Annotated in this window: 108 protein-coding genes and 2 tRNA genes (1 of these 110 cut by a window edge); 53 read left to right on the top strand and 57 right to left on the bottom strand. The window is 63.9% G+C overall.

Features of this window, described 5'->3' with window-relative positions; genetic code table 11:
• Both Q9K01_RS13670 and Q9K01_RS13665 read right to left on the bottom strand, forming a co-directional pair.
• A protein-coding gene (locus tag Q9K01_RS13670; RefSeq protein WP_305930680.1) for an aspartate aminotransferase family protein crosses the window boundary here: on the bottom strand, positions 1-947 show its 5' portion. It extends 247 nt beyond the left edge of the window; only the first 947 of its 1,194 coding nucleotides appear in the window; the start codon lies at positions 945-947; the stop codon falls past the left edge of the window.
• 187 nt (positions 948-1,134) lie between these two features.
• Positions 1,135-1,884, bottom strand: a complete 750-nt coding sequence (locus Q9K01_RS13665; RefSeq protein WP_305930679.1) for a cold-shock protein — start codon at positions 1,882-1,884, stop codon at positions 1,135-1,137.
• A 279-nt stretch (positions 1,885-2,163) separates the two neighbouring features.
• Here Q9K01_RS13665 and Q9K01_RS13660 point away from each other — a divergent pair, with 279 nt between their 5' ends.
• Both Q9K01_RS13660 and Q9K01_RS13655 read left to right on the top strand, forming a co-directional pair.
• Entirely contained in the window at positions 2,164-2,976 is an 813-nt protein-coding gene (locus Q9K01_RS13660; RefSeq protein ID WP_305930678.1) for a TerC family protein, read from the top strand.
• Entirely contained in the window at positions 2,973-3,413 is a 441-nt protein-coding gene (locus tag Q9K01_RS13655; protein ID WP_305930677.1) for a protein tyrosine phosphatase family protein, read from the top strand. The genes Q9K01_RS13660 and Q9K01_RS13655 overlap by 4 nt, the downstream gene beginning before the upstream one ends.
• Before the next feature lie 29 nt (positions 3,414-3,442).
• On the opposite strand, the gene Q9K01_RS13650 is transcribed toward Q9K01_RS13655, so the two are convergent.
• Positions 3,443-4,879, bottom strand: a complete 1,437-nt coding sequence (locus tag Q9K01_RS13650) for an amidohydrolase (RefSeq protein WP_305930676.1) — start codon at positions 4,877-4,879, stop codon at positions 3,443-3,445.
• 64 nt (positions 4,880-4,943) lie between these two features.
• On the opposite strand from Q9K01_RS13650, the gene Q9K01_RS13645 reads away from it, so the two are divergent.
• From Q9K01_RS13645 to Q9K01_RS13635, 3 genes are read left to right on the top strand one after another with little or no spacing between them, the layout of a single operon-like run.
• Complete coding sequence (locus Q9K01_RS13645; RefSeq protein ID WP_305930675.1) at positions 4,944-5,351, top strand: hypothetical protein; 408 nt, start codon at positions 4,944-4,946, stop codon at positions 5,349-5,351.
• Position 5,352: 1 nt separating this feature from the next.
• Complete coding sequence (locus Q9K01_RS13640; protein WP_305930674.1) at positions 5,353-6,309, top strand: sterol desaturase family protein; 957 nt, start codon at positions 5,353-5,355, stop codon at positions 6,307-6,309.
• A 25-nt stretch (positions 6,310-6,334) separates the two neighbouring features.
• A complete protein-coding gene (locus Q9K01_RS13635) occupies positions 6,335-7,918 on the top strand; it encodes a GMC family oxidoreductase (protein ID WP_305930673.1) in 1,584 nt (527 codons plus the stop codon).
• A 165-nt stretch (positions 7,919-8,083) separates the two neighbouring features.
• On the opposite strand, the gene Q9K01_RS13630 is transcribed toward Q9K01_RS13635, so the two are convergent.
• From Q9K01_RS13630 to glpX, 16 genes are all read right to left on the bottom strand, one after another.
• Positions 8,084-9,430: an ammonium transporter family protein gene (locus Q9K01_RS13630; protein WP_305930672.1), complete on the bottom strand. Its 1,347-nt coding sequence runs from the start codon at positions 9,428-9,430 to the stop codon at positions 8,084-8,086.
• A 17-nt stretch (positions 9,431-9,447) separates the two neighbouring features.
• Positions 9,448-9,786 (bottom strand): P-II family nitrogen regulator, encoded by a 339-nt coding sequence (locus Q9K01_RS13625; protein ID WP_305930671.1) that lies wholly within the window; start codon positions 9,784-9,786, stop codon positions 9,448-9,450.
• Positions 9,787-9,941: 155 nt separating this feature from the next.
• Positions 9,942-10,643 (bottom strand): endonuclease/exonuclease/phosphatase family protein, encoded by a 702-nt coding sequence (locus tag Q9K01_RS13620; protein ID WP_305930670.1) that lies wholly within the window; start codon positions 10,641-10,643, stop codon positions 9,942-9,944.
• A 4-nt stretch (positions 10,644-10,647) separates the two neighbouring features.
• The gene (locus Q9K01_RS13615; protein WP_305930669.1) at positions 10,648-11,205 is read right to left on the bottom strand and encodes a pyridoxamine 5'-phosphate oxidase family protein; all 558 of its coding nucleotides are present in this window, start codon (positions 11,203-11,205) and stop codon (positions 10,648-10,650) included.
• The gene (locus Q9K01_RS13610) at positions 11,206-12,075 is read right to left on the bottom strand and encodes an alpha/beta fold hydrolase (protein WP_305930668.1); all 870 of its coding nucleotides are present in this window, start codon (positions 12,073-12,075) and stop codon (positions 11,206-11,208) included.
• A 36-nt stretch (positions 12,076-12,111) separates the two neighbouring features.
• Positions 12,112-13,635 (bottom strand): peptide chain release factor 3, encoded by a 1,524-nt coding sequence (locus tag Q9K01_RS13605; protein WP_305930667.1) that lies wholly within the window; start codon positions 13,633-13,635, stop codon positions 12,112-12,114.
• Between the two features lie 6 nt (positions 13,636-13,641).
• Positions 13,642-14,388, bottom strand: a complete 747-nt coding sequence (locus Q9K01_RS13600) for an SDR family NAD(P)-dependent oxidoreductase (protein ID WP_305930666.1) — start codon at positions 14,386-14,388, stop codon at positions 13,642-13,644.
• Positions 14,385-16,787 (bottom strand): phenylalanine--tRNA ligase subunit beta, encoded by a 2,403-nt coding sequence (pheT, locus tag Q9K01_RS13595; protein WP_305930665.1) that lies wholly within the window; start codon positions 16,785-16,787, stop codon positions 14,385-14,387. Before pheT ends, Q9K01_RS13600 begins: the two co-directional genes overlap by 4 nt.
• On the bottom strand, positions 16,784-17,905 hold the full coding sequence (gene pheS, locus Q9K01_RS13590) for a phenylalanine--tRNA ligase subunit alpha (RefSeq protein ID WP_305930664.1): 1,122 nt from the start codon (positions 17,903-17,905) through the stop codon (positions 16,784-16,786). Before pheS ends, pheT begins: the two co-directional genes overlap by 4 nt.
• 88 nt (positions 17,906-17,993) lie before the next feature.
• A complete protein-coding gene (gene rplT / locus Q9K01_RS13585) occupies positions 17,994-18,353 on the bottom strand; it encodes a 50S ribosomal protein L20 (RefSeq protein WP_305930663.1) in 360 nt (119 codons plus the stop codon).
• 25 nt (positions 18,354-18,378) lie between these two features.
• The gene (gene rpmI, locus Q9K01_RS13580) at positions 18,379-18,582 is read right to left on the bottom strand and encodes a 50S ribosomal protein L35 (protein WP_305930662.1); all 204 of its coding nucleotides are present in this window, start codon (positions 18,580-18,582) and stop codon (positions 18,379-18,381) included.
• 147 nt (positions 18,583-18,729) lie between these two features.
• Positions 18,730-19,491, bottom strand: coding sequence for an SDR family oxidoreductase (locus Q9K01_RS13575; RefSeq protein WP_305930661.1), 762 nt, complete (start codon positions 19,489-19,491; stop codon positions 18,730-18,732).
• A gap of 1 nt (position 19,492) precedes the next feature.
• Positions 19,493-20,248: an SDR family NAD(P)-dependent oxidoreductase gene (locus tag Q9K01_RS13570; RefSeq protein WP_305930660.1), complete on the bottom strand. Its 756-nt coding sequence runs from the start codon at positions 20,246-20,248 to the stop codon at positions 19,493-19,495.
• 25 nt (positions 20,249-20,273) lie between these two features.
• Entirely contained in the window at positions 20,274-21,080 is an 807-nt protein-coding gene (locus Q9K01_RS13565) for an inositol monophosphatase family protein (RefSeq protein WP_305930659.1), read from the bottom strand.
• Between the two features lies 1 nt (position 21,081).
• A complete protein-coding gene (locus tag Q9K01_RS13560) occupies positions 21,082-22,017 on the bottom strand; it encodes a ribose-phosphate pyrophosphokinase (protein WP_305930658.1) in 936 nt (311 codons plus the stop codon).
• A gap of 146 nt (positions 22,018-22,163) precedes the next feature.
• Positions 22,164-23,144 (bottom strand): class II fructose-bisphosphatase, encoded by a 981-nt coding sequence (glpX, locus tag Q9K01_RS13555; RefSeq protein WP_305930657.1) that lies wholly within the window; start codon positions 23,142-23,144, stop codon positions 22,164-22,166.
• Positions 23,145-23,199: 55 nt separating this feature from the next.
• Here glpX and Q9K01_RS13550 point away from each other — a divergent pair, with 55 nt between their 5' ends.
• Entirely contained in the window at positions 23,200-23,787 is a 588-nt protein-coding gene (locus Q9K01_RS13550) for a hypothetical protein (RefSeq protein ID WP_305930656.1), read from the top strand.
• Here the strand turns inward: Q9K01_RS13550 and Q9K01_RS13545 are convergent.
• From Q9K01_RS13545 to Q9K01_RS13535, 3 genes are read right to left on the bottom strand one after another with little or no spacing between them, the layout of a single operon-like run.
• A complete protein-coding gene (locus tag Q9K01_RS13545) occupies positions 23,747-25,057 on the bottom strand; it encodes a homoserine dehydrogenase (protein WP_305930655.1) in 1,311 nt (436 codons plus the stop codon). The two genes, Q9K01_RS13550 and Q9K01_RS13545, sit on opposite strands and share 41 nt — an antisense overlap.
• Positions 25,050-25,490, bottom strand: coding sequence for an acyl-CoA thioesterase (locus Q9K01_RS13540; protein WP_305930654.1), 441 nt, complete (start codon positions 25,488-25,490; stop codon positions 25,050-25,052). The genes Q9K01_RS13545 and Q9K01_RS13540 overlap by 8 nt, the downstream gene beginning before the upstream one ends.
• 58 nt (positions 25,491-25,548) lie before the next feature.
• Complete coding sequence (locus Q9K01_RS13535; protein ID WP_305930653.1) at positions 25,549-26,463, bottom strand: hypothetical protein; 915 nt, start codon at positions 26,461-26,463, stop codon at positions 25,549-25,551.
• Positions 26,464-26,833: 370 nt separating this feature from the next.
• On the opposite strand from Q9K01_RS13535, the gene Q9K01_RS13530 reads away from it, so the two are divergent.
• The 4 genes from Q9K01_RS13530 (at position 26,834) to Q9K01_RS13515 (ending at position 29,507) form a co-directional block, all read left to right on the top strand.
• Positions 26,834-27,511 carry an energy transducer TonB gene (locus tag Q9K01_RS13530; protein WP_305930652.1) on the top strand — a complete coding sequence of 226 codons (678 nt, stop codon included), beginning with the start codon at positions 26,834-26,836 and terminating at the stop codon, positions 27,509-27,511.
• Between the two features lie 48 nt (positions 27,512-27,559).
• Complete coding sequence (locus Q9K01_RS13525; RefSeq protein WP_305930651.1) at positions 27,560-28,405, top strand: MotA/TolQ/ExbB proton channel family protein; 846 nt, start codon at positions 27,560-27,562, stop codon at positions 28,403-28,405.
• An 81-nt stretch (positions 28,406-28,486) separates the two neighbouring features.
• A complete protein-coding gene (locus Q9K01_RS13520) occupies positions 28,487-29,017 on the top strand; it encodes an ExbD/TolR family protein (protein WP_305930650.1) in 531 nt (176 codons plus the stop codon).
• Between the two features lie 37 nt (positions 29,018-29,054).
• Positions 29,055-29,507 carry an ExbD/TolR family protein gene (locus tag Q9K01_RS13515; protein WP_305930649.1) on the top strand — a complete coding sequence of 151 codons (453 nt, stop codon included), beginning with the start codon at positions 29,055-29,057 and terminating at the stop codon, positions 29,505-29,507.
• Between the two features lie 89 nt (positions 29,508-29,596).
• Here Q9K01_RS13515 and Q9K01_RS13510 read toward each other — a convergent pair whose 3' ends face one another.
• Genes Q9K01_RS13510 through Q9K01_RS13490 form a run of 5 tightly spaced genes read right to left on the bottom strand, consistent with a single transcriptional unit; the run spans position 29,597 to position 35,560 of the window.
• Positions 29,597-32,065 carry a ligase-associated DNA damage response DEXH box helicase gene (locus Q9K01_RS13510; protein ID WP_305930648.1) on the bottom strand — a complete coding sequence of 823 codons (2,469 nt, stop codon included), beginning with the start codon at positions 32,063-32,065 and terminating at the stop codon, positions 29,597-29,599.
• Positions 32,066-32,111: 46 nt separating this feature from the next.
• Complete coding sequence (locus tag Q9K01_RS13505; protein WP_305930647.1) at positions 32,112-32,993, bottom strand: DUF2059 domain-containing protein; 882 nt, start codon at positions 32,991-32,993, stop codon at positions 32,112-32,114.
• 34 nt (positions 32,994-33,027) lie between these two features.
• Complete coding sequence (pgmG, locus tag Q9K01_RS13500) at positions 33,028-34,443, bottom strand: phosphoglucomutase/phosphomannomutase PgmG (RefSeq protein ID WP_305930646.1); 1,416 nt, start codon at positions 34,441-34,443, stop codon at positions 33,028-33,030.
• The gene (locus tag Q9K01_RS13495) at positions 34,440-34,757 is read right to left on the bottom strand and encodes a J domain-containing protein (RefSeq protein ID WP_305930645.1); all 318 of its coding nucleotides are present in this window, start codon (positions 34,755-34,757) and stop codon (positions 34,440-34,442) included. Before Q9K01_RS13495 ends, pgmG begins: the two co-directional genes overlap by 4 nt.
• The gene (locus tag Q9K01_RS13490; RefSeq protein WP_305930644.1) at positions 34,754-35,560 is read right to left on the bottom strand and encodes a division plane positioning ATPase MipZ; all 807 of its coding nucleotides are present in this window, start codon (positions 35,558-35,560) and stop codon (positions 34,754-34,756) included. The genes Q9K01_RS13495 and Q9K01_RS13490 overlap by 4 nt, the downstream gene beginning before the upstream one ends.
• Before the next feature lie 107 nt (positions 35,561-35,667).
• On the opposite strand from Q9K01_RS13490, the gene panC reads away from it, so the two are divergent.
• Positions 35,668-36,516 carry a pantoate--beta-alanine ligase gene (gene panC / locus Q9K01_RS13485; RefSeq protein WP_305930643.1) on the top strand — a complete coding sequence of 283 codons (849 nt, stop codon included), beginning with the start codon at positions 35,668-35,670 and terminating at the stop codon, positions 36,514-36,516.
• 53 nt (positions 36,517-36,569) lie between these two features.
• Here panC and Q9K01_RS13480 read toward each other — a convergent pair.
• From Q9K01_RS13480 to pepN, 9 genes are all read right to left on the bottom strand, one after another.
• Positions 36,570-36,643: transfer RNA gene (locus Q9K01_RS13480), tRNA-Gly, on the bottom strand.
• A gap of 59 nt (positions 36,644-36,702) precedes the next feature.
• Positions 36,703-37,326, bottom strand: coding sequence for an OmpA family protein (locus Q9K01_RS13475; RefSeq protein ID WP_305930642.1), 624 nt, complete (start codon positions 37,324-37,326; stop codon positions 36,703-36,705).
• Positions 37,323-39,173, bottom strand: a complete 1,851-nt coding sequence (locus Q9K01_RS13470) for a cation:proton antiporter (RefSeq protein WP_305930641.1) — start codon at positions 39,171-39,173, stop codon at positions 37,323-37,325. Before Q9K01_RS13470 ends, Q9K01_RS13475 begins: the two co-directional genes overlap by 4 nt.
• A gap of 123 nt (positions 39,174-39,296) precedes the next feature.
• A complete protein-coding gene (locus tag Q9K01_RS13465; RefSeq protein ID WP_305930640.1) occupies positions 39,297-39,833 on the bottom strand; it encodes an adenine phosphoribosyltransferase in 537 nt (178 codons plus the stop codon).
• A gap of 76 nt (positions 39,834-39,909) precedes the next feature.
• Positions 39,910-40,752: a cytochrome c1 gene (locus tag Q9K01_RS13460; RefSeq protein ID WP_305930639.1), complete on the bottom strand. Its 843-nt coding sequence runs from the start codon at positions 40,750-40,752 to the stop codon at positions 39,910-39,912.
• A 34-nt stretch (positions 40,753-40,786) separates the two neighbouring features.
• The gene (locus Q9K01_RS13455) at positions 40,787-42,076 is read right to left on the bottom strand and encodes a cytochrome b (RefSeq protein WP_305930638.1); all 1,290 of its coding nucleotides are present in this window, start codon (positions 42,074-42,076) and stop codon (positions 40,787-40,789) included.
• A 19-nt stretch (positions 42,077-42,095) separates the two neighbouring features.
• Positions 42,096-42,683, bottom strand: coding sequence for a ubiquinol-cytochrome c reductase iron-sulfur subunit (petA, locus tag Q9K01_RS13450; RefSeq protein WP_305930637.1), 588 nt, complete (start codon positions 42,681-42,683; stop codon positions 42,096-42,098).
• 203 nt (positions 42,684-42,886) lie between these two features.
• Positions 42,887-43,549 carry a peptidoglycan editing factor PgeF gene (gene pgeF / locus Q9K01_RS13445; RefSeq protein ID WP_305930636.1) on the bottom strand — a complete coding sequence of 221 codons (663 nt, stop codon included), beginning with the start codon at positions 43,547-43,549 and terminating at the stop codon, positions 42,887-42,889.
• Positions 43,542-46,193, bottom strand: a complete 2,652-nt coding sequence (gene pepN / locus Q9K01_RS13440) for an aminopeptidase N (RefSeq protein ID WP_305930635.1) — start codon at positions 46,191-46,193, stop codon at positions 43,542-43,544. The genes pgeF and pepN overlap by 8 nt, the downstream gene beginning before the upstream one ends.
• A gap of 67 nt (positions 46,194-46,260) precedes the next feature.
• On the opposite strand from pepN, the gene Q9K01_RS13435 reads away from it, so the two are divergent.
• Entirely contained in the window at positions 46,261-47,037 is a 777-nt protein-coding gene (locus Q9K01_RS13435; protein WP_305930634.1) for a Rossmann-fold NAD(P)-binding domain-containing protein, read from the top strand.
• On the opposite strand, the gene Q9K01_RS13430 is transcribed toward Q9K01_RS13435, so the two are convergent.
• Positions 47,020-47,985 (bottom strand): DMT family transporter, encoded by a 966-nt coding sequence (locus tag Q9K01_RS13430; RefSeq protein ID WP_305930633.1) that lies wholly within the window; start codon positions 47,983-47,985, stop codon positions 47,020-47,022. The two genes, Q9K01_RS13435 and Q9K01_RS13430, sit on opposite strands and share 18 nt — an antisense overlap.
• Positions 47,982-48,977, bottom strand: coding sequence for a threonine aldolase family protein (locus tag Q9K01_RS13425; protein ID WP_305930632.1), 996 nt, complete (start codon positions 48,975-48,977; stop codon positions 47,982-47,984). Before Q9K01_RS13425 ends, Q9K01_RS13430 begins: the two co-directional genes overlap by 4 nt.
• Before the next feature lie 58 nt (positions 48,978-49,035).
• Here Q9K01_RS13425 and Q9K01_RS13420 point away from each other — a divergent pair, with 58 nt between their 5' ends.
• Positions 49,036-49,332 carry a GNAT family N-acetyltransferase gene (locus tag Q9K01_RS13420; RefSeq protein WP_305930631.1) on the top strand — a complete coding sequence of 99 codons (297 nt, stop codon included), beginning with the start codon at positions 49,036-49,038 and terminating at the stop codon, positions 49,330-49,332.
• Here Q9K01_RS13420 and Q9K01_RS13415 read toward each other — a convergent pair.
• The 4 genes from Q9K01_RS13415 to Q9K01_RS13400 all read right to left on the bottom strand — a co-directional run bounded on the left by Q9K01_RS13415 (position 49,329) and on the right by Q9K01_RS13400 (position 52,752).
• Positions 49,329-50,888: a PH domain-containing protein gene (locus Q9K01_RS13415; protein ID WP_305930630.1), complete on the bottom strand. Its 1,560-nt coding sequence runs from the start codon at positions 50,886-50,888 to the stop codon at positions 49,329-49,331. The genes Q9K01_RS13420 and Q9K01_RS13415 overlap by 4 nt on opposite strands.
• The gene (locus tag Q9K01_RS13410; RefSeq protein ID WP_305930629.1) at positions 50,885-51,364 is read right to left on the bottom strand and encodes a PH domain-containing protein; all 480 of its coding nucleotides are present in this window, start codon (positions 51,362-51,364) and stop codon (positions 50,885-50,887) included. The genes Q9K01_RS13415 and Q9K01_RS13410 overlap by 4 nt, the downstream gene beginning before the upstream one ends.
• Positions 51,365-51,397: 33 nt before the next feature.
• A complete protein-coding gene (locus Q9K01_RS13405) occupies positions 51,398-52,567 on the bottom strand; it encodes an acyl-CoA dehydrogenase family protein (protein WP_305930628.1) in 1,170 nt (389 codons plus the stop codon).
• Positions 52,568-52,677: 110 nt separating this feature from the next.
• Positions 52,678-52,752: transfer RNA gene (locus tag Q9K01_RS13400), tRNA-Thr, on the bottom strand.
• A gap of 114 nt (positions 52,753-52,866) precedes the next feature.
• Here Q9K01_RS13400 and Q9K01_RS13395 point away from each other — a divergent pair.
• The 9 genes from Q9K01_RS13395 to Q9K01_RS13355 all read left to right on the top strand — a co-directional run bounded on the left by Q9K01_RS13395 (position 52,867) and on the right by Q9K01_RS13355 (position 60,998).
• Positions 52,867-53,007, top strand: a complete 141-nt coding sequence (locus Q9K01_RS13395; protein ID WP_305930627.1) for a hypothetical protein — start codon at positions 52,867-52,869, stop codon at positions 53,005-53,007.
• Between the two features lie 34 nt (positions 53,008-53,041).
• Positions 53,042-53,731, top strand: a complete 690-nt coding sequence (gene gpmA / locus Q9K01_RS13390) for a 2,3-diphosphoglycerate-dependent phosphoglycerate mutase (RefSeq protein WP_305930626.1) — start codon at positions 53,042-53,044, stop codon at positions 53,729-53,731.
• Between the two features lie 2 nt (positions 53,732-53,733).
• The gene (gene purE, locus Q9K01_RS13385) at positions 53,734-54,222 is read left to right on the top strand and encodes a 5-(carboxyamino)imidazole ribonucleotide mutase (RefSeq protein WP_305930625.1); all 489 of its coding nucleotides are present in this window, start codon (positions 53,734-53,736) and stop codon (positions 54,220-54,222) included.
• Positions 54,222-55,298: a 5-(carboxyamino)imidazole ribonucleotide synthase gene (locus Q9K01_RS13380; RefSeq protein WP_305930624.1), complete on the top strand. Its 1,077-nt coding sequence runs from the start codon at positions 54,222-54,224 to the stop codon at positions 55,296-55,298. Before purE ends, Q9K01_RS13380 begins: the two co-directional genes overlap by 1 nt.
• Positions 55,295-55,792: a dihydrofolate reductase gene (locus tag Q9K01_RS13375; RefSeq protein WP_305930623.1), complete on the top strand. Its 498-nt coding sequence runs from the start codon at positions 55,295-55,297 to the stop codon at positions 55,790-55,792. The genes Q9K01_RS13380 and Q9K01_RS13375 overlap by 4 nt, the downstream gene beginning before the upstream one ends.
• Positions 55,789-56,742, top strand: coding sequence for a bifunctional riboflavin kinase/FAD synthetase (locus Q9K01_RS13370; RefSeq protein ID WP_305930622.1), 954 nt, complete (start codon positions 55,789-55,791; stop codon positions 56,740-56,742). The genes Q9K01_RS13375 and Q9K01_RS13370 overlap by 4 nt, the downstream gene beginning before the upstream one ends.
• A gap of 154 nt (positions 56,743-56,896) precedes the next feature.
• Positions 56,897-60,055: an isoleucine--tRNA ligase gene (gene ileS / locus Q9K01_RS13365; RefSeq protein WP_305930621.1), complete on the top strand. Its 3,159-nt coding sequence runs from the start codon at positions 56,897-56,899 to the stop codon at positions 60,053-60,055.
• Entirely contained in the window at positions 60,052-60,591 is a 540-nt protein-coding gene (gene lspA, locus Q9K01_RS13360) for a signal peptidase II (protein WP_305930620.1), read from the top strand. Before ileS ends, lspA begins: the two co-directional genes overlap by 4 nt.
• Positions 60,588-60,998 carry a DUF3035 domain-containing protein gene (locus Q9K01_RS13355; RefSeq protein ID WP_305930619.1) on the top strand — a complete coding sequence of 137 codons (411 nt, stop codon included), beginning with the start codon at positions 60,588-60,590 and terminating at the stop codon, positions 60,996-60,998. Before lspA ends, Q9K01_RS13355 begins: the two co-directional genes overlap by 4 nt.
• A gap of 4 nt (positions 60,999-61,002) precedes the next feature.
• Here Q9K01_RS13355 and Q9K01_RS13350 read toward each other — a convergent pair whose 3' ends face one another.
• Entirely contained in the window at positions 61,003-62,331 is a 1,329-nt protein-coding gene (locus Q9K01_RS13350; RefSeq protein WP_305930618.1) for a hemolysin family protein, read from the bottom strand.
• A gap of 194 nt (positions 62,332-62,525) precedes the next feature.
• Between Q9K01_RS13350 and Q9K01_RS13345 the strand changes: the two genes are divergently transcribed.
• Positions 62,526-63,227 carry a YiaD family glycine zipper/OmpA-like lipoprotein gene (locus tag Q9K01_RS13345; protein ID WP_305930617.1) on the top strand — a complete coding sequence of 234 codons (702 nt, stop codon included), beginning with the start codon at positions 62,526-62,528 and terminating at the stop codon, positions 63,225-63,227.
• A gap of 75 nt (positions 63,228-63,302) precedes the next feature.
• On the opposite strand, the gene Q9K01_RS13340 is transcribed toward Q9K01_RS13345, so the two are convergent.
• The gene (locus tag Q9K01_RS13340; RefSeq protein ID WP_305930616.1) at positions 63,303-64,091 is read right to left on the bottom strand and encodes a 3'(2'),5'-bisphosphate nucleotidase CysQ; all 789 of its coding nucleotides are present in this window, start codon (positions 64,089-64,091) and stop codon (positions 63,303-63,305) included.
• A 111-nt stretch (positions 64,092-64,202) separates the two neighbouring features.
• On the opposite strand from Q9K01_RS13340, the gene sucC reads away from it, so the two are divergent.
• Positions 64,203-65,402 carry an ADP-forming succinate--CoA ligase subunit beta gene (gene sucC, locus Q9K01_RS13335; RefSeq protein WP_305930615.1) on the top strand — a complete coding sequence of 400 codons (1,200 nt, stop codon included), beginning with the start codon at positions 64,203-64,205 and terminating at the stop codon, positions 65,400-65,402.
• 28 nt (positions 65,403-65,430) lie between these two features.
• Here sucC and Q9K01_RS13330 read toward each other — a convergent pair whose 3' ends face one another.
• Positions 65,431-65,934 carry a DUF6265 family protein gene (locus tag Q9K01_RS13330; protein ID WP_305930614.1) on the bottom strand — a complete coding sequence of 168 codons (504 nt, stop codon included), beginning with the start codon at positions 65,932-65,934 and terminating at the stop codon, positions 65,431-65,433.
• A gap of 188 nt (positions 65,935-66,122) precedes the next feature.
• On the opposite strand from Q9K01_RS13330, the gene Q9K01_RS13325 reads away from it, so the two are divergent.
• From Q9K01_RS13325 to Q9K01_RS13310, 4 genes are all read left to right on the top strand, one after another.
• On the top strand, positions 66,123-66,869 hold the full coding sequence (locus tag Q9K01_RS13325; RefSeq protein WP_305930613.1) for an electron transfer flavoprotein subunit beta/FixA family protein: 747 nt from the start codon (positions 66,123-66,125) through the stop codon (positions 66,867-66,869).
• A gap of 82 nt (positions 66,870-66,951) precedes the next feature.
• The gene (locus Q9K01_RS13320; protein WP_305930612.1) at positions 66,952-67,881 is read left to right on the top strand and encodes an electron transfer flavoprotein subunit alpha/FixB family protein; all 930 of its coding nucleotides are present in this window, start codon (positions 66,952-66,954) and stop codon (positions 67,879-67,881) included.
• Between the two features lie 65 nt (positions 67,882-67,946).
• The gene (locus tag Q9K01_RS13315) at positions 67,947-68,828 is read left to right on the top strand and encodes an energy transducer TonB (protein WP_305930611.1); all 882 of its coding nucleotides are present in this window, start codon (positions 67,947-67,949) and stop codon (positions 68,826-68,828) included.
• A gap of 321 nt (positions 68,829-69,149) precedes the next feature.
• Positions 69,150-69,902, top strand: coding sequence for an energy transducer TonB (locus Q9K01_RS13310; RefSeq protein ID WP_305930610.1), 753 nt, complete (start codon positions 69,150-69,152; stop codon positions 69,900-69,902).
• A gap of 55 nt (positions 69,903-69,957) precedes the next feature.
• On the opposite strand, the gene Q9K01_RS13305 is transcribed toward Q9K01_RS13310, so the two are convergent.
• The 6 genes from Q9K01_RS13305 to Q9K01_RS13280 form a co-directional block, all read right to left on the bottom strand.
• On the bottom strand, positions 69,958-71,169 hold the full coding sequence (locus Q9K01_RS13305) for a DUF445 domain-containing protein (RefSeq protein ID WP_305930754.1): 1,212 nt from the start codon (positions 71,167-71,169) through the stop codon (positions 69,958-69,960).
• A gap of 94 nt (positions 71,170-71,263) precedes the next feature.
• Positions 71,264-74,746, bottom strand: a complete 3,483-nt coding sequence (locus Q9K01_RS13300) for an efflux RND transporter permease subunit (protein WP_305930609.1) — start codon at positions 74,744-74,746, stop codon at positions 71,264-71,266.
• A 6-nt stretch (positions 74,747-74,752) separates the two neighbouring features.
• A complete protein-coding gene (locus Q9K01_RS13295; protein ID WP_305930608.1) occupies positions 74,753-75,964 on the bottom strand; it encodes an efflux RND transporter periplasmic adaptor subunit in 1,212 nt (403 codons plus the stop codon).
• A gap of 268 nt (positions 75,965-76,232) precedes the next feature.
• Positions 76,233-76,490, bottom strand: coding sequence for a GlsB/YeaQ/YmgE family stress response membrane protein (locus tag Q9K01_RS13290; protein WP_305930753.1), 258 nt, complete (start codon positions 76,488-76,490; stop codon positions 76,233-76,235).
• A gap of 196 nt (positions 76,491-76,686) precedes the next feature.
• The gene (sciP, locus tag Q9K01_RS13285; RefSeq protein ID WP_305930607.1) at positions 76,687-76,986 is read right to left on the bottom strand and encodes a CtrA inhibitor SciP; all 300 of its coding nucleotides are present in this window, start codon (positions 76,984-76,986) and stop codon (positions 76,687-76,689) included.
• Positions 76,983-77,288: a hypothetical protein gene (locus Q9K01_RS13280; RefSeq protein WP_305930606.1), complete on the bottom strand. Its 306-nt coding sequence runs from the start codon at positions 77,286-77,288 to the stop codon at positions 76,983-76,985. Before Q9K01_RS13280 ends, sciP begins: the two co-directional genes overlap by 4 nt.
• A 197-nt stretch (positions 77,289-77,485) precedes the next feature.
• On the opposite strand from Q9K01_RS13280, the gene mnmA reads away from it, so the two are divergent.
• Positions 77,486-78,718, top strand: coding sequence for a tRNA 2-thiouridine(34) synthase MnmA (gene mnmA / locus Q9K01_RS13275; protein WP_305930605.1), 1,233 nt, complete (start codon positions 77,486-77,488; stop codon positions 78,716-78,718).
• 19 nt (positions 78,719-78,737) lie between these two features.
• Here mnmA and Q9K01_RS13270 read toward each other — a convergent pair whose 3' ends face one another.
• Positions 78,738-79,079 (bottom strand): hypothetical protein, encoded by a 342-nt coding sequence (locus tag Q9K01_RS13270; RefSeq protein ID WP_340324277.1) that lies wholly within the window; start codon positions 79,077-79,079, stop codon positions 78,738-78,740.
• Positions 79,080-79,108: 29 nt separating this feature from the next.
• Here Q9K01_RS13270 and Q9K01_RS13265 point away from each other — a divergent pair, with 29 nt between their 5' ends.
• Entirely contained in the window at positions 79,109-80,236 is a 1,128-nt protein-coding gene (locus Q9K01_RS13265) for a serine hydrolase domain-containing protein (protein WP_305930604.1), read from the top strand.
• A gap of 18 nt (positions 80,237-80,254) precedes the next feature.
• Here Q9K01_RS13265 and Q9K01_RS13260 read toward each other — a convergent pair whose 3' ends face one another.
• The 3 genes from Q9K01_RS13260 to pdxH are packed head-to-tail and all read right to left on the bottom strand — an operon-like array spanning position 80,255 to position 82,580.
• The gene (locus tag Q9K01_RS13260; protein ID WP_305930603.1) at positions 80,255-81,055 is read right to left on the bottom strand and encodes a PhzF family phenazine biosynthesis protein; all 801 of its coding nucleotides are present in this window, start codon (positions 81,053-81,055) and stop codon (positions 80,255-80,257) included.
• A complete protein-coding gene (locus Q9K01_RS13255; protein ID WP_305930602.1) occupies positions 81,052-81,984 on the bottom strand; it encodes a cation diffusion facilitator family transporter in 933 nt (310 codons plus the stop codon). The genes Q9K01_RS13260 and Q9K01_RS13255 overlap by 4 nt, the downstream gene beginning before the upstream one ends.
• Positions 81,981-82,580 (bottom strand): pyridoxamine 5'-phosphate oxidase, encoded by a 600-nt coding sequence (pdxH, locus tag Q9K01_RS13250; protein ID WP_305930601.1) that lies wholly within the window; start codon positions 82,578-82,580, stop codon positions 81,981-81,983. Before pdxH ends, Q9K01_RS13255 begins: the two co-directional genes overlap by 4 nt.
• Positions 82,581-82,663: 83 nt before the next feature.
• Here pdxH and Q9K01_RS13245 point away from each other — a divergent pair, with 83 nt between their 5' ends.
• The 21 genes from Q9K01_RS13245 (at position 82,664) to Q9K01_RS13145 (ending at position 109,368) form a co-directional block, all read left to right on the top strand.
• Complete coding sequence (locus tag Q9K01_RS13245; RefSeq protein ID WP_305930600.1) at positions 82,664-83,617, top strand: DnaJ C-terminal domain-containing protein; 954 nt, start codon at positions 82,664-82,666, stop codon at positions 83,615-83,617.
• 3 nt (positions 83,618-83,620) lie between these two features.
• Positions 83,621-84,631: a YihY/virulence factor BrkB family protein gene (locus Q9K01_RS13240; protein WP_305930599.1), complete on the top strand. Its 1,011-nt coding sequence runs from the start codon at positions 83,621-83,623 to the stop codon at positions 84,629-84,631.
• Positions 84,628-85,431 carry an enoyl-ACP reductase FabI gene (fabI, locus tag Q9K01_RS13235; protein ID WP_305930598.1) on the top strand — a complete coding sequence of 268 codons (804 nt, stop codon included), beginning with the start codon at positions 84,628-84,630 and terminating at the stop codon, positions 85,429-85,431. Before Q9K01_RS13240 ends, fabI begins: the two co-directional genes overlap by 4 nt.
• A gap of 1 nt (position 85,432) precedes the next feature.
• On the top strand, positions 85,433-86,371 hold the full coding sequence (locus Q9K01_RS13230) for an NAD-dependent epimerase/dehydratase family protein (RefSeq protein WP_305930597.1): 939 nt from the start codon (positions 85,433-85,435) through the stop codon (positions 86,369-86,371).
• Positions 86,368-86,931, top strand: a complete 564-nt coding sequence (locus Q9K01_RS13225) for a sugar transferase (RefSeq protein WP_305930596.1) — start codon at positions 86,368-86,370, stop codon at positions 86,929-86,931. Before Q9K01_RS13230 ends, Q9K01_RS13225 begins: the two co-directional genes overlap by 4 nt.
• Before the next feature lie 158 nt (positions 86,932-87,089).
• Positions 87,090-88,988, top strand: coding sequence for a polysaccharide biosynthesis protein (locus Q9K01_RS13220; RefSeq protein WP_305930595.1), 1,899 nt, complete (start codon positions 87,090-87,092; stop codon positions 88,986-88,988).
• On the top strand, positions 88,985-90,394 hold the full coding sequence (locus Q9K01_RS13215; protein ID WP_305930594.1) for an O-antigen ligase family protein: 1,410 nt from the start codon (positions 88,985-88,987) through the stop codon (positions 90,392-90,394). The genes Q9K01_RS13220 and Q9K01_RS13215 overlap by 4 nt, the downstream gene beginning before the upstream one ends.
• A 39-nt stretch (positions 90,395-90,433) precedes the next feature.
• Positions 90,434-91,186 (top strand): polysaccharide biosynthesis/export family protein, encoded by a 753-nt coding sequence (locus tag Q9K01_RS13210; RefSeq protein WP_305930593.1) that lies wholly within the window; start codon positions 90,434-90,436, stop codon positions 91,184-91,186.
• A 25-nt stretch (positions 91,187-91,211) separates the two neighbouring features.
• Positions 91,212-93,428, top strand: coding sequence for a GumC family protein (locus tag Q9K01_RS13205; RefSeq protein WP_305930592.1), 2,217 nt, complete (start codon positions 91,212-91,214; stop codon positions 93,426-93,428).
• Positions 93,379-94,743 carry a tetratricopeptide repeat protein gene (locus Q9K01_RS13200; RefSeq protein ID WP_305930591.1) on the top strand — a complete coding sequence of 455 codons (1,365 nt, stop codon included), beginning with the start codon at positions 93,379-93,381 and terminating at the stop codon, positions 94,741-94,743. The genes Q9K01_RS13205 and Q9K01_RS13200 overlap by 50 nt, the downstream gene beginning before the upstream one ends.
• Positions 94,743-95,426: an acylneuraminate cytidylyltransferase family protein gene (locus tag Q9K01_RS13195; RefSeq protein WP_305930590.1), complete on the top strand. Its 684-nt coding sequence runs from the start codon at positions 94,743-94,745 to the stop codon at positions 95,424-95,426. The genes Q9K01_RS13200 and Q9K01_RS13195 overlap by 1 nt, the downstream gene beginning before the upstream one ends.
• On the top strand, positions 95,423-97,669 hold the full coding sequence (locus Q9K01_RS13190) for an N-acetylneuraminate synthase family protein (protein ID WP_305930589.1): 2,247 nt from the start codon (positions 95,423-95,425) through the stop codon (positions 97,667-97,669). The genes Q9K01_RS13195 and Q9K01_RS13190 overlap by 4 nt, the downstream gene beginning before the upstream one ends.
• Before the next feature lie 34 nt (positions 97,670-97,703).
• Positions 97,704-98,399: an acylneuraminate cytidylyltransferase family protein gene (locus tag Q9K01_RS13185; RefSeq protein ID WP_305930751.1), complete on the top strand. Its 696-nt coding sequence runs from the start codon at positions 97,704-97,706 to the stop codon at positions 98,397-98,399.
• Positions 98,377-99,429, top strand: a complete 1,053-nt coding sequence (gene neuB, locus Q9K01_RS13180) for an N-acetylneuraminate synthase (protein ID WP_305930588.1) — start codon at positions 98,377-98,379, stop codon at positions 99,427-99,429. The genes Q9K01_RS13185 and neuB overlap by 23 nt, the downstream gene beginning before the upstream one ends.
• A 5-nt stretch (positions 99,430-99,434) precedes the next feature.
• Entirely contained in the window at positions 99,435-100,568 is a 1,134-nt protein-coding gene (gene neuC / locus Q9K01_RS13175; protein WP_305930587.1) for a UDP-N-acetylglucosamine 2-epimerase, read from the top strand.
• Positions 100,569-100,712: 144 nt separating this feature from the next.
• On the top strand, positions 100,713-102,206 hold the full coding sequence (locus Q9K01_RS13170; protein ID WP_305930586.1) for a DegT/DnrJ/EryC1/StrS family aminotransferase: 1,494 nt from the start codon (positions 100,713-100,715) through the stop codon (positions 102,204-102,206).
• Between the two features lie 23 nt (positions 102,207-102,229).
• Positions 102,230-103,801 carry a lipopolysaccharide biosynthesis protein gene (locus tag Q9K01_RS13165; RefSeq protein ID WP_305930585.1) on the top strand — a complete coding sequence of 524 codons (1,572 nt, stop codon included), beginning with the start codon at positions 102,230-102,232 and terminating at the stop codon, positions 103,799-103,801.
• A 5-nt stretch (positions 103,802-103,806) separates the two neighbouring features.
• On the top strand, positions 103,807-104,700 hold the full coding sequence (locus Q9K01_RS13160) for a hypothetical protein (RefSeq protein WP_305930584.1): 894 nt from the start codon (positions 103,807-103,809) through the stop codon (positions 104,698-104,700).
• Positions 104,701-104,809: 109 nt separating this feature from the next.
• Positions 104,810-106,225: a surface carbohydrate biosynthesis protein gene (locus Q9K01_RS13155; RefSeq protein ID WP_305930583.1), complete on the top strand. Its 1,416-nt coding sequence runs from the start codon at positions 104,810-104,812 to the stop codon at positions 106,223-106,225.
• Positions 106,226-106,227: 2 nt separating this feature from the next.
• Positions 106,228-107,655, top strand: a complete 1,428-nt coding sequence (locus Q9K01_RS13150; protein WP_305930582.1) for a DUF6418 domain-containing protein — start codon at positions 106,228-106,230, stop codon at positions 107,653-107,655.
• A gap of 333 nt (positions 107,656-107,988) precedes the next feature.
• Positions 107,989-109,368, top strand: coding sequence for a capsular polysaccharide export protein, LipB/KpsS family (locus Q9K01_RS13145; RefSeq protein ID WP_305930581.1), 1,380 nt, complete (start codon positions 107,989-107,991; stop codon positions 109,366-109,368).
• Positions 109,369-109,383: 15 nt separating this feature from the next.
• Here the strand turns inward: Q9K01_RS13145 and Q9K01_RS13140 are convergent, their stop codons facing one another.
• Positions 109,384-110,070 (bottom strand): TylF/MycF/NovP-related O-methyltransferase, encoded by a 687-nt coding sequence (locus Q9K01_RS13140; RefSeq protein ID WP_305930580.1) that lies wholly within the window; start codon positions 110,068-110,070, stop codon positions 109,384-109,386.
• Positions 110,071-110,545: 475 nt separating this feature from the next.
• Between Q9K01_RS13140 and Q9K01_RS13135 the strand changes: the two genes are divergently transcribed.
• Positions 110,546-111,904 carry a hypothetical protein gene (locus Q9K01_RS13135; protein ID WP_305930579.1) on the top strand — a complete coding sequence of 453 codons (1,359 nt, stop codon included), beginning with the start codon at positions 110,546-110,548 and terminating at the stop codon, positions 111,902-111,904.
• On the opposite strand, the gene Q9K01_RS13130 is transcribed toward Q9K01_RS13135, so the two are convergent.
• A complete protein-coding gene (locus Q9K01_RS13130) occupies positions 111,901-112,191 on the bottom strand; it encodes a hypothetical protein (RefSeq protein WP_305930578.1) in 291 nt (96 codons plus the stop codon). The genes Q9K01_RS13135 and Q9K01_RS13130 overlap by 4 nt on opposite strands.
• Before the next feature lie 33 nt (positions 112,192-112,224).
• Here Q9K01_RS13130 and Q9K01_RS15485 point away from each other — a divergent pair, with 33 nt between their 5' ends.
• Complete coding sequence (locus Q9K01_RS15485) at positions 112,225-112,608, top strand: hypothetical protein (protein ID WP_422785322.1); 384 nt, start codon at positions 112,225-112,227, stop codon at positions 112,606-112,608.
• Positions 112,609-112,690: the final 82 nt, after the last annotated feature.

The raw sequence follows: 112,690 nt of genomic DNA, 5'->3' as shown, positions 1-112,690 counted from the left end.
ATGAACTGCTCGAGCCGGGCACGCAGCCGCTCACCCTTTTCGGTGACCTCGGCGAGGAAGGCCTCGTTGGCCACCGCGTCCATCACCGCAGTGCCTGCGGCCATCGCCAGCGGGTTGCCGCCATAGGTCGAACCATGGGTGCCGAAGGTCATGCCGCGGGCGGCCTTCTCGGTCGCAAGGCAGGCACCCAGCGGAAAGCCGCCGCCGATGCCCTTGGCACTGGCGAGAATATCGGGATCGACGCCGTAATGCTCGTGCGCGTAAAATTTGCCGGTGCGGGCGACGCCGCACTGGACCTCGTCGAGCACCAGCATCAGATCGTGTTCGTCGGCCAGATCGCGCAAGCCCTGCATGAAAGCCTGGCTGGCGGGGCGGATCCCGCCCTCGCCCTGGATCGGCTCGACCAGGAAGCCCGCGGTGCGCGGCCCGACCAGCGCGCGCGCGGCTTCCAGATCGTCGAACTCGCAATAGACGAAGCCGGGCAGCAGCGGCTCGAAGCCCTTGTGCATCTTCTCCTGATTGGAGGCGCTGATGGTCGCCATGGTGCGGCCGTGGAAGGCGTTGGTGAAGGTGATCAGCTCGGTGCGGTTGGCATCGCCATCCTCGTGCTGGTGATAGGCGCGCGCGGTCTTGATCGCGGTCTCGACCGCTTCGGCGCCCGAATTGGTGAAGAACACAGTGTCGGCGAAGGTGACATCGACCAGCCGCTGCGCCAGCGCCTCGCCCTGCGGGCTGCCATAGAGGTTGGAGACATGCATCAGCGTCTCGGCCTGGCGCTGGATCGCGCCGATCAGGCCTTCATGGCTGTGACCGAGCAGATTGACCGCGATCCCGCTGGCGAAGTCCAGATAACGCGTGCCGTCCTCGTCGATCAAATGGCAATGCTCACCGCGCACCGGGCGAACGCCGCAGCGGGGATAGACGGGCATCAGCGGCGAAATCGACATGGGGCCTCCGGAGCGAATGATGGATCGAAAGGAATGTGGGGGCGAAAGCACGGGCGGGCAAATGCAAATGGCGGCCCCGTGAGGGAGCCGCCATTCACGTGTCCTTCGGCGTCTATTGAGTCGCGCGCGCCCGGTCAAACCGTTGCGGTCAAACCTTGGCGGTCAAACCGTGGCGGCGCGGCTCACCTCATTCGCTGGCAGGAACGAGGTTCACCGCCGAATACTTGCCGCGTCGGTCGACCTCGAGATCGAACTCGTAACGCTGGCCTTCGTCGATGCCCGAAAGGCCCGAACGCTCGACGGCGCTGATATGCACGAAAGCATCGGGCTGCCCGTCGTCGCGGGTGATGAAGCCGAAGCCCTTCATCGAATTGAAGAACTTGACCGTGCCGGTCGCCTTGTCGCCAGTCAGCTCGCGCTTGGGCGGGCCGCTGGCGGATTCGGTCTGAACCACATCGCCGACGATCTGGAGATCCTGTGCGGAAACCTTGCCGCCGCGATCGACGAGGTTGAATTCCAACTCCTGACCTTCGCCCAAGTTCTCGAGCCCCGCGCGTTCGACGGCGCTGATGTGGACGAACACGTCCTCACCGCCGCCATCCTGCTGGATGAAGCCGAAGCCCTTTTGCGCGTTGAAGAATTTGACCTTGCCCTTGCCGGTACCGACTACCTGCGCGGGCATCCGGCTGAAACCGCCGCCGCCAGCGCCTGCACCGCCGCCCGGTCCGCCACGCCCTGCGCCGCCACCGCCGCGGAAACCGCCGCCGCCACCTTGGCCGCCGCGATCGCCAAAGCCGCCCCGGTCGCCGCCGAAGCCGCCGCCAAAACCACCCGATGATCCGAAACCTTCCGACGGGCCACCCATTGGCTCGAAACCGTCTTCCCCAAATCCATCGCGCTTGTCCCGTCCCCGACGGCGGCCTCTATCGTAACCCATGATTCAAAACTTACCTTATCGCGCCGCCCCGCAAGTGAAACGCCGGATCGCGGGCCGCATGGCGAACCCGGCGCAAGCGGGGACCGATTCGCCGGAAAGCCCCACCTATTACAGCACGCTACATAACCCCAAAGCCACGGTCATGCGAATGTTTTAACGTGAGGCGCCGGTCTGACGCGAAAATGTGACATTTTCGCGTGCGAATTCGCGGCCTTATTCGCTGCTTGTTCCCGTGAAGTTCATGTTGCGAAATTCCCTGCAGACCGGCAAAGGCGCGCCATGGATATCCTTGCACTGCTCTCCGATCCCGCCGCCTGGCTCGCGCTGCTCACCCTGATCGCGCTCGAAGTGGTGCTCGGGATCGACAATCTGATCTTCATCGCGATCCTGTCGAACAAGCTGCCCGAGCATCAGCAGCAGCGTGCGCGGCGAATCGGCCTGATTCTGGCGCTGGTGATGCGGATCGGGCTGCTGATGCTGATCGGCTGGCTCGTGACCTTGCAGACCCCGCTGTTCGATCTGGGCATCCAGGGGCAGCCCACCCCTCACGGCGAGCCGAGCTTCGATACCGCCTTTTCCGGACGCGACCTGATCCTGCTGACGGGCGGGCTGTTCCTGCTGTGGAAGGCGACCAAGGAAATCCACCATTCGATGGAGCCCGAGGACGATTCGGGCGATCTGCTCGACAAGACTCCCGGTGTCGCCAAGGCAGCGACCGCAACTTTCGGCGCGGTGATCGTGCAGATCATCGCCATCGATATGGTCTTCTCGGTCGATTCGATCCTCACCGCGGTCGGCATGACCGACCACATCCCGATCATGGTCGCGGCGGTGGTGATCACCGTGGGCGTCATGCTGGTGGCGGCCGATCCGCTGGCGCGCTTCATCGAACACAATCCGACGCTGGTGATGCTGGCGCTGGCCTTCCTCGTGATGATCGGCGTGGTTCTGATCGCCGATGGCTTCGGCTTCCATGTGCCCAAGGGTTATATCTACGCGGCGATGGGCTTCTCGGTGGGGGTGGAAATCCTCAACATCGTCCAGCGCAACCGCCGGCAGAAGGCCCGTGAAGCCATGGCAGCCGGAGCATGAGCGAGTTTAAGCCGCTCTCCGATACGGTCTTTGCCGCCGGGCAGATCGCACCCGACGATATCGCCCGGGCCGCGGCCCAAGGCGTGACGCTGATCGTCAACAACCGTCCCGACGGCGAAGCGCCCGGCCAGCCCGACGGCGAGACGATCGAGGCCGCGGCGCGGGCTGCGGGGATCGACTATGCCGCGATTCCGATCGATTCATCCGGGTTCGACATGGCGAGGATTGCGGCGATGCAAGCGGCTCTGGGCGATGCGGAAGGCAAGATCCTCGCCTATTGCCGCACCGGCACGCGCTCGACGCTGCTGTGGGCGCTGGCCGAAGCACGCGGGGGACGCGATCCGGCCAGCATCGAACGCGCCGCCCAAGCTGCCGGCTACGATCTGGGGCCGATCCGTCCCGCCTTGATCGAACTCGCCGAACAAGCGCAGAGATAGATCGGCAGCGCTAGTCTCGCGAGAGGGGCCTAGCGGCGAAAATCCAGCGGCGGATCGCGGTCGCCGAGCAGCGAGCGGTAGACGTAGTCCGGCCCCCTCGCGGCGTCGAACTCCGCCCTCGCCGCCGCGCGCAGTTCGTCGTTCCGGAACAGTTCGACCGCCATCAGCGCCATTGCCTTCGCCGCCACCTGAGCGCCCTTGGCGCCGATCGAATGCCCGCTTGCCGCAACCGCCTGCCAGCTGTGCGCGCTGGTTCCGGGCACCCAACCTGCGGCGGTCAGGCCCACGGTCGGCGTCGCCCAGGAGACATCGCCGACATCGGTCGAGCCATAGCCCAGCGTCGTTCCATAGGGCTGGACCTGGCCCGCGCTTTCCAGCGGCCGGGCCGCTGCGCCGAAACTCGTCGCGATCTCTTGCGCCCAGGCGCGTTCTTCGGCGGTGTAGGCGACCCCGCCGACCTCGCGCAGCTTGGCATCCATCACCCGCGCCAGCGACTGGTTGACCAGCAGCGGGTTGTTGCCGTGGATGATCTCCCAGCTTACCTCGGTCCCGGTCCCCAGCGCGGCGCCCTCGGCCGCCGCCTCGAGCCGCTCCCACAGCGCGCGTACCTCGTCGGCATCCGAATGGCGAACGTAGTAGAACACCTCGGCGCTGTCGGGGATGACGTTGGGCGCCGAGCCGCCCTCGGTGATGACGTAATGGATGCGGGTGTTCATGCTGGTGTGCTCGCGCATCATATTGACCATCATGTTCATCGCCTCGACCCCGTCGAGCGCCGACCGTCCGCGTTCGGGCGCGGCGGCGGCATGGGCCGACACTCCCTTGAAGCGGAACTTGGCCGAACGGTTGGCGAGGCTGGTCTGCGCTGCGGCGCTGTTCTCGTCGGCGGCGTGCCAGTGGATCGCGGTGTCGACATCGTCGAACAGCCCGGCGCGTGCCATATAGACCTTGCCCGAGCCGCCTTCCTCGGCCGGCGTGCCGTAAACCCGGATGCGCCCCGGGGTGCCGGTCGCCTCGAGCCAGCGCTTGACCGCGATCGCCGCGGTGAGCGAGCCGGCGCCGAACAGATTGTGCCCGCAGGCGTGGCCGGCGTGTTTGTCGGCAAGCGGCTCGCGGCTCGGCGCGGCGGATTGCGAGATGCCCGGAAGCGCATCGAATTCGGCGAGGATCGCGATCACCGGCCCGCCCTCGCCCCACTCGCCGACGAAGGCGGTCGGGATCTCGGCCACGCCGGGGGTGATGGTGAAGCCCTCCGCCGCCAACTCGTCCTGCAGCAACCGAGTCGAGCGGGTCTCGAGATAGCCGAGCTCGGCCCAGTCCCACAATTGCTGCGCCACCCGCTGCGTGCGCCCGGCCTCGCCCTCGACGATCGCGACCGGATCTGCGGCCTGCGCGAAGGCGGGCTGGATCAGCAGCGGCTGGAAGGCGAACAGGGCCAGGCTTGCGAGACGGACGGATGGTTTCATTGTGCGCTTCCCTGTTGAGGCCCCTGCTTGCCGCATTCGGCGCGCCGTGCCAATCCGTGCGGCGATGGAATTTCCCCCCGCCCTGCTGCAATTCGTCGGGTCGCTTGCCGCGATCGCCGCTCTGGCGGCGCTGGCCTGGTGGCTCAGGCTGGGTCCGCCACGCCGTCTGCAGAACGACGACGACGCACGCCGCGAAGCCAACGATGCGGTCGACGGCTTCGAACCGGTCGAAGTCGCGCTCGACCGCGAAGGCCGTGCCGCGCTGCTCCGCGATGCCGCCGGGCAAATCCTGCTGCTGCGCCAGCACGGGACCCATTTCGCCGGTCGGGTCCTGACCCCCGCCGCGAGCGCGACTATCGACGCGGGCGCGGTGGTGGTCGATACGGCGGAACGGCGCTATGGCGGGGTCAGGCTCGAACTCGACCAGCCTTCAGCCTGGGTCCAGCATATCGAGAGTATAAAACAGCACTGACATGCCCGAATTCGATCCTGTCGCCTATGCCGTCCCGGTCTTCGTCCTGCTCGTGCTGGCGGAGATGCTCTGGGCACGACGCCAGCGCCCCCATGCCTACGAACCGCGCGATACGCTCACCAGTCTGGCTTTCGGGCTGGGCAGCACGGTCGCGGGCGTGGTGTTCGGCGGCGCGATCCTGGCCGCATCGCTGTGGCTCTACGACTATCGCCTGTTCGATTTCGGCGACACCTGGTGGGCGGTGTGGTGGGCCTGGCCGCTCGCCTTCGTCCTCGACGATCTGCTCTATTACGTGTTCCACCGCATGGCGCACCGGGTGCGGTGGTTCTGGGCGAGCCACGTCAATCACCATTCGAGCCAGCATTACAATCTGAGCACCGCGCTGCGGCAGACCTGGACGGGTTTCTTCGCGCTGTCCTTCGCCTTCAGCCTGCCGCTGATCTTCTTGGGCTTCCATCCGGCGATGATTGCGATCGTTTCGGGGTTCAACCTGATCTACCAGTTCTGGATCCACACCGAGGCGATCGGCAGGATGCCGCGCTGGTTCGAAGCGGTGATGAACACGCCGAGCCACCACCGCGTCCACCACGCCACCAATCCGCGCTATCTCGACCGCAATTATGCCGGCGTGTTCATCGTCTGGGATCGCATGTTCGGCACTTTCGAGGAGGAACGCCCCGAGGAGGAGGCGATCCGCTACGGCATCGTCAAGCAGCTCGGCAGCTTCAACCTGCTGTGGGCGGTGTTCCACGAATGGGTCGGGATCGCGCAGGACGTGTGGCGCGCTCCGTGGAAGCACAAGCTCTCCTACCTGCTGCGCGAACCCGGCTGGAGCCACGACGGCAGCCGCGAGACCAGCGCCACGATCCGCGCACGCTGGGAATCACGGCGCGGCGGCCAAGCCGGCAAACCGGTTGCAGAGGAAAACCCGATTGCGGGAAGCGGCGAGCCTGCGTAACCTCTCCGGCGGAAGAGGAGAAACCATGGACGAATTCGATGTGATCGTTGTCGGGGGCGGCAGCGGCGGCAGCGCGGTTGCCGGACGGCTGGCCGAAGCGGGCAAGAGCGTGTGTCTGCTGGAAGCTGGGCCGCGCAACAACACCATGCTGGTCAAGACGCCGGGCTTCATGCCCTTCCTGCGCCAGAGCTCGAACTATCGCTATGAGACGGTGCCGCAGAAGGGGCTGAACGGGCGAACCGGCTATCAGCCGCGCGGCCGCGGCCTGGGCGGTTCCTCGGCGATCAACGCCATGATCTACATCCGCGGCCACCGCTGGGATTACGACCACTGGGCCGAGCTGGGCTGCAGCGGCTGGACCTATGACGATGTGCTGCCCTATTTCAAACGCGCCGAGAGCAACGAGCAGGGCGCGGATGAATTCCACGGCGGCGACGGCCCGCTGCACGTCTCGGACCAGCACTGGCCCAACCAAGGCAGCCGCGATTTCGTCGAGGCGGCGACGCAGCTGCAATGGCCGCATAATCGCGATTTCAACGGGGCGCGCCAGGAAGGCTTCGGCCTCTATCAGGTGACCCAGAAAGACGGCGAACGCTGGTCCGCCGCGCGGGCCTATGTCGAGCCGAAACGGGGCAGCCGCAACCTCGACGTCCGGATCGGGGTAACGGTCCAGAAGATCGAGATCGACGATGGCCGGGTGACCGGGGTGACCTATTCGGTCGGCGGCAAGCGGCGCACGGTGCGCGCGCGCGGCGGGGTGGTGCTGTCGGCGGGCGCGTTCAATTCGCCGCAGGTGCTGATGCTGTCCGGGATCGGTCCGGGCGCGCATCTGGCGGAGCACGGGATCACGGTGAAGCGCGATTGCGCCGCAGTCGGCTCCGACCTGCAGGATCACATCGACTACGTCTCGAGCTGGCAGACCGAGAGCACCGGTTTCATCGGCGACAGCCTGGCGGGCACGGTGCGGATGGCCAAGGCCATTATCGAGCATCGCCGCAAGCGGACCGGAATCATGACCACCCCCTATGCCGAGGCGGGCGGGTTCTGGACAGTGATGGACGATGCGCCCGCGCCCGATGTGCAATGGCATTTCGTCCCCGCAATGCTCGAGGATCACGGCCGCACGAAGGTGAAGGGCCACGGCTTCTCGCTCCACGCCTGCGTGCTGCGCCCCGAGAGCCGCGGCACCGTTCGGCTGGCATCGCGCAACGCCGCCGATGCGCCGGTAATCGATCCCAACTTCCTCGCCGACGATCGCGACATGGCGGTGCTGCGCAAGGGCGTACGGCTGTCGCACCGCATCGCCGGGGCACCGGCGCTGGCGCAATATGCGCCCAAGGATCGCTATCCGGTCGATCTCGAGGACGATGCCGCGCTCGACCATCTGATCCGCGACCGCGCCGACACGGTCTACCACCCCGTCGGCACTTGCCGCATGGGCGGCGACGCGGACAGCGTGGTCGATCCCCAGCTCAAGGTTCGCGGGATCGACGGGCTGTGGGTGGCCGATGCCAGCATCATGCCGCGGCTGGTGGGGGGCAACACCAATGCGCCCAGCATCATGATCGGCGAACGCTGCGCCGATTTCGTGAATACGGCGCTCGCCTAAACGCAAAGCCGCGCCCCGCTTTTGCGTGCGTGCCGGTGCTCGGTCGTCACTAAAAAGGGGCCGGAACCTCTTGCGAGATTCCGGCCCTTCGTAGTCGGTGTTCGCAGGAGGAACACGGTGTGGCGGGGGCACCGAGAGGAGAGAGAGAAGCGCCCCCGCCGAACTTCAGGACCCGGAGGCGCGGGCGAATTCCGGATAGGCTTCGATGCCGGTTTCCCCGATATCGAGCCCAGCCAATTCTTCTTCCTCGCTCGGGCGCACCCCGACGGTGACCTTGATCGCGAACCAGACGATGGCGGACAGCGCGCTGACAAAGATACCGGTGGCGACCACGCCGATCAGCTGCGCCAGGAACGGCACATCCGCATTGGTCAGCGGCACGGCGAGCGTGCCCCAGATGCCGGCAACGAGATGAACCGGGATTGCGCCCACGACATCGTCGATCTTGAGCTTGTCGAGGATCGGCACGAAGATCACCGGCAGCAGCCCGCCGATCCCGCCGATCACGATGGCCATTCCGACATTGGGCGTAAGGGGTTCCGCGGTGATCGCCACCAGGCCGGCAAGTGCGCCGTTGAGCGCCATGGTGACGTCCGCCTTCTTGTAGCGCAATTGGGTGGCGATGATCGCGACCACCACACCTGCTGCGGCAGCCATGTTGGTATTGACGAATATCTTCGACACGTCGGAGACATCGCCCACCGTACCCATGGCCAACTGCGAGGCGCCGTTGAAACCGAACCAGCCAAGCCACAGGATGAAGGTGCCCAGCGTGGCGAGCGGAATGCTCGAACCCGGGAATACCGCGACTTTGCCGTCCTTGCCGTAACGGCCCAGCCGCGGGCCGATGATCAGCACACCCATCAGCGCCGCCCAGCCGCCGGTCGAATGGACCAGGGTGGAGCCCGCGAAATCTGAGAAACCCATCGCGTCGAGCCAGCCAGCGCCCCACTCCCAGCTGACGATCACCGGATAGATGAAACCGGTCAGCACAGTGACGAAGATGAAGAACGGTACCAGCTTGACCCGCTCCGCCACTGCACCCGAGACGATCGAGGCGGTGGTGGCGCAGAACACCATCTGGAAGAACCAGTCGGACGCGACCGAATAGCCGGTCCCGGTGTCCGCCTCGCCCACGCCCTGCATGGCATAAGGAAAATCGGCGACGCCGATAAAACCGCCTTCGAAGCCCGGATAGGCAATCGAATAGCCGATTACCCAGAACATCAGGCCGGCAATCGAATAGAGGCCGATGTTCTTGAGGCACTGGACCGACACGTTCTTGGAGCGGACCAGCCCGGCCTCGAGCATCGCGAAGCCTGCCGCCATCCACATCACGAGGAAACCGCCGATAAGAAAAAGCAGCGTGTTGAGAATATAGCCGGTACCGCCGGAAACGGTCTCGGCAACGATGATCGCGGTTGGGTCGACGACATCCTGCGCCAAGGCGGGATCGGCCAACCCAAGTCCGGCAAGAGCACCGGCGACGATCGGGAAGATTTTGCGTTTCATGATGATGTCCCCTCGGATCATAGCGCGGTGTCGCCGGTTTCACTGGTGCGGATGCGGGTCGCCCCGGCGAGATCGAGGACGAAGATCTTCCCGTCGCCGATCGATTCGGTGCGCGCGATCTGCTGGATCGTCTCGACCACCTGGGCTGCGAGATCGTCGCTGGCGGCGATCTCCAGCTTCACCTTGGGCAGCATGTTGGTGGAATATTCCGCCCCGCGGTAAATCTCGGTCTGGCCCTTCTGGCGCCCGAAGCCCTTGACCTCGGACACGGTCATTCCCGCGACCCCGATCGAGCCGAGCGCTTCGCGCACCTCGTCGAGCTTGAACGGCTTGATGACGGCGATGATGTATTTCACGCGGCCCCCCTGAGCTATCGCTGCCGGGCCCGTTCCCGGCGAGAGGGAGCTTTGCAAAAGCTGTGCCAGTAGGCGATTCAGCACAATTTAGCGCTTTGCGAAGATGGCGTCGGCGCAATTTTACGACACAGCCTGCTCAATCCGCGGGCGGCTGCCTATAATTCGGGCAGATCGAGTTCCGCATAGACGGGCAGATGGTCCGAGGCGACGCTGGCGAGGGGGCTGTGATGCACATGGGCATCGTGGCAGAGCCAGCTTGGCGAGGTGACGATGCGGTCGAGCCGGGCGATCGGGCCGCGGCTGGGATAGCTCGGGCCGGGCGAGATCGCGTGCCAGTCGTCGCCGAATTCGCGCATCGCGCCGGTGAAGCGGCCCCACTGGTTGAAGTCGCCGCCGATGATCGTCGGGCAATCCTCGGTGGTCCTTGCGACGAACTCGAGCAGGGCGCGCACCTGGTCGCGGCGGCGCAAGCCCGACAGGTCGAGATGCGTCCCGATGATGCGGATGTTGCGCCCCTCGATCGCGATCACCGCATTGGCGGCGCCGCGCGGTTCGAGCGTGGGCAGATGGAGCGCTTCGGAATCCTGCACTTCGCATTCGCGCCGCACCAGGATGGCGTTGCCGTGCCAGCCGATGCTGCGCGGACGCCGCGCGACATCGACCGCCTTCCACGGGTAATCGTCGAGCAGCGCGCGGGGCAGCACGCTCGCGCGGTCGCCGAAGCGGCGATCCGCCTCCTGCAGCACGATCACATCGGCATCGATCTCGCGCAGCACCGCCATGATCCGCTCGGGATCGCATTTTCGGTCGCGGCCCACCGCCTTGTGGATGTTGTAGCTGGCGAAGCGCAGCCGCATAAGCTCAATCGCCCGCGATGAAGCGATCGGTGGCCCGGGTCGGCAGGCCGTCGATGCTTTTCGAGCGCTGCTGGCGCTTGGCTACGAATGCCTCTGGGTCGCGACCCTGGTAATATTTGACCAGTGTTTGGCGCTCGCGGTCGAACTGCATCAAGGGAACACCCCAGCCGCAGGAGGTCTGCACGCTCTCGACCGCGATGTCGAAGATCTGACGGGTGCCGGGGAGTAGCGTGAAGTGGGCGGCAAGCTCGTCCCAGCCCGCGTCCTGCGGCAGGACGGGATGCCCGCGTCCGTAGATGCGCAGGATCAGCGCGGGCTGCTCGAAATTGCAGACCATCACGGTGATCCGGCCGTCGGCTGCAAGATGCGCATGGGTCTCGTTGCCGGACCCCGCGATGTCGAGATAGGCCACTCGCGAAGGCCCGAGGACGCGGAAACTGTCATAGCCCTTGGGGCTGAGATTGATCCGTCCCTCGGCACAAGCGGTGGCCACGAAGAAGACCGGCTGCTGCGCCAGCGTCGCGATGTATTCGTCCTCCAGCCTGTCGAAGAACTCGGCCATCTAGAGGAAATCCCCCAGCGTCGCCATGAAGCGGTCGAACTGGTCGTGGTGGAGCCAGTGTCCGGCCTTGTCGAATTCGATCACCCGCGCGGTGTTGAAATTGTCGAGCCGACCGTCGCCCTCGGGATTGGAGGCCCAGCTGTCGGAGCCGTAGAGCAGCAGCGTGGGCGCGGTGATCGCCGCCCAGGTCTGGTGGAGAAATTCGTCGGCGACGTCCTCGATCGGCCAGACGTTGAGATGCGGATCGAATTTCCAGGTGTAGGTGCCGTCCTCATTGCGGTTGACGCCGTGGATGGTGAGATGCCGGGCCTGCTCCTCGGTGAGGTAGGAATTCTCCTCGATCATCCGCTGGAAGGCGGTCTCGATGCTCTCGTATTTGCGAGGGGCTCGCGCGGAGGCGGCGCGCTTCTTGTCGATCCATTCGCGCGCCCGTTCGGGATAGGGGGTCTCGCGCATCTCCGCCTGCCGCTTGGGGCTGGGCCCCAGCCCCTCGATGGCGACCAGCTTTGTCACCATCTCTGGGAAGGTCCCGGCGTAGCGCAACGAGACATTGCCGCCCATCGAATGGCTGACGATCGTGACCGGCCCGACGCCCAGCTGATGGATCAGCTGCGCCAGATCGTAGACCATGTCGCTGGTCTGGTAATTGCCATCGCTGACCCAGTCCGAATCGCCATGGCCGCGGTGATCCATTGCCACCACATGCCAGTCGTTGCGCAATTGCTCGGCGACCCAGTCCCAGCTGCGCGCGTGGTCGCGACCGCCATGGACCAGCACCAGCGGCGGCTTGCCGCGATTGCCCCAGTCGACGTAATGCAGCCGCAGCCGCTGGGAGATGAAGGTCTGCGATGTGGGTCCGGCATGCGTCATGGCGACCCCATGCCGCGAAGCCGGGCCGCTCGCAAGTCAGCGCTCCTTGGTCGCCGAGAAGACCAGCGCCTTGTTCTTCTCTTCCTGGTAGCTGACGTCCCACGGGCTCTTGGCCATGAACACCAGATCGCCGTCGCGGTCGCGCGCCAGATTGGGGCGGTTGAACTTCTCGAAATCGTCGAGTGCCGCGGGTTCGCCCTTGAGCCAGCGCGCGGTCGAGAAGGGCGCCATCTCGAGCGCCGCCTCGACCTTGTATTCGGCCGAGAGCCGCGAGACGAGCACCTCGAGCTGGAGCTGGCCTACCACGCCGACGATCCATTGCGCACCGATCTCGGGGTAGAACACCTGGATCACGCCTTCCTCGGAAAGATCGTCGAGCGCCTTCCTGAGCTGCTTGGTCTTGGTCGGATCCTTGAGCTGGACGCGGCGCAGGATCTCAGGCGCGAAATTCGGCAGGCCGGTGAAGCGCAATTCGTTCTTCTCGGACAGCGTATCGCCCACCCGCAGCGTGCCGTGGTTGGGAATGCCGATGATGTCGCCGGCCTCGGCGGTGTCGGCGATCTCGCGATCCTGCGCGAAGAACAGGATCGGCGAATGGATCGCGATCGGCTTGCCCAGCCCCGAGGGCGTCAGCTTCATGCCGCGTTTGAAGGTGCCCGAGACCTGCCGCATGAAGGCGATCCGGTCGCGGTGATTGGGGTCCATATTGGCCTGGACCTTGAAGATGAAGCCGGTGACCTCGTCGCGCTCAGGGCTGATCTGCTCGTCGCCGGCGGGCTGGGGGCGCGGCGGCGGCGCGTATTTCGCGATCGCGTCGATCAGTTCGGTCACCCCGAAGCTCTTGAGCGCCGAACCGAACAGCACAGGGGTGAGATCGCCATTGCGATAGGCCTCGAGATCGAATTGCGGATAGCCGATCTGCGCCAGCTCCATCTCCTCGGCAAATTGCGCGGGAATCTGCGGATCGGCGTCGCGCTTGCCCTTGAACTCCTTCGACGGGCCTTCGGGGCGGGCGACGCAGCCGGTGGCGAAATCGAGCACGCCCTCGAACTGGCCGCCCATCCCCACCGGATACATCTGCGGCGAGACATCGAGCGCGAGCATATCGGCGATCTCGTCGAGCAGTTCGAACACCGGTCGGCCCTCGCGGTCGACCTTGTTGACGAAGGTGATGATCGGCACGCTGCGCAGCCGGCAGACCTCGAACAATTTGCGCGTCTGCGGCTCGATGCCCTTGGCGGCGTCGATCACCATGATCGCGGAATCGACCGCAGTCAGCGTGCGATAGGTGTCCTCGGAGAAATCCTCATGCCCAGGCGTGTCGAGCAGGTTGAAGGTGATCCCGTCGCGCTCGAAGGTCATCACCGAACTGGTGACCGAAATTCCGCGTTGCTGCTCGATCTTCATCCAGTCCGAGCGTGCGCGCCGCGCCTGTCCGCGCGCCTTGACCTCGCCCGCCAGATGGATCGCGCCGCCCTGCAGCAGGAGCTTCTCGGTCAGCGTGGTCTTGCCCGCGTCGGGGTGCGAAATGATCGCGAAGGTACGGCGATTGGAGGTCATGGAAACTCAGTTACGTGCAACGCGGAAGCCGGCGAAGTCCTGGCTCACCGGCATCAGCTCGATGCGGTTGATGTTGAGGTGCGGGGGCAGCTGGGCGACCCACAGGATGGTGTTGGCGATGTCCTCGCCCGTCATCGGATCGGCACCCTGATAGAGCCTGTCCGAGGCGTCCTGGCTGCCGGTCCGAACCAGGGTGAACTCGGTCTCGACCATGCCCGGCTCGATGCTCGTCACCCGCACGCCGGTGCCGTGGAGATCCGCGCGCAGAGCAAGGGTGAAGTGGTTGGCGAAAGCCTTGCTGCCGGCATAGACATTGCCGCCCGGATAGACGTAGCTGCCCGCGACCGAGCCGATCGCGATCACCGCGCCCTTGCGTTCGATCAGTCTGGGCAGCAGCTTGCGCGTCAGTTTGACCATGGCCGTCACATTGGTGTCGATCATGGCCTGCCAATCGTCGAGATCGGCCTCCTGCGCGGGGGAGAGCCCTTGCGCCAGACCGGCATTGTTCACCAGCAGGTCGATCCCGGCGAACTCCTCGGGCAGCTCGGCAAGCGCGGCGTCCATCGCTTCCTCGTCGCGCACGTCGAAGACGGCAGGGTGGACCTTGTCCGCCCCGAGCTCCGCAACCAGCGCATCTAGCCGTTCGCGGCGCCGTCCGGTGCCGATGCAGCGCCAGCCATTCGCGACCAGAGCGCGCACGGTGGCTTCGCCGATCCCGGCGGTGGCTCCGGTTACTAGTGCCGTCCTGCTCATCCTCTCAACTCCGCATCCTGCTTTGCCGCGCTGGCGACGATCTTGTCGGAGATCGCCTTGATCTCCTCGTCGGTGAAGCTCTTGTCGCCGGGCTGGAGGGTCACCTCGACCGCCAGCGACTTGCGCCCTTCGGGCACGCCCTGCCCCGTGAACAGGTCGAAGATGCGGGCCTCGACGATCGCCGCCTTGTCCGCGCTGCGGACCGCGCGCAGCAGCTCGCCGGCGGCAAGACCGCCCGGGACGAGGAAGGCGAAGTCGCGGGTGACCGCCTGCAGCGCGGGCGGCGCATAGGCGGCGCGCGCGAAAGCGGGCTTGCCCTTCTTCGCCGGGATCGCGTCGAGGAAAAGCTCGATCGCCATCACCGGCCCCTCGATGTCGAAGGCCTTGAGCGTCGCGGGATGGAGCGCCCCGAAGCGTGCGAGCACGTTCTTGGGTCCGAGCCGCAGCGTGGCGGACTGGCCGGGATGGAATTGCGCCCCCGCACCACCCTGCTCGCCGGCCATCACCATCAGATTGGCGGTGGGGGCACCGGCGGCGTCGAGCAGCGCGAGCGCTTCCGCCTTGGCATCATAGGCGTCGAATGGGGTCGCCTTGCCATCGGACCAGCCGCGGTCGGTCTTCTCGCCCGCGAGCAACGCGCCGAGCGTCGGTCTCTCGTCGCTTGCGCCGCTCTCGCCGCGGAAATAGCGCCGGCCGATCTCGAACAGGCGCGATCCGCTCTGCCCCCGATCGGCATTGCGTTTCGCGGCGGCGATCAAGCCCGGCAACAACGAGGGGCGCATCGCCTTCATGTCTTCGCTGATCGGATTGTCGAGCACCCACAACCGCTCGCTATCGGCGAAATGCTCGGCCTGCGCGGCGGGGAGGAAGGACCAGGTCACCGCCTCGTTGAGACCGCGAGCCGCGGCGGCGCGGCGCAGCTTGCGTTCGATCTGCTGCGCCGGTGTGGCGGTGGGCCGCGCGACACCTTCAGGGCGCGGGAGGGCAACGCTCTCGACCTTGTCGAGCCCGTGGATGCGCACCACTTCCTCGACCAGATCGGCAGGGCCTTCGACATCGTGGCGGCGCAGCGGAACGGTGACCTTCCAGTCCTCCGCCACGGCGAAATCGAGCGCTTCGAGAATGCGCCGCTGCTCGTCCGGCGCGACCTCGATACCGCCCAGCCGCGCGGTCAGCGCGGGATCGAAAGCGATCCGCTTCGGATCGGCGGGCGGCGCTCCGGCGCGCACCACTTTGCTCGGTTCGCCGCCGCAACAGCTCACGATAAGATCGGTCAGCAGCGCCAGCCCTTCGTCGAGGAAGGCCGGATCGACCCCGCGTTCGAAGCGCGTGCGTGCGTCGCTGGCGAGGCCAAGCTTGCGGCCCGTCACTCCGATCCGCTCGGGGTCGAAATAGGCGATCTCGAGCAGCACGTCGGTCGTGCCCTCGCTCGCGCCCGAATGTGCGCCGCCCATGATCCCGGCGATGTCGTGGACCCGCGCGTCGTCGGCAATGACGGTCATGGTGTCGTCGAGCGTGTAGGTTTTCTCGTTGAGCGCCTCGACCTGTTCGTCGTTCCGCGCCCGCCGCGCGACCATCGCGCCCGAGAGCGTCGCGAGATCGTAGACATGCGCCGGTCGCCCGCAGGCCAACATCAGGTAGTTGGTGCAATCGACCAGCGCCGAAATCGGGCGCTGCCCGGCGGCGAGCAGGCGGCGCTGCATCCATTCGGGCGAGCTGCCGTTGGACACCCCGCGGATGACGCGGCCGTAGAAGGCCGGGCAGCCCTCGGGATCCTCGGTGCGAATGTCGATCGGGCAATCGTAAGCGCCCTCGATCGCGGGCACTTCGGCCGGCTTGAAGGTCCCAAGCCCGGCGGCGGCGAGATCACGCGCGATCCCCATCACGCCCATGCAATCGGGCCGGTTGGGGGTGATCGCGACATCGAACACCGGCGAGGCCGCGTGGTAATCGGCGAAGCTCGCGCCGACGGGCGCATCCTCGGGCAGTTCGATGATGCCTTCGTGCGCATCGCCCAGTTCGAGCTCGCGCACCGAGCACATCATGCCGTTGGATTCCTGCCCGCGGATCGCGCTCTTGCGCAGTTCCATGCCGTTGGACGGCACCACCGCGCCGGGCAGGCCAAGCACGCCTTTCATCCCCCCGCGCGCATTGGGTGCGCCGCAGACCACCTGCAACGGCTGGCCGTCACCGGCATCGACGGTGAGCACCTGCAGCTTGTCGGCATCGGGGTGCGGCGCGGCGGTCAGCACCTCGGCGACGCGGAAGCCCGCCAGCTTCTGCGCTGGGTCCTCGATCCCCTCGACCTCATGGCCGATGGCATTGAGCACGGCGGCGATCTCGGCGGTCGAGGCCTCGGTGTCGAGGAAGTGGCGGAGCCATTCGAACGAGAACTTCATGCGCGCGCTCCCACACCGCCGGAAAGGGTCGGCCGATCGAAGGGAGAGAAGCCGTAATGCGCCAGCCAGCGCTGGTCGCCATCGAAAAAGGCGCGCAGATCGTCCATCCCGTATTTGAGCATCGCCAGCCGGTCGACGCCCACTCCGAAGGCGAAGCCCTGCCATTCGTCGGGATCGAGCCCCGCGAAGTGGATCACGCGGGCGTTGACCATGCCGCTGCCAAGCAGTTCCATCCAGCCATGGCCTTCATCGTCGCCGCTGCCGCCGAGCACCCGGCGGCCGTTTTCGACCGCGAAGCCGACATCGACTTCGACACTGGGTTCGGTGAAGGGGAAATAGGAGGGGCGCAGTCGAAGCACGATGTCGTCACGTTCGAAGAAAGCCTTGAGAAAGGTCTCGAGCGTCCATTTGAGATGGCCCAGATGGATATCGCGGTCGATCACCAGCCCTTCGATCTGATGGAACATAGGCGTGTGGGTGGCGTCGCTGTCGCTGCGGTAGACCCGGCCCGGGGCGATCAGCCGGATCGGTGCGCCCTGCTCGACCATGGAGCGGATCTGCACCGGCGAAGTATGCGTGCGCAGCAACATCCGGTTGCCCCGTGCGTCGCGGTCCTGCTCGCCGAAATAGAAGGTGTCGTGCATCGCGCGCGCCGGATGGGTTTCGGCCATGTTGAGCGCGGTGAAATTGTGCCAGTCGTCCTCGATCTCGGGGCCGGTGGCGACCGAGAACCCCAGATCGGCGAAGATCTCGGCGAGCTCGTCCATCACCTGGCTGACCGGGTGGACCGACCCGGTGGGCATCGCAGGCGCGGGCAGCGTCAGGTCGAGGGTTTCGGTCGCCAGCCGCCGCTCCAGCTCCGCCGCCTCGAGCGCGGCCTTGCGATCGTCCAGCGCTTCGGAGATGCGTGTGCGCATCCCCTGCAGCCGCGGCCCTTCGACCTGCCGCTCCTCGGGGCTCATCCTGCCCAGCGTCTTCATCAGCTGGTTGAGCCAGCCCTGCTTGCCCAGAGCCTCGACCCGGATCGCCTCGACCCCGGCCAGATCGTCGGTGCGGTGCAGCCGCGCGAGCGTGTCGGCGATTTTCTGTTCGGTTTCGCTGGTGGTGTCGCTGGTCATATCGGGGGCTCGCTAGCCGAAAGGCGGGCAAAGAAAAAGCGCCAACCCCGGGAAGGGGCGGCGCTGTTTCTTTCGCGGGTGCGGAGGCTCAGGCGGGAAGCGCGCCCTTGGCCTGCTTGATGATCGCACCGAAGGCGGCGCTTTCGTTCATGGCGAGGTCGGCCATCACCTTGCGGTCGAGTTCGATCCCGGCGAGCTTGGCACCGTGCATGAACTGCGAATAGGTCAGGCCTTCGGCCCGGACCGCGGCGTTGATGCGCTGGATCCACAGGGCGCGGAAGTTGCGCTTCTTAACCTTGCGGTCGCGATAAGCGTACTGGCCGGCCTTTTCGACCGCCTGACGCGCGACGCGAATGGTGTTCTTGCGACGACCGCGATAGCCCTTGGCCTGGTCGAGCAGCCGCTTGTGCTTCTGGCGCGTGGTCACGCCGCGTTTGATGCGAGGCATATCTCTTTCTCCTTAAACCGGGGGCTCAACCGAGCCCGTAGGGGGCCCATTTCTTCACCGCGGCCTGGTCGGCCTTGGCGAGAACCTTGGTCCTGCGGTGCTGGCGGATATACTTCGCATTGTGGCTGATCAGTCGGTGGCGCTTGCCGGCGACGCCGTGCTTGATCTTGCCATTGGCGGTGATCTTGAAGCGTTTCTTCACACCGCTCTTGGTCTTCAGCTTGGGCATTTTCATCTCCTTTGCAGAGACACGTCGAACCAGCCCTGGCAGCCCTTGTCGCCAGGCCGGCACATGAATCACGTGTCGGTGAAGGTCGCGCACATAGCGGTTTCGCCCCAAAAGGCAAGGATCAAAGGGCGAGGTCGAGGGCCGGTATCAGAAGTGCGCGAGATAGCCGCCGTCGACCGCCAGCGTCTGACCGGTGACGTAGCTGGCGGCGGGCGAGGCGAGAAAGGCGACAGCTCCAGCGATCTCCTCCGGTTGGCCCCAGCGCCCAAGCGAGGTCCGCCGCGCCAGATGCTCCGCGATCTCGGGATCGGCGACCATCGCCGCATTGGCATCGGTCGCGAAATAGCCGGGTGCTACCGCGTTGACGGTGATGTCGCTGCCGCCCAGCTCGGCGGCCAGCGCGCGGGTCAGCGCGGCAAGCCCGCCCTTGCTCGCGGTGTAGAGCACATCGCCGCGCGCGATCTCCGCCGCGATCGAGGTGATGTTGACGATCCGCCCGTAACCGCGCGCCCGCATCAGCGGCGCGGCGCGGCGCGCCAGATCGAAAGGGGCCACCAGATTGCTGGCGAGCAGGGCGTCCATGTCGGCGCGACCCAGTTCGGCGAGCGGACGCCGGTCGCGCCGGCCGACGTTGTTGACCAGAATGTCGAGCCCACCCTCTGCGCTCAGGCGCTCGAATGCGGCGCCCGTCGCGGCATCATCGCCAATGTCGAAGGACAGGATGCGCGCCTGCGGACCGATTGCGCGCGCCGCTGCCGCCAGCGCATCCTCGTCGCGGCCGTTGAGCCAGACGCTCGCCCCGCTTTCGGCCAGACCGCGCGCGATCGCGAACCCCAGCCCGCGCGCCGCTCCGGTCACCAGAGCGACGCGGTTCTCCAGTGACGATCCCAGTGATGATCCGAAGGCCATATCAGCTCTCGTAGATCATCTTCCTGGTCATGCCACCGTCGATATTGAGATGCTGCCCGGTCAGGAAACCGGCGTGGTGCAGATAGGCGATCGCCTCGGCGATATCCTCGCAGGTTCCGATCCGCCCGACCGGATGCTGCTCGCGGTCGCGCGGGCGATGATCGGGCTCGCTGCGCTCGCCGGCTTTCTGCCACGGTCCGGTTTCTATCCAGCCCGGCCGGATCGCGTTGACCCGGATCGCCGGGCCCAGCGAGACCGCCATGGCATGCGTCAGCGCGTCGAGCCCGCCCTTAGCGGCGGCATAGGCGAAGCATTCGGGTTCGCTCATCACCGCGCGGGTGGAGGAGATATTGACGATGCTTGCACTCCGGCTGCGCTCGAGCAGCGGCACCGCAGCGCGGCTGCACAGGAAGGCGGCGGTCAGGCTGGCGTCGATCCATTCCTGCCAGGCGGAGAGCGAGAGGTTCGCCAGCGGCCCGCAATAGGGATCGGCGATCCCGGAATTGTTGACCAGGCAATCGAGCGCATCCTCGTCCAGCCATTCGCCGATCCGGGCGAAAGCGCGGGTTACCTCTCCCTCCTTGCCGACATCGCAAGTGAGCAGCAGCGCTTCGGATGCGGGAAGCGCCGCGCGCAGTTCGGCCAGCGCCTCGGCATCCTTGTCCAGCCCGACGACCCGCCAGCCGAGGCCGTGGAAATGGAGGAGAGTAGCACGGCCGATGCCGTTGCCTGCGCCGGTTACGAGAATAGTGTTCATGCCCGGCAAACGAACCGCCGTGCGCTCAGTGCCCGTGCGCTTCGCTGCGTCCCATCGCCTCGAGCACATCCTCGAGCCGCGCCGGTTCGCCCAGCGCCAGCACGCGTCCGTCGCTGGCGGCGTGGAGCGGCTCGCCCGACCAATCGCACATGATCCCGCCCGCGCCCTCGACGATCGGCACCAGCGCGGCAAAATCGAACAGCTGGAGCCCTGCTTCGCACACCACGTCGAGATGGCCCGAAGCCAGCAGCCCGTAATTGTAGCAATCGCCGCCATAGACGATCATGCCCTGCCGCTTGTCCTGCGCCACGGCTTGGGCGAGCGCCATGTAGTGGTCGGCTTCCTGGCTGGAGAAATAATGCGGGCTGCTGGTGGCGAGCACCGCATCGGCTAGGCTGCGACACGCGCGGGTGCGGACGGGTGACCCGTTGAAGGTGGTTTCGTGTCCGATCCGCCCCACCCAGCGCTCGCGCGCAACGGGTTGGTCGATGACGCCGATCACCGGCCATCCGCCTTCCATCAGCGAAATCAGCGTGCCGAAGATCGGGCGTCCGGCCATGAAGCTGATGGTCCCGTCGATCGGATCGAGCACCCATTGGCGTGCCGCACCCTCGTTGCGGGTGCCGTATTCCTCCCCGACGATGCCGTCGTCGGGGCGCTCGGCCTCGAGCACCGCGCGCATCGCCGCTTCGGCGGCGCGGTCGACCTCGGTCACCGGCGAGGAATCGCTCTTGCGCTCCTGCGACCAATCGCCGCGAAACAGCGGTCGGATCGCCTCGCCCGCCGCATCGGCGAGGCGGTTGGCAAGCGCGAGATCGGCGCTGTTCGCCATGTCAGTCGAACAGGCTGGAAACGCTGCTTTCGTCGGCAATGCGGCGCACCGCCTCGCCGATCAGCGGGGCGATGGTGAGGATTCGCAGGCGGTCGGAATCGAGCACGTCGTCGGTGGGGCGAATGGTGTCGGTGATGACCAGTTCCTTGAGCGCCGATTTGTCGATCCGCGCCACCGCCCCGCCCGAAAGCACACCATGGCTGATATAGGCCGCCACGCTCGACGCGCCCTGCGCCAGCAAGGCCTCGGCGGCGTTGCACAGCGTGCCGCCCGAATCGACGATGTCGTCGATCAGGATGCAGTGGCGCCCCTTCACCTCGCCGATGATGTTCATGACCTCGCTCTCGCCCGGGCGATCGCGGCGCTTGTCGACGATCGCGAGCGGCGCATTGTCGAGCCGCTTGGCGAGCGCACGCGCGCGGACCACGCCGCCGACATCGGGGCTGACCACCATCAGATCCTGATCGCCGTAGCGCGCCTGGATATCCGCCGCCATCACCGGCGCGGCGTAGAGATTGTCGGTCGGGATGTCGAAAAAGCCCTGGATCTGGCCGGCATGCAGATCGACCGCGAGCACGCGGTTGGCCCCTGCTTCGGTGATCAGATTGGCGACCAGCTTGGCCGAGATCGGGGTCCGCGGCCCGGGCTTGCGGTCCTGCCGTGCGTAGCCGAAATAGGGCACAACTGCGGTGATCCGCCGGGCCGATGCGCGCCGCAGCGCATCGATGCAGATCAGCAGTTCCATCAGATTGTCATTGGCGGGATAGCTGGTCGACTGGACCACGAACACATCCTCGCCGCGCACGTTCTCGTGGATCTCGACGAAGATCTCCTCGTCGGCGAAGCGCCTGACGCCGGCATCGACCAGCGGCATCTCGAGATAGGCCGCGATCGCGCGGGCGAGCGGCAGGTTGGAATTGGCGGCCATGATTTTCATGCGAACGAATCCCTGTCGGCGCGATGTCGGTGCGGTGCGAACCGCACCTAGCCGAGCGTCACGCGATTGCAACACGCGCCGGGCCGGTTTCCGGTGAATCCCGGACCCGGTGGATGATTGGCAGCGTTCCCCTGCAGAAGACCTCGTCAGCGCGCCTTGTGCTCGCCCTTGATCCAGCGAATCGTCCCGCTCGAGGCGCGCATCACCACGCTCTCGGTCGTCATCCGTCCGCCGCGACGGTATTTCACCCCTTCCAGCAAGGAGCCCGAAGTCACCCCGGTGGCGGCGAAGATGCAATCGCCCTTCACCAGCTCGTCGCGCGTGTAGATGCGGTCGAAGTCCTCGTCGCTTATGCCCAGCTTGCGGGCGCGGCCTTTCTCTTCCTCGTTGCGGAAGACGAGGCGCGCGTTGAACTGGCCGCCGACGCAGCGCAGCGCCGCCGCCGCAAGCACGCCTTCGGGAGCGCCGCCCTGGCCCATATACATGTCGATGGTGGTGTCCTCGTCGGTCACCGCGATCACACCGGCGACGTCGCCGTCGCCGATCAGGACCACGCCGCAGCCCAGCGCGCGCAGTTCGGCGATGAGATCGGCGTGGCGCGGGCGGTCGAGCACGCAGACGATGATGTCCGAGGGCTCGACACCCTTGGCCTTCGCCACGGCGCGAACATTGTCGCTGGGCGATTTGGCCAGATCGATGATCCCCTCGGGGTAGCCCGGGCCGACCGCCAGCTTGTCCATATAGGTGTCGGGCGCGTTGAGCAGGTCGCCTTCCTTGGCGGCGGCGAGAACTGCCAGGGCATTGGGGCCGGCCTTGGCGGTGATCGTGGTCCCTTCCAGCGGATCGAGCGCGATGTCGATCTTGGGGCCCTTGCCCGGCGCCCCGCCGACCTTCTCGCCGATATAGAGCATCGGCGCCTCGTCTCGTTCGCCCTCGCCGATCACGACGGTCCCATCCATGTAGAGCTCGTCGAAGGCCTTGCGCATCGCCTCGACCGCTGCGGCATCGGCGGCTTTTTCATCGCCCCTGCCGATCAGCTTGGCCGCGGCGACCGCCGCCGCCTCCGTCACGCGGACCATTTCGAGGACGAGAATGCGATCGAGCGGGTTGTCGGCGGGAAGGTTCATAGTCGGTTCAGTCCCCAAAGCGAGTTTGGCGCGCGGATATACAGGGAGCATGGCAATGTCGAGACAGGCGGGCGCGGTGGTCGCCTTGTTGTTGCTCGGCATGAGCCAGTCGGCAGTGGCGCAGGAGCGCAGCCCGCCCCAGAAGATCGATCTGCTGGTGTCCCGTTCGGTCGACGACGGGGAGAGCGCGGCGGTACCCTGCGTCGAAGACGATTACGCGACCGTCATCTCGGGGGAGATCGTGGTATGCGGCGGGAGAGGAGAGAGCACCGACGGCGTCTGGGACAAGGAGGACTGGGAGCAGCGTTACGCCAACGAGAGCATGAACAAGGACAACCCCCAGGCTCCCGAAGCCTTCGGAATTGCGAATCACGGCACGGTCGTGGCGCGCGGCTGCTTCATCGGACCGTGCCCGCCTCCGCTGGCGATCATGATCGACATCGAGGCGCTTCCCGAAGCGCCTCCGGGATCCGATGCGGACCGGATCGCGCGCGGCCTGGCTCCGCTCGGAAGCGATGGCGACGCCGGGCGCCGACCCATCCCGCCAGCAAGCGAAAAGGCTCTGGGCCTGCCGCCGCCCCCGGATTTTGCCGAGGAGGCGGTTAGTCCCGCAGAATCGGAAGCACCAGCGGCGGAGCGGTAAGGCTGGGCGAACCTTCGAGCAGTTCGAGCGCCCTGGTCACGCAGCGCTCCGGACCTTCGTGGGTGACCATCGCCACCAACACCTCGCCCCCGTCGGCCGAACGGCCCTGCTGGATCAGACTTTCGATCGACAGATCGGCATCGCGCATCGCGGCGGTGATCTCGGCGAGCACGCCGGGGCGGTCGGCCACCGTGAAGCGCAGATAGTCGCGGCCGACCCGGTGGCCCGGATCGGCGGCTTCGAGCGGCTCGAGGTCGGCTACCGGGACCGAGAACGGCAGGCCGGTATCGCCCCGCGCGATATCGACCAGATCGGCGACCACGGCGCTGGCGGTCGGGCCATCGCCTGCGCCTGCGCCCTGGAACAGCAGGCGACCCGAAAAATTGCCCTCGACCACCACCGCATTGGTGGGACCGGTCACATGCGCCAGCGGGTGGTCCTTGGGCACAAGGCAGGGGCGTACGCGCTGCAGCAGGCGGGGAGCGCCGCTGCCTTGCGTGTCGCAATCCGCGACCCCGACCAGCCGGATGACGAAGCCCAGCGTCGCGGCGCGGGCAATATCGGCGGCGCCCACCTCGGTGATCCCGCTGATCGCCACTGCGTCGAAATCGATCCGCGCGCCGAAACCGATCGCGGCAAGAATGGCCAGCTTGTGCGCCGCATCGACGCCCTCGATATCGAAACCGGGGTCGGCCTCGGCAAAGCCTTTTGCCTGCGCCTGGCTCAACACCTCGCCGAAATCGGCGCCGCTGCGCTCCATTTCCGACAGGATGAAATTGCAGGTGCCGTTGAGAATGCCCGAGATGCGCTCGATCCGGTTGGCAGCAGCCCCTTCGCGCAGGCCTTTCACCACCGGAATGCCGCCTGCCACCGCCGCCTCGAACTTGAAAGCGGCGTCATGGGCCTCCGCGAGCTTGCCGAGTTCCATGCCGTGCACTGCGACCATGGCCTTGTTGGCGGTGACGAAGTGCTTTTCCTGCGCCAGTGCACTCCGCGCAAGCGTTAGCGCAGGACCGTCGGAACCGCCGACCAGTTCGACCACAACATCGACATCATCGCGCGTAGCGAGCATGGCCATATCGTCGACCCAGTCGTAGGCGCTCAGATCGACGCCGCGATCGCGGGCGCGCTCGCGAGCCGATACCGCGACCACCTTGATCGGCCGACCCGCGCGCTTGGCCAGCGTTGCGCCATTGGCCTCGAGCAGCCGCAGCACGCCGGTGCCAACGGTCCCCAGCCCGGCGAGCGCGATCCTGAGCGGCTCAGCCATCGACCGGTTCTCCCAGGGGAAAGCCGAAGGCTTCGCGCAAGCTATCGGGGATTCGCAGCGGGCGACCGGTCGCGAGATCGACATGGACCTGGACCAGCAGGATCTCGGCGCGGAGATCGTCTGCGCCCGGGTCCGCGCCCCCTTCGCCGACGCCATGCAGCGCGATCCGCATCGCCATGCTGCTATTGCCGATCCGCTCGATCGCCAACCGCCCTTCGAGCAGCTCCTCCGACCGGATCGGGCGGATATAATCCACCTCGGCGCGGCGGATGTGGAACTCCAGACCCGCCGGCAGACCATGCGCGCGCCGGTCGCGGAAGAATTCGCTCACCAGGACGTCGGCATATTCGAGATAGCGCGAATTGAAGACCACCGCCTGCGGATCGACCTCGGCATAGCGGACGCGGAAACGATGCGAGAAGAGCTTGTCCATGGCCGCGCGCCTAGCCCAAGGCGAGGCCGTACGGGAACCAGTTTGTCTTGGCGCGGGGCTAGCTGCGGTTGCGCTCGCATGGACCGAGCCGGGCGATCACCAGCGCATAGTCCTGGGCCGCACGGGCGCGGTTTTCCTCGTCGCGCGCCAGATTGGCTTCGGCGGGCAGCCGTTCGGGCAGCGCGCAGGCGAGCCGGTACCATGCCAGCGTCCCGGGCTGCGGCGGCCGCGCGGCCTGATCCACGATCTCGCTCCACGAGACGCCCCAGCGCGGCTCCATTCCCGGCCGGCGGATCACGGTCACCGAAACCGGTCCGTCATCGGCGGTGTCGAGAAACAGCTGGGTCTCCGATTCCCCGGTCAGCGTCCCGGCGATGGAAAGCGCATCGCGCACCCCGGTCACCACCGGCGGACGATCGGCGCTGGCCAGTTGCGCCAGCACCGGGCGCAAGCGGCTTTCCAGCTCGGGCGTGGCCGCCAGCTGCGCGCGCGGATCGACCAGTTGCACCTCGCGCGGGCGGCCGGGCACCGGACGGGCGAACAACACCACTTCCTGCTTCCTGAGCTTGGGCGGCTTGCCCTTGGCGTCGAGCGGCACGTCGACGAGATAGCGCAGCGATTCCCCGAACGGCATATTGCCCGCGAGCAGCGCCAGCGTTTCGGCCTCGATGTAGAGCCGCGCGAAACCCGGAGCGAGCCCGGGCGCCCGCTCGGCCGAGACCCGCGCCTGGTCCTTGATCCGCGCCCGAATGACCAGCGGGGTGCCCTCGGCAAGATCGACCAGATCTGCGTAGGTCGGACCGGCGTAGTTCGCGCCGGCGGGGGTCGGACCGGCGTAGGCCGCGCCGGGGGTCGGAACGTCGCCGACGGCAGGCGCCGGCCCCCCTGTGCGAGCCTGCGCGGCGAGCGGCCCGCTCGCCAGCGCGAGACAGGCGACCAGGGGCAGCAGGAAGGTGCGTGGGGCGTTGTGCATCGAAAATTCCCGACAGGAGGGACGAAACTTGGCGGTCCGGTAAATAGCAAAATGAAGCCGCGCTCTGCCCGTTCCAAGCCGAGATGCACTGAATCCGGGGTTAACCGATAAAGGGTTTGCGGTGCATCGGCATGATGGGTAAAGGACCGACCAGACCGAAGCGCATGATATAAAATTGCTTTGGCGGGTTCGCAGTGGGACATTTCGGAAACCTTTCGGCCTTTGGGTCCTTTGGATAGCCGATGGAATGCTGACGGATTTTTTTTTGGCGCCTTGTCGCACTTCAGCGGTGACGGGGCGCTACAATCGCCGGAGCATTCCGGCGTGCACGATGGAGTGATGCGACCGAATGGCTTATGCTGACCAACAGATGAGTGGCAATCGCGTAGTCGCGATTATCATCGTTGCTCTGATTCATATTGCTCTCGGTTACGCGCTGATCACCGGTCTCGCCTATGAGGCGGCCACCAAGGTGCTCGAGCGTGTGACGACGATCGATATTGAGGAGCCGCCGCCCCCGCCGGAGCCGGAGGAAGAGCCCCCGCCCCCCGAACCGCAGCCCGATACGGCACCGCCGCCCCCGGTCGCCCCGCCGCCGCCGATGAATATCTCGACGCGGCCGCCGGACATCCGGACCCAGGTCACGATTCCGCCGCCCGCGCCGCCGGCCGTGCGGATTCCGCCGCCCGCTCCGATCGCTCCGCCCCGGGCTGCACCGCCGCCCCCGCCCCCGCCGCCGCCGCCTTCGCAGGCACGTCCGGCTTCGCGGCGGAATGCCAACAGCTGGGTCGGCCGTATCCAGGGCGACTATCCTTCGCGTGCCGTTCGTCAGAACGAGGAAGGCACGGTCACGATGCGGATCACAGTCGGAACCGATGGGCGAGTGTCAGCCTGCTCGGTGACCGGGAGTTCGGGTTCCAGCGCGCTCGACGATGCGGCGTGTCGCGGAATGCAGCGCTATGCGCGGTACGAGCCCGCCCTCAATGCGGCGGGCAATCCGATCTCGACGACCTTGTCCGAAGCGATCCGTTACGAACTGCCGGAATAACCGGCAAACCAAACCTCATTTGACCTTTATTCAAAAGGACCACTCGCTATGATTACTCAAATTCTTGCCGTCGCGGGCGAAGCGGCACCGCAGAACCAGTTCGGTTTCATGGAAGCCATGGAACAGGGCGGCGTGATCGCCTGGTCGATCTTCGGCGTGCTCGTCATCATGTCGGTCGGCTCGTTCTACATCCTGTTCACCAAGCTGTTCGAACAGCGCAAGATCATGAGCCAGTTCAAGGACGTCCAGGGACCCTTCTGGAAGACCAGCAGCCTGCGCGAAGGCGCCGGCAAGCTCGAGAAGAACAGCGCCTGGCGTCAGCTGGTCGACGACACGATCCAGGCCGACGAGCAGCATGGCAAGATGGGCGACAGCCTCGAAGCGCATGAGTGGCTGCACGGCTCGCTGGCGCGTTCGGAAGCCTATGTGAACGCCCGCCTGGCCGGCGGTCTGCCGTTCCTCGCTTCGGTCGGCGCCACCGCTCCGTTCATCGGCCTGCTGGGTACGGTTATCGGCATCTATCGCGCGCTGATCAACATCGGTCTCGCCGGTTCGGCCTCGATCGACAAGGTCGCCGGCCCGGTCGGTGAAGCCCTGATCATGACCGCCATCGGCCTGCTGGTCGCGGTTCCCGCGGTGCTTGCCTACAACTGGCTGCAGAGCCGCAACCGTCGCATCGCCGAGCACCTCTCGGCGTTCTCGACCGATCTGCTGGCCTACGTCAATTCCAAGGGCACGGTGAAGCCGAACACGATGACGTCGACCTCGACGACCACGGCCGGCAAGGCGGCTGCGGCTCCGGCCGCTCGCCCCGCGGCGACGACCACCACGACGGGCGCCAAGCCGCTCGCCGGCGGAACGACCTCGACCACCACGACCACGACCAAGAAGTAAGGCGGTTTCGGGTCGGGCGCGCCGCGTCCGACCCGACCCTTCTTCACCATCACGCAAATCAAGCTACGGACAGGATAGGCCATGGCGGTTCAGGTAGGCGGCGGCACCGAAACGCCGATGTCGGACATCAATACGACCCCTCTGGTGGACGTGATGCTCGTGCTGCTCATCATCTTTCTCATCGCGGTTCCGGTCGCGATCCAGACGATCGAGAAGCTGCGCATCCCGGTCTTCGAATCGGTCGAATCGGCCGACAAGGTCGAAAACCTGCTGCTGACGGTCAGCACGACTGATCAGAGCGGTTTGAGCGCCGGCGAACCCGGATTCCAGGGTGCCTCGCGCGACGGCCAGTGCCGGGTGTATTTCAACAACATCACCCCGGTTTCGTCCGAGGAACTCTACGATCGCGCCTTCGAGCGGCTCGACAACATCGTGCAGCGCGCCGGTGGGCCCGAAGCGATCATGCAGGATCCCGAGCTCATCCCGCAGGTGCACATCCGCGGCGACGTCAACGCCCCGTGGTCGTGTGTCGCCGGTGCGATCTACAACGTGCAGGCAGCCGGTTATCCGACGGTCGGCTTCATTTCCAACCCGGTCGACCCGAACGGCTAAGCCGCCGCTCGCGCTGGGACTTCAGGAGTAAACAATCATGGCAATGTCTGGCGGCAAGGACGATGGCGCGCCGATGCTCGAGATGAACATGACGCCGTTGATCGACGTCCTGCTCGTTCTCCTCATCATGTTCATCATCACCATCCCGGTTGCGACGCATTCGGTCGATATCGATCTGCCGCAGCCCAATCCCAATCCTCCGCCCGAGGATCAGATCGATCCGATCCAGAACAAGATCGTTCTGACCCAGACGGACGAAATTCTGTGGAACGGCGATGTGATCGGCCAGGACGAACTGGTGCGCAATCTCAATCTCACGCGTGAGATCGTCCCCGAGCCCGAACTGCAGTTCGAGCCCGAGGCGCTGGCGAGCTACGAGCTTTCGGCCCGCGTGCTCAACGTCATCAAGGCCAGCGGCGTGACGAAGTTCGGCTTCGTCGGCAATGAACGCTACCGCACCTTCGGTGCCGGCGGAGTGGTCGCGCAGTAACGCGGGTCGCGATAGCAAACACATCGATCAGGGCGGCTTCGGCCGCCCTTTTCTTTGTCTGATGCAGATTGCCGCGCCCGAATAGGCGCTCAGCGGTCGGCGCTGGGCTCCTCGACGCGCATCGCCGCTCCGGCCAGGCTTTCCGCCTCGAGCAGCAATTCATCGTCCACCGAGCCCTGCGGGGTCGCCTCGCGGCCGATCATCACCATCACCGGCACCGCCAGCGGACTGACGCGGTCGAGTTCGACATGGACCAATTGTTCGCCGGCGCGGTCGAGCAGATCGCCCAGCCGCCCGACATCGGTCATCCGCGTGCGCGCATCCGCCCAGGCGGCTTCGAGCAGCACGTGATCGGGTTCGTATTTGCGCAGCACGTCGTAGATCAGGTCGGTGGAGAAGGTGACCTGCTTGCCGGTCTTGCGCTTGCCCGGATGCTGGCGTTCGACCAGCCCGCCGATCACCGCCACTTCGCGAAAGGCGCGCCGCAGCAGGTGCGAGTTCTGCACCCAGTCGATGAATTCGTCCTGGAGGATGTCGGGCGAGAGCAGCGGCGCGGGATCGCCGACCGGCTTCAGTCCCCAGACCGCGAGCGAGTAATCATTGGCGACGAAGCCGCCGGGGGCGAGCCCGAGGTCCTCCATCCGCCGCGTGATCAGCATTCCGAGCGACTGGTTCGCGTTCCAGCCCTCGAAAGTGTAATAGACGCTGTAGAAGCGCTGGCCGTGCGGGAAGCTCTCGACCAGCAATTGCCCCGGCCCGGGCATTTGCGAGCGCCAGTCCTGCACCTCCAGCCATTCGCGGACATCGTCGGGAAAACGCGACCAGCCCGCGCGATCGACCAGCATGCTCCGCACCCGCTCCGCCAGATGCGTCGTCAGCGGCAGCCGCTGGCCGCCATAGCTGGGGATCATCGCCGAGGCTTTCGCTGCCTTCACCAGCACTTCCATGTCCTGCAGCTTGACCACCTCGAGGCTCATCCCGGCGAAGGCGAAACTGTCGCCGGGCGAAAGCGAAGCGGCGAAGCGTTCCTCGACCTTGCCCAGCGCCCGCCCGCCGCGCCCGCCGCGCGCACTGATCCGCACCTCGAGCATCTCGGAGTCGATGATGATCCCGGCGTTCATCCGGTGCCGCGCCGCCTGTTCGGGGTGGGTCAGCCGCCAAATGCCGGTGCGATCGCGGGTGATGCGCTTGAACTTGTCGTAGGCCTGCAGCGCGTAGCCGCCGGTGGAGACGAAGGTCAGCACCCGCTGCCAGACCGCCTCGTCCACCCAGGCATAGGACAGGCTCGAGCGCACCTCGGCGAGCAGTTCGTCCTCCTGGAACGGCGCGCCGCAGGCGCAGGCCATCACGTGCTGCGCGAGCACGTCGAGCCCGCCGGGGCGGAAGTCCTCGCCGTCGCGCTGGCCCTGATCGACCGCTTCCTTGGCCGCGGTCGCCTCGAGGAATTCGAAGCGGTTGCCGGGGACCAGCAGCGCGCGGCTGGGCTGGTCGAGCCGGTGGTTGGCGCGGCCGATCCGCTGGAGCAGCCGCGAGGAGCCCTTGGGCGCGCCCATCTGCACCACGAGGTCGATATCGCCCCAATCGACCCCGAGATCGAGGCTGGCGGTGCAGACCAGCGCGCGCAGCTCGCCGCGCGCCATCGCCCCCTCGACCTTGCGCCGCGCCTCCTTCGAGAGCGAGCCGTGGTGGATGCCGATGGGCAAGGTATCCTCGTTCACGTCCCACAGGTTCTGGAAGATGTATTCGGCGAGAAACCGCGTGTTGGTGAAGACCAGCGTGGTGCGATTGGCGCGGATCTGTTCGTAGAGCTGCGGGATCGCCCAGGTCGCGGCGTGGCCGCCCCAGGGGACGCGTTCCTCCTGCGGCAGCAGGATCTCGACCTCGGCGGGCGCGCCCTGCTCGCCCTGCACCAGCTCGACGCTGTCGATATCGCCCCAGGGCGCCAGCCATTCGCGAAAGGCTTCGGGCTCGGCCACGGTCGCCGAGAGCGCGGAGCGGCGCATGTCGGGGGCGATGGCCTGCAGCCGCGCGAGCGCCAGCGCCAGCAGATCGCCGCGCTTGCCGGTGGCGAAGGCGTGGACCTCGTCGATGACCACGCGTTTGAGGCCCGCGAACAGCTCGAGACTGTCGGGAAAGGAGAGCAGCAGCGAGAGGCTCTCGGGCGTGGTCAGCAGGATGTGCGGGGGGCGGGTGCGCTGGCGTTTCTTGCGCTCGCCGGGCGTATCGCCGCTGCGGGTCTCGACCCGGATCGGCAGTCCGATCTCCTCGATCGGGGCGAGCAGATTGCGCTGCACGTCGTGCGCCAGCGCCTTCAATGGCGAGATGTAGAGCGTGTGCAGCCCCTCGGGCGGCGCGGCGCCGGCGAGCCGCGAAGGCGCGAAATCCGCCAGCGTCGGCAGGAACCCGGCCAGCGTCTTCCCCGCCCCCGTATCCGCCACCAGCATGGCGTGGCGCCCGGCATCGCTCGCGGCGAGCATCGCGCTCTGGTGATCGCGCACCCGCCAACCGCGTGCGGCAAACCACGTGGCGATTTCGGGAGGAAGCGGGCGCGCGGTCACTCCGGCAGAGCGCCGGAGGATGCCGCTCGTTCCGGGCGGGCTGGCGTCAGCTTGTCAGCCCCATCTGCTCGAGTTCGACATCGCCTTCCTCGGCGGGTTGCAGCGCCTCCAACTCGGCCTCGCTGCGCCCGAGCAGACGCGCGGCACGAGCCTTCTCGGCAGCCGCCAGCTCGCCGAACCTGCGACCCTCGGGATAGGCTTCGGCGATCGCCACGATCTCTTCGAGCATCCCGGGCATGACCTCGCCCATCGCCGGCCCGAGCTGCTCCACAATCGCCATCATCTGCGGGTCGTACTGGACCAGCAGCGACTGCCGCGCGAACTTGCCGCCTACGGGGGTCCGGAAGAAGCCGATCAGCTCCTCCATCTCGCCCGCCTCGAACCGGGTCGCAAAGGCGCGCGACAGCCCCTCGCGATAGGCGGGCTCGATCGCTTCGAACAGATCGCGCATCAGCGTGACCACCATCTGCCCGATCCGTTCGCTGCGGGCGCGGTAATGCGGGTCGAACAGCGCAAGCGCCTCCTGCAGATCCTCCTCTTCGAGCGCCGCCAGATCTTCCGTGGGCACACCGGTCGCGTTGTAGACCGCAACCGCCGGATCGTCCGTGAGACGCGCCATCATCGCCGTCATCATCGGCGCCATCGATTCTTCCATGACGACCGCGAAGGAGCCGGCCGGGAAGACATGATCGGCCATCGCCACCGCGAGCGGCAGGCGCGCTTCCTCCTCGGCGGTGAGCGGTTCGGCCGCGAAGATTTCGCCAAACAGCGAGCCGAGCTGGTCGAATTCCCTGGTCAGTTCGGCCTGCGCTTCTTCCATCGCGCTCCCGAATTCGATCTCGGTTTCCGGGGGCGCGGTGTCCTGCGCCAGAGCCCCGGCCGGAGCCAGCAACGCCAGCGCTGCCGCCGCCACCATCGATCTCGTCATCACGATTCCCCCCACAACCCGTTCAAAGCCCGCCTCAGTGCCCGACGCTCTCGCCGCGCTCGAGACCCGAAAGCTTCAATTGCTCGTCGATCTGCGCCATGAGCCGGTCGAGCCCCTGCTGGCTGTCGCTCTCGGCGCGCGCGACCAGCACATCCTGCGTGTTGGAGGCGCGCAGCAACCACCAGCCGTCGTCGCTGGTCACCCGGACGCCGTCGGTCGAATCGACCTCGACAGGGCTGTCGGCCGTGCTGGCGGCGAGGCGCGCCTTGACCTCGTCGATCGCCGCGAATTTGCGGCTCTCGTCCACCTGGAAGCGCATTTCCGGCGTGTTGACCATGGCGGGCATCGCGCCGCGCAATTGTGTGACCGAGCGGCCCAGCCGCGCGCTGGCGGCCATCAGCCGAACTCCGGCATAAAGCGCGTCGTCGAACCCGTAATAGTCGTCGGCGAAGAACACATGGCCGCTCATCTCGCCCGCCAGCGGGGAACCGGTTTCCTTCATCTTGGATTTGATCAGCGAGTGGCCCGTCTTCCACATCAGCGGCTTCCCGCCGCATTGCGCCACATGATCGAACAGCGCACGGCTGGCCTTCACATCGGCAATCACGGTGGCGCCCTTATGACGCGAAAGAGCATCCTCGGCGTAGATCATCAGCAGCTGGTCGCCCCAGATGACGCGGCCCTCGCCGTCGATCGCACCGATCCGGTCGCCATCGCCATCGAAGGCGATCCCGAAATCGAGCCCTTTCTCGGCGACCAGCGCGCGCAGATCCTCGAGATTGGCCTCGACCGTGGGGTCGGGATGGTGGTTGGGGAAATTGCCGTCGACCTCGGTGTAGAGCAGGTGGTGTTCGCCCGGGAGCCGAGCGGCGAGCTGCTCCAGCGCGGGGCCGGCGGCACCATTGCCGGCATCCCAGCCGATCCGCATCGCAGCGAGCGCTTCGGGATCGACCCCGTCGAGCCCGGCCAGCAGCCGGTCGATATAGGCGGGCATGATTGCGCGGGTTTCGGTGGCGCCCGTGCCATCCATCCATTCGCCGGCGGCGGCGCGTTCCCCGAGCCTGGCGATATCCTCCCCAAAGAACGGACGTCCCTGGAATACCAGCTTGAAGCCGTTGTAATTGGCGGGATTGTGGCTGCCGGTTATCTCGATGCCGCCATCTATCTCTTCGCCTGACGCCTCGGCATAATAGAGCATCGGGGTCGCCGCCATGCCGATCCGCACGACATCGCAGCCACAGGCAGTGAGCCCCTCGACCAGCGCGTGTTCGAGGATCGGCGAGCTGACCCGCCCGTCGTAGCCCACCGCGACCTTGCTGCCGCCCGCTTCGCGCAGCATCGAGCCGAACACCTGCCCGATGGCGCGCGCATCGTCGGGACCCAGCGTTTCGCCGATGATCCCGCGAATGTCGTATTCGCGCAGCACGGTGGGATCGAAGGTATGGCTCATTGCGGCGACTCCGGTGGTTCGTGAGAAATATTGTCCGCTGGCAGGCGCGCAAGCAAGAGGTCGCGCGCAGCGTTGACCTCGGCGAGCTTGGCGGTGCTGCCGCCTCTATCGGGATGCAATATGGCAGCCATGCGACGATGCGCCTCGCGGATCTCGCTGCGGCTGGCCTTGCGGCCGACCCCGAGCAGGCGTCGCGCCCGGCCGAGCCGCTGGCGCCCGTCAGAACGGGTCTGGAGATAGTCCCATGGCCATTTGCCCAGCAGCATGCGGCAGGCCAGCGCGAGAACCACCGCGATGACCAGCAGGCGCATCATGCCGCCGCGACCTCTGATCCTGCCAGCCCGGGGAGCCGCAGATTGGCGACCAGTCCGCGCAATTCCTGCCGCGCGACCAGATGACTGGTGCCCAGATCGCCCAGATGGCCCTTGTCGAGCAGCGTCAGTCCCGAGGGGAACAGTTCGCGATAGACCACGCGTTCGGACAGACCCTTGGCGACGCGGAAGCCGACGCGCTTGGCCATTTCGCCCAGCGCCTTCTCGAGCCGCGCCATGTTGCGCGCCTCGGTATAGCCGGTGCGGTTGCGGACCACGACCCAATCCATCGGCGGGCGGTTCTCCTCGATCTGCATCCGCCCGCGCTTGATCCGCGCTTCCCAGATCAGCTCGGCGTAGAAGGACAGTTTCTTGACCTTGAAACTGTCGCCTTCGACCTGGCCGATGAGGTCGAAATCGACGAAGCTGTCGTTCATCGGCGTCACCAGCGTGTCGGCCTGCCCGGCGCTGTGACGCGCCAGCGGATCGTCGCGGCCGGGCGTGTCGACGAGAATGAAATCGGCGCCCGCCGCCTTCTCCGCGACCAGCGCCTCGAACGCTTCGGCATCGCAATCGCCGACGACATGGCATTCGGCGGTGGGAAGATCGATTCCGCGTTTCTCGGCGGTCCCGGCGCGGTTCTCGAAATAGCGGTCCATCGTGCGCTGACGGTGATCGAGATCGAAGGCCACCACCCTTTTTCCCGAATAGGCCAGCGCGACCGCGACATGGACCGCGGTGGTCGACTTGCCCGTCCCGCCCTTCTCATTGGCGAAGGTGATACGGTGCGCACGGGTCGAGGACACTTGGGGGCATTCCTTGCAACAGGTCGGTTTATCGGTGCGGGCAGAGCGGCTACGGCACCGGTCCGGCCGCCCTGACGGCCATTCGCCTTACTGGAGGGGCATAGCGCGTGCAAACCATCACTCGGCTCGACATGTTGAGAAGCGCCGTCGCCGGGCTGCGCGGCGGCGGCGCGAGCGTGGCGCTGGTTCCGACGATGGGCGCGCTGCACGAGGGCCATCTGACGCTGATCCGCGCCGCGCGCGGGCAGGCGGATCACGTGATCGCCTCGATCTTCGTCAACCCGCGCCAGTTCGGGGAAGGCGAGGATCTGGACGCCTATCCCAGGCAGATGGAGCGCGATGCGCAGCTGCTCGCAGCCGAAGGCGTCGCGCTGCTGTGGGCGCCGCTCCCCGACGAAGTCTATCCCGAGGGCTACGCCACCAATATTTCGGTCTCGGGGGTGAGCGCCGGACTGTGCGGCGCCGACCGGCCCGGTCATTTCGACGGGGTCGCCACCGTCGTCTGCAAGCTGTTCAACCAGGTCCTGCCCGACATGGCCTTCTTCGGCGAGAAGGACTGGCAACAACTCGCGGTGATCCGGCGGATGGCGCGCGATCTCGATCTGACCAGGCCTCCGGTGGAGGCGATCCACGGCATCGCGATCGTGCGCGAACCCGACGGTCTCGCGATGAGCAGCCGCAACGCCTATCTCACGCCCGAACAGCGCAAACACGCTGCCGTGCTGCCCCGCGCCATGCGCAAGGCGATCGCGACGCTCGGCGCGGGAGTCCCGCAAGGCGAGGTGCTAGAGACCCTGCGCGCCGACCTGCTCGCCAACGGCTTCGACAGCGTCGATTATGCAGAAGTTAGCGACGCCGACACGATCGAGCCGCCCGCGCGACCGGATGCGAACGCCCGCCTGTTCGTAGCCGCGAAGATCGGCGGGACAAGGCTGATCGACAATATGGCCGTATAGCCGCTGTCCGCTAGCCGCTGTCCGCCGGGCGGTATCGCAAGGTGTCGAGAGACTGGAGCGGGTAGCGGGAATCGAACCCGCATAGCCAGCTTGGAAGGCTGGAGCTTTACCACTAAGCTATACCCGCCCGCTCGAGCCGCGCAGATGCCATTTCTTGCCGCGCGGCGTCAACCGGATTCGGTGGCTTCAGGCGGGACCGATCGCCGATTCCCCGTCGCCTTCGAGGATGCTCGCACCGGTTTGCTCGTCCTCGTCGGGCAGGGCGATATGCAGGTCGACGCGGCGATTGGCGGCGCGGCCCGGCTCGTTGGGAGTTCCGTCTGGACGAGCATTGGGCTGCAGCGGGTTCTGCTCTCCGAAGGCGATAATGGTGATCCGCTCCGGATCCACGCCGTTCTCGACCAGATAGTCGCGCACCGCTTCGCCGCGCCGGCGCGATGCGCGCATGTTGGCTTCATCGCTGCCGCCCGAATCGCTGTGCGCGCGCAGCAGGATCGGGCCGCCTTCGGCAATCTGCGGCGAGCGCAGAATGCTGGCCAGTTCGGCCATGGCCGATTCGGACAGTTCGGAACCGCCGTCGGAAAAGGAGATTCGCGCATCGAGCGGCGCCAGTTGCGGTTCCGGAGGGGGAGCCAGCGTATCGTCCATGTCTTCGCGGATGATCGAGGTCGGGTGCGGCGCGGGCTCGCTCGCGATCGGTTCGGGGGCAGGATCCTGCCGCTCGCATCCCGCGAGCGCGAGCAGAAGCGCGGCTCCGGCAAGGCCATGGGTCAGGGTGGTGGCGCTGTTTTTCATCGCGATACTCTTCATGCTGGCTCCGGTTTGGGTCCGCCCTTCCTCGCGCGCCTCGCTGCGACTTCTTCGGGCGTGCGCTGCTGCGGAGGGGTGAAGGTGACGATGATGTCGCCCGCGCGCGGCTCTGGCCGGGCGGCATGGGTGAAGAACCGCATCCGCCCGCCTTCGCGCAGCAGCAGCAGCATATGCGCGCTCTCGGGCAGTTTTTCCTGCGCGTCCTCGTAGTCGAATTCCTCGGATAGCCGCGTCTTGCGGAAGACCCAGCCTTCCTTCTGGCGCTGGTTGGTCTCGGTCACGCCCCAGCCCGATTCGAACAGGGCGCGCCCGCGCAAGGCAACCGGGAGCGAGTGGCGGTCGTAGTCGTCGCCCGCCTCGCCCAGCTGGTAAACCGAATCGCGGCCGATCTCATGGGCGAATTCATTGCACACCAGCGTGTTGTAGGCCTCGTTCTCGGTCGCCGCGACCAGCACCTGATAGGGCCCGAGATCGAGATTGTGCTCGGTCGCCTCGTTGAGGATTTCGCCGTGGTAGAACGGAACGCCCTTCTGCCGTGCGAGCGCGAGGCGCTGCCAGCTGGAATCGACCACCATCACCGGGGTCTTGAGATCGAGCATCTGCTTTGCGAGCGCGATGGTCCACGGCGTGCTGCCGACGATCAGCAGGCCCGGCCTGGTGCTCCCCTTCACCTTGAGCAGGCGGGCGACGAGATCGACGGTGAAGCCATGCGCGACAATGGTCGTGACGACGACCGCGAAGCTCAGCCCGATCAGGATGTTCCCGTCGTCATAGCCCAGTTCGGTCAGGCGCAGCGCGAACAGGCCCGAGATGGCGACCAGCACGATCCCGCGCGGCGCGATCCAGCCGAGGAAGAGGCGCTCGTTCCACGGGATCGAACTGCCCAGCAGGCTGATGACGATGGTCAGCGGGCGAACCACGAACAGCAGGACCAGCAGGAAGACGCCGAACCGCCAGTTGAGATATTCCAGATCGGTCCACTCCAGCGAGGCCGAGAGCAGGATGAAGATCCCCGACACCAGCAGGACCGCGATATTCTCCTTGAACGGGTGAATGCTGCGCAGGCTCTGGACGTTCATGTTGGCGAGCGCGACCCCCATCACCGTCACCGCGACCAGCCCGGCTTCGTGCTCGATCAGATTGGAGAGGACGAAGACGCCGATGACCGCGGTCAGCAGGACGGGCACCTTGAGATATTCGGGAACCGCGCCGCGCGGGAAGGCCCAGGCGATGACGACCGCCGCGACATAGCCGAGCAGACCGGCGAGCGCGGCCGAGATCAGCAGCGGCGGCACGACCTCGAAAACCGTGGCGCCATCGGCCGAGAGGCGGAAATATTCATAGGCTATGACCGCGCAGAGCGCGCCGGTCGGATCGTTGACGATCGACTCCCATTTGAGGATCGAGGCCGGGCGGGTCTGGATCGAACTCTGGCGCAGCAGCGGGATCACCACCGTCGGCCCGGTGACGACCAGAATGCCGCCGAACAGCACCGCGACGGGCATCACCAGCCCGGCGACTTCATGCGCGGCCAGCGCCCCGAGGAACCAGCCGACCAGGACGCCGAGCGTCGCCAATCGCCAGACCGCCTGGCCCGAATGGCGCAATTCGCGGAAATTGAGGCTCAACCCGCCCTCGAACAGGATCAGCGCCACCCCGATCGCGACCATCGTCTCGAGCAGGTCGCCGAACACCAGTTCGGGGTCGAACAGCTCCAGCACCGGACCGGCCATGAAACCGGCGAACAGCATCAGGACGATCGCCGGCCAGCCGCTGCGCCAGGCGATCCACTGGGCGCCGATGCCCAGGACGCCGACCAGGGCGATGACTAGCGTTTGATCTTGCATGGCTTTGGCCGATGCCCCCTGAAGGCCGTAGGAACGCGAAAAATATCCGCGGATGATGCTCACGGCACAGGGCAAGAATGCACGAGGGCGCGGGTGTTTCCAACCGCCAATGCAAAAAGGTGCCTACTCGCCCGCGAACTCCATAACGACATCGACCGCTACATCGAGCCGGCCCAGCCGCGTCGCGCCGCCGAGATCCGGCAGGTCGACGACGAAAGCAGCGCGATCGACCACCGCCCCCGCCCGGCGCAGCAGGCTTGCCGCCGCGCAGGCAGTCCCGCCGGTGGCGATGAGATCGTCCACCAGCACCACGCGCTGGCCCGGCGTCACCGCACCCGGGTCCATCTCGAGCCGGTCCGCGCCATATTCCAGCGCGTAGTCGATCCCGATCACCTCGACCGGGAGCTTGCCCGGCTTGCGCACGGGGACGAAACCGATGCCCAGTTCCACCGCCACCGCCGCGCCGAAGATGAAGCCGCGCGCTTCCATCCCCGCGATCGCCTCGGCGCCGCCCTCGCGCGCGAAACCCGCGAGGTGCCGGACGCAGGCCGCAAAGCCCTCGCCATGGGAAATCAGCGTGGTGATGTCGCGAAACTGGATGCCCGCTGCGGGGAAGTCCGGGACCGTGCGAACGAGCGCCTTGAGATCATCGGGGGTCATAGTGGCCCGCTCATGAAAAGACCCCCCGCACCGCGCGGATGCGAGGGGTCGAATGGCGGGACGTCCCGGATCGCGATCAGTCCTTGCGGTGCTTGGGTTTGACCGCGGACCAGATCTGCTGCTTCGACATATAGGCCAGCACGGTGGCGAACAGGAGGAAGATCAGCACCGGCCAGCCGGTCTGCTTGCGCTTGATCAGCGTGGGCTCGGCGGTCCATGTCAGGAAGGCGGCGACGTCGGTCGACATCTGCGCGATCGTGGCCTCGGTGCCGTCGTCATAGGTGACCTGACCGGCGCTGGTCAGCGGCGGCGCCATCGCCAGATTGAGGTTGGGGAAATAGATGTTGTGGTAGAGGCCGGGCGAAGGCGCGGCTTCGGGATGCTCCGCCAGCAGCTCCGCGGAAGGCTCCTGATAGCCGACCAGCAGCGAGGCGACGTAATTGGTGCCATCGCCGCGCGCCTTGGTCATCAGCGAGAGATCGGGCGGAATGGCGTTGTTGTTGGCCGCCGCCGCCGCCACCGCATTGGGATAGGGCGAAGGGAAATAATCGGTCGGCTCGGCCGCGCGCATGGTGGCTTCGCCGGTGTTCGGGTCCACACCCGGAACCTGCCAGGTCGCCGCCTCGGCCTTCACCTGCGCTTCGGAATAGCCGAGTTCCGCCAGATTGCGGAACGCAACGAATTTCAGGCCGTGGCAGGCCGAGCACACTTCCTTGTAGACCTTGTAGCCGCGCTGCAGCTGGGCGATGTCCCAGGTGCCGAGCGGACCATCGAACGCATAGTCGATGTCCATCGGCTCTTCATAGGGAAGATGCGGCGCGGTCTCTTCGGTCGCGAAGGTGTAGGCACCCACCACGAAGGAGATCAGGGCGACGGCAGCGAAGCCGAGGCCGACGAGGATTGCGATGATCCGGATCATGCGAAGGTCTCTTCTCTCGTAGCTTTCAGCGCGGTCAAGCCGCAGGCTCGGTGTTTTCGCCGAGCACGGCCTTCTTGTCGGATCCCAGCACCGCTTCGGTAATGGAATAGGGCAGCGGCTGGGGCCGTTCGACCTGCGAGACGATCGGGATGATCACCAGGAAGTGCAGGAAGTAATAGGCGGTCGCCACCTGGCTGAGCATCACATAGGGCTCTTCGGCCGGCGCACCGCCGCACCAGAACAGCACCGCCATGCAGACCAGCAAGCCATAGAAGAACTTGCGGAACAGCGGACGGTAGTGGCCGCTGCGCACCGGCGAACGATCGAGCCAGGGCAGGAAGAACCACATCAGGATTGCCGCGAACATCGCGAGCACACCCCACAGCTTGGCCGGCAGGATGAAGTCCATCGTGAAGGCCCGCAGGATCGCGTAGAACGGCCAGAAATACCATTCCGGGACGATGTGCGCCGGGGTCGAGAGCGGGTTCGCCTCGATGTAATTGTCCGGATGGCCCAGCGCATTGGGCAGGAAGAACACCATCGTGAACAGCAGCAGCAGCGCGATGCCCAGCCCGAAGCCGTCCTTCGCCGTGTAGTACGGATGGAAGGGAACGGTATCGCTTTCCTGCTTGATCTCGACGCCCGTCGGGTTGGAAGACCCGGGGATATGCAGCGCCCAGATGTGCAGGATCACCACGCCGGCGATCACGAAGGGCAGCAGGAAGTGCAGGCTGAAGAAGCGGTTCAGCGCGGCGTTATCGGGCGCGTAGCCGCCGAGCAGCCAGATCTGGATCGGCTCGCCTACCAGCGGAATGGCACCGAACAGGCCGGTGATGACCTTCGCGCCCCAGAAGCTCATCTGACCCCATGGCAGAACGTAGCCCATGAAGGCGGTCGCCATCATCAGCAGGAAGATCACCACGCCCAGCAGCCAGATCATCTCGCGCGGGGCCTTGTAGGAACTGTAGAAGAAGCCGCGGAAGATGTGGATATAGACCACGATGAAGAAGAAGCTCGCCCCGTTCGCATGGGCGTAGCGCATCATCCAGCCCCAGTTGACGTTGCGCATGATATGCTCGGTGGTCGCGAAGGCGACCTCGGCATTGGCAGCGTAATGCATCGCCAGCACGATGCCGGTGACGATCTGGAACACCAGGAAGAAGCCGGCGAGGACGCCGAAATTCCACATGTAGTTGAGATTGCGTGGCACCGGATATCCGGCGCCCACCGCGTTGAAGACGAGACGCGGCAAAGGCAGCTTCTCGTCGAGGAACTTGGTGAGGCCGGTCTTCGGCTCGTACTGGCGTGCCCAGGGAAAGCTCATGATCTACTCTCTACAATCCTCAGCCGACGGTGATGGTGGTGTCGGACGTGAAAGCATATTCCGGCACTTCGAGGTTGGTCGGTGCCGGACCTTTGCGAATGCGACCCGCGGTGTCGTAATGCGACCCGTGACAGGGGCAGAAATAGCCGCCGAATTCGCCCTTCACCTCGCCCTCGGCGGCGCCCAGCGGCACACAGCCCAGATGGGTGCAGACGCCCATGGTGACGAGCAGGTCGCGGTGCCCTTCCCGGGTGCGGTCTGCCAGGCTCGCGGCATCGCGCAGGCTGTCCACCGGAACGGCATCCGCGGCGGCCATTTCGGCCGGCGTCAGCCGCCGGACGAACAGCGGCTGCTTGCGGAACACCGCCTTGATCGCCTGACCGGGCTCGATTGCGGCAACGTCCACTTCGGTGGTGCTCTCGGCAAGCACGTCCTGGGAAGGCGCCATCTGGCTGATCAGCGGCAACAACAGCGCGGCACCGCCGACGCCGGCCGCGCTGATCGCGGCGATGTTGATGAAATCGCGGCGGCGCACGCCATCGGTCGTTGCGTCGTCCGCAGGGACGACGGGGATTTCGGTGTTCGCGGTTGCAGCGGTGTCTGCCATCAGAGCGGTGCCCTACCTGCCTCTATTGATACTTGTGAGTCCGGAAATGGACCAGAAGAATTGCCCACCCGGCTGGCCTTCCGCGATCGCTCGGATCGGGTCGGGGGAGACGCGCACGAAGCGGTCTCCCGATGCCGGATTGGGGGGCCTGTAAACGCTATGCAACACCTTGCCAACCGCGATTTTGGCAAGCCGAATACGGTTCAGCGCAATGCGATGAGCGAGATTTGTCTCCCGCCGGTCTTCTGCTTGCGATGGGTGGCGCGGCGGTAGGAATGAAACAGCGCGGCTTCGGCATAGGTGTCGCGATTGAGGCTTTCTATCCAGCCGACCCCCGCCTGTTCGAGCCGCGCTGCGACATAGCCGGGCAGGTCGAACTGCCAGTGACCGGCGCGGCCGCTGCGGAAGAATTGTGCGTCGCCGGGTCCGAAACGATCGCGAAACGGGCCATCCACCTCATAGCTCGCTTGTGCGATGCACGGGCCGATCACGGCGGAGATTTTTTCAGGGCGGGCACCCAGCACCGCCATGGCCGCGACCGTGTTGGCGATCACCCCCCGGGTCGCGCCGCGCCAGCCGGCATGCGCCGCGCCGATCACCCCCGCCCCGCGATCGGCCAGCAGCACCGGCGCGCAATCGGCGGTCACGATCCCCAGCACCAGCCCCGCGCGGTCGGTGACCAGCGCATCGGCTTCGGGAGGATCGTCGCTCCAGCTGCCGCTCACGGTCACCGCATCGGGCGAATGGACCTGCCTGACCCGTACCAGCGCAGCGCCGGGAAGGATGTCCTCCGCCGCCGCGCCCTCCTTGCCCGAAAAACCGTGCGGCAAGTCGGCGAGCGCTCGCGCCTCGATCAGCCTAGCCAAGCGAGCGGCTCACCTGCTCATGGGTATCGCGCGAGAGCTGCGAAGAGGCGGCGATCCGCTCCAGCTCGCCACGCATCAGCGCCGCGCGCCCTGTCTCGATCCGCCGCCAGCGCCCGAGCGCAGGCACGAATCGCGCGGCGGTCTGGGAATTGACCGGGTCGAGCTCGAGGATGAGATCGGCGATCAGGCGATAGCCCTCCCCGCTGGCGGCGTGGAAGGCATGCGGATTGCCCGCGAAGGCCATGTAGAGCGACCGCGCGCGGTTGGGGTTGCGCAGCGTGAAGTCGCCGTGATTGCGCAGCGACTTCACATGCTCGATCGCCTGCGGGTGGAGCGAGGAGGCCTGCAGCGCAAACCATTTGTCGATCACCAGGTCATTGTCGCGATAGCGATTGTAGAAATCGAGCAGCTTGGCGGTGCGTTGGGCGGTATCCAGGCTTGCGAGCACCATCAGCGCGCCCTGGCGATCGGTCATGGTGGTGGCGCCGTCATATTCCGCGGCCGCCATCTGCGAGGCGCGCTCGGGATCGGCGGCGGCGAGATAGGTCAGCGCCAGCGTCTTGACCTTGCGCGCGCCCTGCGCTGCGGCATCGAGCGTGCCCGGTGCCTGGCTGGCGCGCTCGTGCAGAGCCACCAGCTCCTCGACCAGTTCGCGCCCGAGCCAGGTCTTGAGCGTCTCGCGCGCGGCATGGATCGCGCCAGGATCGGCGACCAGCGACTGCTCCATCAGATAGGACTCGCCGGGCAGCATCATCAGCTCGCCGCGCATCTGGTCGTCGATCCGCTCGTCCGCGAGCACCGCTGCGAGCGCGGTGCGGATGGCCTCACGACCCGCCTCGCGCTCCTCGGCAGCGAGCCCGCCGGCGACGACATCGCCGAGATGCCCGACCACCAGATCCTGCATCGCCTCGTAGCGCGCGAAGGGATCGTCGTCCCTGGCCGCGAGGAAGGTCAGATCCGCGGGGGCCACATCGCGCTCGATCCTTACCGGTGCAGAAAAACCGCGATTGACCGACAGCACCGGCGCAGCGGCGAAGCCTTCGAAGGTCAGCTTCTCGCTCGCCGAATCGAGCACGACCAGCTGCTCGCCGCGATGTGTCCCGCTGGCGCGATCGAACAGCGCTATCTTCAGCGGGATCGGCATGGGGCGCTTGTCGGGCTGGCCCGGGGTGGGCGGGACCTCCTGCGCCAGTTCGAGCGTCGCGGTGTCGCCCTCGTGCGACAGCGCGACCGTCACCTTGGGCGTCCCCGCCTGCGAATACCACAGCCGGAACTGCTCCAGATCGAGCCCGGTGCCATCCTCGATCGCCTTGACGAAATCCTCGCAGGTCGCCGCCTCGCCGTCGTGGCGCTCGAAATAGAGATCGCAGCCTTTGCGGAAGGCTTCCTCGCCCGCCATGGTGCGCATCATCCGGATCACCTCGGCGCCCTTGTTGTAGATCGTCGAGGTGTAGAAATTCGAGATCTCCTGATAGCTGTCGGGCCGGATCGGATGCGCCAGCGGGCCCGAATCCTCGGGGAACTGGACCGAGCGCAGCACCCGGACATCGCCGATCCGCTTGACCGGGGCGCTGCCCATGTCCTGGCTGAACAGCTGGTCGCGCAGCACGGTGAAGCCTTCCTTGAGGCTGAGCTGGAACCAGTCGCGGCAGGTCACGCGATTGCCCGACCAATTGTGGAAATATTCATGCGCGATCACCCCCTCGACCGCGTCGAAATCGCCATCGGTGGCGGTGTCGATATCGGCGAGGACGTATTTGGTGTTGAAGACGTTGAGCCCCTTGTTCTCCATCGCCCCCATGTTGAAATCGCTGACCGCGACGATGTTGTAGATGTCGAGGTCGTATTCGCGCCCGAAGGTTTCCTCGTCCCAGGCCATCGCCCGCTTGAGGCTTTCCATGGCATGGCCGGTGCGCTCGAGATCGCCCTCTCGTACGAAGATGTTGAGCGCCACCTGGCGTCCGCTCATTGTGGTGAAGCTGTCGCTGCGCGCGACCAGATCACCCGCCACCAGCGCGAACAGATAGGAAGGCTTGGGCCAGGGATCGTGCCATTCGGCCCAGTGATATTCGCCCTCCTCGCCTTGCGCGGTGCAATTGCCGTTGGCGAGCAGGACGGGGAACTGCGCCTTGGGCGCGCGCATCCGCACGGTATAGACGCTGAGCACATCGGGCCGGTCGGGGAAGAAGGTGATCCGGCGGAAGCCCTCGGCCTCGCATTGCGTGCAGAGCATGCCGTTGGAGGCGAACAGCCCCATCAGCTGCGAATTGCTCGCCGGGTCGATCTCGGTGACGATGGTCAGTTCATGGGCATCGCCGGGCAGGGTGAGGATCAGATCGTCGCCTTCCATTGCGTAGCTGTCGTTCGGCTCGCCGTCGCAGCGTAGCTCGACCAGCTTCAGACTGTCGCCGTTGAGGCGGATCGTCGGCGAGGATTCGGCGTCGGGGTTGCGCTCCAGCGTCAGCTTGGCCTCGACCAGCGTCTTCTCGAGCCCGAGATCGAAATCGAGATGGGTCGCTGCCACGCGCCAGGGGAAAGGCGCGTAATCCTCGCGGCGGATGGTCGCGGGAGCATGCGGCTCGACCGCGGCATCGGCCATTTCGAAATTGCCGTCGGGGGTGGCGGGGGTGCGGGCGATATCCATTGCGCGTGTATTCCAATCTTCGCAGCGTGAGGCTTCAATATGGGGAGCTTTGAGCTAATACGAACCGATGTCACGATTGTTCATTTTCGGCCTGGGCTACACCGCCAAGCGGATCGCGCAAGCGCTGACGGCGCGAGGGTGGGAAGTGGTGGCCACGGGCAGCGACGGAGCGCTGGATTTCGCCGATCGCGAGGCGGTGGGCCGGGCGCTGGCCAGCTGCAGCCATGTCCTCTCCTCGGTCCCGCCCGCCGACGACAGCGATCCGGTGCTCGACCTCTACGCCGAAGCGCTGGGCGGAAAATGGCTCGGCTATCTTTCTTCCACCGGGGTCTATGGCGATGCGGCTGGCGCCTGGGTCGACGAGGCCTCGCCCACCGGCACCGGGCGTCGCAGCGCGCGCGCGCAATGCGATTCGCGCTGGCTGGAAACGGGCGCGCGCGTGTTCCGGCTGCCGGGGATCTACGGACCGGGCCGCAGCGCTTTCGAGCGGGTGCGACAAGGCAAGGCGCATCGCATCGACCTGCCCGGTCAGGTGTTCAGCCGGGTGCATGTGGAGGATATCGTCTCGGGCGTGGTCGCCGCTCTCGAAAGCGACGCGGCGCCCGGCGCCTACAATCTCGCCGACGATTGGCCCACCAGCCAGAACGCGGTGATCGAGGAGGCCTGCCGCCTGCTGGGGATCGAGCCGCCCCCCTTGCAGAGCATCGAACAGGCCGGGCTCTCGCCGATGGCGCGCGGCTTCTATGCCGAGAACCGCCGGGTCGCCAACGGGAAGGCCAGGCGCGTGCTCGGCTGGAGCCCGGCCTACCCGACCTATCGCGAAGGCTTACGCGGGCTTCTCTAGCGGGGCATCGCCCAGCGGCGGGGTCGGCACGCTGCGGGCGCGCAGCGCGATCACCAGCCCGCACAGCGACAGCGCCGCCCCAAGCCCGGTCCACGCGGTCCAGCGATAATCCTCGAACAGCGTCGAGAGCAGCATCGCCACGATCACGGTGACGATGCCGTTATAGGCGGCGCGGCCCGCGCCGATCTGGCGCACCAGCGTGTAATGCAGCGGGAAGGTCACCACGCTCCCCGCGAGCGCCAGCCAGCCGATCCCCAGCCAGAAACTTGGCCGCTCGGGCAGCACCGGCGGCCCCGCGGTCCACCAGGCAAGCGCCAAATCGGCGATCGTACCGTAGAGCATCGCCCAGGCCAGCAGGCTCACCATCGGCAGCGAGCGCCCGGTCGTGTTGGCCTGGACGACATTGGCGATGCTGGCGCACAATATCCCCAGCACCGCCCAGACAATCCCCAGACCGATCGAGCCGCCCAGCGGGTTGAGCCCCGCCTCGTGCCACAGCAGCAGCCCGATCCCGCACAGCGCCACCAGGGTTCCGGCGACGAAATTGCGCGTGATCCGCTGCCCCAGCAGCCACCAGCCGAACACTGCATTGGAGACGATCAGCATGGTGAACAGCACTGCGACGATCCCAGAGGTGAGGTGCAGCTCGGCGCGGTAGACGAAGTTGAAATTGCCGCAGAACTGAGTGACCCCGATCGCCAGCGCGAGCCAGTGCCCCGCCCTGCCGATCCTGAGCGTCTTGCGCATCGCCAGCAGCAGCAGGAACATCGCCGGGGTCGCCACCGCAAAGCGGATCGCCACCGACCAGCTGGGCGGCACCCCGTCGATCTGGTCGGTGATCACCCACCAGGTCGAACCCCAGATCATCCCGGTCAGCAGGAAGGGAAGGACGATCCGCGGCCGCAGCAGCGCGTGATCGGCGGGATTTGCGGGCGCGGCGTTGCTCACAGGCCCGCGAGCGCCCGGGCGAGCGCTGCGGCGTCTTCTGCTCGCGTGTTCCAGGCGGTGACGAAGCGCGCGGCATCCGCGCCCCAGTCGTAGAAACCGAAGCCCTGCTGGCGCAAAGCCTCGCGCTCCGCGGCGCTGCAGCGCACGAACAGCTCGTTGGCCTCGACCGGATGCATCAGCCGGTCGGCGGCGGCACCGGCGATCTCCTGCGCGGCGGCATTGGCGGCGCGGGCGTTGTGCAGCCACAGGTCGCCCTCGAGCATCGCCAGCAATTGCGCGGCGAGAAAGCGGCCCTTGGACTGCAGATGGCCCGCGCGCTTGCGGCGATAGCGCGCGACATCCGCCGCCGCCGGATCGAACAACAGGATCGCCTCGGCGCTCATCGCGCCGTTCTTGATGCAGCCGAAGCTGAGCGCGTCGACCGCGCCGGCGGCTTGGGAGGCGCTGCAATCGAGAAAGGCGGTCGCATTGGCGAAGCGCGCGCCGTCCATATGCAGCCCCAGCCCGCGCTGCTTCGCCAGCGACGCGATCGCGGCCACCTCATCGGCGCGATAGGCACAGCCATATTCGCTCGCCTGGGTGATCGACACTGCATGCGGCTGGACCTGGTGGACATCGTCGCGGATCGGATCGATCGCGGCGCGGACGGTCTCCGGCGTCAGCTTCGCACCCTCGCCCGGCACCAGCAGCAGCTTGGCGCCGTGGAGGTAGAAGCCGGGCGCGCCGCCTTCGTCCATCTCGATATGCGCTTCCTCGTGGCACACCACCGCGCCGTGCGGCTGGACCATGGTCGCGAGCGCGAGGCAATTGGCGGCGGTGCCGGTCGCCACCCACAGTGCAGCGCAGTCGCGCCCGAACAGGTGGGAGAACCGCGCATCGAGCTCGCGCGACAGGCCATCGCCATCATAGGGCGCATCCGAAGCGTCGGCGGCATGCATCGCCTCCCACACGAGCGGGTGGACGGCGGCGGCGTTGTCGGAGAGAAACTGCATCGGAACGCCCATAGAGCGGCAGGCGTTGCTTGCAAGACGGCGAAAGGATCCCCCGGCAATGGCCGACCGCGATGTGACGATCGAACGACACGACAATGGTGACAGCGGCGAATACCTCGCTCGCGTTTCCGGCAGCGATGCCAGCGGCAAGCTGACCTGGGTGAAGCGCGGCGGTTCGCGGGTGGCCGACCATACGCTGGTCCCGCCTGCGCTGCGCGGCCAGGGCATCGCCATGGAACTGGTCGAGGCGCTGGTCGCCGATGCCCGCGAACAGGGCTTCAAGATCGTGCCCGCCTGCTCCTACGTCGCCGCGAAGTTCGACGAGAACCCCGGCTGGAGCGATTTGCGCGGCTAGACCAGCTCGCTGAAGTCGCGATCCGCGATCGACGCGAGCACCGCCGCGCGCAATTGCCGCGCCCGCTCGGGCGATATCCCCGAGATCGTGAACTTGCCCCCGGCAAGTCCGAGGCTGAGCGTGGCATAGCCGCGCCGCCGAGCGATCGGGCCCCGGCTGATCTCGACAGATTGCAGCTTCACCCGCGAGGCGATCGCGATCTTCGGCGCCAGAAAGTTGCGGCGAAGGAAAAGTTGGCTGGCATCGAACCCGTTGGCGACGAAGCGCCAGTTGGCGAATTCCAGAGCCGCAATGATTGCGAAGCCGATGGACGGAACAACCACAAGCCAGCCCTGCCCGGCCACCGCCAGCCCAACGGTCATTCCCGACAGCGCCAGACCCGCCAGCACGACCCGGTCGGTCCGGTACTGGCGGGTGACCCTCTGCCAATCGAAGCGTTCGCCCGGCAGGTGAAACCCCGTCACCGCCACGATCGGTGCGATTTCCTCGGCCTTTGCGAAAGGGGCGACGCTGTGATTGGCCGAACCGCTGTCCTGCGCCAGGCTGACCAGTTTGAGCTCGCGCCAGCCGAACCAGCGGCGCACCGCCCCCGTACCGATCCGCAGCGCCTGCACCCGGTGGATCGGCATCACCACATCGGTGCGCGTCAGCAGCCCGCGGCGGCGGCGCAGACCCTTGTCGGTCCGCTCGAGCCGGAAGTCCCATTCGCGCAAAGCTGTGCGGACCAGCCCGGTGAGGAAGCCAAGCGCGACGAAGGTCGCCACCGCAATGATCCCGCCGGCAATCTGCGCGGCGACGCCCAGCCCCGCCAACCAGCGACCGGGACCCGCCAGCCGGTCCTGCCAGGCGTCGAAATCCCACAGGTCGAAGGGCAGCAGGAAATCGAACTGCTGTGCGAGACCCGCCACCACCGCGACCACCGCGAGCGAGAACTCGAACAATCCGAAGGTGACGACGCGGCGCGGCCCCATCGCGAACAGGGTCGGCGCCTCCAGGCTTTCTGCGAGCTTGTCCGGATTGGATGCAGGAGCCGCCCCATCCTTCTGCCCGCGGACCAGTTCGCGCAACCGTTCGCCCTCGGCCTCGGCGAGATAGGAAAGCTTGAGCTCGTCCTTGCCTCCCGCTCCCGTCTCGAACCGCACCTCGACCAGCCCGAACAGCCTGGGGAGCAGCTTCTGCTCGAGGCTGACATCCTGGATCCGCTCATACGGCACCGACCGCGCGGCGCGCGAGATCAGCCCGCTCTCGACGCGAATGTCCTGCGCGCCGACACGGTAGGTGAAGCGGTACCAGTGAAGATAGGCCAGCGCGGTGCTGACGGCGAGGATGGCGAGCATCGCGGGAACGGCGAACAGCAGCCTGGCCGGTTCGCCGTCGAGCACCGCATAGGCGCCGAAGGCCAGCGGAAGCGCGACCTGTCCCAGCGAGGCGACCGCGCCGACGATGAAGCTCTTGGGGTCGGTGCGCCGCGCCTCGCCCACGTCGGCGGGTGCGGGTTGCTCCAGAGCGGCGCTTTCCGGCAGGGGCCGGTCGCCCGTAACCCCGTCGCCCGTCACAGCGTGTCGCGCCGGATCGCAGCGCGGATCGCATCGCGCATCGCCAGCGCATCGGCGTGCTTGAGCCCCGGCAGATGGACCGAAGCGTTGTGGCTGCCGGCGGTGTGCACCGTCAGCGTGGCGATCTCGTAGGCGCGCTCGAGCGGGCCCTGGTCGACGTCGATATGCTGCACCCGTCCGAACGGCACCACGGTGTCCGAATGGAACAGCAGTCCCCTGACCACCCGCAACCGCTCGTCGGCCATCACATAGCCACGCGCCTGCCAGCGGCGCTGCGGGAGGCGCAGGAGGATGGCCGAAGCCAACAGCAGATAGGGGACCGCGACGACGCCATGCCAGCCCGGGATCACCACTTCGGCGGCGATTACCGGAACCAGCAGGATCGCCAGCCAGATCGCGGTAACGATCCGCATAACCGACCTGTAGGCCGGGTCCAGCGGAGTCAGCGGGCCGTCGTCTTCGATCGGATCATCCATCGGCGTCCTATCTACGCAATACACTGATACGAATCAACGCCGCTGGTCGAACCTGCGACCGATCATCGCGGCGGTGATATTGGTCTTCTGGACATCGATCGCGCCCCCCGCGATCCCCCAGGCGAAACCGTCGCGCAGCCGCTGCTCCATCCCGTATTCCTTGTGATAGCCATAGCCGCCCATCACCTGCATCCCCTGCGCGGCCACCTCGCGGACGATCTCGTTGGCGTAGCATTTGGCGACGCTGCTTTCGTAGACCGAAGGCAGTCCGTTCGCCTGTTCGGCGGAATTGACCACCGCCCGATAGATCAGCAGCCGCGCCGCCTCGACCCGCATCGCCATTTCCGCTAGCTTCAGCTGCACCCCCTGGAAGTCGACGATCGGCTTGCCGAAGGCCTTGCGCTCCTGCGTGTATTCGATCGCCTGATCGAGCGCGGCCTGCGCGAGCCCGAGGCTCTGCGTCGCGTTGCCGCAGCGCTCCAGCCCGAAGGCCTGCATCAGCTGCCCGAAGCCGCCCGCGCCGATCACCAGATTGTCCTTGGGCACCTTCACGCCGTCGAAGCGGATGTCGCGCGTCTCGATCCCGCGAAAGCCCATCAGCTCCTCGCGCGCGCCGAAGGATACCCCCTCCATCTCCTTATCGACCAGCAGGGCACCGATTCCCCTGGCGGCCGGCTCGTCCGAAAGGCGGCAATAAGTGACATAATAGCGGGCATGGCCCGCGCCGCTGGTCCAGCGCTTGGTGCCGTTGAGCAGATAGTGATCGCCCTCGTCGCTGGCGCGGGTGGTCAGTTCGGTCAGCGCCGTCCCGGCATCGGGTTCGGACATGGACACTGCCACCGTCGCCTCGCCCGCGGTGACCTGCGGGACGATCCGCGCCTTGAGCTCCTCCGAACCGAACCGTTCGAGCGTCCGCACCGGGCCGACCAGCGCCTCGAACACCGGAAAGGCGACCGCGTTGGAGATCATCGCGAATTGTTCGAGCACCAGGATCGCCTCGAAATGCCCCAGCCCCAGTCCGCCATATTGCTCGGGCAGATTGACCCCGAGAAACCCCATCTCGCCATAGCGGCGGACCATCTCGGCGGGGACGGAGAAATCCTTCTCCTCCATCTCGCGCGCCAGCTCGGGCAGCTCCTTCTGCGCGAATGCGCGCGCGGCGTCCTGCAGCTCGCGCTGCTGTTCGGTAAGCTGGAAATGCATGCCGGTTTCGTCCTCCCCCTCAAATCAGGGGCGGACAGGTGGCGCAGCGCGCCGCATTGCGCAAGCGCCTCCGCGCTCGCACCGGTATCGACTCGATTCTGATCGGAAAATGGTGCTGCTGGGGAGGATTGAACTCCCGACCTCGTCATTACCAATGACGCGCTCTACCACTGAGCTACAGCAGCACGGAACCTGCCCCGAAAACCCGGGGGATGCAGGAGGCGCGCGCTATTGTCAGAGCCGGAGCCAATGTCAAGCGATGCTTGAGCTTCGCGCGCTTCGCCGCCACAAGCACCGCCATGGCAAAACCCGATCCCAAGGCGGCGCGCGAGGAACGGCTGGCCGCGCGATTGCGCGAGAACCTGCGCCGCCGCAAGGCGCAGGCGCGCCAGCAAAACGAATCGGATGCTGCGCTTCCAAAACCCGATGCGGGCGGCTAACGAAGCGCGCTCCTAGGATTTGCCCGGAGCATTCATGCCCAAACTCATTCTCGTGCGCCACGGCCAGAGCGAATGGAACCTCGCCAACCGCTTCACCGGCTGGTGGGATGTGGATCTGACCGAAAAGGGCGTCGAGGAGGCGATCGCGGCGGGGTGGCTGCTCGCCGAGCGCGGCGTACTGCCCACCTACGCCTTCACCTCCTATCAGACCCGCGCCATCAAGACGCTCAATCTGGCGCTAGAGGCCTGCGACCGGTTGTGGATTCCGGTGGTGAAGGACTGGCGGCTCAACGAGCGGCATTACGGCGGACTGACCGGGCTCGACAAGCAGGAAACCCGCGACCGGCACGGCGACGAACAGGTCCATGTCTGGCGCCGCAGCTTCGATGTGCCCCCGCCCGATCTTGAGCCCGGCAGCGAGTACGACCTGGCCTCGGATGCGCGCTACGCCGGAATAGACATTCCTCTTGCCGAAAGCCTCAAGCTCACCATCGAGCGCGTGCTGCCCTATTGGGAAAGCGACATCCGCCCGGTGCTGGCCAGCGGGGAGACGGTCATCATTTCCGCGCATGGCAACTCGCTGCGCGCACTGGTGAAGCATCTGTCGAACATATCCGACGAGGACATCACCGGGCTGGAGATCCCCACCGGCCAGCCGATCGTCTACGAGTTCGGCGACGATCTGCGCCCCTCGGGCGAGCGCTACTACCTCAGGGACGCGTGAGGATGGCGGAGCAGGCGAAAGTCGCGATCGTGATGGGCAGCCAGTCCGACTGGCCGACGATGAAGCATTGCGCCGACATTCTCGAGGAGCTCGAGGTCGCCGTCGACGTCCGGATCGTCTCGGCGCACCGCACGCCGGACCGCATGTACGACTTCGCGCGGGCAGCCGAGGGCGAAGGCATCGCCGTGATCGTCGCCGGCGCGGGCGGCGCAGCGCATTTGCCGGGGATGATCGCGGCGCTGACGCATCTGCCGGTGCTGGGCGTGCCGGTGCAGTCGCGCGCGCTGAGCGGTCAGGACAGCCTGCTCTCGATCGTCCAGATGCCCGCGGGCGTGCCGGTGGGGACGCTGGCGATCGGCGAGGCCGGGGCGACCAATGCCGGCCTGCTCGCCGCGAGCATCCTGGCGGGCAGCGATGCCGCGCTGACCGGACGGCTCAAGACCTGGCGGCAGGCGCGCAGCGATGCCGTGGCGGAACGACCGGAGGAGTGATGCTGAAACAGGGCAGCACGATCGGGATTCTCGGCGGTGGTCAGTTGGGCCGAATGCTGGCGATCGAGGGCGCACGGCTGGGCTATCGCTGCGTCGGATTTGCACCCGAGGGCGACAATGTTGCCGCCGAGCTCTGCGCCGATTTCTTCACCGCCCGCTGGGACGATACCGCCGCGCTGGCGGCCTTCGCCGCGCAATGCGATGCGATCACCTATGAATTCGAGAATGTGCCGCTGAGCGTGTTCGACACGCTGCCGGTCGATGCGGTGTTCCCGCCGCGCAAGGCTCTCGAAGTGGCGCAGGACCGGCTGGCGGAGAAGCGCTTCGTCGAGGGGCTCGGCGGTCGGCCCGCGCTCCATGCCGCGGTCGATTCGCGCGCCGATCTGGTCGCCGCGATCGAGCGGATCGGGGCGCCGGGCATCCTCAAGACCCGGCGCGAGGGCTATGACGGCAAGGGCCAGTGGCGGATCGAATCGGCGCATGATGCCGATGGCGTGCCGCTGTCCGGCGGTCCGGCGATCTACGAGGGCTTCGTCGATTTCGCGGCGGAGTTTTCGGTGATCCTGGTGCGGGGACGCGATGGCGCGGTGCGGTTCTGGGAACCGACCCGCAATGTGCATCGCGACGGGATTCTGGCGACCTCTTCGCTGCCGGCGGGGGAGAGAATCGCGGCGCAAGTTGATGAAGCCCATGCGCTGGCGAAGCGGGTGGCGGATGCGCTGGATTATGTCGGGGTGCTGACGCTGGAGTTTTTCGCGACCGAAAAAGGCCCTGTCTTCAACGAGATGGCACCGCGGGTCCACAATTCGGGGCATTGGACGATCGAGGGCGCGGTGACCAGCCAGTTCGCCAACCACATGCGCGCGGTGGCGGGGCTGCCGCTGGGCGACACTGCTGCCGTGGCCGAGAGCGTGACGATGACCAACCTCGTCGGCAAGGATTCCGCCAGCGCGCTGGCGCGGCTCGCCGAACCCGACACGCATCTGCATCTCTATGGGAAGAAGCAGGCACGCGCGGGTCGCAAGATGGGTCATGTCACCCAGTTGACCCGCCCGAGCCGCCAGCCCCACTCGTGAGCCGCGAAATCTTCCTGATCTATGCCCGCGCCGCCAATGGCGCGATCGGGCACGAGGGACGGCTGCCCTGGCACCTTCCCGCCGATCTGGCGCATTTCAAGGCGCAGACGATGGGCCGTCCGATGATCATGGGGCGCAAGACCTTCGAGAGCCTGCCCGGGCTGCTGCCGGGACGGCGCCACATCGTGCTGACCCGAAGGGAACGCTGGGACAGCGCGGGCGCGCAAGTCGCGCGCTCGGTCGAGGAAGCGCTCGCCATGGCGGGCGAGGGCGCAATCGCGGTCATCGGCGGCGCGGCGATCTTCGACAGCTTCATGGCCCACGCGATCCGCGCCGAAGTGACCGAGATCCACGCCGATTACGCCGGCGACGTCTTCATGCCGCCGCTGGGCGCAGGATGGGAGGTTGTTGGCCGCGAGGACCATCCCGCGAAAGACGACCAGCCGGCCTATTCCTTCGTCACCTATCGCAAGCTGCCGGAGTGCGAGGAATGAGATGGCTCGATCACCGCGAGCCGGTCCCCGAACCCTTGCGCGGTGCCGTGATCGCGCTGGGCAATTTCGACGGCTTCCACCTCGGCCATCAGCAGGTCGCGGGCGAGGCGATCGAATGGGCGCGCGCCGAGGGGCGCCCGGCGATCATCGCGACCTTCGACCCGCACCCGGTGCGCTTCTTCCGCCCCGAGGTGCCGCCGTTCCGGCTGACCACGCTCGAACAGCGGCAGGAACTCTATCTCGCCGCCGGCGCGACCGCGATGCTGGTGTTCCATTTCGACGCCGCGCTGGCGGGCACCCCCGCCGAAGACTTCATCGCGCAGATCCTGATCGAGCGGCTGGGCGCGCATGGCGTGGTGACCGGCGAGGATTTCAAATACGGTAAGGGCGCGAAGGGCGATGTCGCGCTGCTGCGCGGCTTCGGGGCGACACGCGGGCTCGAAACCCGCACGGTCGGCGCAGTGACGGATGGCGGCGCGCCGATCTCCTCCAGCCGGGTGCGCGAGGCGCTGAAGGACGGCGATCCGCAGGAGGCGGCGCGGCTGCTGACCCGCCCCTTCGCGATCCGCGGCGTGGTCGAACATGGCGACAAGCGCGGCCGCACCATCGGCTATCCCACCGCCAATCTCGCGATCGAGCACTATCTGCGCCCACGCTACGGCATCTACGCGGTCACCGGGCGGATCCTGGCAACCGGCGAGGTTCTGAAGGGCGCCGCCAATGTCGGCATCCGCCCGCAGTTCGACCCGCCCAAGGAATTGCTCGAACCCTATTTCTTCGACTTTTCCGGCGATCTCTACGGGCAGGAGATCGAGGTGGCGTTCCATCACTTCCTGAGGCCGGAAGCGAAGTTCGATTCGCTCGAGGAGCTGGTGGTGCAGATGGATGCCGATTGCGAGCGGGCGCGGGGCTTGCTCGAGTTGGGTTCACACGAAGACACGAAGATGTAGCGCCCGCTCCGAAGGAGCACTTCACTACAAGGCAGCTGGCTAGAAGCGGCTTCGCCGCAGGACCGACATCTTCGTGTCTTCGTGTGAAACCCCTATTCGCACCCGCGCGCGAACAAATTGCCCAAACCTTCCGCCCCGGCTAAGGCCCGCCGCCATGACCGAACCGCGCGATTACCGAGATACCGTCTTCCTGCCGAAGACCGATTTTCCCATGAAGGCCGGGCTGCCGCAGAAGGAGCCGGGTATCCTCGCGCGCTGGCAGCAGGAGAAGCTCTACGAGGAGCTGCGCGCCGCGCGCGCGGGCCGCGAGAAGTTCATCCTCCACGACGGCCCGCCCTATGCCAATGGCGACATCCATGTGGGCCACGCGCTCAACCATGTGCTCAAGGACATGGTCTGCCGCACCCAGACGCTGCTGGGCAAGGACGCGCCCTATGTTCCGGGCTGGGATTGCCACGGCCTGCCGATCGAGTGGAAGGTCGAGGAACAGTATCGCAAGAAGAAGCTCAACAAGGACGAGGTCCCTCCGGCCGAATTCCGCGCCGAATGCCGCGCCTATGCGCAAGGCTGGGTCGACACCCAGCGCGAGCAGCTCAAGCGGCTGGGCTGTCTGGGCGATTGGGACCACCCCTATCTGACGATGGATTTCGCCGCCGAGGCGACGATCGTCGGCGAGCTGATGAAATTCGCCGAGGCGGGCAATCTCTATCGCGGCTCCAAGCCGGTGATGTGGAGCCCGGTCGAAAAGACCGCGCTGGCCGAGGCCGAGGTCGAATATGAGAACATCGTCTCGACGCAGATCGACGTGGCGTTCGAGATTGTCGAGAGCCCGAATGTGCCAGAGCTCAAGGGCGCCTACGCGGTGATCTGGACGACGACGCCGTGGACGATCCCGGTCAACCAGGCGATCGCCTATGGGCCGGATGTCGAGTATGTTCTTCTCGTCGCCGCGGATGCCAGCCTTGAACTCGAGAAGATGCCTCTCGAAGAGCGGCGGGCGGTGTCGTTCTCGTTGCTCATTGCCAAGGAGCTGGTGCCATCATTCGTTGAACGTACTGGGCTTATTTGCGCCGTTGCCAAGACGATCAAAGGTTCCGAGCTCGCCGGAACGCTCGCCCGTCACCCGATTTACGAATTGCTCAAATCCCGTCGCCCCGGCCCCCGAGCCGGGGCCCCGCTGCCTTCGGGCGCGGCGCAGGAAGGCAGCGGGACCCCGGATCAAATCCGGGGTGACGAGGGGGGTGATGTCGCGCATGGCGACGAGTTGGTTGGTGACGAAGGAGAGAATGGCAAGGCGGGCGAGGCGGCGTGGCAGAAAGCGCTCGAATTCTACGCCCGCCCGCGCCCCTTCCTCGCGGGCGATTTCGTCACCACCGACAGCGGTACGGGGCTGGTCCACATGTCGCCCGATCACGGCGAGGACGACTTCGCTCTGTGCAAGACGGTCGGGATCGAGCCGGTGTTCGCGGTGATGGACGATGGGCGCTACCGCGACGACTGGCCGTGGCTGGGCGCCGGGGATCTCGACAACGAGGGCAAGGAGCGCCGCCGCGCGGTGATCAACAAGCCGTTCAACGCGCCCGACGGGCCGATCTGCAACGATTTGCGCGAAGCGGGCGCGCTGCTCGCGGCCTCGGAGGATTATGCGCACTCCTATCCGCATTCTTGGCGGTCCAAGGCCAAGGTGATCTATCGCTGCACGCCGCAATGGTTCGTGCCGATGGACAAGCCGCTCGACACCGACGTCGTCCCAGCGAAAGCTGGGACCGCTGGCGGTGAAGGCGCCGGGCCGGGAGCGATCCCAGCTTCAGCTGGGATGACGAATGGGCCGGGGTCGGTAGAGGCAGAGGGCTCGACCCTGCGCGCCATCGCGCTCTCCGAAATCGAACGGGTCGATTTCATCCCCGAGAAGGGCCGCAACCGGATTCGCTCGATGGTCGAGGGACGCCCCGACTGGGTGCTGTCGCGCCAGCGCGCCTGGGGGGTGCCGATCACGCTGTTCGTCAAGAAGGGCGGTAATGATTATCTGCGCGATCCCGCGGTCAACGCGCGCATCGTCGCCGCCATCCGCGAATCCGGCGTCGATGGCTGGAACGAGGCGGCGAAAGCCGAGCTGCTCGGACCCGACTACGCGCCCGGCGATTACGAGATGGTCGGCGACATTCTCGACGTCTGGTTCGATTCAGGCTGTACCCATGTCTTCACGCTGGAAAGCGGACGCTGGCCGGCGCTGCAATGGCCCGCCGATCTCTATCTCGAGGGCTCCGACCAGCATCGCGGCTGGTTCCAGTCCTCGCTGATGGAAAGCTGCGCCACCCGCGGCCGGGCGCCCTACGACCAGGTGCTGACCCACGGCTTCACGATGGACAGCCAGGGCAAGAAGATGTCCAAGAGCCTGGGCAACACCATCGATCCCCTGAAGGTGATGGAGCAATACGGCGCCGACATCATCCGGCTGTGGGCGCTGAGCGTCGACTACACCGAGGATCACCGCATCGGCGACGAGATCCTGAAAGGCGTGGCCGACCAGTATCGCAAGCTGCGCAACACCTTCCGCTATCTGCTCGGCGCACTAGACGGCTTCGTCGGCGATATGGGCGATGCGGGCGAGGTGCCCGAGCTCGAGCGCTATGTGCTGGCATTGCTAGCCGAGCTCGACGCGAAGCTGCGCGCCGCGGCGCTGGCCTATGATTTCAACGCCTACACCCGCCTGCTGGTCGATTTCTGCAACGAGGACCTGTCGGCCTTCTACTTCGATATCCGCAAGGACGTGCTCTATTGCGACGGACCGGACAGCACCCGGCGCAACGCCTATCGCACCGTACTCGACCTGCTGTTCCACGCGCTGGTGCGCTACGCCGCGCCGGTGCTGGTCTTCACCGCCGAGGAAGTGTGGCAGACGCGCTACCCCGCCGCGCCCGGCGAGCTGGGCGGCAGCGTCCATCTGCTCGAATGGCCTGTCGTGCCCGGTGTCGAGGCGGACCAGAGCCGCTGGGACGAGTTGCGGAGCTTGCGCGAGGAAGTGATGGAAGCGATCGAGCCGCTGCGGCGCGAGAAGGTGATCCGCTCGGGGCTCGAGGCCGATGTCGTGGTCCCCGCCGCGCGCGTGCCCGCGGGCTTCGACGAAGCCGCGCTGGCGGAATTGTTCATCACCGCGTCAGTGACGATTGCGGATAGCGAGGCGGTGCAGGTGACCCGTTCCCCCGAAGACAAATGCGGTCGCTGCTGGCGGCTGCTCCCCAGCGTGGCGGAGGACGGCGCGCTGTGCGATCGCTGCGAGACCGCCGTCGCCCAGCTGGATGCCGCAGCATGACCCGCACGCTGCGCAACCGCCTGATCGGCTGCGGGATCGCGCTGGGCATCTTCGGGATCGACCAATGGAGCAAATGGCTGGTCACCGAGCGGCTCGGGATCGACCGGGTCGGCGATGCGATGGAACTGCTGCCGTTCTTCGATCTGCGCTTCACCCGCAATTTCGGCGTTTCGCTGGGCATGTTCGAGGCGACCAGCCCCGAGGCGCGCTGGGCGCTGGTGGCGGTCACAGGGCTGATCGCGCTGGTGGTCACGGTGTGGATGATGCGCGAAAGGCTGCTGGGCGAGATCTTCGGGCTGGCGCTGATCCTGGGCGGGGCGCTGGGCAATATCCGCGACCGCTTCGATCTGGGCTATGTGGTCGATTTCGCCGATCTGCATTTCGGCGAGTTCCGGCCCTTCCTGATCTTCAACGTCGCCGATGCCGCGATCACGATCGGGGTGGTGATTATCCTTGCCCGCGCCTTTTTCATCCGCGACAAGGCCGACGATCTGATGAATGAAACGGCGCCTTCCGCCGCGGAGAAGACTTCATGACCAAGCACCACACCCTCCCCCTGCTCGCCCTCTCGGCGACCATGCTGTCCGCATGCGCCGGCGGCGGCTTCCTCGATCGCGAGCGGCCCGACGAATTCGCGGTCCAGCGCCAGGCGCCGCTGGTGGTGCCGCCCGATTTCAACCTCGTTCCCCCCGCTCCGGGCGCCCCGCGTCCCGCCGAAGGGACCGCGTCGCAGCAGACGCTCGAGGCATTGTTCGGCGGCCCGGCGCAGCGCAGCGCGGTCGAAACCAGCGCCCTCGATCGCGCCGGCGCCGCGGCTCCCGGCATCCGCTCCTCGGTGGGCGATCCCGAGACCAACACCGTCGCCAAGGGCCGCGTCACCCGCGACATCATCGCCGCTCCCTCGGGCGCTGGCGCCAGCGCGCAGGCGGTGATCCCGGGCTGAGGCCTTAGTCTTCGCAGGGGTCCTCGCGCGCGGGCTCGGGGCCTTCGCGCGCCACCAGCAGCTTGTCGATCCGGCGGCCATCCATGTCGACGACCTCGAACCGCCAGCCCTGCTCGCTGAAATACTCGCCCTCCTCGGGCAGCTTGCGCAGCACCGAGAGGACGAAGCCCGCCGCGGTCGCGAATTCGCGGTCCTCGTCGTAATCCAGGCCCAACCGGTCGCCGAGTGCATCCGCCGACAGCGAGCCCGAGACCAGCAGCGAGCCGTCCTCGCGCTCGATCACCGCGGGCGCCTCGCCATGTTCCTGATCGCTGGCGAAATCGCCGACCAGCGCGGTCAGCACATCGACCGGGGTGACGATGCCGTCGAGATGGCCGTATTCATCGTGGACCATCGCCATCGCGATATCGGCCTGCTGGAGCACGCGCAGCGCATCGACCGCGTCGAGCTGATCGGGGACGACCTCGGCCTTCTTCATGAGTGCGCGCAGATCGACCGGTTCGCCCGCCACCATCAGCGCCAGCACCTCGCGCACCTTGACCAGCCCCACCACCTTGTCGGGCGAGCCTTCCGCAACCGGCAGGCACGAATGCGAGCTCGCCTCGATCGCGGCGCGGATCCGGTCCGTATCGGCATCGGCATCGATCCAGTCGAGCTGGTTGCGCGGGGTCATTACCTCGCGCACCGGACGCTCCGCCAGCCGCACCACGCTCTGCAGCATCTGGTGCTGCGCGTGCTCGATCACACCCGAGCGCGTGGCATCGGCAAACAGCATGTGCAGTTCTTCGGCGGTCACCGCGGCCTGACCCGAAGCGCGAACCCGCAGCAGCCGCAGCAATACCGCGGAGGAGGCGTCGAGCAGCCACACCAGCGGCGCGGCGACCCGCGACAGGATCGCCATCGGCCGCGCCATCACCAGCGCGATCGGCACCGCCAGCCGCAGCGCGACCTGCTTGGGGACGAGTTCGCCGATCACCAGGCTGAAATAGGTCGTCAGCGCGATCACCAGCGCGAAGCCGGCTTCTTCGGCCCAGCCTGCGGGCAGCCCCAGCGCCGCCAGCCGCTCGCCCACCGGTCCGCCCAGGCTGGCGCCCGAATAGGCACCCGCGATGATCCCGATCAGCGTGATCCCGATCTGCACCGTGGAGAGGAACTTGCCCGGATCGGACGCCAGCCGCAGCGCGGTGCGGGCGCCGGGCGTGCCTTTCTGGGCGGCGCCGCGCAGCCGCGCGGTGCGGGCGGAAACGATCGCCAGTTCGGACATCGCGAAGACGCCGTTGAGCAGGATGAGCCCCGCGATGATGAGCAGGTCGGACCAGGGAAAGGGTGTCACCGGCGCAGCGCTAGCACAATTGCGCGGCCACGCCAGCCTTGCGGCATCGGGATCGGCAGCGCGGAACGTCAAGAGCGCTCGCGAGTTGGGAGGAGCAGGCGCGGAGTGGGCGCGCTGATCAAATATCCCAATGCTGGGTCGATCCGGTTTCGACTTTCCGAACCGGGGCTCCGCTGAAGAAGGACCAAGTTTCCATGAAAAGATCCAAAATTCTCGTCGCCACGCTGGCTTCCGTCTCGCTGCTCGGCGTGTCGGCCTGCGTCACCGATCCCAACACCGGCGAACAGAAAATCTCGCGCACCGTGCTGGGCACCGGCGGCGGCGCGCTGCTGGGCGGTCTGCTCGGCGGGGTGATCGGCGGCAAGACCGGACGCATCATCGGCGCGGTCGGCGGCGGTGCGGCGGGCGGCTATGTCGGCTACCGCATGGACCAGCAGATCAAGGAGCTCGAGGAAGCGACCGCGGGCACCGGGGTCGATGTGAGCCAGGTCGACGGCGGCGAGGCGATCCTCGTCAACCTGCCCGATGGCGTCACCTTCCAGACCGGCAGCTACACCATCAACCAGACCTTCCGGAACACGCTCGACCGGGTGGCGCAGAGCCTGACGCAATATCCCAACAGCCTGATCGACGTTTACGGCTACACCGATTCGACCGGTTCGGACGCGTTCAACCAGCGTCTTTCGGAGCAGCGTGCCCAGGCGGTGGCGAGCTATCTGACCAGCCGCGGCGTCGCCGCCTCGCGCATCCGCTCGCAGGGCTTCGGCGAGGATCCGCGCTATTTCGTCGGCGACAATGCGACCGCAGAAGGCCGCGCGCTCAACCGCCGGGTGGAAATCAAGATCATCCCGTTCGACGAGCAGGACGTACGCGAGGCGCAGGCCGCCCAGCGGTAAGCCCGCTCCGGATTTTCGCACCGATGAATACAGAGGGGCCGGTCGCAGGATCGGCCCCTTTTCCTCGTCCGGAGGCTAGCGGTCTCGCCGCCCGATCGTCGCAGAGCGCCCCGCCAGTCGCTCCACGGCAGCTCCGTGGATCCCCGGCGCGGAGGCGATCACCCCGAAGGCGCGCGGATCGCGCTTGTTGTAATCGAGCTTGCGCCCGAAGGCATCGCTGGTCGCCGCGCCCGCTTCGCGCGCGATCAGCGCGGCGGCGCCGATATCCCATTCGAAGCCCCAGCGCAGCGTCGCCACCAGATCCGCCTCGTCCGCCGCAACCATGGCGATCCGCAGCGCGATCGAATTGGGTTTGTCGACCAGCGCCAGATCGCGATCCTCCCGGGCGAGCGAATCGGCAGGGACCCGCGCCCCGGCAAACTCGGTGCGGCGCGAGGCGCGCAGAGCGACTCCGTTGCGCATCGCCCCCGCCCCCGCGACCGCGCTCCAGCTTTCGCCCCGCGCCGGGGCTGCAAGAATGCCGATCAACGGCCGCCCGGCGCTGACCAGCGCCACCGACACGCACCAACCTTCGCGCCCGCGGATGAAATCGCGCGTGCCGTCGACCGGATCGACCAGCCAGATCAGCGAATTGGCGAGCCGTGCGGGATCGTCCACCGTCTCCTCCGACAGCCAGCCCGCGGAGGGCAGCAGCGCGCCCAATTCGCGCTTGAGGAAGGTGTCGACAGCGATATCCGCCTCGCACACCGGCGCGCCGGGTTCCTTCTCCCAACTGGCGACGGTGTGGCCCGCACCCGGCCACAGATCATGGGCGATGCGGCCCGCTTCGCGGACTATCGATTCGAGGCGTTGGCTGTCGATCATGAGGAAGCGGCGCGCTTGCACCCGAAACCGGCACTTTTCAAGCGCGCCCAGACATGCTTATGCGGCACCAAACTTCCACCCGCCCTTCGCGGCGCGACAAGGACATTCCCAATGAACATCCATGAATATCAGGCCAAGGAACTCCTCGCCAAGCACGGCATCGCCATTCCCGCCGGACACGCGGCGATGAATGTCGAGGAAGCGGTCGCGGCGGCGAAGAAGCTGCCCGGGCCGCTCTATGTGGTCAAGGCGCAGATCCATGCCGGCGGTCGCGGCAAGGGAAAGTTTAAGGAACTTGAGGCCAATGCCAAGGGCGGCGTGCGGCTCGCGCACAGCATCGAGGACGTCGAGAAGGACGCCGGCGAGATGCTCGGCAATACGCTGGTGACGATCCAGACCGGAGACGAAGGCAAGCAGGTCAATCGCCTCTACGTCACCGACGGCGTCGATATCGCTTCGGAATACTACCTCTCGATGCTGGTCGATCGCGCCAGCGGCCAGGTCGCGATGATCGTTTCGACCGAAGGCGGGATGGACATCGAGGATGTCGCGCACAACACGCCCGACAAGATCGCGACCATCGCCATCGATCCCGCGCAGGGCTTCATGCCGCATCACGGCCGCGCGGTCGCGTTTGCGCTCGAGCTGTCCGGCGATCTCAACAAGCAGGCGCAGAAGCTGGCCAAGCAGCTCTACACCGCCTTCATGGATCTGGATTGCGAGATGCTCGAGATCAATCCACTGGTCGAGACGAAAGACGGCAACCTGCTGGTGCTCGACACCAAGATGAGCTTCGATGGCAATGCGCTCTATCGCCACCCCGATGTCGCGGCGCTGCGCGACGAGAGCGAGGAAGACCCCGCCGAGGTCGAGGCGAGCGAATACGATCTCGCCTATATCAAGCTCGACGGCACCATCGGCTGCATGGTCAACGGCGCCGGGCTCGCCATGGCGACGATGGACATCATCAAGCTGAACGGCGCCTTCCCCGCCAACTTCCTCGATGTCGGCGGCGGCGCCACCACCGAAAAGGTGACCGCGGCGTTCAAGATCATCCTCAAGGATCCCGCGGTCGAGGGCATCCTCGTCAACATCTTCGGCGGGATCATGAAGTGCGACGTGATCGCCAACGGCATCGTCCAGGCGGCCAAGGACGTGAACCTGTCGGTTCCGCTGGTGGTCCGGCTCGAGGGCACCAATGTCGCGGCGGGCAAGGAAATCCTCGAGAATTCGGGCCTGCCGATCGTCAGCGCCAACGATCTGGGCGATGCCGCCAAGAAGATCGTCGCGGAAGTGAAGAAGGCCGCCTGACGCCGGGCTGGCGGAGAGAGAGCGGCGGCTATTCCATTCGCTCGAAGCGGAACACCAGCTCCTCCACCGCTTCGCTGTTCGACTTCATGCGCACGGCGGCGAGCAAGCCATGCTCGCCGTCGCAGCGTAGCGTGAGCGCGTCGAAATAGGCTGCGCAGGGCTCGAGGGCGACCAGGCGGAAGGCGAGCATGTCGTCCTTCTCCTCCCACCCGGTGAGGTCGGCGTCGAAATGCTTGAGGCGCAGCACCAGCGTGCCCGCCTCTTCCATCAGATACATATGCTCGGTGAAGCGGATCCCGCCCTCGCCATCCTGCTGCACGAAGGTTCCGACCATCGTGTCGCCGGTGGCGGGGAGCCAGCTCTCATGCGCGGGTGCGCCGCCGATGCCCTCGCCCGCCCACTGGCCCGCCAGCCATTGCATCCGGTCGAGCGCGGCTGCGGGCGGAACATGCCCGTCGGGCGCCACGCGCGTCTCCTGGGCGAGCGCCGGACTCGCCAGCAACAGCAGAATCGAACCCAGAATCGCGCGCATGGCACCGCCTCCGCCGGAAATCGTCCGAAAGCTACTCCTGCTTGACGTTACGGTAAAGCGGCACTCGCGCTGCGCAGTCGTGAGGGGGGCTTGACCTCGGCCTCCCGGAACGCAATGTCGCCCCCACGCATTCGATAGGTAAGCGGCCAATTCGCGCCGTTTCCAGCTTTTGAAAGGGACTTTCTCGCATGAAAATCCTCGTGCCCGTAAAGCGGGTCATCGATTACAACGTCAAGCCGCGGGTCAAGGCCGATGGCTCGGGCGTGGATCTCGCCAACGTCAAGATGAGCATGAACCCCTTCGACGAGATCGCGGTCGAAGAAGCCATCCGGGTCAAGGAAGCCGGCAAGGCCGAGGAGATCGTGGTGGTCTCGATCGGCCCCGCCAAGGCGCAGGAAACGCTGCGCACCGCGCTTGCCATGGGTGCGGATCGCGCGATCCTGGTCGAGACCGACGATCTGGTCGAGCCGCTCGCGGTCGCGAAAATCCTCAAGGCCATCGTCGAGGAAGAGCAGCCCGGGCTGGTCATGCTCGGCAAGCAGGCGATCGACGACGACAGCAACCAGACCGGCCAGATGCTCGCAGCGCTGCTGGGCCGGCCGCAGGGCACCTTCGCCAACACCGTCGAGGTGGATGGCGACTCGGTCACCGTCAAGCGCGAGGTCGATGGCGGTTTGCAGACCGTGAAGCTCACCCTGCCCGCGATCGTCACCACCGATCTGCGCCTCAACGAGCCGCGCTATGCTTCGCTGCCCAACATCATGAAGGCCAAGAAGAAGCCGCTCGATAGCAAGACGCCCGCCGATTACGGCGTCGAGACCGCGCCGCGGCTGACGACCACCAAGGTCACCGAGCCGCCGGTTCGCCAGGCCGGCGAAAAGGTCGCCGACGTCGACGCGCTGGTCGCCAAGATCAAGGCGCTGGGCATCGCCTGAGAAGGGGGTCTGACAAGGCGCCCGTCACATACGCCAAGGCCTTCGACACAGCGAGGGCGAACGCAAACAAGGGTTTGAAACGATGAACACTCTCGTTCTGGTCGAACACGACAATGACAGCGTCGCCGACGCCACGCTCGCGGTGGTCACCGCCGCAGGCAAGCTGGGCGATGTCACCGCGCTGGTCGCCGGCTCCAACTGCGCCGGCGCCGCCGATGCCGCAGCGAAGATCTCCGGGGTGAGCAAGGTGCTCAAGGCCGACGATCCCGCCTATGCCAACCTGCTGGCCGAAAACGTCGCCCCGCTGGTCGCCAAGCTGATGGAGGGCTACGATGCCTTCGTCGCGCCGGCCACCACCAATGGCAAGAACATCGCCCCGCGCGTCGCGGCGCAGCTCGACGTGATGCAGATCTCGGACATTCTCTCGGTCGAGGGCGAGAAGAGCTTCACCCGCCCGATCTACGCGGGCAACGCGATCGCGACGGTCGAATCCTCCGATCCCAAGCTGGTCATCACCGTGCGCGGCACCGCCTTCGACAAGGCCGAGACCGAGGGCGGCTCGGCGAGCATCGAGGACGTCTCTGGCCCCGGCGATGCCGGCGTCTCGAGCTTCGTCAGCGAGGAGATCGCCGCCAGCGAGCGCCCCGAACTGACCAGCGCCAAGGTGATCGTCTCGGGCGGCCGCGCGCTCAAGGACGGCGAGACCTTCGAACAGATCATCATGCCGCTCGCCGACAAGCTGGGCGCCGGCGTCGGCGCCAGCCGCGCGGCGGTCGATGCGGGCTATGTCCCCAACGACTATCAGGTCGGCCAGACCGGCAAGATCGTGGCGCCGGAAGTCTATATCGCGATCGGCATCTCGGGCGCGATCCAGCATCTTGCGGGGATGAAGGATTCCAAGACCATCATCGCCATCAACAAGGACGAGGACGCGCCGATCTTCCAGGTCGCCGACGTCGGTCTGGTGGCGGATCTGTTCAAGGCGGTTCCCGAGCTGACCGAAAAGCTCTGACCGAGGCGAATACCCGCTTGGATAATGGGACCCTCCTGCAGTAATCCAGCTGCAGGGGGGTCTTTATGTTTCGCACTACGATCTGTTTCGCCGCACTCGCCGCCGCCGGGGCTCAGGACGCGGCGGCGGCGGAGCCCGCTACCGTGCTCCCGGCCTCTTCGAGCTGGCATCTCGATTATGCCGAGCAGAGCTGTCGGCTTGCCCGCACCTTCGGCGAGGGCGAGGGCCGCTCGGTTGTGTTCTTCACTCAACACGGCCCAGGCGATAGCTTCGAATTGACGCTCGCAGGCGAGCCGCTCGATCGATTTTCGCCCAATGTGGCGATTCAGTTCGGACCGATCGGCGGAACGTGGAAGATACGACCCTTCAGGGGGGATGTGGAAGGGGTCGGCCCTGCCCTCATCTACTCGGGGCTCGATCTTGCCGAAGAACAGGACGAGGAAGAGGCCGAAGAAGACGTTGCCGAAGCAAGGGACAGCCTTCCGGCAATCGATATCCACCGCGCCAAGGGAATGGATTACATCGAAGTCAGCCAGGGGCGGCGCCGGGTTCGCTTCGCCACCGGCACGCTCGACAAGCCGTTCGCGGCGCTCAACGCATGTTCCGTGGACCTGATCGCCGAGTGGGGGCTCGATGCCGACCAGCACCGCTCGCTTACCCGGATTGTCGATCCGACCAATATGAAGCTGATCGCCTCGCGAGTGGGCCGGGACTACCCCGCCGCGGCTTTGCACAAGGGGGAGCAGGGCATTATCCGGGCGCTGCTCATAGTCGGCGCAGACGGCAGGGTGGAGCGATGCACCCTCGACAATGCGACGAATTCCGAGACGCTGCCGGCGCCGGCTTGCCGCGTGCTGGATGACGCGGTGTTCGAGCCCGCGCTGGACAGCCAGGGCCAGCCGATGCGCTCGTTCTACATCACCAAGATCGTGTACAAGATGGGGTGATGAACGGGGAATCTCAGCTTTACCCGTTCGCGATCGACGCAATTGGCCGCCGGCAACTCAGTGTCGCTAACGGACCCTCAGGCCGAGCCGACTGATGCCTTGCCTGTAAAAGCACCCGTCGATAGGCTTCCTTCTATGAAACCTCTTGTTCTTGCAATCATGGCAGCGACGGTATCGAGCTCTGCGGTAGTGGCGCGAGCGGACAGCACGCCCGAGGCGGTCGAGGGTGCGCTAGTCTACGAACCGCAAGCGCTGTGGAGCCAATCCTCGGCGGGAGAGGGTTGCTCGGTCAGACGGGATTTCGCCCGTGCCGATCAGCGAATGACATTCGTCATGCAGCGCATGGACCACGGAGCCGACATTCAATTCGGTCTGTTCGGCGATGGTATCGCCCGCCAGCGCGGCACCCTTCACGCAGGTTTCATGCCGTCTGCCGGGCTCGGTCGGTTCGAGAGAATTGCAGACGCCTCGATCGGAGAAATGCCGGGGCTGGTCTTTTCCGGCCAACCCTTCCCCACTCCCGCGACAGGAAACGACGAGTCCGGAGATCGACCACGGTCAAGCTCGGCTCTCGCGGACGCTGTTGGGGACACGGAGTTTTTCGTCGCGGACGGGGTCGCCGTGCGCCCCCTAGCGCTGCACACCTACGCGATCGACAAGGCGCTTCAGGCGCTGGACGATTGCCTGAGCGAGAAGCTCGCTGCACTGGGCGTTCCACAAGCCGTGCTCGACAGGACGGAAACATCTGCGAGACCCGTGGACATCGATCAATGGGCTGCGGAAATTCAGAAGAATTATCCAGCCGAGGCGCTTCGCTCCCGCTACGACGGTCCCGTCCCCGTCAGACTTGTTATCGACCCGCAAGGGCGCCCGACGCACTGCCATGTGTTGAACCAGATGACTGCGAAAGTGCTTCGTGAGGCAGCGTGTTCGGCGCTCCTGCAATACGGACGCTTCGAACCCGCGCGCGATGCGGAGGGAGAGCCGCTGCCTGGGCTCTTGCGGACTTCGATCCAATATGAATTGAAAAACTGGCCCCCCGTGGATGCGCACGGGATGAAGGTTTACGAATAAAGCTTCTATCGGCGGCGGTGCGAATTTAACTGTTCCCGCTTGCGTCGAGCAACCCTCAGAAGACGCCGCTCAGAAAATGCAGCGTCAGCCCCACCAGCCCGCCGACCAGCGTGCCGTTGATGCGGATGAACTGCAGGTCGCGACCGACCGCGCTTTCGACCCGGCCGGTGATCGTGCTGGCGTCCCAGCCGCGCACGGTTTCCGAGACCAACCTGACGATCTGCCCGCCATAGCGCGAGGTCAGCCCCACCGCAGTGCGGCGAGCGAAGCGGTTGACCTGTTGCTGGAGGCGCGGATCGTCGCGCAGCGCGGTGCCCATTTCGGCGAGGCTCTCGGTGAGCCGCCCCGGCATCCCCCCGGCACCGTCGCCGCGGACCATCTCGATCAGCCTGTGGCGCAGCCGTTCCCAGACCCCCTGCCACCAGGTCGCGATGGCGGGATTGTCGAGCATCTCGCGCTTCATCCGCTCGACCTTGGCCTGCATCTCGGGATCCTCGCGCAGGCTCCGCGCGAGATCCGCCAGCCCGTGCTCGACCTTGGCGCGCAGCGGATGCTCGGGATCGATCAGCACCTCGGCGAGCATCCGGTAGAGCCCGTCGAGCACCGAATTGGCCAGCCGCTCGTCGAGCCCCGTGAAGCGAAGCAATGCGTTGGCGCGCTGGTTGATCATCGCGCGAACCATGTCTTCATTGTCTTCCAGCACCAGCCCCGCCCAGCGGATGATGCTGTCGATCAGCGGCCGGTGGCGTCCGTCGGCGATCATCGCCTCGAGCATCTGGCCCAGCAGCGGAGCCACCTCGATCCGGTCGAGCCCGGTCTTGAGCGCGCTGCGCACCTGCCCACCGAGCCTGTCGGGATCGAGCGATTCGAGCACCTCGACGAACAGATCGCCCGCGCCGGCGCGGATTCGCGAGCCGCCCTGTTCGCCGGGCTCGGTCAGATAACGCCCGACCGCCTGCGCCAAATTCATCGCCCGCATCCGCCGCGCCACCACCGCGGGCGTGAGGAAATTCTCGCGCAGGAACTGCGCCATGGTGTCGGCGATGCGGTCCTTGTTCTGCGGGATGATCGCGGTGTGCGGGATCGGCAGGCCGAGCGGATGGCGGAACAGCGCGGTCACCGCGAACCAGTCGGCCAGACCGCCGACCATCGCCGCTTCGGCGAAGGCGTGGACATAGCCCCAGGCGGGATGCAGATCGAGATAGCGGCCCGAGAGGATGAACACCGCGGCCATCGCCACCAGCAGGCCGGTCGCGGTCCAGCGCATCCGGCGGACGCGGTCGGGTGTCGGCATTTCGCCCTGCATCTCGCCTTGGGCGGCGCGCGGCAGGGCCGTCAAAAACCTTCCGCCGCGGGACTTCTCACTCGGCAGGAGCGACCTCCCCTTCGCGCGGTTCGCCGTCTTCGTCGCCCGGGCGATAGGTCAGGAAGCGCTGGCGCAACCAGGGTCCGAGCCGCCGTTCGAGTCCGTCCGCGAGGCTGAATCCCGCAGGCACGATCAGCAAGGTCAGCACGGTCGAGAGAATCAGTCCGCCGATCACCATCGTTCCCATCGGTGCGCGGAATGCGCCATCGCCCGAGCCGAACACGCCCGAGAGCGAGACCGGCACCATCCCCGCGGTCATCGCCACCGTGGTCATCACGATCGGCTGCGCGCGCTTGTGCCCGGCATCCATGATCGCCTCGAACTTCTGCTTGCCGTCGGCCATCGCCTCGATCGCGAAATCGATCAGCAGGATCGAGTTTTTGGAGACGATCCCCAGCAAGAGCAGGACCCCGATATAGACCGGCATCGATTGCGGCTGACCGATGATCCAGACCAGGAAGATGCCGCCCAGCGGCGCGAGCAGCAGCGAGGTCATGTTGACCAGCGGGCTCATCAGCCGCTTGTAGAGCAGCACCAGCACCGCGAAGACCAGCAGGAAGCCCGAGAGGATCGCGATGACGAGACTGTTGAGCATCTCCGCCTGCCATTCGTCTTCGCCGACCACATCGCGGGCGACGCCCTGCGGCAGGTTCTGGAGCACCGGAAGTTCGTCGATTTCCGCCTGCGCCTCGCCCTTGATGACGCCTTGCGCAAGATCGGCGCCGACCAGCACGCGGCGGTTCTGGTTGTAGCGCTGGATCGTGGTCGGGCCCGAACCGAAGCTGATCTCGGCGACCCGCGACAGCGGGACGGTGCCGCCGCTGCGGGTCTGGACCGGCAGGTTCTCGATGGTCACCAGGCTTTCGCGCGACAGTTCGGGCAGCTTGACCCGGATCGGGATCTGGCGGTCGGACAGCGAGAATTTCGCCGCGTTCTGCTCGATCTCGCCCATCGTAGCGATGCGGATCGTCCGGCTGAGCTCGGCGGTGGTGACGCCCAGTTCGGCTGCGAGATCGGTGCGCGGTTCGATGATCAGTTCGGGGCGGTTTATATCGGCGCTGATCCGCGGAGCGACCAGCATGTCGATCCCCTTCATCTGCTCGACCAGAGTCGCCGCGGACTGCTCGAGCAGTTCGGGGTCGGAGCCGACCAGCATGACCGTCATGTCGCGCCCGCTGCCGAAGCCGCCCGATTGCGATGCGAAGCGGACCCGCGCATCGGGGATCTGCGAAAGAGCGGGAGCGAGACTGCGCTCGAACTCGATCGAGGTGCGCTCGCGATCTTCCTTGAGCGTGATGTAGAGCGTCGCCTGCCCTTCGCGAACCCGCTCGAGCGCCAGATCGACCTCGGGCTGCTCATAGAGCAGCGTGGCGACCCGATCGGTCACCCGCTCGGTCGTCTCGAGCGTGGTTCCTGGCACCATCTCGATCTCGATCCGCGAGTTTTCGCTGTCGGTGAGCGGCTGGAACTGGGCGGGCACGTTCATGAACAGCAAGATGGTCAGCAGCAGCGCGAAATAGCCGATCCCGACCATCCAGATGCGATGGTCGAGGAACCGCGCCGACAGGTAGCGCCAGCTGTTCCGCATCCTTGTGCCGGCAAGAAAAGTCAGCAGGCGACCCACTTGCAGCACCAGCAGCGCGGCGAGGAAGCCCGCGCCCAGCGCGATGGCGAACTCGAGAATGGCGAACAGCTTCTCGACCAGGAAAAACGCCATGCCCTGATCGTTGGGATCGGCACCCGCGGGCGTAACCGCATTGCCCATGACGGTGGGAACGTCGAAACCCGAGACGAGGCCGTAGATCCAGAACACGGTAAAGGCGGCGAGACCCAGCATCGCGAGCACCGTGACCAGCAGGCTCAGCGCATAGACGAAGCGGTGGCGCGGGGGCTCGACCGATTCGCGGCGCGCGAACATCTTGCCGCGGTTGAGCGTCCATTCGAGGACCCGCATGTAGCGGTCCATCCACGGGCCCTCGCCGTGTTCCGCATGGCCCTTGGCCTTGAGGAAATAGGCCGCCAGCATCGGGGTGATGAGCCGCGCCACCGCGAGCGACATCAGCACCGCGATCACCACCGTGATGCCGAAATTCTTGAAGAACTGGCCGGGGATGCCGGGCATCAGCCCGACCGGCAGGAACACCGCGACGATGCAGAAGCTGGTCGCGACCACCGGCAGGCCGATCTCGTCGGCGGCGTCGATCGAGGCCTGATAGGCGGATTTGCCCATGCGCATGTGCCGGACGATGTTCTCGATCTCGACGATGGCATCGTCGACCAGCACGCCCGCGACCAGCCCCAGCGCAAGCAGCGAAAGCTGGTTCAAATTGAAGCCGAGCAGATCCATGAACCAGAAGGTCGGGATCGCGGACAGCGGGATTGCGACCGCTGAGATCGCGGTCGCGCGCCAGTCGCGCAGGAAGAAGAACACCACCACGACCGCCAGGACGGCGCCCTCGATCATCGCCGCCATCGAGCTTTCATATTGCTCGAGCGTGTATTTGACGGTGTTGAACAGCGGGACGAAAGTGACGCCGGGGTTCTCCGCCTCGATCGCGGCGATTTCTTCGACCGCGAGATCGAAGGTGGTCACGTCCGACGCGCCCTTGGCGCGCGACATCGCGAAGTTCACGACTTCCTTGTCGCGAACCTTGCTGATCGAGGTGCGTTCGGAATAGCCGTCGCGGACCGTGGCGACATCGGACAGCTGGACGGTGGTGCCATTGCCCAGCTGGATCTGGCGCTGGCCCAGTTCGTAGGCGGTCTCGCTGCTGCCAAGCACGCGCACCGACTGGCGGGTGCCGCCCACCTCGGTCATCCCGCCCGCAGCATCGATGTTGGTCGAGCGCAGCACCTGGTTGATCTGGCTGGCGGTCACGCCATAGGCCTGCATCCGGTCGAGATCGAGGATCACCTCGATCTCGCGGTCGACCCCGGCGAAGCGGTTGACTTCGGCCATCCCCTCCACGCTGAGCAGCCGCTTGGCGACGACGTCGTCGATGAACCAGCTGAGCTGTTCGATCGTCATATCGTCGGCTTCGACCGCGTAGATCGCCAGGAAGCCGCCGGCGATCTCCTCCTTGGAGACGCGCGGCTCGAGAATGCCTTCGGGCAGGCTGCCGCGCACGGTGTCGACCGCGTTCTTGACCTCGGCGACGGCATCATTGGGATCGATGCCGATTTCGAATTCGATGAAGGTGTTGGAATTGCCTTCGCTGGCGGTCGAATTGATCGTCTTCACGCCGTTGATCGACCGCACCGCGGACTCGACGCGCTGGGTGATCTGGTTCTCGATCTCGGTCGGCGCGGCGCCGGGCTGCGAGATCGAGACGTTGACGGCAGGAAATTCGATGTCGGGATTGTTGACGACATCCATCTGCTTGAAGCTCAGCAGACCGGCGAACAACAGCGCGGTAAATATGACCAGCGGTATGACCGGGTTGCGGATCGACCACGCGGAGATGTTCTGGAAATTCATCGCGCGTCAGGCCCCGCCGTTTTCGACCAGCTGGGGATTGACCGTCTCGCCCGGAGTCAGGAAGCCCCCGGCCCGCAGCACGACGCGTTCGCTCCCGGTCAGGCCTTCGGTGATGACGATGCCCCGGGGGGTCACCGAACCGGTGGTCACCGAGCGGCGCTGCGCCGTGTTGTCGGAACCGATGATATAGACGAAGCTACCCTCGTCATCGGACAGCACCGCGGATTCGGGCAGCACCGGCGCCACCACCGTCCCGCTGGCGATCCGTGCGGTCGCGAAACCGCCCGGACGCAGACCGGGTTCGTAGGACAGCGCGATCCGCGCGGTGCCCTGGCGGTCCTGGGGATCGATGGTCGGCGACAGCTGCCATACCTGGCCGATATAGGTCTTCTCGCTGCCCACCGGGGTCACTTCCGCGCGCACGCCGGTCGAAAGATTGCTCAGCTGGGTCTCGCCGACCTGCGCGAGCATCTCGATCTCTCCGCCGCGCGCGATCTGGAACAGCGGTGCGGAGCCCGCGCTCACGGTCTGGCCCGGTTCGACATTGCGCGCCAGCACCAGCCCGGCGGCGGGGGCGACGATGTTGAGCCGCTCGTTGCGCGCCTGAAGTTCGCCCAGCTGCGCCTGCGCGACGCCGAGCCGCGCGACCGCACCGTCGCGTGTGGCGGTGAGGCGGTCGACATCGGCCGTAGAGATGAACCCGCGTTCCACGAGCTGCAGCGCCCGATCGAGATTGGCCTGCGCGAGATTGGCCTCGGAACGCGCCACTTCGATCTGCGCGCGGGCGCTGCGGACCTGCTGCGACTGGACCGAGCGATCGATCACCGCAAGCACCTGGCCCTGGCGGACCCAGTCGCCCGCATCGACGGGCACCGACACGACCCGACCGCCTTCGCCGACGACCCCGACCGGCATTTCGCGGCGCGCGGCGAGCGTTCCGGTGGCGGTAATCTCGCCCTCCACCGTGGTCTGGCCGGGAGCGATGACGCTCACCGCGGGCAATTGGCTGTCGCGATCGGCAACCGGCACGGCTTCCGAACTCGTCATCTGCCAAGCGACCGCCGCCGCGATCAGCGCGGCGATGACGATGCCGATCCCGATGAACAGCCGCCGCCGGTTCCCCTTGCGGTTTTCGCCCTCCAACGCGTCCAGCTCGCCGGCCGGATCGCTGGTCAGGGGGCGATCCCCCTCGCCCGTTATGCTCGTTTCGTAGTTCATCGCGCCTAATGCCCTGGCTTGCTTGCCCTGCAGGTGTGTTACTCGACTATGTCGGTTGGTGCAAGGAGCAGTTCGCCCTCGCCTTACCTGCGGCCGCGAGGAAGGGCAATCAGCCGTTCGACGGGCGACAATGGCAGAACCACGAGCGGCGTGCCGCGCGATCCCGCCGGCGCTGGACTGCGGACGTGGACTGCGGACGTGAAAAGGGCGGCTGACCCGAAGTCAGCCGCCCCGACCTGTCTGTAACGTTTGGGGTTGCGCTGCCGGTCTAGCGGACGCGTCCACGCTGAACGAGATTGGCGATCCCGAGCAGCACCAGCGCACCGATGAAGGCCGCAACCAGGCTCCACAGGTTGAAGGCCGCCAGTCCGCCAATGCCGCCGCCGCCGATCAGGGCCCCGATCAAGGCACCGACGATACCGACGACGATATTCCAGAAGATGCCCATCGAGGCATCACGGTTCATCACGAGACTGGCGAGCCAGCCGATGATTCCGCCAACGATAATCGCGATAATCCAACCCATCATATTCCTCCTGTTGTATTTATTATATTCGCTTGTTCCGATGCTGCCTAAACGAGCGTGCAGGAAAAACGGTTCCCAGAGTGCCGGGTTACTTCCCAGGGTGTCGGGTTACAGGGGGACTATCGAGTGGACAAGACAAAGGTTCCCGCAGCGCTGCGAGAACCTTTATTTGCCACCATTGTACCGGCGGCGCCGGTCAGTACTTGAGCTGGCGTTCGTAGAGATCGCGATAGTGCTGGATGCGGGTCACGCGCAGGCCCTGCATGCCCGAGCGGTCGACCGCACGCTGCCAGGAGGCGAACTCCTCCAGCGTCAGGCCGTAGCGTTCGAGCACCTCGTCGATGGTCAGCAGTCCGCCATTGACCGCAGCGACCACCTCGGCCTTGCGCCGCACGACCCAGCGCTTGGTCTGGGGCGAGGGGAGATCGGCGATCGTCAGCGGTTCTCCGAGCGGACCGATGACCTGTGCTGGGCGGATGTCTTGGTTCTCAATCATGTGTCGTCCCGGTCGCCTTGGGCCGCATCGTTCGCGGCGGCTGCAGGCTTAGAGCCGGTGAATTTGCCATGCCTTAAAATATCCTGGTTACCGTCGCATTTACCTTTTTCGCCGAGTTCGGGTAGCGAGACCGAAAATCCGGCGAACCCCGCCTCGCCCGTGTGTCCCATCTCCTCCCGCAGGTCGCGAGTCGCGGCCAGTCGCGCGACCAGATCCGTCCAGCGCAACTGGTGCAAATGCTGCGATTCGCGCTGTTCGCCTGGTGCGACCGCTTGCGATGGCTTGATGTGACCCTCGAACATGAGGTCGAGATATAGGTCGATGTGGTAAACAGTCCGTGAAACATATTGGCCCTGGCTCGGCGGCTTGCGCCGCGCGCTTCGCGGGTCCTGCGACGCCGGCTCCCGTGACTCGCTCCCGTGACTCTGCGAGTGCCCCCCGCAGGGCTGCACCCGCCTCGCTGGCCAGCGAGCGCGCGGCGGTGTAAGGGCTGCGGCCCATGACCCCCGTTTCCCACGCCGATTATTCCGACGCCGATGTTTCCGCGCCCGATGCCGGACGCCCGGACGGATCCATCTGCGATCCCTTGACCCGTCCCGAGGACGCCGCCGCGCTGTTCGATCTGCCGCGCCCCGCCGCCCAGTGCCGGATCGTCGTCGCCATGTCGGGCGGGGTCGACAGTTCGGTGGTGGCCGCATTGGCCGCCCGCAGCGGTGCGCAGGTGATCGGGATCACGCTGCAGCTGTTCGATTACGGCGCCGCGACGGGGCGCAAGGGCGCCTGCTGCGCGGGCGACGATATCCGCGATGCGCAGGCGGTGGCCGACCGGCTGGGCATCGCGCATTACGTGTTCGATCACGAAAGCAGCTTCCGCGAGGAGGTGGTCGAGACCTTCGCCGACGAATATCTCGCCGGGCGCACCCCGGTGCCCTGCATCCGCTGCAACATGGGCCCCAAATTCACCGATCTGTTCGCCATGGCGCGCGAGCTGGGTGCGGACTGCCTCGCCACCGGGCACTATGTGCGCCGGATCATGGGAGCCGCAGGGCCCGAACTGCACCGCGCGCTCGATCCGGCGCGCGACCAGTCCTATTTCCTGTTCGCCACCACCGAGGCGCAACTCGACTATCTGCGCTTTCCGCTGGGGGGCCTGCCCAAGTCCGAGGTGCGGCGACTGGCCGAGCAGGCGGGCCTGCGCAACGCCGCCAAGCCCGACAGCCAGGACATCTGCTTCGTCCCCGATGGCGACTATGCCAAGATCGTCCGCAGCCTTCGTCCCGAAGGCGGGGTGGCGGGTGCTATCGTCCATGCCGAAAACGGCGAAGTTCTGGGTCAGCACAAGGGAGTGATCCACTACACCGTCGGGCAGCGGCGCGGGCTGGATATCGGCGGCCAGAGCGAGCCGCTCTACGTGGTCGGCATCGATGCCGGAACGCGTGAAGTGCGGGTGGGGCCACGGCGGATGCTCGCGGTCGATCGCGCCCGTGTCGTCGAGACCAACCGCATCGGCCCGCTTCCTGCAGGTCGGTTGACCGCGAAGGTGCGCAGCCTCGCCAAGCCGGTACCGGTGCGGCTCGTAGGGTCGCTAGGGGGGCCGCTCGGCGAGGATGCATCGGTCACGCTGCGGTTCGACAGCCCCGAATACGGCGTTGCCCCGGGGCAGGCGGCGGTGATCTATGCTGGCGAACGGGTGGTCGGCGGCGGCTGGATCGCCGAGACCGGCTCCGAGTGATCGACGGCCTGGAAAGGCGTCACTCCTCCCACGGATCCAGAACGCAGCCGAAGCCTTCGCGATAGCGCGCGGTCTCGCTGGCGATCAGCGGCACGCTGGCGGTGACGCTCTGGTCCTCTGGTATTTCGCTCAGCCGGATCATCTCCATGCCGGCGAGCTTGTCCTTGGCGCAATCCTCCAGACTGCGCCCCGCGACATAGCGGCACGAGCACCCGACCCGCGCAGCATAGGCGGTGCCGACTGCGGCATTGCCGGTGACATTGTCGCGCACATACCACCAGCCCATCGCCAGCAGCACGACGAGCGCGAGCGCCACCCAGGGCCAGCGCCGCCGCCGTGCTGTCGATTTTGAGATTGCCAAGCCGAGAACCCCCATGCGAGTTACGCCGCATGATCACGCGGCTCGCTCCCCTTATCGCCATCCTCGCCAGCGCCTCAAGCCTTGCGTCCTGTTCCGATGCCGCACCGGTGCAGGAGCCGCCGTTGAGCGAGGAAGCGCTGGCTGCGGTCGAGAACGACCCGGGCGCGGCGAAACGCCCGCTGGCGCGCGAGATCGATCACCTGTTCACCAATGAAGGGCTGGGCGAGACCCGCGCCGTGGTGCTGCTGCACGAGGGCGCAATCGCCGCCGAACGCTACGCCCCAGGATATGATGCCGATACCCGCTTCGTCAGCTGGTCGATGGCCAAGACCGTGACCGCGGTGATGATCGGCATGCTGGTGGCCGACGGGCGGCTCGAGCTCGACGCGCCCGCACCGGTGCCCGCGTGGCAGCGCCCGGGCGATGCGCGCAGCGAGATCACCCTGCGCCACCTGCTCCAGATGCGCAGCGGGCTCGACCACACCGAGGCCGGACCGGTGCCGGCCGAATCGAGCGAGGTGCGGATGCTGTTCCTCGACGGGCGCGACGACATGGCTCGCTGGGCCGAGGAGCAGCCGCTCGAGGCCGAGCCGGGCGAGCGGTTCGAATATTCCTCCAATACCACCGTCATCCTCGCCGACATCGCCGCGCGCACGCTGACCGACAGCGAGGATCCCGAGGTCCGGCGCCGGGCGGTGGCGGATTATCTGCGTTCACGGCTGTTCGAGCCGCTCGGAATGAGCTCGGTGGTGCCCGAGTTCGATGCCAGCGGCACGCTGATCGGCGGCAGCCTGATCCACGCCACCGCTCGCGACTGGGCGCGGTTCGCCGATTTCCTGCGCAACAAGGGCTCCTATCACGGAGCGCAGCTGGTCCCGCGCAAATGGATCGAGCAGATGGTGACCCCGAGCCCGAAATCGCCGCATTACGGGTTCCAGGCCTGGCTCAACCGGCCGACGGGCGAAAAGGATCACCCGCTAGTCCCCGAACGCGCGCCCGCCAGCCTGTTCGCCATGATCGGCCATATGGGCCAATATGCGCTGGTGTCGCCGAGCCAGCGGGTGACGCTGGTGCGGCTGGGCCATTCCGACGCGCCCGAGCGCCGGGCGATGCTGCAGCAGGCCGCCGATGTGCTGGAGCTTTATCCGGAGGGCTGAGCGGCGCGGTTTGCCGGCTCAATCGGGCAGCAGGAAACTGCCCTCGACGACCGTCACGCAGGGTCCGCCGAGCCAGACCCGGTCGCCTTCGAGCCGACAGGTGAGATCGCCGCCGCGCCGCGAAGCCTGATGCGCGGTGAAGCTGTCGCGCCCCAGCCGCGCGGCCCAGAACGGTGCCAGCACCGCATGCGCCGAACCGGTCACGCTGTCCTCGGGCACCCCCCAGGCGGGCACGAACACCCGGCTGACGACATCGGCGGTTTCGCCGGGCGCGGTGCAGATCGCCATCCGGTCGATCTTCTCGAGCGCGCGCATATCGGGTGCCATCGCGCGTAGCTGCGCTTCGGATTCAAGCAGGATGATTGCGGTCTCCTCGGTGCCCGCCACGGTGTCGAACACCGGCGCGTCGATCCCGAGCGCCTCTAGCAGGCCGGGCACCGGCAGTTGCTCCACCGGGCTGACCGGCAGCGAAAGTTCGTAACCCGACCCCTGGCGGCGGACGTGGAGCGTGCCGGCATGACGGGTGCGGAAGCTCACCTCGTCGCCGCCGTCGCGCGTCAGCAGGACATGTCCGCTCGCCAGCGTCGCATGGCCGCACAGCTTCACCTCGCTGGTCGGAGTGAACCAGCGCAATTCCCAACCCGCCCCATCGCTTCGGTCGCGGACCACGAAGGCGGTCTCGGCGAAAGCGTTCTCCTCGGCGATCGCCTGGAGCACAGCGTCGGGCAGCCACCCGCCGAGCGGCATCACCGCCGCCTGATTGCCCGCGAAGGGACGGTCGGCGAAGGCGTCCACGTGCCAATAGGGCAGTGTGGTCATGGGGTCTCTCCTGCGAGCCGTTTGAATTCGTCTTCCTCGACCAGCGGATTGCCCGGATCGTCCACATGGCCCTCGGGGTCGATATGGATCAGCAACTCCATCTCGGGGAAGCGGGTGCACAGATCCGCCTCGACCCGCTCGATCACGTCATGCGCCTGCTCCACCGTCATGCTCCCGGGCAGATCGACGTGGAACTGGACGAAATCCTGCGTCCCGCTGGTGCGGGTGCGCAGATCGTGGAGGTTGGAGAGTTCGGGATGGCGCGCCGCGGCCGCGACGAAGGCCGCCCGCTTCTCGTCGGGCCATTCGCGGTCGAGCAATTGATCCACCGCGCTCGTCGCCGCCGACCAGGCGCCCCACAGCAGCCAGGCGCCGATCGCCAGGCCGAACAGCGGGTCGGCCAACGCGAGACCGGCGTATTGGTCGAGCACCAGCGCGGCGATCACCGCAAGATTGAGCAGCAGGTCGGACTGGTAATGGACGTGATCGGCGCGGATCGCGACCGAGCCGGTGCGCGCGATCACCACGCGCTGCCAAGCGAGCAGTGCGAAGGTGGCGACCATCGCGACCAGCGAGACTGCAATCCCTTCCTCTGCGCCCGCGGTCGCGCCGCCCTCGACCAGCCGCATCGCGGCGCGAAAGATGATCGCCGAGGCCGACAGCGCGATCAGCACCACCTGCACCATCGCTGCCAGCGCCTCGGCCTTGCCGTGCCCGAAGCGATGCTCGCGGTCGGCGGGCTGCGCGGCGAACCACACCCCGACCAGCGTCGCGAGGCTGGCAACCAGATCGAGCGCCGAATCGGCGAGGCTGCCGAGCATCGCGGTCGAGCCGGTGCGCCAGCTCGCCCAGGTCTTGAGCGCGACCAGCAATACCGCCACCGCGATCGAGGCGAAGGCGGCGGAGCGGGCGAGCGTTGAGCGCTTCATGGATAAAGCAGCGTGTCCGTCCACCCCTCGCCCGCACGGACGAACAGGCGGCGGTCGTGCAGGCGGTTGGGGCGGTCGAGCCAGAACTCAATTCGCTGCGGGGCGAGGCGGAAGCCGGTCCAATGGGCGGGACGGGGGATATCGCCCTCGGGATATTGCTCGGCGAGCGCCTCGACCCGCGCGAAATAGGAGGCGCGCTCATCCAGCGGGCGCGACTGATCCGAAGCCGCCGAGCCGATTTGCGACACCCGCGGGCGCGAATGGAAATAGGCATCCGCCTCGGCGGCGCTCACTTCCTCGAGCGGCCCCTCGATCCGGATCTGGCGGCGCAGGCTCTTCCAGTGGAACAGCAGCGCCGCCTGCATATTGGCGCGGATTTCCTCGCCCTTGCGGCTCTGGGCATTGGTGAAGAAGGTGAAGCCGCCCGGCCCATGCCCCTTGAGCAGCACCATCCTGAGCGAGGGCGCACCCGAAGGAGTCGCGGTGGCGAGCGCCATCGCGTTCGAATCATTGGGCTCGCTCGCGCGGGCTTCGGCAAACCAGGTCTCGAACAGATCGAAAGGATCGCTTTGCGGAATGGCGCTTTTGTTGTCCATGAGACGACGCCCTAACGCCCTCGCCCGCATTGGCAAAGCCATCGTGCTTGCCCTTGCACACCGCTCCACCTAGCTAACACGCCATGGCCGATCCCTATTCCACCCTTGGCGTCCCCCGCACCGCGTCCGAAAAGGACATCAAGAGCGCCTATCGCACGCTCGCCAAGGAGCTCCACCCCGACCGCAACACCGGCAACCCCGAGGCCGCCGACCGCTTCTCGGATGCGACCAAGGCCTATGATCTGCTGTCGGACAAGGCCAAGCGCGCCCAATACGACCGCGGCGAGATCGACATGGAAGGCAACCCCACCCATCCCTTCGCCGGGATGGGCGGCGGCGGCGGCTTCGGATCGCGCGGACAGTCGCGCGGCCAGGGCGGCTATCGGCCCGAGGATTTCCAGCGCGGCGGCGCGGAAGACGTCGATCTGAGCGATCTGTTCGAGGGGCTGTTCGGCGGCGGGCGGACCACCGGCGCCGGTTTCGGAGGGGCGCGCCGCAGCCAGCAGGCACCGCCGCGCAAGGGCGCCGATATCGGCTACCGCCTGCGCGTACCCTTCGTCGATGCGGCGAGCCTCAAGGATCAGCGCATCACGCTGTCCGATGGCAAGACCATCGATCTCAAACTGCCCAAGGGGGTCGAGAGCGGCACCCAGATGCGGCTCAAGGGCAAGGGCGAGGCGGGCCCCGGCGGCGCGGGCGACGGGCTGGTGACGATCGAAATCGAAAAGCATCCCCTTTTCAGGCGCGAGGGCGACGATGTCCGCTGCGATCTGCCGATCACGCTCGACGAGGCGGTCAACGGCGGCAAGGTCCGCGTTCCCACGGTCGACGGGCCGGTGATGATGACGATCAAGCCCGGAACCGACGGCGGCACGGTGCTGCGGCTCAAGGGCAAGGGCTTCTCGAAAAAATCCGGCGCGCGCGGCGACCAGCTGGTCACGCTCGAAATTCAGTTGCCCGAGGACCTCGGCCCGCTCGCACAGCGGCTCGAGGGATGGAAGGACGACAGCGATCCCCGGGCCAAGCTCGGGGTGTAGCGCTTGGCCAGGAAACCCCTGCCGCAGCCCGAGGAGCGCGAGGTCGCATCGCTCTCTCCCGAGGCGCGCCGCCAGCAGGCGCTCACGCTGCGGGGGCGGGTCGTGCGCCAGATCGGGCCCGGAACGAAAGCATGGGAGGTGATGAAGCGCACCGCGCTGGGCACCTTCAACGACGGTTTCATCCACGCCGGCAATCTCGCCTATCTGTCGATCTTCTCGATCTTTCCCTTCTTCATCCTGGGCGCGGCGCTGTTCTCGCTGGTGGGCGAGGAGAGCGAACGCGCCGCCAGCATCAACGCCGTACTGGTCGCGCTTCCGCCGGTGGTGGGAAATGTGATCGAACCGGTGGCGCGCGATGTCATCGCGGCACGCAGCGGCTGGCTGCTGTGGGCCGGTGCGCTGGTCGCGCTGTGGACCGTGGGCAGTCTGGTCGAGACGATCCGCGACATCCTGCGGCGCGCCTACGGCACCGGGATGACCCATGCCTTCTGGAAATACCGCCTGCTCTCGGCAGGCGTGATCATCGGCGCGGTCGTGCTGCTGATGCTGTCGCTCATCGCGCAATTCCTGATCGGCGCCGCGCAGCAGGTGATCGAAGCCTATTTCCCGCAATTGATCGATCGGGTCAGCGATCTGCGACTGACCCGGATCATCCCTGCGCTGGGCCTGTTCGGTTCGCTCTATCTGATCTTCTACACGCTCACCCCGTCGCACTACCGCGCCAGACGCTATCCCAAATGGCCGGGCGTGCTGCTGACGACGATCTGGTGGATCCTGGTCGCGACGCTGATGCCGATCGTCCTGCGCAGTTTCTTCACCTACGATCTCACCTATGGCAGCCTGGCCGGGATCATGGTCGCACTGTTCTTTTTCTGGCTGGTGGGGCTGGGCGTGGTCATCGGCGCGGAACTCAACGCCGCCATGGCCGAGACGCCCGAGGAAGAATTCACCAAGACCGGCTCGGCCGAGACCGTGCAGCAGGACGACACAACACTCGAAGGGAACGCCGAATGAGCGGATTGATGGCAGGCAAACGCGGGCTGATCATGGGCCTCGCCAACGACAAATCGCTGGCCTGGGGGATCGCCAAGCGCCTGAGCGAACAGGGCGCCGAGCTGGCGTTTTCCTATCAGGGCGAAGCGCTCAAGAAGCGCGTCGGTCCGCTGGCGGAGCAATTGGGCAGCGACTTCACCTTCGAATGCGACGTTTCCGACATGGATGCGCTCGACGAAGCCTTTGCGACGCTCAAGGCGCGCTGGGACACGATCGATTTCGTCGTCCATGCGATCGGCTTTTCCGACAAGGCCGAGCTGCGCGGAAAATACGTCGACACCAGTCTCGACAATTTTCTGATGACGATGAACATCTCGGCCTATTCGCTGGTGGCGGTCGCCAAGCGCGCGCGTGCGATGATGCCCGCGGGCGGTTCGATCCTGACGCTGACCTATTACGGCGCCGAAAAGGTCATCCCGCATTACAACGTGATGGGGGTGGCCAAGGCGGCGCTGGAATCGAGCGTCCAGTATCTGGCCAACGATCTCGGGCCCGAAAACATCCGCGTGAATGCGATCAGCGCCGGTCCGATCAAGACCCTCGCGGCGAGCGGGATCGGCGATTTTCGCTACATCCTGCGCTGGAACGAGCTCAATTCGCCGATGCGCCGCAACGTCACCATCGAAGACGTCGGCGGCTCGGGGCTCTATTTCCTCTCGGACCTGTCGTCGGGGGTGACCGGCGAGGTCCATCATGTCGACGGCGGCTATCACGTCGTGGGCATGAAGCAGGAAGACGCACCGGATATCGCGCTGGATTGAAATGATTCAGCATGTAGCAGTTACAGGCGCCGCTGGATTTGTTGGGCAGGCGGTGGTCGCGAGTTTGGCCGAGAAAGGCTTTTGCGTACGAGCCATCGTCCGCAGTGGCCACGCTAATGTTTTAGGTAGCGAACAAACAATTGGAGCGGGAAACCTACTCGAGGCTGAACTTGAACCTCTTTTCGCCGGCTGCGACGCGGTGGTGAACTGCGCCGCGCGTGTCCATGTTTTGGATAAAGAAGCGCCACAAGTCGCCGAGGCCGCTTACATGAAGGTCAATTACGAACTCGCTATTGCCATGGCCGATGCTGCCAGCCGAGTGGGTGCGAGGCGGTTCGTTCAGCTTAGCTCCGTAGCGGCGCTCACGTCCACTACGACGACAAACGAACTGGTCGACGATACAACCCCACCACAGCCAGCTTTGCCATACGGCCGCTCGAAACTAGCCGCAGACCAAGCTCTTGAGAACATGCGATCACCGGCATTCTCCACCGTTTCACTGCGGCCGCCAGCTGTTTATGGCCCCGGTGTTGGGGCCTGGTTTGCATTGCTCGCACGCGCGGCTAGAGTTGGCGTTCCCTTACCGATAGGCCGGTTTGAAAACTCCCGAAGCTTCATCTTCGTGGGCAATTTGACCGATGCAATTGCTGCGGCGCTCGCAGGCGACGCCACTGGTCCGCTAATCGTCACAGACAGTCCACCAATTTCCACGGCCGATCTTTATCGGAAACTGCTGAACCTCTCGGGCTATAACGACCGTGTGTTGAATGCTCCACGACCGCTCGTGGCTGCGGGCGCGAAATTGGTCCTTGGAAACCGTTGGTCGAGCTTTCTTGGTAGTGCCGCATATCGTGGGGATCGTTTTTCGTCGCTATTCAACTGGAGAGCCCCCTTTCCGATGGACAAAGGACTAGCCCTCACTATGGCGCACGCTCGATGATCAAGCGGACGTTCGATATTGCGCTGTCGCTTCCTGCACTGCTGCTTCTCTCGCCGCTCATGCTCGCGATAGCTTTGGCGATCAGGCTTGAATCGACGGGACCCGCGATCTTCTGGTCACAACGCTTCGGAGCGAATGGACGGCTTTTCGCTATGCCCAAGTTTCGCTCAATGCGATTAGACGCCCCTCAAGTGGCGACCCACCTTCTCAAGAACTCAGAGCTACATTTAACCGGCCTCGGACCGTTTCTGCGCAAAACGAGTTTGGACGAATTACCGCAACTGTGGAGTGTGCTAAAAGGCGATATGAGCCTTGTCGGACCTAGGCCTGCACTTTTTAACCAGGCAGATCTCATGGAGATGCGGTGCGCCTTTGGCATCCACCGGCTTCGGCCAGGCGTCACAGGGCTGGCACAAGTCTACGGCCGGGACTCACTGGAATTACACGAGAAAATCGCCTACGAGGCTGAGTACTTTAAGCGCCGCGGATTTTTTCTCGATCTACTAATCATCGCCAAGACTGTTCGACGCGTTTTTGCCGCGCGCGACGTTTCACATTAGATGAGCTGGATGAGTATATGGAAAAAAAGCGAAGATCGGACCGCCAATTTGCGCGTCGACCTCTAGGTATAGAGTTAACCCTCCTTAATTTTTTTCAACCAGCGATAATGCGAGCTTCACTCGTATTGACTTGGCCACGGTGGCTGAAACAGCTCGTCGTGTCGCTTGCCGATACAGTCTTAATTCTATTTTCTGTTTGGAGTGCATTTGCACTTCGTTTGGGCGAATGGAATTTATTCGATTGGCCTGCGCAGCGTTTTGCTCTGACAATGCTCGTGGTCTGGTTCCCGGTAGCACTTTACCAAAAGATTTATCACTCAATCTTTCGTTACAGTGGGCGTGGCACAATGGTGGCCTTGACACTCGCAGTTTCGATAGCCTCAGTACCATTGATTTTGATCTACGGGCTCTGGACCTATCCAGGAGTGCCCCGCACAATTCCGATCTTAGCTCCAATCCTATTTTGGGTTTTTGCGATAACTGCGCGAATTATCGGTCGGTACATCCTGATTGATCTGTTTCACTCTCAGCCGAATCATGAAAAACCCCGACGGGTTCTAATCTATGGAGCCGGTAGCACAGGGCAGCATCTCGCGACCTCTCTCAGTAGCGAGCAGGGAATGCGATTGATCGGATTCATAGACGACGACCCAGCAAAAATGAATCAACGGTTAGAGCGAGCGCCAATTTTTTCTTCCGACGACCTGCAATCTTTGATCACAGCGCTTGGTATTACCGATATCATCCTCGCGATTACTCGCGTACGCTTTAGCAGACGCCGCGAAATTCTTCAGAATCTCAAATCGTATCCTGTTAATGTCCAAGTACTTCCTACGGTGCGCGATGTATTCGATGGTCGACTTATGAGCGATGCTCTCCGGCCAGTTCAGATACATGACTTGCTTGGCAGACCACCGGTGGCGCCTGACGCAGCGTTGATGGAGACTTCGGTCCGTGACAAGGTGGTAATGATTACCGGAGCCGGGGGGTCGATTGGAAGCGAGTTGTGTCGTCAAGCCCTACTGACGCAGCCGAAAGCCCTTATCCTTGTTGAGGCTACAGAGTACGCTTTATTTGCGATTTTTGAGGAGCTTTCTCGTGCCTTGGATATCTCAGCAGTCTCCGAGAGGCCCCTATTATTTGCAAGACTTGTTAATATTGCCGATGAGCGTGCCGTCAAGCGCTTGTTCGAAGAATTCTCTCCACAAACCATTTACCATGCGGCTGCGTATAAACATGTCCCGTTGTTAGAGGATAACGTGCTCTCTGGTTTACAGAACAATTTGCTTGGTACCCGCAACCTCCTCCGTGCGGCGGAAAATTCTGGCCCAGAACGATTTATTTTTATCAGCACGGATAAGGCAGTTCGCCCTCCGAACGTCATGGGCGCTAGCAAGCGGTTGTGCGAAATGATCCTGCAGGATGGCGCGCGCTCAAAAAAGCCTGGAGACATGATCATTGCGATGGTCCGATTTGGCAATGTGCTCGGATCAAGCGGATCGGTCGTTCCGACATTTCAGAGACAGATTGAAGCTGGCGGGCCAGTGACCGTCACCCATCGTGAGGTTACGCGGTATTTCATGACCATAAGGGAGGCCGCTCAACTCGTGATTCAGGCGGGAAGTATGGCCGATGGCGGGGAGGTATTCCTGTTAGATATGGGTCAGCCAGTTAAGATCTGGGACCTTGCGCGCAGTATGATCAAATTAGCAGGTTTGACAATTTGTGAAGACGGGAAGGAGGGCGACATAAAAATAGTCGAAACCGGTTTAAGAGCGGGTGAGAAATTACACGAGGAACTCCTTATTGGGTCTGAAGCGCGAGCCACCTCGCACCCACGCATTATGAAGGCGAACGAAACCTTTCCCGACACTTCGACGCTGCACGATGTCGTGCTTAGCATTCAGCGTGCCATAGGTTCAAATGATGAAGACGCGTGTCGGAGAGCGCTGGAAAGGGTGGTGCCCAGCCTTAAAGCTCAGGCAAGGCGAGAAGCAACGGTCAATTCTCTTGAATCAACGTCCCGCCAAATTCTATCGGAGTCCCCAAGACTATGAATGCGCCTTCGTTCAAATTCATGCGCCTGGTTTCTCCCGAAAAACTCCTGCTGATTTTTATTGGCATTGTGTTTGCCCTTGGTGGTGCCTCACGCGCAGACGTTTGGTCACTGATTATTTTGCGCCCGCTTGCGGTTGTGTTGTTAATATATGCTCTTGTATCTTTGCCAGCCCAATCATGGCGGGAGAATCGTGGAATCCTTCTGCTCGCAGCCGCGTGGGTGGGGCTGGTCGCGCTACACCTCATCCCCCTACCACCCCAAATTTGGGAGAGCTTTCCTGGGCGTGAACTGGTTGTTCGCATCGACACCGCTGTCGGCACAAGTGGACTTTGGCGGCCGCTTAGCTTGGTGCCGCATAGAACTATTAATGCGCTGCTGTCACTCAGCGTCCCCCTTGCAGCCCTCCTAATTGCGCTATCCCTATCACCCAAAAAACTCAATCTCACGATCTACGCATGTATGATCGCTGCGTTTGTAAGCGCTATTTTTGGCCTTCTTCAAGTCATAGGTGGTCCGAACAACATATTTTATTTATACGACGTCACCAACTCCGGCTCGGCCGTTGGCCTTTTCTCAAACCGCAACCATAATGCGATGCTCTTGGCTTTGGCCTTGCCTTTGGTAGCCGCTTCTGCCTCACTCTTCCCCACCACAAAGGAATTCGCCCGGGCTCGGCAATGGCTGTCCGTGGGTATCGGTATATTGCTGCTGCCCTTCCTACTGGTTACCCAGTCGCGCGCGGGAATAGTGCTCGGTTTGGTCGGTATTGCCGCAGCTGTCTGGGTATATCGCACTCCGGAGGGGGCCCAACAGAGGCGAAAGAGAGATATCAAGGTTTATACGCGTTGGTCCGGCGCAATTTTGGCGATCGCTGGGATCGCCCTAGCAACCCTCATGATGACGGGTGGCAACGCCCTCGAGCGATTGATGCGAACCGGCAGCTCTGACGACGAGCTGCGCCTTCAAATTTGGGGCCCGATTGCTCGTCTCGCTATGGACTTTCTGCCTTATGGTAGCGGCATCGGTAGCTTTGAGGAGGTTTACAGAATTGGTGAGCCGACCGAGTTACTCCAGCCCCAATATATCAACCACGCGCATAACGACTTTTTGGAGATCCTCCTTACGGGTGGCGTTCCCGCTGTGGCCCTTTTGACCCTGGCCGCGATTGTGTTTTTGCGGCGTGGCTTTGGCCTTTTGAAGGCAGAGCGCAGTGACACAGCTATCGTAAGGCGGCGCCTTGGCCTTTCGGTTATCGCCATTCTGATGATCGCTAGCCTTTACGATTACCCGCTCCGTACGCCATCGTTAGCCGTGGTCTTTGCCCTTGCTGTTGCGTGGTTTGCTGGTAGTGCCCGGCAAAGCTTTCGCCAGCCTTCGCCGGAGCGCCGAGTGGCCCAAGCCTGAGATGGCCGGGTGAAACTTAATTTAGAACGAGCAGAGTGTATGGACAAACTTTCGCCGAACCTTCGGATCAGTGCGCTTCTGAGCGTGGCTCTGTTTTTATCAGCGTGCGGTCGCACGCCCCCGCTCGAAAGCACCGGCGAGCTCGTCGTGGTCGATGGTAGCTCCTTGCCAACACCGTATGGCGAACTTGCCCCCCCCGGGGTAGAGGGGGAGTTCTCGGCCCGCCCATACCTTGTCGGACCATTTGACAAGCTGATAATCGATGTTTTTGGAATTGAGGGCCTCCAGGCCCGTGAAGTGCAGGTCGACGCATCGGGTCGCGCCTCCTTCCCTTTAATTGGGTCCTTCGAGGCGGCGGGCAAAACGCCGACACAAATAGAAGATGCAATCGAAATTGCATTGCGCGAGCGTTTCATACGCAACCCCCAGGTCACCGTGAATCTGGAAGAGACAGTCAGCCAAATTGTGACGATCGATGGACAGGTGATCAAGCCAGGCCTCTATCCGGTAATCGGAAATATGTCGCTCATGCAGGGTATCGCCACATCGGGGGGAGTCACCGAGTTTGCCAAACTTGACGATGTGGTCGTATTTCGCGAAACGCAAGGACAGCGCTATGCCGCTCTGTACAATCTTGGGGCAATCCGGCGGGGCCTCTACCGTGACCCGGACATCTACGCTGGCGACATCGTAATCGTAGGCGATTCAAGTGCGCGCCGAATGTTCCGCGACATCCTTGCTGCCTCCCCGCTGTTAACCACCCCAATTATCGCCCTAATGCAAAACAACTGAATTTAAAGACAGTAGACTGGCAATAATGAACAAATTAGCTCCTTCGACTGAGCTGGCAGCACATGCTTATCCTGCTGGCGGCCTGAAGCAAACCGACCCGACATCGGCTGGTACTGTCACGCCTATTTTACTCGAGTATCTAGAGATTGCTCGCCGCCGCAAATGGGTGATCGCCGGCGTGATGCTCGCGTTCCTCATGATAGCACTTGTTGTAACTCTACTGATGCGCCCGGTGTATTCGGCAACTACTCAAATAGAGGTTAGTCGCGATCAAAAAAGTGCCACCAATATGCAGGGCGTTGAAGCCGAAGCTGCTAGCCGCGATCTCGAATTCTACCAGACCCAGTACTCACTACTAGAGGCGCGCTCGCTCGCCGAACGCGTCATGCGTAACATGCGTCTTGCCAGCAATGAAAACTTTTGGGACGCACACTCTATCGATCCAGAAAGCATAGCCGAGGCTTCTGGTGAGGCAACTCCTGGTGTAGATTTGCGCCGTACCAGTGCTGTCCGAGAGAAAGTCGTTATTGAGACGTTGCTCGAAAATGTATCGATCGAGCCCATTCGAGGCTCATCTCTTATTAATATAACTTACTCCTCTTACGATCCAGAGCTTTCTGCACAGATCGCCAACACCTGGGCCCGGGAGTTCGTCGAGCAATCAATCGCCAGAAAGTTTAGTTCTACCGCTGAAGCTCGCGATTTTCTCGAGGGGCGGCTGGAAGAATTACGTCAAAGATTGGAAGCCTCAGAACGCGCACTCGTTGACTATGCCACCACTCGTAACATTGTGACTCTCGACTCTGGAGGCGGGGGAAGTGGGGGCGCGTCTGCGCAGATACGTGAGCGAACGCTCGCTGCTGACAGTCTCGAAGCACTTAATACCGAACTCGCGTCGGCGACAGCTGCGCGGATTGAAGCCCAATCTCGCGCAGAAATGACCGGTACAGTCCAGAGCAATGAAACGTTGGCAAGATTGCGAGAGCAACGGGCGAGGTCTGCTTCTGAGCTTGCTAATCTGCTCGTCCAGTTTGAGCCCGAATACCCGACAGCTGCCGCGCTTCAAGGTCAGGTCAACGAACTCGATCGCGCAATCGCGCGGGAAGTGAGGCGCATCGCTGATGAACAATCCCAAAGCTATAAAGCGGCCGCTTCACGCGAAGCGCAACTACGGGCTCGAGTGAACGCTCTCTCCGGCGAGGTGCTCGACCAACGCAGTGATGCAATTCAGTACAATATCATTCAACGCGAGGCGGATACCAACCGCCAACTCTATGACAGCTTATTACAGCGCTACAAAGAAATTGGCGTCGCCGGCGTTTCAGCAAATAATATTACACTCATCGATGAGGCCCAGCCTCCTCAGGAGCCCTCTTCGCCCAATCTGCTATTGAATCTTCTCCTATCGTTGCTTGGCGGGGCCCTGGTATCGGTCGCCATAGTCTTTTTGCTCGAGCAATCGCGCGAGGGTCTTAACGATCCCACCAAGGTCGGCGCTCTTTTGGGCTTGCCGCTCCTTGGGAGCGTGCCGAAAGCCACTGATGAAGAAGATTTGGTTGCTTTGCTCAACGACCCAAAGACAGAATTTTCCGAAGCATATTTTTCCATACGTTCTGCTTTGGCCTTCACCACCTCGCATGGTGTTCCCAAATCGATGATGACTACAAGCACTCAGCCGGCCGAAGGTAAAAGCTTGAGTGCATTGGCGCTGGCTACTGTCTTGGCGCGGGTTAACCGCCGAGTGATTTTGATCGATTGCGACCTGCGTAACCCATCCGCGCATGCCCTTCTTCGCACCGACCGCGACGTCGGCGTTTCCAATTTCCTTGCTGGAGAAGAAGACATCAGTGCGCTGATCAAGCCCATTAACGAAAATCTCGATTTTATGCCCGCCGGCCCATCCGTCCCGAGCGCCGCCGAATTGTTCAGCACCGATCGCTTCGAAAAACTCGTAAGGAAATTGGAGCAAGAGTACGATCACGTGATAGTCGATTCCGCGCCCGTGATCGGCCTGGCTGATGCGCCGCTCATTGGTCGCGTTGTCCAAGCGGTGGTCTTTGTAGTCGAAGCCGGAGGGGTTTCGGTTAGAGGTATCAACGCAGCGCTCGACCGTCTTCGTTCGGCGAACGCGCCGCTCATCGGTGTGATTGTCACCAAGCTGGACAAAGACACCTCAGCCTATGGCTATGGGTATGACTATTCATACAAATACCATTCTGAAAACGATGCGAAGCATGCCTGATCCGCGTACCTTTTCCAGCGAACAGACTATCTGGTCAAAACTTTCTAATTTTTGGCGTGTCTTCCTGTTAGCCCTGACATTGGCAGCGGCATATTTTGCTGCCACTGTTTCTGTAGCCGCAATCTTTGATACAGCCCAGCCAGCGCTCGTCTTGCGGGTTTATGGCAATGCTCCGGGCTCTATTGCGCGGATGGCAGATCTGGAAATTGCCAGCGCGACTGCGCAGATCCAGAGCGCCAGAAGCAGCGACGCACCACCGCAAAGCATGCAGGATATGGCCAATGCCATGTCTCCTGCTACGATACAGCGCATCCGGCGGTTGGCTCTGCTCGGAATCCGTGAGGCCCCCCTCAACAGTCCAGCATTGCGACAACTTGCATATTTAGAAACAGACGAAGCAAAGCGCACCGATCTGCTTTTGCTCGGCAAGGAGGTCTCTAGACGTGACGTCGGGGTGGCTGCGCAGCTTGCTGAAATTCAAGTTCTCGGCGGTGATGCGCGTGCCGCGTTTGCAAACCTCAACCGCGCACTTGTCGTTTCCGATGCATTAGATGCCCAAATGTTCCCGTTGCTTCTGCAAGCATCGACCGACAAGGAAGCAGAGCGGCTGCTACGAGAATTATTGGCCAAAGATCCAATTTGGGCAGAGCGCTTCGCGCGTCACGCTACAGCCAACGAAACTTCCGGCGCGCTGTTCGCGCGACTGGTTGACTCCTTGCCTGAGAAATCCAGGGCGCGTTCGGCTGACTATGGCCAGCAGCTTATCGATCGCTTGGCGACGGTTGGTCAGTATTCAGATGCCTTTCGCGCATATCGCGCTTACTCTGCAAGCGCGCAGGACTTTTCAGCCTTCGGCAACCAGGCCTTTCCACCCATCGATTGGCGTCTGATTGACAATCTGGAAAGCGGTGCCCGCCTTCTCGATATTGCCGGGCCAGTATCCGAGATATTTGTCAATGCTGGCCGCCAGGGTCAGGTCGCACAGATATTAACACGGCTTGATCCCGGCAACTATGCGCTGCAGTTTACCCTCGATGATCTGCAAGGCTCTGGCGGCACACTCGAACTGACTCGCGTCTGCCTGAAGGATGCCGAGGAACTGTCGGTGGCGTCCGACCAGACGCCGTTCGTAGAAGGCCTCGTCAATCTTGGTTTCACGGTTCCGGCAAATTGCCCATATCAATCACTTCGCCTGCGAGCCTTGGCGGGCAACCAATCGACCAACGCGCTGCTAAGCAAAGTCACGCTGCGTCGTGCCGGGCGTCCAGCCGCGCGTTCTGCCCAAAACTATCGAGTGGCCGACGGATCCGATTGATGCGTTCTCTGGCTATTATTCCAGCCCGTGGCAATTCAAAGGGGTTGCCAGGAAAAAATATCCGCGAGATAGCGGGTAAGCCACTTATCGCCTGGTCTATTGAACAAGCTCTTGAGTCGTCATTCGTAACCGACACTCTCGTCAGCACCGACTCGCCCGAAATCGCAGATGTTGCCCGAGCCTCGGGCGCGCTCGTCCCGTTCCTGCGGCCTTCCCATTTGGCGAGCGATACCGCGGCGACAGAGCCCGTAATGCTCCACGCATTGGCGGAGATGGAGCGCAACCGTGGTGCTTACGATCTAATCCTACTGCTACAACCTACTTCGCCATACCGGACATCGGGGACGATCGACCGTGCTTTCGAGAAGTTCGTTGAGACGGGCGCCGATAGCCTTTTGAGCGTAGTCGAGAGCCACGCGTTCTTGTGGCAGCGCGATCCGGTCCGGGCGAGTTACGATTATTGTAATCGCCCGAGACGGCAGGACATCAAACCTGAAGACCGGCGTTATCGCGAAACGGGTTCGCTTTATCTGACGAAACGCCAAGTGCTTGTGGAGCAGGAAAATCGTCTTGGCGGAGAGATCATGCTATTTGAAATGAACGAGAAGGAGGGACTCGAAATCGATTCCCTGACTGACTTCGTCGTTCTTGAAAGCATCATGAAAGAAGCATTAAACCAATGATTATCGATCATGATTTAAAGCCATTCGTTGTCCTTGCCGAAGAAGATGTGATCACGGCGCTTGGCAAAATCAACAAAAACAAACGCGGCGCGGTATTATGCATTTCGCAGTCCGGTAGACTCGAAGGCGTGTTAACCGATGGCGACGTGCGGCGCTGGCTAGTCGAGGGGGGGCGCTTCGACACCGAAACATCCGCTTTAGAAGTCGCCAATACAAACTTTACCGCCATGCGCGAAAGCCATAGCGAGGCCAGCATCGCGGAATGCTTCTCCGAACGGGTCGAATTCGTTCCGATCGTCGATGCGCAAGGCCGGCTGACTGCGATCGCTTGGCAAGACGCGGGCACGATGTCGATAGGCGGGCGGATTATCGGGCCGGGCGAGCCGTGCTACATTATTGCGGAAATCGGTAACAATCATAATGGTAGTCTTGACCTTGCAAAGGAATTGATCGAGCTCGCTGTAGAGGCCGGTGCGGACTGCGCAAAATTCCAGATGCGCGACATGAGTTCTCTCTACAAAAATCAAGGTGACGCCGATGATCAAAGCGCCGACCTGGGTGCACAATACACGCTTGATCTGCTGTCCAAGTTCCAGCTGTCAAATGATGCGATGATCGAGGCATTCGACTACTGCAAAAAACTGGGCATCCAACCGCTTTGCACGCCGTGGGATCAGGCGAGTCTCGAAATCCTCGAAAATTATGACATGCCCGCCTACAAACTTGCGTCAGCTGATCTCACCAACCATCAGTTGGTTTCGGCCATGGCGAAGACAGGAAAAGTACTAATCTGTTCGACTGGGATGTCGACGCAAGCTGAAGTCGAGGACGCGGTTGCAGTCCTGAAAGCGCATGCCGCCTCGTTTGTGCTGCTCCACTGTAATTCGACCTACCCAGCCCCGTTCAAGGACATCAACCTCGCTTACATGGATACCCTTGCAAAATACGCCGACAAGATGGTCGGCTATTCGGGCCATGAACGCGGTATACATGTACCCATCGCGGCGGTGGCGCGCGGTGCGAGGGTTGTGGAAAAACATTTCACGATTGATCGGTCAATGGAGGGGAATGATCATCGCGTCAGCCTTCTACCGGGCGAATTTAAGGAGATGGTGCGCTTGATCCGCGACGTCGAGGCAGCGTTGGGGACCGACAAGCCACGCATGGTGACCCAAGGGGAGATGATGAACCGAGAGGTGCTGGCAAAAAGTCTAGTCGCTGCTCGGCCAATTTCTAAGGGCGCGACCATCCAAGAAGCCGATCTGGAGTCACGTAGCCCAGGCCAAGGACTCCAGCCCTACCGGCGCAGGGACCTAATTGGGCGGAAGGCGAAGCGCTTGATGGAGCCCGGCGACTTCTTTTTCGCCAGTGACCTCGACGAGAGCCAGGCGGTTGCGCGCAATTACGATTTCAAGCGTCCTTTTGGTTTGCCCGTCCGGTATCACGACCTGCGCAATTTGACCGCTGCAACCAATCTTGACCTTGTAGAGTTCCATCTTTCCTACAAGGATTTGGAGGTCGAAGTCGAACAAGCTCTTGGGAGCGAGCGGTTTGATGTCGATCTCGTTGTCCATAGCCCAGAGCTTTTTGCCGGGGACCATGTGATGGACCTTTGCTCGCACGATCCGGAATATCGCCAGCGTTCAATCGACGAACTGCAGCGAGTAATTGACGTTACGCGCACTCTCGCCGCGCATTTCGCTTGCGAGCGGCCGCCGATCATAATCAATGCAGGCGGTTTTAGCGCCGATGGTCCTTTACCGGTCGCAGATCGGCCGCGGATGTATGAGATGATCGCCGCTGCCCTTGCTGGGCTCGAAAAGGAAGGGGTTGAGATTATCCCACAAACGATGCCGCCCTATCCTTGGCACTTCGGTGGGCAGCGCTATCACAACCTGTTCATGTCGGCCGATGACATTGCAGATTTCTGCGGGGCGCATGGCTATCGGGTCTGCCTTGACATCTCGCACTCGGCGCTTGCTGCAACCCACGAGCGTACCAGCTTCAAGGACTTCCTCGAAAAGGTTGGGCCGCTCACCCGCCACCTGCATATTGTCGATGCGCAAGGAATCGATGGCGAAGGCTTGCAGATCGGTGAAGGAACCGTGGACTTCGCAATGGTAGCTGATGTGCTGGACCGCACAGCGCCAGACGCAGGCTTCATTCCCGAAATCTGGCAGGGCCACAAGGACGGTGGCGCGGGCTTCTGGTGCGCCCTTGAACGGCTCGAAAAGTGGTTCTGAAACAACGTTGGCGCAAAACACGCTGGGGAAAGCTATGACCACGGTTTGCACTATATGTGCCCGCGGCGGATCGCAGGGACTTCCAGGCAAAAACATCCGGCCGCTGTTGGGCAAACCGCTAATCACTCATACGATTGGTCACGCTCTGGCTCATCCGGAAATAGACAGCGTCCACGTCTCTACTGACAGTGAAGAAATCGCGGAGATTGCTCGGAAAGCCGGGGCTGACGTACCCTTTTTACGTCCAGCGGAGCTTTCGACGGCCGACGCTGGCAAGCTTCCGGCGATTGAGCACTTAGTCAGATATCTCGAGGCGCAGGGCCGCACGGTGACCCGGATTGTTGACCTGCAGCCGACTTCGCCGCTTCGCACAAAAGGAGATATCAGCGGTTGCCTCAACAAGCTCGATTCGCAGACGGACTGCGCAACCACGGCGACGCTGTCCGACGCAAATCCCTATTACAGCCTAGTCGAACTAGACGAAAACGGTTTGGCCGGCCTTTCTAAGAAAGGCAATTTTGTCGCTAGGCAGCAAGCACCCGAGGTCTTCCGCCTTACGGGCTCGGTCTACTGTTGGCATCGCAATAGTCTCTTTAAGGGAGTGCTGGGCGGCCGCACCAGGCTCCATTTCGTCCCGGCAGAACGAGCCGTGGATATCGACAGGGCAATCGACTTCGCTTTTGCCGAACTTCTGCTGGAGAATAACTGTGACGAGCCCCAAAAACGCTGAGCCACCGGTTTTCGTGATCGCTGAGGCTGGCGTTAATCACGATGGTTCGCCCGAAAAGGCGCTGAAGCTGGTTGAGATCGCCGCTAATGCTGGCGCCGATGCTGTAAAGTTCCAGACCTTTCGCGCCGATGAGGTAGTCACGATAGATGCCGCAAAGGCAGATTATCAGCGTCGCCAAACCGGCGAAGGAAGCCAGTACGAGATGATCCGCGCTCTCCAGCTGGACGAAGCTGCGCATCGGCGGATCGCCGACAAGTGCCGTGAGTGCGGCATAGAATTCATGTCGACGCCTTTTTCGCCTTGGGCGATCGATTTGCTTATTGAGATCGGAATGAAGAGGATCAAAGTCGCTTCCGGCGAGCTGGTCAACTTGCCGTTATTGCGCAATGTCGCACGCCGGGGTCTCCCGATCATCCTGTCGACCGGAATGGGGACGCTAGAAGAAGTGCGGCGCGCAGTTGGTTGGATTCGCCAAGCGCGCGAGCAAGTCGGCTATTCGGAGCGCAAAGGGGATCTCGTGGTGCTTCACTGCACTTCGGACTACCCCGCCGCGCCCAATGCCGTGAACTTGCGCGCGATGGATACGTTGCACAGAGAGCTGGAACTGCCAGTAGGCTATTCGGATCACACGGTTGGCACGACAATCTCTATCGCCGCAGTAGCGCGCGGAGCCACAGTCATAGAAAAACACTTCACAATCGACAAAGCCGCTTTCGGGCCGGACCATGCCGCATCGCTTAGCCCTGAAGAGCTTAGCCAAATGATCACTTCGATCCGCGCGGTCGAATGCGCTATGGGCGATGGGGTCAAGGCCCCGATGCCGAGTGAATTGGCGACACGTGAGCTGGTTCGCCGCAGCGCTTTTGCATCGCAGCCTATCGCAAGCGGTGATGCACTTACCGAGAACAACGTTCACTTCCTCAGACCTGCGGGTGGTATCCCCCCTGAGGATGCGGATCGGATTTTCGCTGCCAGCGCCGCGCGGGACATTGCCAAGGGCCAGCAGTTGATGGCAGGCGATTTGGAATAGCTAAGATGAAGCGGTTGACCTATCTTTCCGGGACACGAGCTGATTTTGGCTTGATGGAAAGAACTCTAAAACGGATTGCCTCCTCCGACCAGTTCGATCTCGAACTGGTGGTTACCGGCATGCACTTATCTGATCGTTTCGGCAGAACCGAGCGTGAAGTCACTGCGTCGGGTCTCCGGGTTGCCCTTCGAATTGACGTGCCGATTGACGAAGATAGTTCGCGCGGAATGGGGGTCGCAGCAGGTATAATTACCAGCGCGATGGCGAATTATTTTGCAGAACGTCCGCGAGATGGCATTATTCTGCTTGGCGATCGGGGAGAGATGCTTTCGGCGGCGATCGCGGCACTCTACGCGAGCGTACCGGTCATTCACATCGCTGGGGGAGAGCGCTCGGGTTCTGTTGACGAATCCATCCGCCACGCAATCACCAAGCTTGCGCACGTTCATTTGGTAAGCACAGAGGACGGCAGAAGGCGAGTGATTGGGCTGGGCGAGCAACCAGGGCAGGTTCATAGGGTCGGCGCACCGGGCCTTGCGGGGTTGCTCGATTGTGCAACGACCGACCTAGGCGAGCTTGCGAGAAAATATGGATTCGATCCCGCTAGGCCTTACGCGCTGTTGCTTCACCATCCTGTCGTGCAGGATGCACAGAGCGCTGGCGATCAGTGGCGCGCGATTTTTGCCGCTCTCGAGAAAACCGATCTTCAAGTGGTAGCGCTGCTTCCTAACGCCGATTACGGTACGGATGCAATTCGCCGAGAGATTGATAGGCAAACCTCGACGAAGCGGCTAATTAAAATCGAGCATATGCCACGGTCTGACTATGTCTCTGCCTTGCGCCATGCCCGCTTTCTTATCGGAAACTCGTCAAGCGGGATCGTCGAGGCGGCCACGTTGCAGACGCCTGTCGTGAACATTGGAGATCGACAGGCCGAGCGCCTCCGCAGCGCTAATGTCTTTGATGCAAGCTACGAGCCAGCAAGCATCGCCTGCGCGATTGATCTCGCCGAAAAGTTTGATCCTGCGGGACTAGTGAATGTCTTTGGCGGTTCGGACGCCGATACACGCATTTGCGAGATCTTGGCAGCAAAGGACCTTTCGGATCCAGATCTGCTCAAGAAGTCGATGACTTACTAATTTACCCAAGGTGAGGATGAAACGCATGGTCTGTCGGAACGGTCGATTCCAGCGTACTCGGACTAGTTCGAGCCTGCGCCGAAGTGAGGAGGGCCATTGGTCGTCCGACGGGACGCGGCATACGCTAAACTGGAGTGGTGGCGCTTGACCAATCCCAGTGCCTTTGTCCACGCCGATACTCTGTTGCTTCCTACGGCAACGATTTCTGACGCATTTGAGTCCTTAACACAGTCCGGCAAAGGTGCAGCACTCTTGCTCGACTCCAAGGGCCGTCTGCAACACCTTTTCACGGATGGAGACCTCCGGCGTGTGCTGCTTGCGGGACAGTCCATCGAAACTCCGCTCGCTCAATTGAAGCACAAGACCCCTCATTCGGTGTCGCCCGATGTGAGGCATCACGAAGCGCTCATGCTAATGGATCGCTATCGGATCGATCAGTTGCCAATCTTGGATAATGAGGGGCGGCCGGTAGGCCTCCATTTGCGTCGCGATATCGGCAGCCGAATTTGGCTTTCGACCCCTCATATCGGGGAAGAAGAGCTCCAATTTGTCAACCAAGCGTTTGCCTCGAATTGGATTGCACCGCTTGGCCCAAATGTTGATGCGTTCGAGCGAGAAGTGGCAGCAAAGGTTGAGGTCGGCCACGCCGCTGCGCTCTCTTCAGGGACTGCAGCAATTCACTTAGCGCTGATCCTGCTCGGAATAAGCCGCGGCGATCGGGTCTTGTGTTCCTCGCTCACCTTCGTGGCCAGCGCCAATCCGATCCTCTATGTGGGAGCAGAGCCACTGTTCGTTGATGCCGAAGCCGGCAGCTGGAATATGTGCCCGATCGCGCTTGAACGAGCGCTTGAGCAAAGCGCACGCGAGGGGCGACCCGCAAGAGCGGTGATGGTGGTCGATATCTATGGGCAGGCGGCCGACTACGACCGAATTCGTCCTATCTGCGACAGATACGGTGTTCCGATTATTGAGGATGCTGCCGAGGCGCTGGGAGCATCATACGGTGGAAAACCTTGCGGTGGTTTTGGGCGCATCGGGGTGTTCAGCTTCAACGGTAATAAGATAATTACCACATCGGGCGGCGGAATGCTCGTCGCCGACGATGCCGACCTTGTGCAACATGCGCGCAAGCTAGCGACGCAGGCGCGCGAGGATTGCCCTTGGTACGAACACAAGGAAATCGGCTACAACTATCGTATGAGCAACGTTCTCGCCGGGATCGGCCGAGGCCAGCTGTCGCGGCTGGAAGAACGCGTGGCGGCGCGGCGTGCGATATTTGAGCGCTACCATGAAGCACTGGCGCAGATCGACGCCATTGAGTGGATGCCAGAGTACGAGGGGAGCTTCTCCAACCGCTGGCTGACCACCTGCACGCTGGGAGCCGGCATTGACCCGCAGGCGGTTTGCGACGACCTCGCCAGGCTCGATATTGAAGTTCGACGAGTTTGGAAACCGATGCACCGTCAGCCGCTTTTTGCCAGTTCACAGTTCGTAAACTCGGGTTCTAATCTCGACGTGGCCAGCGACTTGTTCGAACGCGGTTTGTGCCTACCGTCAGGCTCAAACATGACCGAGGAACAGATCGACCGAGTGTGCGACGCGCTGTCTGCCGCCCTAGGGCGAGCAGACCGCACGTAGACTGACGTCCGCCAAAAAAGCTGATGTTCGCCTCTCTGATCCGCAATATTTTTATAACGGGAATGGCGTATGCTGTGATCAGCGTGGTTGGCCTTGTGCTGGCCCCGGTCCTAATCGCGACATACGGCTTGGCTGGCTATGGCCAAATCTTGCTCGCCCGCGTGTTTTTGCCTAGCGCGGCATTTGGTTTCCTCGACCTCGGCATTGGTGAGAACACCACCCGCGTCGTCGCGACGGCTCGTGCAGATGGGAGCTGGGAGACCGCGGGAAAGGCTTTACTGCTGCTCCTGATTATTGCGCTGGTCGTCTCAGCGACCACCGCCGGAGCCCTCGCCTGGTTCGCGTCAAATCTGGCAGTGTGGATGTCGATCGAACCTGATCAACGATCCAGTTTCGTGATAGTCCTCTTAATAACTGCCGCCTTACTTCCGGTGCTGTTCCTTTCACTGATCGCAGAAGGTGTATTGAAGGGTTTTGAGAGCTTCGAGCGTTTGAGAGCCTGCGAAATTGCATCTGCCCTCACTTACGCCGGGCTCGCATTTGGCGCCGTCGCTGGTGGCTATGGCCCAAACAGCGTCTCCTTGGCTCTGCTCGCCGGCTTAACATTGCGTTTTCTGCTCGCAGCAATTTGGGCCGTGTCCTTGCTGCGCAAGCACCCGCTTAGGTTGACCAAATCGACCACCGAAGTCCGCGCAGAGCTTTTTGCATGGTCCGGCACGATGCTTTCAAACAAGGTGCTCGGCACATTGCAGACGCAGGCCGCCGCTCCACTCCTCGGGCTGCTGGTCGGGCCAGCGGCAGTCGGCCTGTTTGATGCGATCGTGCGGCTCCCGCGCTTCGTGAAGTCGATCTTCTCGCTGCTTTCAGCAACTGTTTTGCCACTTGCTGCCCGCCTACGCGCCGCTCAAGACGCTGCAGCGACGACCCGTCTTGCGCAAGTTGGAGTCCTTAGTGCATTCGTGATTTGCGCTCCTCCTGCAGTAATTGCCGCCACATTTTCCTATTCGATCCTTGAGCATTGGATTGGCGAGCGGGTTACCCCATTTTGGATGTGGCAAGCGCTGATGTTTACTGTCCCACTCGTGAACGTTGTCGTGAACTTTGGTGGCAGCATACTTCTGGCTGATCGTCGTTCCACAATCGCCCTCAATCGCCTCGCATTCGTGCAAGTGGTCCTTCAGCTGGGCCTTTCGCTAATCCTGCTACGCTGGATCGAGCCGTGGAGCTTTGTTCTTGGCCAGGTCGTCAGCGTCCTTGTGGTAATGCCGCTGCAGCTTTCGCTGCTAAAGGGCCGGCTCAACCTGTCTAGCTCAATCGGTATGCGGATGATGGGAGTGGTCGGCGTCGCCGCATTCATCGCTGGGGCCCTCTACTTGCTCGAACCAAGACCTTCGATTCCCATGCTCTTGGCACAATCGGTCGCAGGCTCGGCATTAGCGTGGCTTGCCGCGCCCTGGATCGCGCTGGACAAGCCAGGGCGCGCGCTCTTTTTTGCCCTCCTTGTTGCCCGCTTGAGGTCCTTTGGCATGCTGCTTGACAAGCGAAACTCGAGGGAGGAGGGGGAACAGCCCCCCCCTCCTCCTTCAAAGGACTAATCAGAATGGGCATCTCGCTCGCTCGAAGATTGGCTTGGCACGCCTATCGAACGCCTCTGGCAAACGCAGTGAAGCGAACCAAACAGCTCACCGCTCGCGAGGAAATGCGTCATCGCAAAAGCTTGCTTGAGGGTCTCCCGCTCAACGGCCGTATAGAAGCCGCGGTCAATACACTTAAGCAAGATGGTTTCGTAAGGCTTGACGAACTCGTCGATCCCTCAATTCTTAACGATCTCAAGAATGAAGTGGACAGCGCAAGAGCGAAAGAAGCCGATGCAGCTAGTAGCGCATTTGGCGCGCACAAAGCGAAACTGTGGAGCCATGCGATTGACAGTGCGATGGTCGATGGGCAGTTGCCCGCCGGAAGCGCCTTCGCGCGCGCCGCGATGCAACCGGCGATCGTGTCTGTATTAGCCCGCACGCTTGGGATGGTCCCAAGGCTTGACTACGTCACAGTCACCGAATCAAAGCCAATGTTATCCAAACCTAGCTATTCGCAGCTGTGGCATCGCGACTACGACGATACGAGAGTCCTGAAATATTTCATCTACCTTTCCGATGTTGAGGGAGTAGAAGACGGACCCTTCACCTTCTTACCCGCACCAGTTTCCGACAAAATTGGCTTTTCGCTGAAGAGCCACCGATCCGACACCGATCTGCCAGCCCACGTCAATTTGGAACGCGACAAGTTCCAGATCACTGGGCCACAATTTAGTTGCTTTGCTGTCGAAACCAGCCGCTGCCTCCACATGGGTAGCCGCGTGCATCCTGGGCACGGACGGCTGATGTACACCGCAACCTTTTTTGCACCACCGCGGCTTTATCCCGAGCCAGTGAAACCATTCTTCCTTCCGAATGGGGGGGAAAAAGATGTGGAGCGAGCGATGCTGTTCGCATAAGGGCGCTGAGTGGACAGCCCGCAGGCTGGCGCATAAAGCATCCACGACAAGCACTCGCCAACCTGACCGGTAGGCTCTCCTCCTTTAGCTGAGCGCGAAAAAATACCGAATGGCTGCCCAGAACCCTTCGTGCCGCATTGGCCTCATCGTCGATCATCCTTCTCGCGACTTGCCGGGAATGGTCATGCTAGGTCTCGAGTTGTCGCGGCGCGGCATCGAGACCGCGTTGGTGCCCCTTTACGATCAGGGGCTAGACGTACCACTCCTGGAGCTAAGCGCACTGGTGCTGAATTTTGCTCGCCAGGTTAACGAGCCGATCGCACGCGAATATCATCGTTTGGGAATTCCTCTTTTCGTGCTTGATACGGAAGGCGGAATTTTGTCAGATCAAGGCCGCGTTTCCCCGCAAGCTATTGCCGCCTATGTCCGCGACAGTGGTTTTGGCGGCCTGCTCGAAGGGTATTTCTTGTGGGGTGAAGCCATGCGCGAGGCGTTCCTGGAAGCCCGGGCGCTCTCTCCGGATCAGCTCCACTTAACGGGCTGTCCCAGATTCGACTACTACACCCCGATGTGGGCGACGATCGAACCGCCAAAGCGCCAAGGCCATATTTTGGTCAACACCAATTTCCCAGTCGTCAATTCACGATTTGCCGAAGGCAGGCAGGGGGATGCTGCGGCGCTGCGCTCAGTTGGCTTCGATGACACCTATATTGAGCAATTGCAGACAGAAAATGGCCGAGTGATGGCCGGGATTATCGCTCTCGTCGCTCGGCTTGCCAACGATCTGCCCAACCGCCAGTTCGTCTTGCGTCCTCACCCGTTCGAACGGCGGGAGGCCTATTGCGAGGCGTTCGCTGAGCTAAGTAACGTAGTGGTTGACGGCGACGGTCCGGTTCTCGAGGCATTGCGCGGTGCGCATGCTTTGGTGCACTGCAATTGCGGCACTGCGGTCGAGGCGCTGATGCTCAACTTGCCGCCGCTTTCGCCGGAATGGATCAACAGCGACTTTCTGCGGAGCCACGCTTCGTTGCCCAGCAAAGCCAGTCGCAAAACCGGAAGTTATGAGGAGATAAGACAATTGATCGCCTCATCAGATCCGGCGGCTGGATTTGATATGGCGGCAGTGTATCACGAAACGGTCCACCCCTATTTCCATCACAATGATGGCAAGGCCACACAGCGCGTGGCAGACGTCCTCGTCGACCATTGTAGAGGGGAAATGGGTCCCAAGCCGCGCTCTTACAAAATGGCTTTGCGCGGTTCTAGCCCACACCCCCGGTTCTCCCAGCGGATACAAGGCCTTGCTGCGAACCTTCTGGGGAGCGCTCGTGCGCGCGACTTGCGCGCACGGTACCGCCCTGCGCGCGCGCACAAGCGCTTCACGCCCGAGCGAGTTCAACACGATATCGACTTACTTGTGAACCACACAGGAGCCTGCGCACCATCGATCCAAAGCGGTCGCCATCCCGTGACCGGCGCGCGGCTTTCCAGCGTAATAATCTCCGCTCGTGAGGTTGAAGACTAATCGTGGTTTCCATAATTTTCGCAATCTTCGGCTTACTGACGATCATCCTTCTGTGGCAAAGGCAACGCCCGGCGTTCATCGCCGGATTTATCGTTATATTTAGCCTCGCATATCGGATCGTCGACATCACTTACCTGGATCTCGTCGGTCCGATCTACGCGATCGAGCTGGAGCGCCACGTTGGCGGGAACGGCGCCGCGCCAATTTTCGTGGTTGCCACGCTGTGCTTCATCGTGCCTCTTTGGATAATTGTCAGTCGCCAGCGAATTCTCGCCGGCATCGAGGACGTAATTCCGCCAAGCGCTTATCTAGATGGGCTTCAGCGGGCGGCGTTCATCGGCTGCAGCGCGTATATCGCCTTTCTTTATCTGGATATGCTTAGAATAGGCGTGATTCCTTTGTTTGCCGGCATTGACAGGCTAGAGTACCAGCTCGTGTCAGGTATTGTGCACAATCTCGCTTACGAGATGAATTTCCTCGTCAGCGCTGTCATAGGAATTTTCACTGTGTTGCCGCGCTTGCGCGGCAAACGCCTTTCGCTTCCCTTCATAGCGCTGCTCATGGCATTTTTGATTTATTGGGCGCTCACCGGAAACCGTTTCTCCGCATTCCTGATTACGCTCTCTTACTTTGCGTTGCCGTTTGGTGCGCTTGTCGCGATGCAGGCTAAAGGGATCCTACGCCGCGAGTCGGTGCGAGGCACTTGGAGCTCCCTGCTTTCTAGCCGCATCTTCATGTTCTTCGGGTTCATCACTGTGGTGATCTCGGTCACCGCGCTCATGTTCAACAGCTATTACACTGTCCGAAATTACGCGGATCCAACGTTTCATCTCAGCCAGCGGGTTCTTGTCCAGCCAGTGCAGACCTGGAGCTCGACGTGGGAGATGGTAAGATACGATTTCGATCGCGGCATTAATCACACTGCGCTTGATCTGGTTTTGCTCAACCCACCAAATCCTGATTCAAATACTACCATTCAATACCTAATGGAACGAGAGCTTGGATACTTCCGAGCGATGGAGCTCATTAATGCCGGGCAGCAGTACGCCGGAGGCTATCCTGAAATCTTTTTCGAGCTGTTCGGGTTTTGGCTGGCGATCCCCCTTATGATTTTACTTGGTAGCGCTGCTGCTTTTCTATTGTATATTGCATTGAGATCAGTTGCGCAAGGCCGGGCCCTTACAGCCGCGATGGCCGTGTATCTCTACTATGGTTTTGGTGTTGCCTACATCGGGGGTATGCTGAATTTTTTGCTTGCGCCCACCTTCGCGCTAAAATTGGTCGCGCTCCTGATTTTCTTCTTCGTCGAGCGCAGGCTCGTTAGGGCCGAGAGGGCGCCAAGCGCGTTCGTGCCGCCGTTTCAGGGCATCGCCAGCGCCGGACATCTGCCAGCCATCCATTCCAGGGACGACGTCGGGGGCCGATCATGAGTGCAGTCTGGTTCGTGCGAGCCCGGAACTCGATTAAGCCCCTAATTGAAGCTAAGGCATACATAGACTTTTGTCATACCATCGACCAAGAATGTCGGAGCAGTCGCGTCATTCATCTACCAAGCCAGATCCGTCGATACGGCGGCAGGGAGGCGCAAAAAAAACCAGGCTCGAGCGAGGCAATAAGCCAGATAAGGCTTGTTGATCGGTCGCCCCTATCTCTCGCTAGCGGCAGTCTGCATCCGCAGTGCCTAGGCCATACCAGCGCGGACCCGCACGCACCGAACGACTTTTCCATTCTCGCTAAGACCTCAACCTGTCCCCCACAATCCCATGCTTGAACCCACGATTCCCATCATCACGACGCTTGCCGAGTACCAGACGCGCTTCTGGGTCGAAATTGGCTTGGAGATGCGCCGTCGGGGACGAGAAGCGCGCTTTCTGTCGTTTGATAGTCGCAGCAATGAGATGTTGGCGGCGGCTGGCTTGGACTACGTCGATGCGACCAGCTCGGCCTGCGAAGCTGCCTTAGGCGACAAAGACGCATTTGAAGTGTGCCAGGACTTCGGTGTTGAGCGACTCAACTTCTGGCTAACCCACGAGAAGTTTGCCTTTGGAATACGCGACAGCGAGGCGCTGATCCGCAAGCTCGCCGGAAGCCTATTGGTGGCCGATAAGGCGATTGCAAGCATGCCAAAGGGGTCCCGGTTGAAGATGCTGCAGGAGTTAGGGGGCTTCCTATCCGTCATTGGCAGTCACTTTGCCGCTTTGCACCACGACATTCCGAGCTTGTTGCTAGAGCCTAGCTTTTTTCGCGGCCGGCTGCTTTTTCTCAGCGGCGACATCCAAGCACTCAAGTTGGAAGACAGTGCCAGCGAGCCAGCCTCTGCTGAAGTACTAGCTTATTTGGAAGATACCTTAGCCCGCAGCGCCATCGTTATCCCAGAGAAGGACCGACATCAATACACCACTGCGTTTCGAAAGGTGGTCAATTTTCGTAACGCACGGCGCCTAATACAAAAGCTGATAGACAAACATCTACTCGGAAAGGAGCAGGAGTTTGGTCATATTGGCAGTCACGTGTCGAGCCATGCAAGGATGATCCTTGCCAGCAGGAAGTTGTCGAAGCTTTATACTCCTATTTCGCAGCTCGACAGCTTTGTATACTATCCCCTGCACGTACCGGGAGACATGGCGTTAACGCTGCGGTCTCCCGAGTATTTGGACCAGGAAGCATTAATCGATTATATCTGCCGCGTAACTCCACCCGGTGTAGCGATTGCGGTCAAGGAGCATCCGGCGATGATCGGCGCCATGGGGGCCGAACCGCTAGAGAAGCTCAAACGGCGCTACGATCATTTCCACCTCATACCGCCAAGCACCAACAACTTTGATGTCTTACGTCGCGCTGACGCAATTGTGACCGTCAACAGCAAAAGTGGAGCCGAGGCTGGCTTGCTTGGACAACGGGTCATTGTGTTGGGCGACGCGTTTTACCGCAACGCTCCGTTTTCACTTCCGGTGGAGCGAATGGCCGATCTTGGCCCCGCCTTAGCCTCTGTATTGGACGGAACGGCTCCAGCGGCACCGCAATTGAACGTTCAGGACTATTTCGCCGCGCTCTGGAATGAGACCCTCGCGGGGGAACTCTACGTTTGCGATCACGCCAACATCGAGCGGTTCGTTGACTCGATCATTACATCGCTCGACTGATCGCCGCGTCATACCTCAAGGCTTCACGCAAAACGCGGGCACTTTGTAAAACGGCAGCTTTTGAAGCGTGAGTCCGTGGTCGCTTACGAATTTGTCTACGACTTCGCTGCAGCCGGCGACGGTACCGTAGTCGTCAAACACGACAAGCCCCCCGGGCACGACGCGTGCAAACAGCTGATCAAGAACGAACTGGGTTGGCTCACGTACGTCCATATCGAGGTGTAGAAAAGCGATACGCAGCGCCGGCAGTTCCTTAATCAATTGCGGGACGGTGTCGAAAACATTGCCTTTGCGCAGATCGACGTTGCCAATACCCTTTTGCTCGAGGATTGCCTCGACCTCCTCGATGCTCAGGCCATCACCTGCTGAATTTTCGAAACCATTGATGAAGGCCTGATCAGCTTCCAGCTCTATCCCCTCGCGAGGAAAAGAGCCGAAGGCGTCGAAGCCCCGAATGGAACGAGCTTGCTCGTTCTCAAGCATTTCGCGGAAAATGCTAAATCGGATCAATGAGGTAGCTTTGAACACACCGAATTCGCAAAGGTCTCCCGGCAAGCCGACAATCTTCTTGTAGAGCTCGTAGTGGGCTAGAAATTTTCCAAAGCGCGAAGATTCGGCAAACCAATGGTACCCATTTTCCCAGTCCCAACGGCGCTCATAAGCAAGGCCTCGTATCTTAAGTTCTTCTTTAGGGTAATCCATACCAAATCGACTCTCTGTGTATTTTTGGACTTTTACGACATCGATCTAATTTAAAGACCATGCCATCCGCATCCCGCTGTCGCCGCTGCCATCGGCTATATGCTCTTACGATCAACTACGCCAATCAGTCTCGCAAATATACGCGGGGACACCCGACCTCGCGTCCAGTGGCTCAGCGCAGCCAGAAACGGGCAAGCCAAGCATTGGGTTCCGCACGCTGATCCGTATCCATCGCCAGCCTCCCGAAAGCTAGCTCCTTACGAATCCCCGGAATCCCCACTTGGAAACTCCAAAAAATTTCCATATCCGCGAAAGTAGTGTGGCGGGTGTCGACAAAGACTTCGCGCAGCTTCTCGCAAAGCGCTGCGTCATCGTCCCGCGTGGAACGGTATGGCCGCTGTTCAGGTGATGCTGAGGTAACTTGGGCTAGGCAGATGTCATGACATACCTGAAGTCTTTTCTTGCAGCGGCCAGCTTGGCCATCGGCACCGCTACGCTTCTTTTCAGCGGCGTTTCGACGTCTGCCCAAGATGGAGCCGCCTCCCTGTCCACCCGCATGCAGGATGCAGCGCGCGCTGGCGGCGGCGTTGTGCGCCTCGAACCGAACCAGCGCCTAGTGGTGAACGACGGCGTGGTACTGCCGCGTGGCGTCACGCTCGACCTAGCTGGCGGAGAACTCGTAGCGGTACTGCGCAGCACAAACGCAGCCGGGGTGCGCATGCTCTCTGGAAGCGCCATACGCAACGGCACGGTCAGCGTCATCTCGCGCGGCACCCCGGGAGAGCAGAGCGGGGCACACGCGGCCATCTTGGTTGGTGCTTTATATAGCGAGAACGCCTCGCCAGCGCGAATGTCGCCTTTCGCCGCCCCTTCCGACTGGCGCATCAGCGGCGTGAGCGTGCGTTCGGATAAAACATCTGGAGCTGCGGGCATTCAGATCATGGGCGGAGCAAACCGCGGGCTGATTGAAAACGTTACTGTGCTCGACTCCGATCGGATGGCTGGGGGGATCATGCTCGACTGGGGCACCGTTGGTCCGGTCAGTTCGGCCGACGTTCGCGGCACGGCAGCAGCCTTTGCGCGCGGCCAGGGCTGGACGACACACCCGCACGATATCGACATTCGCGGCGTAAAGATTGGCAGGTTGACGCGCAGCGCGGGCTCGGGCGGCGGCAGCGTCGCAGTCAGGTTGTCAGGGGTCCATGACATGCGCGTAAGCGGGGTGGTGGTCGAAGAAGTGACCCAAGCAGGGGTCATCCATCACGCCGGGGATCTTGGATACGAATTTGCTAGGGCGGCGGACGCGCCCCGTGCACACCAAGGAATTGTTGTCGAAAACATCGATATCCGCAGAACCGCGCAGTATGTGGTCTGGAGTGATAGCCACGCGGACAATGTCGCCCGTGCGGCGAATGAGGGGTATAGGCCGCGGCTTGCTCCAATCGCCGCCACCGACATCGCATTTCGCCAGATTTCAGGGAACGCTTCGCCTCGCTCGATCGCGCAATACGGCATCCGCGTGAACCACCAGCGTGGCGGATCGTTCAGCGATATACGGGTCAGCGGCTTTGATTTCGGATTTTTCATCGACGAGCAGGTCTACGGCCTCTACATCGTTAGGCCATATGCGGATGAAAGCCGCAGAGCCGCCTATTCCATCGGCCACCCATCGCGCCCGCCGCAGGATATCCGGGTGTCGAACCCGCGCTCCAGTGGCAGCAGCGATGGATCTAACCTTGTCTATATCGGCAACAGCGCAGATGTCAGGGTTGTAGGCGCGAAGGCACTGCGTGCGCGTATCGCGCCGAGCGCACGCCGCGCCAAGGTCGATTAGAACCGACGGGATTTGAGCGGCGTGCGTGTGGCGTATTGCACGAGATACCAAGCGCTGGCGAGAAGGCCGAAACCTTCGATCTCACGATAGGCCTTCCAGACCTGCTTGGCCGAAGTCCCTTTTTCGCGGCTGACGGACCCGTCGAAGACGCGGTAGCGAATGGGCTGCTTTGAGGCGCCACGGGCCGCTCTTTGTGTCGCGTATTTCGCAGGAAATTTTGGTCGTGATGAAGACGTTGCGGCATTGGACTCGGCAAAGCGCGACATGAGAGATTCTTTGGAGAACATGGGGTCTGACGAACGTCTGCTTCCCACCTTATTGTGTTGAAAAACTCGGTCGCGGGAGCCGCTGCCCAGGAGGCCAACACAACCGCGATTGGTTCAGGCGCGGAAGCTGTCCGCGCAGATGCACTGGCCATCGGTTCAAACGCCTTTGCTTTTGACTTCAACAACGTGGCGATCGGTACGGGTGCACGCTCAACCGCGACCAACTCAACCGCTTTTGGTAACCAGGCGATTGCCAGCGGAACATCCAGCACCGCGATTGGTCAAAATTCGCAAGCGACTGGGGCGGCTGGTTTGGCATTGGGCGTGCAAAGCTGGGCGCGGGGCGACAATTCGACATCGCTTGGCGTAGCATCTCTTGCTGAGGGTGCACGTTCATGTGTGGACGGCCCCCGCTGCGCAAGAGTTTTTCTGCGGTGATGATGTCGGTCGGGTGCATCCATGTGTTCGGCCTGTTCGCGCAGCACCGTATGGCTGCTGGCCCTGATGAAGTCCGCAGATT

The organism is Qipengyuania benthica, from assembly GCF_030717865.1.
GTDB classification, from domain to species: Bacteria; Pseudomonadota; Alphaproteobacteria; order Sphingomonadales; family Sphingomonadaceae; genus Qipengyuania; species Qipengyuania benthica.
This window is presented reverse-complemented; position numbering and strand designations above follow the sequence as displayed.

Bases quoted from the DNA above. Each gene is read 5' to 3' on its own strand.
- Q9K01_RS13665 (WP_305930679.1), bottom strand. From the start codon at position 1,884: ATGGGTTACGATAGAGGCCGCCGTCGGGGACGGGACAAGCGCGATGGA.
- Q9K01_RS13660 (WP_305930678.1), top strand. From the start codon at position 2,164: ATGGATATCCTTGCACTGCTCTCCGATCCCGCCGCCTGGCTCGCGCTG.
- Q9K01_RS13655 (WP_305930677.1), top strand. From the start codon at position 2,973: ATGAGCGAGTTTAAGCCGCTCTCCGATACGGTCTTTGCCGCCGGGCAG.
- Q9K01_RS13650 (WP_305930676.1), bottom strand. From the start codon at position 4,879: ATGAAACCATCCGTCCGTCTCGCAAGCCTGGCCCTGTTCGCCTTCCAG.
- Q9K01_RS13645 (WP_305930675.1), top strand. From the start codon at position 4,944: ATGGAATTTCCCCCCGCCCTGCTGCAATTCGTCGGGTCGCTTGCCGCG.
- Q9K01_RS13640 (WP_305930674.1), top strand. From the start codon at position 5,353: ATGCCCGAATTCGATCCTGTCGCCTATGCCGTCCCGGTCTTCGTCCTG.
- Q9K01_RS13635 (WP_305930673.1), top strand. From the start codon at position 6,335: ATGGACGAATTCGATGTGATCGTTGTCGGGGGCGGCAGCGGCGGCAGC.
- Q9K01_RS13630 (WP_305930672.1), bottom strand. From the start codon at position 9,430: ATGAAACGCAAAATCTTCCCGATCGTCGCCGGTGCTCTTGCCGGACTT.
- Q9K01_RS13620 (WP_305930670.1), bottom strand. From the start codon at position 10,643: ATGCGGCTGCGCTTCGCCAGCTACAACATCCACAAGGCGGTGGGCCGC.
- Q9K01_RS13615 (WP_305930669.1), bottom strand. From the start codon at position 11,205: ATGGCCGAGTTCTTCGACAGGCTGGAGGACGAATACATCGCGACGCTG.
- Q9K01_RS13610 (WP_305930668.1), bottom strand. From the start codon at position 12,075: ATGACGCATGCCGGACCCACATCGCAGACCTTCATCTCCCAGCGGCTG.
- Q9K01_RS13605 (WP_305930667.1), bottom strand. From the start codon at position 13,635: ATGACCTCCAATCGCCGTACCTTCGCGATCATTTCGCACCCCGACGCG.
- Q9K01_RS13600 (WP_305930666.1), bottom strand. From the start codon at position 14,388: ATGAGCAGGACGGCACTAGTAACCGGAGCCACCGCCGGGATCGGCGAA.
- pheT (WP_305930665.1), bottom strand. From the start codon at position 16,787: ATGAAGTTCTCGTTCGAATGGCTCCGCCACTTCCTCGACACCGAGGCC.
- pheS (WP_305930664.1), bottom strand. From the start codon at position 17,905: ATGACCAGCGACACCACCAGCGAAACCGAACAGAAAATCGCCGACACG.
- rplT (WP_305930663.1), bottom strand. From the start codon at position 18,353: ATGCCTCGCATCAAACGCGGCGTGACCACGCGCCAGAAGCACAAGCGG.
- rpmI (WP_305930662.1), bottom strand. From the start codon at position 18,582: ATGCCCAAGCTGAAGACCAAGAGCGGTGTGAAGAAACGCTTCAAGATC.
- Q9K01_RS13575 (WP_305930661.1), bottom strand. From the start codon at position 19,491: ATGGCCTTCGGATCATCACTGGGATCGTCACTGGAGAACCGCGTCGCT.
- Q9K01_RS13570 (WP_305930660.1), bottom strand. From the start codon at position 20,248: ATGAACACTATTCTCGTAACCGGCGCAGGCAACGGCATCGGCCGTGCT.
- Q9K01_RS13565 (WP_305930659.1), bottom strand. From the start codon at position 21,080: ATGGCGAACAGCGCCGATCTCGCGCTTGCCAACCGCCTCGCCGATGCG.
- Q9K01_RS13560 (WP_305930658.1), bottom strand. From the start codon at position 22,017: ATGAAAATCATGGCCGCCAATTCCAACCTGCCGCTCGCCCGCGCGATC.
- glpX (WP_305930657.1), bottom strand. From the start codon at position 23,144: ATGAACCTTCCCGCCGACAACCCGCTCGATCGCATTCTCGTCCTCGAA.
- Q9K01_RS13550 (WP_305930656.1), top strand. From the start codon at position 23,200: ATGTCGAGACAGGCGGGCGCGGTGGTCGCCTTGTTGTTGCTCGGCATG.
- Q9K01_RS13545 (WP_305930655.1), bottom strand. From the start codon at position 25,057: ATGGCTGAGCCGCTCAGGATCGCGCTCGCCGGGCTGGGGACCGTTGGC.
- Q9K01_RS13540 (WP_305930654.1), bottom strand. From the start codon at position 25,490: ATGGACAAGCTCTTCTCGCATCGTTTCCGCGTCCGCTATGCCGAGGTC.
- Q9K01_RS13535 (WP_305930653.1), bottom strand. From the start codon at position 26,463: ATGCACAACGCCCCACGCACCTTCCTGCTGCCCCTGGTCGCCTGTCTC.
- Q9K01_RS13530 (WP_305930652.1), top strand. From the start codon at position 26,834: ATGAGTGGCAATCGCGTAGTCGCGATTATCATCGTTGCTCTGATTCAT.
- Q9K01_RS13525 (WP_305930651.1), top strand. From the start codon at position 27,560: ATGATTACTCAAATTCTTGCCGTCGCGGGCGAAGCGGCACCGCAGAAC.
- Q9K01_RS13520 (WP_305930650.1), top strand. From the start codon at position 28,487: ATGGCGGTTCAGGTAGGCGGCGGCACCGAAACGCCGATGTCGGACATC.
- Q9K01_RS13515 (WP_305930649.1), top strand. From the start codon at position 29,055: ATGGCAATGTCTGGCGGCAAGGACGATGGCGCGCCGATGCTCGAGATG.
- Q9K01_RS13505 (WP_305930647.1), bottom strand. From the start codon at position 32,993: ATGACGAGATCGATGGTGGCGGCGGCAGCGCTGGCGTTGCTGGCTCCG.
- pgmG (WP_305930646.1), bottom strand. From the start codon at position 34,443: ATGAGCCATACCTTCGATCCCACCGTGCTGCGCGAATACGACATTCGC.
- Q9K01_RS13495 (WP_305930645.1), bottom strand. From the start codon at position 34,757: ATGATGCGCCTGCTGGTCATCGCGGTGGTTCTCGCGCTGGCCTGCCGC.
- Q9K01_RS13475 (WP_305930642.1), bottom strand. From the start codon at position 37,326: ATGAAGAGTATCGCGATGAAAAACAGCGCCACCACCCTGACCCATGGC.
- Q9K01_RS13470 (WP_305930641.1), bottom strand. From the start codon at position 39,173: ATGCAAGATCAAACGCTAGTCATCGCCCTGGTCGGCGTCCTGGGCATC.
- Q9K01_RS13465 (WP_305930640.1), bottom strand. From the start codon at position 39,833: ATGACCCCCGATGATCTCAAGGCGCTCGTTCGCACGGTCCCGGACTTC.
- Q9K01_RS13460 (WP_305930639.1), bottom strand. From the start codon at position 40,752: ATGATCCGGATCATCGCAATCCTCGTCGGCCTCGGCTTCGCTGCCGTC.
- Q9K01_RS13455 (WP_305930638.1), bottom strand. From the start codon at position 42,076: ATGAGCTTTCCCTGGGCACGCCAGTACGAGCCGAAGACCGGCCTCACC.
- petA (WP_305930637.1), bottom strand. From the start codon at position 42,683: ATGGCAGACACCGCTGCAACCGCGAACACCGAAATCCCCGTCGTCCCT.
- pepN (WP_305930635.1), bottom strand. From the start codon at position 46,193: ATGGATATCGCCCGCACCCCCGCCACCCCCGACGGCAATTTCGAAATG.
- Q9K01_RS13435 (WP_305930634.1), top strand. From the start codon at position 46,261: ATGTCACGATTGTTCATTTTCGGCCTGGGCTACACCGCCAAGCGGATC.
- Q9K01_RS13425 (WP_305930632.1), bottom strand. From the start codon at position 48,977: ATGCAGTTTCTCTCCGACAACGCCGCCGCCGTCCACCCGCTCGTGTGG.
- Q9K01_RS13420 (WP_305930631.1), top strand. From the start codon at position 49,036: ATGGCCGACCGCGATGTGACGATCGAACGACACGACAATGGTGACAGC.
- Q9K01_RS13410 (WP_305930629.1), bottom strand. From the start codon at position 51,364: ATGGATGATCCGATCGAAGACGACGGCCCGCTGACTCCGCTGGACCCG.
- Q9K01_RS13405 (WP_305930628.1), bottom strand. From the start codon at position 52,567: ATGCATTTCCAGCTTACCGAACAGCAGCGCGAGCTGCAGGACGCCGCG.
- Q9K01_RS13395 (WP_305930627.1), top strand. From the start codon at position 52,867: ATGGCAAAACCCGATCCCAAGGCGGCGCGCGAGGAACGGCTGGCCGCG.
- gpmA (WP_305930626.1), top strand. From the start codon at position 53,042: ATGCCCAAACTCATTCTCGTGCGCCACGGCCAGAGCGAATGGAACCTC.
- purE (WP_305930625.1), top strand. From the start codon at position 53,734: ATGGCGGAGCAGGCGAAAGTCGCGATCGTGATGGGCAGCCAGTCCGAC.
- Q9K01_RS13380 (WP_305930624.1), top strand. From the start codon at position 54,222: ATGCTGAAACAGGGCAGCACGATCGGGATTCTCGGCGGTGGTCAGTTG.
- Q9K01_RS13370 (WP_305930622.1), top strand. From the start codon at position 55,789: ATGAGATGGCTCGATCACCGCGAGCCGGTCCCCGAACCCTTGCGCGGT.
- ileS (WP_305930621.1), top strand. From the start codon at position 56,897: ATGACCGAACCGCGCGATTACCGAGATACCGTCTTCCTGCCGAAGACC.
- lspA (WP_305930620.1), top strand. From the start codon at position 60,052: ATGACCCGCACGCTGCGCAACCGCCTGATCGGCTGCGGGATCGCGCTG.
- Q9K01_RS13355 (WP_305930619.1), top strand. From the start codon at position 60,588: ATGACCAAGCACCACACCCTCCCCCTGCTCGCCCTCTCGGCGACCATG.
- Q9K01_RS13345 (WP_305930617.1), top strand. From the start codon at position 62,526: ATGAAAAGATCCAAAATTCTCGTCGCCACGCTGGCTTCCGTCTCGCTG.
- Q9K01_RS13340 (WP_305930616.1), bottom strand. From the start codon at position 64,091: ATGATCGACAGCCAACGCCTCGAATCGATAGTCCGCGAAGCGGGCCGC.
- sucC (WP_305930615.1), top strand. From the start codon at position 64,203: ATGAACATCCATGAATATCAGGCCAAGGAACTCCTCGCCAAGCACGGC.
- Q9K01_RS13330 (WP_305930614.1), bottom strand. From the start codon at position 65,934: ATGCGCGCGATTCTGGGTTCGATTCTGCTGTTGCTGGCGAGTCCGGCG.
- Q9K01_RS13325 (WP_305930613.1), top strand. From the start codon at position 66,123: ATGAAAATCCTCGTGCCCGTAAAGCGGGTCATCGATTACAACGTCAAG.
- Q9K01_RS13320 (WP_305930612.1), top strand. From the start codon at position 66,952: ATGAACACTCTCGTTCTGGTCGAACACGACAATGACAGCGTCGCCGAC.
- Q9K01_RS13315 (WP_305930611.1), top strand. From the start codon at position 67,947: ATGTTTCGCACTACGATCTGTTTCGCCGCACTCGCCGCCGCCGGGGCT.
- Q9K01_RS13310 (WP_305930610.1), top strand. From the start codon at position 69,150: ATGACATTCGTCATGCAGCGCATGGACCACGGAGCCGACATTCAATTC.
- Q9K01_RS13305 (WP_305930754.1), bottom strand. From the start codon at position 71,169: ATGCGCTGGACCGCGACCGGCCTGCTGGTGGCGATGGCCGCGGTGTTC.
- Q9K01_RS13300 (WP_305930609.1), bottom strand. From the start codon at position 74,746: ATGAATTTCCAGAACATCTCCGCGTGGTCGATCCGCAACCCGGTCATA.
- Q9K01_RS13295 (WP_305930608.1), bottom strand. From the start codon at position 75,964: ATGAACTACGAAACGAGCATAACGGGCGAGGGGGATCGCCCCCTGACC.
- Q9K01_RS13290 (WP_305930753.1), bottom strand. From the start codon at position 76,490: ATGGGTTGGATTATCGCGATTATCGTTGGCGGAATCATCGGCTGGCTC.
- sciP (WP_305930607.1), bottom strand. From the start codon at position 76,986: ATGATTGAGAACCAAGACATCCGCCCAGCACAGGTCATCGGTCCGCTC.
- Q9K01_RS13280 (WP_305930606.1), bottom strand. From the start codon at position 77,288: ATGTTCGAGGGTCACATCAAGCCATCGCAAGCGGTCGCACCAGGCGAA.
- mnmA (WP_305930605.1), top strand. From the start codon at position 77,486: ATGACCCCCGTTTCCCACGCCGATTATTCCGACGCCGATGTTTCCGCG.
- Q9K01_RS13265 (WP_305930604.1), top strand. From the start codon at position 79,109: ATGATCACGCGGCTCGCTCCCCTTATCGCCATCCTCGCCAGCGCCTCA.
- Q9K01_RS13260 (WP_305930603.1), bottom strand. From the start codon at position 81,055: ATGACCACACTGCCCTATTGGCACGTGGACGCCTTCGCCGACCGTCCC.
- Q9K01_RS13255 (WP_305930602.1), bottom strand. From the start codon at position 81,984: ATGAAGCGCTCAACGCTCGCCCGCTCCGCCGCCTTCGCCTCGATCGCG.
- pdxH (WP_305930601.1), bottom strand. From the start codon at position 82,580: ATGGACAACAAAAGCGCCATTCCGCAAAGCGATCCTTTCGATCTGTTC.
- Q9K01_RS13245 (WP_305930600.1), top strand. From the start codon at position 82,664: ATGGCCGATCCCTATTCCACCCTTGGCGTCCCCCGCACCGCGTCCGAA.
- fabI (WP_305930598.1), top strand. From the start codon at position 84,628: ATGAGCGGATTGATGGCAGGCAAACGCGGGCTGATCATGGGCCTCGCC.
- Q9K01_RS13230 (WP_305930597.1), top strand. From the start codon at position 85,433: ATGATTCAGCATGTAGCAGTTACAGGCGCCGCTGGATTTGTTGGGCAG.
- Q9K01_RS13225 (WP_305930596.1), top strand. From the start codon at position 86,368: ATGATCAAGCGGACGTTCGATATTGCGCTGTCGCTTCCTGCACTGCTG.
- Q9K01_RS13215 (WP_305930594.1), top strand. From the start codon at position 88,985: ATGAATGCGCCTTCGTTCAAATTCATGCGCCTGGTTTCTCCCGAAAAA.
- Q9K01_RS13210 (WP_305930593.1), top strand. From the start codon at position 90,434: ATGGACAAACTTTCGCCGAACCTTCGGATCAGTGCGCTTCTGAGCGTG.
- Q9K01_RS13205 (WP_305930592.1), top strand. From the start codon at position 91,212: ATGAACAAATTAGCTCCTTCGACTGAGCTGGCAGCACATGCTTATCCT.
- Q9K01_RS13200 (WP_305930591.1), top strand. From the start codon at position 93,379: ATGACTATTCATACAAATACCATTCTGAAAACGATGCGAAGCATGCCT.
- Q9K01_RS13195 (WP_305930590.1), top strand. From the start codon at position 94,743: ATGCGTTCTCTGGCTATTATTCCAGCCCGTGGCAATTCAAAGGGGTTG.
- Q9K01_RS13190 (WP_305930589.1), top strand. From the start codon at position 95,423: ATGATTATCGATCATGATTTAAAGCCATTCGTTGTCCTTGCCGAAGAA.
- Q9K01_RS13185 (WP_305930751.1), top strand. From the start codon at position 97,704: ATGACCACGGTTTGCACTATATGTGCCCGCGGCGGATCGCAGGGACTT.
- neuC (WP_305930587.1), top strand. From the start codon at position 99,435: ATGAAGCGGTTGACCTATCTTTCCGGGACACGAGCTGATTTTGGCTTG.
- Q9K01_RS13165 (WP_305930585.1), top strand. From the start codon at position 102,230: ATGTTCGCCTCTCTGATCCGCAATATTTTTATAACGGGAATGGCGTAT.
- Q9K01_RS13160 (WP_305930584.1), top strand. From the start codon at position 103,807: ATGGGCATCTCGCTCGCTCGAAGATTGGCTTGGCACGCCTATCGAACG.
- Q9K01_RS13155 (WP_305930583.1), top strand. From the start codon at position 104,810: ATGGCTGCCCAGAACCCTTCGTGCCGCATTGGCCTCATCGTCGATCAT.
- Q9K01_RS13145 (WP_305930581.1), top strand. From the start codon at position 107,989: ATGCTTGAACCCACGATTCCCATCATCACGACGCTTGCCGAGTACCAG.
- Q9K01_RS13140 (WP_305930580.1), bottom strand. From the start codon at position 110,070: ATGGATTACCCTAAAGAAGAACTTAAGATACGAGGCCTTGCTTATGAG.
- Q9K01_RS13130 (WP_305930578.1), bottom strand. From the start codon at position 112,191: ATGTTCTCCAAAGAATCTCTCATGTCGCGCTTTGCCGAGTCCAATGCC.